This window comes from Reyranella sp., assembly GCF_965249915.1.
Lineage (GTDB): Bacteria > Pseudomonadota > Alphaproteobacteria > Reyranellales > Reyranellaceae > Reyranella.
In genome coordinates this window covers 5634281-5748412 of record NZ_OZ252257.1, presented here as the reverse complement: position 1 = coordinate 5748412, position 114132 = coordinate 5634281, and the positions used below count along the sequence as shown (strand labels likewise).

Annotated in this window: 106 protein-coding genes (1 of these 106 running past the window's edge); 44 read left to right on the top strand and 62 right to left on the bottom strand. The window is 66.1% G+C overall.

What is annotated here, in order from left to right:
• Positions 1 to 280, bottom strand: the 5' end (the start) of a protein-coding gene (locus ACP15H_RS28270; RefSeq protein WP_425069450.1) for a polyprenyl synthetase family protein. The gene continues 740 nt to the left of window position 1, outside the view; the window shows 280 of its 1020 coding nt (coding positions 1–280); it begins with the start codon at positions 278 to 280; its stop codon lies beyond the left edge, outside the window.
• 64 nt (positions 281 to 344) lie between these two features.
• Between ACP15H_RS28270 and ACP15H_RS28265 the strand changes: the two genes are divergently transcribed.
• From ACP15H_RS28265 to ACP15H_RS28255, 3 genes are read left to right on the top strand one after another with little or no spacing between them, the layout of a single operon-like run.
• Positions 345 to 1070: a tRNA1(Val) (adenine(37)-N6)-methyltransferase gene (locus ACP15H_RS28265; protein WP_425069449.1), complete on the top strand. Its 726-nt coding sequence runs from the start codon at positions 345 to 347 to the stop codon at positions 1068 to 1070.
• Positions 1071 to 1095: 25 nt separating this feature from the next.
• Positions 1096 to 1935 carry a S49 family peptidase gene (locus tag ACP15H_RS28260; protein ID WP_425069448.1) on the top strand — a complete coding sequence of 280 codons (840 nt, stop codon included), beginning with the start codon at positions 1096 to 1098 and terminating at the stop codon, positions 1933 to 1935.
• Positions 1936 to 1947: 12 nt separating this feature from the next.
• Entirely contained in the window at positions 1948 to 2415 is a 468-nt protein-coding gene (locus ACP15H_RS28255) for a YybH family protein (RefSeq protein ID WP_425069447.1), read from the top strand.
• Between the two features lie 3 nt (positions 2416 to 2418).
• On the opposite strand, the gene ACP15H_RS28250 is transcribed toward ACP15H_RS28255, so the two are convergent.
• From ACP15H_RS28250 to ACP15H_RS28235, 4 genes are read right to left on the bottom strand one after another with little or no spacing between them, the layout of a single operon-like run.
• On the bottom strand, positions 2419 to 3354 hold the full coding sequence (locus ACP15H_RS28250; RefSeq protein ID WP_425069446.1) for an N-carbamoyl-D-amino-acid hydrolase: 936 nt from the start codon (positions 3352 to 3354) through the stop codon (positions 2419 to 2421).
• A 28-nt stretch (positions 3355 to 3382) separates the two neighbouring features.
• Positions 3383 to 4213: an NAD-dependent epimerase/dehydratase family protein gene (locus ACP15H_RS28245; protein WP_425069445.1), complete on the bottom strand. Its 831-nt coding sequence runs from the start codon at positions 4211 to 4213 to the stop codon at positions 3383 to 3385.
• Positions 4200 to 4925, bottom strand: coding sequence for a FadR/GntR family transcriptional regulator (locus ACP15H_RS28240; RefSeq protein ID WP_425069444.1), 726 nt, complete (start codon positions 4923 to 4925; stop codon positions 4200 to 4202). Before ACP15H_RS28240 ends, ACP15H_RS28245 begins: the two co-directional genes overlap by 14 nt.
• Positions 4926 to 4984: 59 nt before the next feature.
• Entirely contained in the window at positions 4985 to 6217 is a 1233-nt protein-coding gene (locus ACP15H_RS28235; RefSeq protein ID WP_425069443.1) for a Zn-dependent hydrolase, read from the bottom strand.
• 116 nt (positions 6218 to 6333) lie between these two features.
• Between ACP15H_RS28235 and ACP15H_RS28230 the strand changes: the two genes are divergently transcribed.
• The 3 genes from ACP15H_RS28230 to ACP15H_RS28220 are packed head-to-tail and all read left to right on the top strand — an operon-like array spanning position 6334 to position 10231.
• The gene (locus tag ACP15H_RS28230) at positions 6334 to 8499 is read left to right on the top strand and encodes a protein-disulfide reductase DsbD family protein (protein WP_425069442.1); all 2166 of its coding nucleotides are present in this window, start codon (positions 6334 to 6336) and stop codon (positions 8497 to 8499) included.
• Between the two features lie 9 nt (positions 8500 to 8508).
• A complete protein-coding gene (locus tag ACP15H_RS28225) occupies positions 8509 to 9150 on the top strand; it encodes a redoxin domain-containing protein (RefSeq protein ID WP_425069441.1) in 642 nt (213 codons plus the stop codon).
• A gap of 10 nt (positions 9151 to 9160) precedes the next feature.
• Positions 9161 to 10231, top strand: coding sequence for a DUF3500 domain-containing protein (locus ACP15H_RS28220; protein WP_425069440.1), 1071 nt, complete (start codon positions 9161 to 9163; stop codon positions 10229 to 10231).
• 12 nt (positions 10232 to 10243) lie between these two features.
• Here the strand turns inward: ACP15H_RS28220 and ACP15H_RS28215 are convergent, their stop codons facing one another.
• Complete coding sequence (locus ACP15H_RS28215) at positions 10244 to 11299, bottom strand: zinc-binding metallopeptidase family protein (RefSeq protein ID WP_425069977.1); 1056 nt, start codon at positions 11297 to 11299, stop codon at positions 10244 to 10246.
• A gap of 218 nt (positions 11300 to 11517) precedes the next feature.
• Here ACP15H_RS28215 and ACP15H_RS28210 point away from each other — a divergent pair, with 218 nt between their 5' ends.
• Positions 11518 to 12510, top strand: coding sequence for an ROK family protein (locus tag ACP15H_RS28210; RefSeq protein WP_425069439.1), 993 nt, complete (start codon positions 11518 to 11520; stop codon positions 12508 to 12510).
• A gap of 134 nt (positions 12511 to 12644) precedes the next feature.
• Here ACP15H_RS28210 and ACP15H_RS28205 read toward each other — a convergent pair whose 3' ends face one another.
• Entirely contained in the window at positions 12645 to 13721 is a 1077-nt protein-coding gene (locus tag ACP15H_RS28205; RefSeq protein ID WP_425069438.1) for a PLP-dependent cysteine synthase family protein, read from the bottom strand.
• Positions 13722 to 13842: 121 nt separating this feature from the next.
• Here ACP15H_RS28205 and ACP15H_RS28200 point away from each other — a divergent pair, with 121 nt between their 5' ends.
• Positions 13843 to 14817 carry an HAD family hydrolase gene (locus ACP15H_RS28200; RefSeq protein ID WP_425069976.1) on the top strand — a complete coding sequence of 325 codons (975 nt, stop codon included), beginning with the start codon at positions 13843 to 13845 and terminating at the stop codon, positions 14815 to 14817.
• Between the two features lie 14 nt (positions 14818 to 14831).
• On the opposite strand, the gene ACP15H_RS28195 is transcribed toward ACP15H_RS28200, so the two are convergent.
• Complete coding sequence (locus ACP15H_RS28195) at positions 14832 to 15683, bottom strand: endonuclease/exonuclease/phosphatase family protein (RefSeq protein ID WP_425069975.1); 852 nt, start codon at positions 15681 to 15683, stop codon at positions 14832 to 14834.
• Between the two features lie 197 nt (positions 15684 to 15880).
• Positions 15881 to 16951, bottom strand: a complete 1071-nt coding sequence (locus ACP15H_RS28190) for a winged helix-turn-helix transcriptional regulator (RefSeq protein WP_425069437.1) — start codon at positions 16949 to 16951, stop codon at positions 15881 to 15883.
• Between ACP15H_RS28190 and ACP15H_RS28185 the strand changes: the two genes are divergently transcribed.
• The gene (locus ACP15H_RS28185; RefSeq protein WP_425069436.1) at positions 16950 to 20585 is read left to right on the top strand and encodes an autotransporter outer membrane beta-barrel domain-containing protein; all 3636 of its coding nucleotides are present in this window, start codon (positions 16950 to 16952) and stop codon (positions 20583 to 20585) included. The genes ACP15H_RS28190 and ACP15H_RS28185 overlap by 2 nt on opposite strands.
• 97 nt (positions 20586 to 20682) lie before the next feature.
• Positions 20683 to 20919 carry a hypothetical protein gene (locus ACP15H_RS28180; RefSeq protein ID WP_425069435.1) on the top strand — a complete coding sequence of 79 codons (237 nt, stop codon included), beginning with the start codon at positions 20683 to 20685 and terminating at the stop codon, positions 20917 to 20919.
• A 20-nt stretch (positions 20920 to 20939) separates the two neighbouring features.
• Here the strand turns inward: ACP15H_RS28180 and ACP15H_RS28175 are convergent, their stop codons facing one another.
• The 6 genes from ACP15H_RS28175 to ACP15H_RS28150 all read right to left on the bottom strand — a co-directional run bounded on the left by ACP15H_RS28175 (position 20940) and on the right by ACP15H_RS28150 (position 26778).
• Positions 20940 to 21707, bottom strand: coding sequence for a fumarylacetoacetate hydrolase family protein (locus ACP15H_RS28175; RefSeq protein ID WP_425069434.1), 768 nt, complete (start codon positions 21705 to 21707; stop codon positions 20940 to 20942).
• Positions 21708 to 21715: 8 nt separating this feature from the next.
• Positions 21716 to 22807 carry a sn-glycerol-3-phosphate import ATP-binding protein UgpC gene (locus ACP15H_RS28170; protein ID WP_425069433.1) on the bottom strand — a complete coding sequence of 364 codons (1092 nt, stop codon included), beginning with the start codon at positions 22805 to 22807 and terminating at the stop codon, positions 21716 to 21718.
• A gap of 3 nt (positions 22808 to 22810) precedes the next feature.
• The gene (gene ugpE / locus ACP15H_RS28165; protein WP_425069432.1) at positions 22811 to 23659 is read right to left on the bottom strand and encodes a sn-glycerol-3-phosphate ABC transporter permease UgpE; all 849 of its coding nucleotides are present in this window, start codon (positions 23657 to 23659) and stop codon (positions 22811 to 22813) included.
• Complete coding sequence (gene ugpA / locus ACP15H_RS28160; RefSeq protein ID WP_425069431.1) at positions 23659 to 24540, bottom strand: sn-glycerol-3-phosphate ABC transporter permease UgpA; 882 nt, start codon at positions 24538 to 24540, stop codon at positions 23659 to 23661. The genes ugpE and ugpA overlap by 1 nt, the downstream gene beginning before the upstream one ends.
• A 92-nt stretch (positions 24541 to 24632) precedes the next feature.
• The gene (ugpB, locus tag ACP15H_RS28155; RefSeq protein ID WP_425069430.1) at positions 24633 to 25952 is read right to left on the bottom strand and encodes a sn-glycerol-3-phosphate ABC transporter substrate-binding protein UgpB; all 1320 of its coding nucleotides are present in this window, start codon (positions 25950 to 25952) and stop codon (positions 24633 to 24635) included.
• A gap of 133 nt (positions 25953 to 26085) precedes the next feature.
• Positions 26086 to 26778, bottom strand: a complete 693-nt coding sequence (locus ACP15H_RS28150; RefSeq protein WP_425069429.1) for a glycerophosphodiester phosphodiesterase family protein — start codon at positions 26776 to 26778, stop codon at positions 26086 to 26088.
• 39 nt (positions 26779 to 26817) lie between these two features.
• On the opposite strand from ACP15H_RS28150, the gene ACP15H_RS28145 reads away from it, so the two are divergent.
• From ACP15H_RS28145 to ACP15H_RS28135, 3 genes are all read left to right on the top strand, one after another.
• Complete coding sequence (locus ACP15H_RS28145) at positions 26818 to 27594, top strand: SDR family oxidoreductase (protein ID WP_425069428.1); 777 nt, start codon at positions 26818 to 26820, stop codon at positions 27592 to 27594.
• Entirely contained in the window at positions 27591 to 29012 is a 1422-nt protein-coding gene (locus ACP15H_RS28140) for a sodium:proton antiporter (protein ID WP_425069427.1), read from the top strand. The genes ACP15H_RS28145 and ACP15H_RS28140 overlap by 4 nt, the downstream gene beginning before the upstream one ends.
• A 179-nt stretch (positions 29013 to 29191) precedes the next feature.
• Positions 29192 to 30286 (top strand): TonB family protein, encoded by a 1095-nt coding sequence (locus tag ACP15H_RS28135; RefSeq protein ID WP_425069426.1) that lies wholly within the window; start codon positions 29192 to 29194, stop codon positions 30284 to 30286.
• A 37-nt stretch (positions 30287 to 30323) separates the two neighbouring features.
• Here ACP15H_RS28135 and ACP15H_RS28130 read toward each other — a convergent pair whose 3' ends face one another.
• The 5 genes from ACP15H_RS28130 to ACP15H_RS28110 all read right to left on the bottom strand — a co-directional run bounded on the left by ACP15H_RS28130 (position 30324) and on the right by ACP15H_RS28110 (position 36971).
• Complete coding sequence (locus ACP15H_RS28130; RefSeq protein WP_425069425.1) at positions 30324 to 31907, bottom strand: ABC transporter substrate-binding protein; 1584 nt, start codon at positions 31905 to 31907, stop codon at positions 30324 to 30326.
• A gap of 163 nt (positions 31908 to 32070) precedes the next feature.
• A complete protein-coding gene (locus ACP15H_RS28125; RefSeq protein ID WP_425069424.1) occupies positions 32071 to 34485 on the bottom strand; it encodes a TonB-dependent siderophore receptor in 2415 nt (804 codons plus the stop codon).
• A 114-nt stretch (positions 34486 to 34599) separates the two neighbouring features.
• On the bottom strand, positions 34600 to 35562 hold the full coding sequence (locus ACP15H_RS28120; protein WP_425069423.1) for a FecR family protein: 963 nt from the start codon (positions 35560 to 35562) through the stop codon (positions 34600 to 34602).
• Positions 35563 to 35614: 52 nt separating this feature from the next.
• Complete coding sequence (locus ACP15H_RS28115; protein ID WP_425069422.1) at positions 35615 to 36193, bottom strand: sigma-70 family RNA polymerase sigma factor; 579 nt, start codon at positions 36191 to 36193, stop codon at positions 35615 to 35617.
• A gap of 52 nt (positions 36194 to 36245) precedes the next feature.
• Entirely contained in the window at positions 36246 to 36971 is a 726-nt protein-coding gene (locus ACP15H_RS28110; RefSeq protein ID WP_425069421.1) for a hypothetical protein, read from the bottom strand.
• Between the two features lie 82 nt (positions 36972 to 37053).
• Between ACP15H_RS28110 and ACP15H_RS28105 the strand changes: the two genes are divergently transcribed.
• The gene (locus ACP15H_RS28105; RefSeq protein ID WP_425069420.1) at positions 37054 to 37824 is read left to right on the top strand and encodes a hypothetical protein; all 771 of its coding nucleotides are present in this window, start codon (positions 37054 to 37056) and stop codon (positions 37822 to 37824) included.
• 217 nt (positions 37825 to 38041) lie between these two features.
• Here ACP15H_RS28105 and ACP15H_RS28100 read toward each other — a convergent pair whose 3' ends face one another.
• From ACP15H_RS28100 to ACP15H_RS28055, 10 genes are all read right to left on the bottom strand, one after another.
• Complete coding sequence (locus tag ACP15H_RS28100; protein WP_425069419.1) at positions 38042 to 38296, bottom strand: hypothetical protein; 255 nt, start codon at positions 38294 to 38296, stop codon at positions 38042 to 38044.
• A gap of 279 nt (positions 38297 to 38575) precedes the next feature.
• On the bottom strand, positions 38576 to 40018 hold the full coding sequence (locus ACP15H_RS28095) for a homospermidine synthase (RefSeq protein ID WP_425069418.1): 1443 nt from the start codon (positions 40016 to 40018) through the stop codon (positions 38576 to 38578).
• A 95-nt stretch (positions 40019 to 40113) separates the two neighbouring features.
• Positions 40114 to 41244, bottom strand: coding sequence for a type III PLP-dependent enzyme (locus ACP15H_RS28090; RefSeq protein ID WP_425069417.1), 1131 nt, complete (start codon positions 41242 to 41244; stop codon positions 40114 to 40116).
• Between the two features lie 410 nt (positions 41245 to 41654).
• A complete protein-coding gene (locus ACP15H_RS28085) occupies positions 41655 to 42908 on the bottom strand; it encodes an MFS transporter (protein ID WP_425069416.1) in 1254 nt (417 codons plus the stop codon).
• Entirely contained in the window at positions 42905 to 44056 is a 1152-nt protein-coding gene (locus ACP15H_RS28080) for a dATP pyrophosphohydrolase (RefSeq protein WP_425069415.1), read from the bottom strand. The genes ACP15H_RS28085 and ACP15H_RS28080 overlap by 4 nt, the downstream gene beginning before the upstream one ends.
• Before the next feature lie 7 nt (positions 44057 to 44063).
• Positions 44064 to 44984, bottom strand: a complete 921-nt coding sequence (locus ACP15H_RS28075) for a metallophosphoesterase family protein (protein WP_425069414.1) — start codon at positions 44982 to 44984, stop codon at positions 44064 to 44066.
• A 13-nt stretch (positions 44985 to 44997) separates the two neighbouring features.
• Positions 44998 to 46224, bottom strand: a complete 1227-nt coding sequence (gene spt / locus ACP15H_RS28070; RefSeq protein WP_425069413.1) for a serine palmitoyltransferase — start codon at positions 46222 to 46224, stop codon at positions 44998 to 45000.
• 2 nt (positions 46225 to 46226) lie between these two features.
• Positions 46227 to 46529 (bottom strand): acyl carrier protein, encoded by a 303-nt coding sequence (locus ACP15H_RS28065; protein ID WP_425069412.1) that lies wholly within the window; start codon positions 46527 to 46529, stop codon positions 46227 to 46229.
• 113 nt (positions 46530 to 46642) lie between these two features.
• Positions 46643 to 47563, bottom strand: a complete 921-nt coding sequence (locus ACP15H_RS28060) for an NAD-dependent epimerase/dehydratase family protein (RefSeq protein WP_425069411.1) — start codon at positions 47561 to 47563, stop codon at positions 46643 to 46645.
• Between the two features lie 9 nt (positions 47564 to 47572).
• Entirely contained in the window at positions 47573 to 49312 is a 1740-nt protein-coding gene (locus ACP15H_RS28055) for a fatty acyl-AMP ligase (protein WP_425069410.1), read from the bottom strand.
• Positions 49313 to 49494: 182 nt separating this feature from the next.
• Here ACP15H_RS28055 and ACP15H_RS28050 point away from each other — a divergent pair, with 182 nt between their 5' ends.
• The 3 genes from ACP15H_RS28050 to ACP15H_RS28040 are packed head-to-tail and all read left to right on the top strand — an operon-like array spanning position 49495 to position 52653.
• Positions 49495 to 50691 (top strand): aspartate aminotransferase family protein, encoded by a 1197-nt coding sequence (locus tag ACP15H_RS28050; protein ID WP_425069409.1) that lies wholly within the window; start codon positions 49495 to 49497, stop codon positions 50689 to 50691.
• 2 nt (positions 50692 to 50693) lie between these two features.
• The gene (argF, locus tag ACP15H_RS28045) at positions 50694 to 51620 is read left to right on the top strand and encodes an ornithine carbamoyltransferase (RefSeq protein WP_425069408.1); all 927 of its coding nucleotides are present in this window, start codon (positions 50694 to 50696) and stop codon (positions 51618 to 51620) included.
• Between the two features lie 55 nt (positions 51621 to 51675).
• Positions 51676 to 52653, top strand: a complete 978-nt coding sequence (locus tag ACP15H_RS28040) for an Hsp33 family molecular chaperone HslO (protein ID WP_425069407.1) — start codon at positions 51676 to 51678, stop codon at positions 52651 to 52653.
• Here the strand turns inward: ACP15H_RS28040 and ACP15H_RS28035 are convergent.
• The 3 genes from ACP15H_RS28035 to ACP15H_RS28025 are packed head-to-tail and all read right to left on the bottom strand — an operon-like array spanning position 52602 to position 55010.
• Entirely contained in the window at positions 52602 to 53090 is a 489-nt protein-coding gene (locus ACP15H_RS28035; RefSeq protein ID WP_425069406.1) for a GNAT family N-acetyltransferase, read from the bottom strand. The genes ACP15H_RS28040 and ACP15H_RS28035 overlap by 52 nt on opposite strands.
• Positions 53091 to 53121: 31 nt before the next feature.
• Positions 53122 to 54252 carry a zinc-binding dehydrogenase gene (locus tag ACP15H_RS28030; protein ID WP_425069405.1) on the bottom strand — a complete coding sequence of 377 codons (1131 nt, stop codon included), beginning with the start codon at positions 54250 to 54252 and terminating at the stop codon, positions 53122 to 53124.
• The gene (locus tag ACP15H_RS28025) at positions 54249 to 55010 is read right to left on the bottom strand and encodes an SDR family NAD(P)-dependent oxidoreductase (RefSeq protein ID WP_425069404.1); all 762 of its coding nucleotides are present in this window, start codon (positions 55008 to 55010) and stop codon (positions 54249 to 54251) included. Before ACP15H_RS28025 ends, ACP15H_RS28030 begins: the two co-directional genes overlap by 4 nt.
• A gap of 91 nt (positions 55011 to 55101) precedes the next feature.
• On the opposite strand from ACP15H_RS28025, the gene ACP15H_RS28020 reads away from it, so the two are divergent.
• The 3 genes from ACP15H_RS28020 to ACP15H_RS28010 are packed head-to-tail and all read left to right on the top strand — an operon-like array spanning position 55102 to position 61939.
• On the top strand, positions 55102 to 58482 hold the full coding sequence (locus tag ACP15H_RS28020; RefSeq protein WP_425069403.1) for a DUF2126 domain-containing protein: 3381 nt from the start codon (positions 55102 to 55104) through the stop codon (positions 58480 to 58482).
• A 54-nt stretch (positions 58483 to 58536) separates the two neighbouring features.
• A complete protein-coding gene (locus ACP15H_RS28015) occupies positions 58537 to 61035 on the top strand; it encodes a circularly permuted type 2 ATP-grasp protein (protein WP_425069402.1) in 2499 nt (832 codons plus the stop codon).
• A gap of 16 nt (positions 61036 to 61051) precedes the next feature.
• Positions 61052 to 61939 carry a transglutaminase family protein gene (locus tag ACP15H_RS28010; RefSeq protein ID WP_425069401.1) on the top strand — a complete coding sequence of 296 codons (888 nt, stop codon included), beginning with the start codon at positions 61052 to 61054 and terminating at the stop codon, positions 61937 to 61939.
• A gap of 3 nt (positions 61940 to 61942) precedes the next feature.
• On the opposite strand, the gene ACP15H_RS28005 is transcribed toward ACP15H_RS28010, so the two are convergent.
• A complete protein-coding gene (locus ACP15H_RS28005; RefSeq protein WP_425069400.1) occupies positions 61943 to 62803 on the bottom strand; it encodes an isocitrate lyase/PEP mutase family protein in 861 nt (286 codons plus the stop codon).
• Positions 62804 to 62992: 189 nt separating this feature from the next.
• Here ACP15H_RS28005 and ACP15H_RS28000 point away from each other — a divergent pair, with 189 nt between their 5' ends.
• The 12 genes from ACP15H_RS28000 (at position 62993) to ACP15H_RS27945 (ending at position 76503) form a co-directional block, all read left to right on the top strand.
• Positions 62993 to 64360 carry an MFS transporter gene (locus ACP15H_RS28000; RefSeq protein ID WP_425069399.1) on the top strand — a complete coding sequence of 456 codons (1368 nt, stop codon included), beginning with the start codon at positions 62993 to 62995 and terminating at the stop codon, positions 64358 to 64360.
• A gap of 28 nt (positions 64361 to 64388) precedes the next feature.
• Complete coding sequence (locus tag ACP15H_RS27995) at positions 64389 to 65588, top strand: acyl-CoA dehydrogenase family protein (RefSeq protein ID WP_425069398.1); 1200 nt, start codon at positions 64389 to 64391, stop codon at positions 65586 to 65588.
• 21 nt (positions 65589 to 65609) lie between these two features.
• Complete coding sequence (locus ACP15H_RS27990) at positions 65610 to 66035, top strand: VOC family protein (RefSeq protein ID WP_068193717.1); 426 nt, start codon at positions 65610 to 65612, stop codon at positions 66033 to 66035.
• Complete coding sequence (locus ACP15H_RS27985) at positions 66035 to 67918, top strand: alpha/beta hydrolase domain-containing protein (protein WP_425069397.1); 1884 nt, start codon at positions 66035 to 66037, stop codon at positions 67916 to 67918. The genes ACP15H_RS27990 and ACP15H_RS27985 overlap by 1 nt, the downstream gene beginning before the upstream one ends.
• 24 nt (positions 67919 to 67942) lie before the next feature.
• Positions 67943 to 69007, top strand: coding sequence for a ketopantoate reductase family protein (locus ACP15H_RS27980; RefSeq protein WP_425069396.1), 1065 nt, complete (start codon positions 67943 to 67945; stop codon positions 69005 to 69007).
• A 224-nt stretch (positions 69008 to 69231) separates the two neighbouring features.
• Positions 69232 to 70821 carry a TIGR04028 family ABC transporter substrate-binding protein gene (locus ACP15H_RS27975; protein ID WP_425069974.1) on the top strand — a complete coding sequence of 530 codons (1590 nt, stop codon included), beginning with the start codon at positions 69232 to 69234 and terminating at the stop codon, positions 70819 to 70821.
• 14 nt (positions 70822 to 70835) lie between these two features.
• Positions 70836 to 71780, top strand: coding sequence for an ABC transporter permease (locus tag ACP15H_RS27970; protein ID WP_425069395.1), 945 nt, complete (start codon positions 70836 to 70838; stop codon positions 71778 to 71780).
• A complete protein-coding gene (locus ACP15H_RS27965; RefSeq protein ID WP_425069394.1) occupies positions 71777 to 72634 on the top strand; it encodes an ABC transporter permease in 858 nt (285 codons plus the stop codon). Before ACP15H_RS27970 ends, ACP15H_RS27965 begins: the two co-directional genes overlap by 4 nt.
• The gene (locus ACP15H_RS27960; protein WP_425069393.1) at positions 72631 to 74295 is read left to right on the top strand and encodes a dipeptide ABC transporter ATP-binding protein; all 1665 of its coding nucleotides are present in this window, start codon (positions 72631 to 72633) and stop codon (positions 74293 to 74295) included. Before ACP15H_RS27965 ends, ACP15H_RS27960 begins: the two co-directional genes overlap by 4 nt.
• Positions 74292 to 75326: a putative FMN-dependent luciferase-like monooxygenase gene (locus tag ACP15H_RS27955; protein ID WP_425069392.1), complete on the top strand. Its 1035-nt coding sequence runs from the start codon at positions 74292 to 74294 to the stop codon at positions 75324 to 75326. The genes ACP15H_RS27960 and ACP15H_RS27955 overlap by 4 nt, the downstream gene beginning before the upstream one ends.
• A complete protein-coding gene (locus ACP15H_RS27950) occupies positions 75323 to 75898 on the top strand; it encodes a CMD domain protein (protein WP_425069391.1) in 576 nt (191 codons plus the stop codon). The genes ACP15H_RS27955 and ACP15H_RS27950 overlap by 4 nt, the downstream gene beginning before the upstream one ends.
• Positions 75895 to 76503 carry an alkylhydroperoxidase domain protein gene (locus ACP15H_RS27945; protein WP_425069390.1) on the top strand — a complete coding sequence of 203 codons (609 nt, stop codon included), beginning with the start codon at positions 75895 to 75897 and terminating at the stop codon, positions 76501 to 76503. The genes ACP15H_RS27950 and ACP15H_RS27945 overlap by 4 nt, the downstream gene beginning before the upstream one ends.
• A gap of 203 nt (positions 76504 to 76706) precedes the next feature.
• Here ACP15H_RS27945 and ACP15H_RS27940 read toward each other — a convergent pair whose 3' ends face one another.
• The 8 genes from ACP15H_RS27940 to ACP15H_RS27905 form a co-directional block, all read right to left on the bottom strand.
• A complete protein-coding gene (locus ACP15H_RS27940) occupies positions 76707 to 77141 on the bottom strand; it encodes a hypothetical protein (protein WP_425069389.1) in 435 nt (144 codons plus the stop codon).
• Between the two features lie 20 nt (positions 77142 to 77161).
• Positions 77162 to 78778 (bottom strand): GMC family oxidoreductase, encoded by a 1617-nt coding sequence (locus tag ACP15H_RS27935; protein ID WP_425069388.1) that lies wholly within the window; start codon positions 78776 to 78778, stop codon positions 77162 to 77164.
• A 103-nt stretch (positions 78779 to 78881) separates the two neighbouring features.
• Positions 78882 to 79856 (bottom strand): ABC transporter ATP-binding protein, encoded by a 975-nt coding sequence (locus ACP15H_RS27930; protein ID WP_425069387.1) that lies wholly within the window; start codon positions 79854 to 79856, stop codon positions 78882 to 78884.
• On the bottom strand, positions 79849 to 80838 hold the full coding sequence (locus ACP15H_RS27925; RefSeq protein ID WP_425069386.1) for an ABC transporter ATP-binding protein: 990 nt from the start codon (positions 80836 to 80838) through the stop codon (positions 79849 to 79851). Before ACP15H_RS27925 ends, ACP15H_RS27930 begins: the two co-directional genes overlap by 8 nt.
• Positions 80835 to 81728: an ABC transporter permease gene (locus ACP15H_RS27920; protein ID WP_425069385.1), complete on the bottom strand. Its 894-nt coding sequence runs from the start codon at positions 81726 to 81728 to the stop codon at positions 80835 to 80837. Before ACP15H_RS27920 ends, ACP15H_RS27925 begins: the two co-directional genes overlap by 4 nt.
• A gap of 8 nt (positions 81729 to 81736) precedes the next feature.
• Positions 81737 to 82684: an ABC transporter permease gene (locus ACP15H_RS27915; RefSeq protein ID WP_425069384.1), complete on the bottom strand. Its 948-nt coding sequence runs from the start codon at positions 82682 to 82684 to the stop codon at positions 81737 to 81739.
• A gap of 30 nt (positions 82685 to 82714) precedes the next feature.
• Positions 82715 to 84310: an ABC transporter substrate-binding protein gene (locus tag ACP15H_RS27910; RefSeq protein ID WP_425069383.1), complete on the bottom strand. Its 1596-nt coding sequence runs from the start codon at positions 84308 to 84310 to the stop codon at positions 82715 to 82717.
• A gap of 87 nt (positions 84311 to 84397) precedes the next feature.
• Positions 84398 to 84775, bottom strand: a complete 378-nt coding sequence (locus ACP15H_RS27905; RefSeq protein ID WP_425069382.1) for a VOC family protein — start codon at positions 84773 to 84775, stop codon at positions 84398 to 84400.
• A 45-nt stretch (positions 84776 to 84820) separates the two neighbouring features.
• Here ACP15H_RS27905 and ACP15H_RS27900 point away from each other — a divergent pair, with 45 nt between their 5' ends.
• Complete coding sequence (locus tag ACP15H_RS27900; RefSeq protein WP_425069381.1) at positions 84821 to 85606, top strand: HpcH/HpaI aldolase family protein; 786 nt, start codon at positions 84821 to 84823, stop codon at positions 85604 to 85606.
• 82 nt (positions 85607 to 85688) lie between these two features.
• Here the strand turns inward: ACP15H_RS27900 and ACP15H_RS27895 are convergent, their stop codons facing one another.
• A complete protein-coding gene (locus tag ACP15H_RS27895) occupies positions 85689 to 87341 on the bottom strand; it encodes a thiamine pyrophosphate-binding protein (protein WP_425069380.1) in 1653 nt (550 codons plus the stop codon).
• A gap of 223 nt (positions 87342 to 87564) precedes the next feature.
• Between ACP15H_RS27895 and ACP15H_RS27890 the strand changes: the two genes are divergently transcribed.
• Together ACP15H_RS27890 and ACP15H_RS27885 are read left to right on the top strand one after the other, a co-directional pair.
• Positions 87565 to 89034 (top strand): FAD/NAD(P)-binding protein, encoded by a 1470-nt coding sequence (locus ACP15H_RS27890; protein WP_425069379.1) that lies wholly within the window; start codon positions 87565 to 87567, stop codon positions 89032 to 89034.
• Between the two features lie 23 nt (positions 89035 to 89057).
• A complete protein-coding gene (locus ACP15H_RS27885; RefSeq protein WP_425069378.1) occupies positions 89058 to 90650 on the top strand; it encodes a GMC family oxidoreductase in 1593 nt (530 codons plus the stop codon).
• 105 nt (positions 90651 to 90755) lie between these two features.
• Here the strand turns inward: ACP15H_RS27885 and ACP15H_RS27880 are convergent, their stop codons facing one another.
• Positions 90756 to 91781, bottom strand: coding sequence for an amino acid ABC transporter substrate-binding protein (locus ACP15H_RS27880; protein WP_425069377.1), 1026 nt, complete (start codon positions 91779 to 91781; stop codon positions 90756 to 90758).
• A gap of 22 nt (positions 91782 to 91803) precedes the next feature.
• Positions 91804 to 92781 carry a Bug family tripartite tricarboxylate transporter substrate binding protein gene (locus ACP15H_RS27875; protein ID WP_425069376.1) on the bottom strand — a complete coding sequence of 326 codons (978 nt, stop codon included), beginning with the start codon at positions 92779 to 92781 and terminating at the stop codon, positions 91804 to 91806.
• Between the two features lie 53 nt (positions 92782 to 92834).
• Between ACP15H_RS27875 and ACP15H_RS27870 the strand changes: the two genes are divergently transcribed.
• The 3 genes from ACP15H_RS27870 to ACP15H_RS27860 all read left to right on the top strand — a co-directional run bounded on the left by ACP15H_RS27870 (position 92835) and on the right by ACP15H_RS27860 (position 95572).
• Positions 92835 to 94001 (top strand): acyl-CoA dehydrogenase family protein, encoded by a 1167-nt coding sequence (locus tag ACP15H_RS27870; protein WP_425069375.1) that lies wholly within the window; start codon positions 92835 to 92837, stop codon positions 93999 to 94001.
• A gap of 120 nt (positions 94002 to 94121) precedes the next feature.
• Positions 94122 to 95084 carry a hypothetical protein gene (locus ACP15H_RS27865; RefSeq protein ID WP_425069374.1) on the top strand — a complete coding sequence of 321 codons (963 nt, stop codon included), beginning with the start codon at positions 94122 to 94124 and terminating at the stop codon, positions 95082 to 95084.
• Positions 95085 to 95089: 5 nt separating this feature from the next.
• Positions 95090 to 95572, top strand: coding sequence for a DUF3237 domain-containing protein (locus tag ACP15H_RS27860; protein ID WP_425069373.1), 483 nt, complete (start codon positions 95090 to 95092; stop codon positions 95570 to 95572).
• Positions 95573 to 95720: 148 nt separating this feature from the next.
• Here the strand turns inward: ACP15H_RS27860 and ACP15H_RS27855 are convergent, their stop codons facing one another.
• From ACP15H_RS27855 to ACP15H_RS27845, 3 genes are all read right to left on the bottom strand, one after another.
• The gene (locus tag ACP15H_RS27855; RefSeq protein ID WP_425069372.1) at positions 95721 to 97568 is read right to left on the bottom strand and encodes an ABC transporter ATP-binding protein/permease; all 1848 of its coding nucleotides are present in this window, start codon (positions 97566 to 97568) and stop codon (positions 95721 to 95723) included.
• On the bottom strand, positions 97569 to 98366 hold the full coding sequence (locus tag ACP15H_RS27850) for a class II aldolase/adducin family protein (protein WP_425069371.1): 798 nt from the start codon (positions 98364 to 98366) through the stop codon (positions 97569 to 97571). It abuts the gene before it with no gap.
• A gap of 67 nt (positions 98367 to 98433) precedes the next feature.
• Positions 98434 to 99174, bottom strand: coding sequence for a sulfite exporter TauE/SafE family protein (locus ACP15H_RS27845; RefSeq protein WP_425069370.1), 741 nt, complete (start codon positions 99172 to 99174; stop codon positions 98434 to 98436).
• 90 nt (positions 99175 to 99264) lie between these two features.
• Between ACP15H_RS27845 and ACP15H_RS27840 the strand changes: the two genes are divergently transcribed.
• Positions 99265 to 100152, top strand: coding sequence for a LysR family transcriptional regulator (locus ACP15H_RS27840; RefSeq protein ID WP_425069369.1), 888 nt, complete (start codon positions 99265 to 99267; stop codon positions 100150 to 100152).
• An 8-nt stretch (positions 100153 to 100160) separates the two neighbouring features.
• Here ACP15H_RS27840 and ACP15H_RS27835 read toward each other — a convergent pair whose 3' ends face one another.
• Together ACP15H_RS27835 and ACP15H_RS27830 are read right to left on the bottom strand one after the other, a co-directional pair.
• Entirely contained in the window at positions 100161 to 100796 is a 636-nt protein-coding gene (locus ACP15H_RS27835) for an NrsF family protein (protein ID WP_425069368.1), read from the bottom strand.
• Complete coding sequence (locus tag ACP15H_RS27830) at positions 100793 to 101350, bottom strand: sigma-70 family RNA polymerase sigma factor (protein WP_425069367.1); 558 nt, start codon at positions 101348 to 101350, stop codon at positions 100793 to 100795. Before ACP15H_RS27830 ends, ACP15H_RS27835 begins: the two co-directional genes overlap by 4 nt.
• 145 nt (positions 101351 to 101495) lie before the next feature.
• On the opposite strand from ACP15H_RS27830, the gene ACP15H_RS27825 reads away from it, so the two are divergent.
• From ACP15H_RS27825 to ACP15H_RS27810, 4 genes are read left to right on the top strand one after another with little or no spacing between them, the layout of a single operon-like run.
• Entirely contained in the window at positions 101496 to 101786 is a 291-nt protein-coding gene (locus tag ACP15H_RS27825) for a DUF2282 domain-containing protein (RefSeq protein WP_425069366.1), read from the top strand.
• Between the two features lie 12 nt (positions 101787 to 101798).
• Entirely contained in the window at positions 101799 to 102653 is an 855-nt protein-coding gene (locus ACP15H_RS27820) for a DUF692 domain-containing protein (protein ID WP_425069365.1), read from the top strand.
• Positions 102637 to 103434 carry a putative DNA-binding domain-containing protein gene (locus ACP15H_RS27815; RefSeq protein ID WP_425069364.1) on the top strand — a complete coding sequence of 266 codons (798 nt, stop codon included), beginning with the start codon at positions 102637 to 102639 and terminating at the stop codon, positions 103432 to 103434. The genes ACP15H_RS27820 and ACP15H_RS27815 overlap by 17 nt, the downstream gene beginning before the upstream one ends.
• On the top strand, positions 103431 to 103880 hold the full coding sequence (locus ACP15H_RS27810) for a DoxX family protein (protein ID WP_425069363.1): 450 nt from the start codon (positions 103431 to 103433) through the stop codon (positions 103878 to 103880). Before ACP15H_RS27815 ends, ACP15H_RS27810 begins: the two co-directional genes overlap by 4 nt.
• Here the strand turns inward: ACP15H_RS27810 and ACP15H_RS27805 are convergent.
• The 7 genes from ACP15H_RS27805 to ACP15H_RS27775 form a co-directional block, all read right to left on the bottom strand.
• Positions 103858 to 104337 (bottom strand): Lrp/AsnC family transcriptional regulator, encoded by a 480-nt coding sequence (locus tag ACP15H_RS27805; RefSeq protein ID WP_425069362.1) that lies wholly within the window; start codon positions 104335 to 104337, stop codon positions 103858 to 103860. The two genes, ACP15H_RS27810 and ACP15H_RS27805, sit on opposite strands and share 23 nt — an antisense overlap.
• A gap of 47 nt (positions 104338 to 104384) precedes the next feature.
• Complete coding sequence (locus ACP15H_RS27800) at positions 104385 to 104657, bottom strand: hypothetical protein (protein ID WP_425069361.1); 273 nt, start codon at positions 104655 to 104657, stop codon at positions 104385 to 104387.
• A 125-nt stretch (positions 104658 to 104782) separates the two neighbouring features.
• On the bottom strand, positions 104783 to 105559 hold the full coding sequence (soxA, locus tag ACP15H_RS27795) for a sulfur oxidation c-type cytochrome SoxA (RefSeq protein ID WP_425069360.1): 777 nt from the start codon (positions 105557 to 105559) through the stop codon (positions 104783 to 104785).
• Entirely contained in the window at positions 105556 to 105876 is a 321-nt protein-coding gene (gene soxZ / locus ACP15H_RS27790) for a thiosulfate oxidation carrier complex protein SoxZ (RefSeq protein WP_425069359.1), read from the bottom strand. The genes soxA and soxZ overlap by 4 nt, the downstream gene beginning before the upstream one ends.
• Complete coding sequence (locus ACP15H_RS27785; protein ID WP_425069358.1) at positions 105876 to 106319, bottom strand: SoxY-related AACIE arm protein; 444 nt, start codon at positions 106317 to 106319, stop codon at positions 105876 to 105878. The genes soxZ and ACP15H_RS27785 overlap by 1 nt, the downstream gene beginning before the upstream one ends.
• A complete protein-coding gene (gene soxX / locus ACP15H_RS27780) occupies positions 106320 to 106754 on the bottom strand; it encodes a sulfur oxidation c-type cytochrome SoxX (protein ID WP_425069357.1) in 435 nt (144 codons plus the stop codon).
• 4 nt (positions 106755 to 106758) lie between these two features.
• The gene (locus ACP15H_RS27775; RefSeq protein WP_425069356.1) at positions 106759 to 108000 is read right to left on the bottom strand and encodes an FCSD flavin-binding domain-containing protein; all 1242 of its coding nucleotides are present in this window, start codon (positions 107998 to 108000) and stop codon (positions 106759 to 106761) included.
• Between the two features lie 161 nt (positions 108001 to 108161).
• On the opposite strand from ACP15H_RS27775, the gene ACP15H_RS27770 reads away from it, so the two are divergent.
• Positions 108162 to 108656, top strand: a complete 495-nt coding sequence (locus ACP15H_RS27770; protein WP_425069355.1) for a hypothetical protein — start codon at positions 108162 to 108164, stop codon at positions 108654 to 108656.
• A 17-nt stretch (positions 108657 to 108673) separates the two neighbouring features.
• On the opposite strand, the gene ACP15H_RS27765 is transcribed toward ACP15H_RS27770, so the two are convergent.
• The 5 genes from ACP15H_RS27765 to ACP15H_RS27745 all read right to left on the bottom strand — a co-directional run bounded on the left by ACP15H_RS27765 (position 108674) and on the right by ACP15H_RS27745 (position 114095).
• A complete protein-coding gene (locus ACP15H_RS27765) occupies positions 108674 to 108967 on the bottom strand; it encodes a c-type cytochrome (RefSeq protein WP_425069354.1) in 294 nt (97 codons plus the stop codon).
• Positions 108967 to 111138 (bottom strand): molybdopterin cofactor-binding domain-containing protein, encoded by a 2172-nt coding sequence (locus ACP15H_RS27760; protein WP_425069353.1) that lies wholly within the window; start codon positions 111136 to 111138, stop codon positions 108967 to 108969. The genes ACP15H_RS27765 and ACP15H_RS27760 overlap by 1 nt, the downstream gene beginning before the upstream one ends.
• Positions 111139 to 111149: 11 nt before the next feature.
• Positions 111150 to 111599, bottom strand: a complete 450-nt coding sequence (locus ACP15H_RS27755; protein WP_425069352.1) for a (2Fe-2S)-binding protein — start codon at positions 111597 to 111599, stop codon at positions 111150 to 111152.
• Between the two features lie 97 nt (positions 111600 to 111696).
• A complete protein-coding gene (locus ACP15H_RS27750) occupies positions 111697 to 112959 on the bottom strand; it encodes a dipeptidase (protein ID WP_425069351.1) in 1263 nt (420 codons plus the stop codon).
• A gap of 77 nt (positions 112960 to 113036) precedes the next feature.
• Entirely contained in the window at positions 113037 to 114095 is a 1059-nt protein-coding gene (locus ACP15H_RS27745) for a redoxin domain-containing protein (protein WP_425069350.1), read from the bottom strand.
• Between the last annotated feature and the right edge of the window lie 37 nt (positions 114096 to 114132).

Sequence of the window (114132 nt, the reverse complement as noted above, 5' to 3'; positions counted from 1 at the left end):
CGGAATGGATGAACTCGACGCAGGTCGCGAGCTTGATGTGGCGATCGCTGCTCTCGCTGTAGCCGCAAAGGCGGGCCGCCGCGACCGTGAGCAACGGACGCATGCGCTTGCCCCCGGCGCCGACGAGGTGATTGGCCAGTTCAGGGATCAGCGCGACCGGCGAACGCATGCGGACCACGATCTCGCGATCGACGCGCCCCATGTCGTCGCTGCACAGGGCCAGAAGGGGTTCGAGGCTGGGCGACTTGCGCTTGCCCTCGAGAGAGACGACGGTTGCCATGACGGGAGGCCAACTCTCCGGTGGAGCGTGTTACTTCGACGTGATGTCGTATGAGATGACTAGCATGGAATCCGCGCCGACCGAAAACACCCTGATGGGCGGCCGGGTGAAGCTCTTGCAGCCCCGACGCGGATATCGAATCGCGGTGGATGCGGTGCTGCTGGCCGCTGCGGTCGACGCAAGGCCCGGCGAGAGCGTGCTCGATCTCGGCGCGGGTGTCGGCGCCGTCGGCCTTTGCATCGGCGCGCGCGTGCCCGGCTGCGGCATCACCGGGATCGAGCTGCAACCGGCGCTGGCGGCGCTGGCCGAACGCAATGCCGTGCTGAACGACGCGGCAGATCGAGTCCGCACGCTGGTTCACGATTTGGCCGACTCTCTCCCCCCCGAACTCAGCCCTTTCGACCATGTCGTGACCAACCCGCCTTACCTTGCGGCGGCCGTGGCCGATCCCTCGCCCGACCGCAGCAAGGCGCTGGCCACCGTCGAATCGAGTGCAAATCTCGCGCGATGGCTGACCGTGGCCACGGGCGCGTTGAAACCTGCAGGGACTCTGCTCCTGATCCATCGCAGCGATCGTCTCGAAGAGATCGTGGGCACGCTGGCGCCCCTCGGCTGGGGCGACATCACGGTCAAGCGCCTGCCGCCTGCCGCCCGTGTGCTCGTTCGCGCGCGCCCTGCAAGCGAACTGCGGCGCCGGGACGCGGCGCCGCTGGTGCTGCATCGGCCCGGCGGCGGCTACACCGACGAAGCCGAAGCCATCCTGCGCCATGGCCAGCCGCTTGCCTTCTAGGGGCACGCCCGCGACAGTGCCCGGCATGTTGAATTGGTTCAGGGATCGCTTTCACCGCGGGCCGGTCGTGCCCGTCGTTCGTCTCTCCGGCGTCATCGCCTCCGGCGGCCTGCTGGGCGGCCGCAGCCTGTCGATGGAGTCCGTCGCGCCCTTGCTGAAGCGGGCGTTCGAGACCCGCGGCGCCAAGGCCGTCGCGCTGTCGCTCAACTCGCCCGGCGGCTCTCCCGTGCAATCCGCGCTGATCGCCCAGCGCATCCGCCTGCATGCCGCCGAGAAGGGCCTGCCCGTCATCGCCTTTGTCGAGGATGTCGCCGCCTCGGGCGGCTACTGGCTGGCCTGCGCGGCCGACGAGATCATCGCCGACCCCAGCTCGATCGTGGGCTCGATCGGCGTCATCAGCTCGGGCTTCGGTTTCCAGGACCTGATCGCGCGCATCGGCGTGGAGCGCCGCGTCCATACCTCGGGCGAGAACAAGTCGATGCTCGATCCCTTTCGGCCCGAACAAGCCGAAGATGTCGAGCGGCTGAAGCGGCTGCAGGCGGAGATCCATGACGGCTTCAAGGACTGGATCCGCCAGCGGCGCGGCAAACTTCTGAAGGGCGACGAGAACACGCTGTTCACCGGCGAGTTCTGGACGGCGCGGCGCGGCATCGAGTTCGGCCTGATCGACGGGTTCGGCGAATTGCGCGCCACCCTGCAGGCCCGCTATGGCGACAAGGTGCGCCTGCCCGTCATCGGCCCGCGTCGCCGTCTGCTGTCGAGATTCGGTCTGCAGACCGGGACCGGCGGCGGGATCGACAATATCGGACCGGCCACCCTGGCCGCGCTCGAGGAGCGCGCGCTCTGGCAGCGTTTCGGCCTCTAGGAGAGACTTGCGATGAACCTTCGGAATCCCGTCACCGCCGACGACCTCGCCGCCGTGCGCCAGTGGTTCGACACGCTGTCGAAGCATTGCCGCGCCGTCGATTACGAAGGCGCGCGGCCGATCTTCGCCGACGACATGATCGCCTTCGGCACCTTCACCGACTTCATGATCGGCCGCGACCTGGCCGAGCAGAAGCAGTGGCGCAACGTCTGGGGCACGATCCGCGAGTTCCGCTACGACCTCGACAAGATCGAGGCCATCGTCTCGGCCGACCGGCTGACCGCCGTCGGCATGGGCGTGTGGCAGTCCTACGGCTTCCATCCCAACGGGGACCGCTTCGACCGGCCGGGCCGCACGACGGTCGTCCTGGGACGCAAGGCGGTGGGCGACTCGTTCGTGGCCACCCACACGCACATGTCGTTGTTCCGCGGCACGCCGGAGCGCTCTTACGGCAACTTCGCCAAAAGCGAAGTCGTCTGAGCTTCAGGCCGGATCGATCGCGCCCTTGCGCTCGACGATCATGCGGTACCGGTCGGGCTGGCGGTGGACGGCGAAGTTGAAGGTCGTCGTCTTGTAGCTCCGGCCGGCATCGAGATCGCAGCGATGGACGATCAGCTCGTCGCCGTCGCCGCCCGCCCGCGCGAGGACCTTGCCCGAGGGGGCCACGATCATGCTGTCGGCGAGTGACGGCACGCCCTCCTCGGTGCCGCCCTTGGCGACGCCGACCACCCAGGTGCCATTCTGGTAGGCACCGGCCTGCATGGAGAGCTGGTTGTGGAACCATGAGTGCTCGTCATGGTCGGGCGACGGCGCGTTGTGCAGCGGCGTGTTGTAACCCAGAAGCACCATCTCGACATTCTGCAGGCCCATCACGCGATAGGTCTCCGGCCAGCGGCGATCGTTGCAGATGCACATGCCCATGTTGCCGCCGAACGCCTTCACCACCGGGAAGCCGAGATTGCCGACCTCGAAGTAGCGCTTCTCGAGATGCTGGAACGGCCGCTCGGGCTCGTGCTCGGCATGGCCGGGCAGATGGACCTTGCGATACTTGGACACGATGCTGCCGTCGCGCTCGACCAGGATCGACGTATTGAAACGCCGGGTGCGGCCGTCTTCGTTGGCCAGCTCCGCATAGCCGAGGCAGAAGCCCATCGAGAGGCGCTTGGCCTCCGTGAACAGCGCCGCCGTCTCGTTGGACGGCATCTCCTGCTCGAAGAAGGAATCGACCTCGGCCTGGTCCTGCATCCACCAGCGCGGAAAGAACGTGGTGAGCGTGAGCTCGGGGAACACCACGAGTTCGCATCCCATGCGCTTCGCCTCGCGCAGATGGGCGATCAGCCGCTCCACCACGTCGCGGCGGGTATGGCTGCGCTGGATGGGACCCATCTGCGCCGCACCGACAGTCAGAAAACGTGTCATCGTCACCTCTCGGCGACGAGTATAGCGCCTAGGGGCCCGCGCGCTTCACGTCGTTGGTGAACTCTGCCGAGCAAAAACCGCCGCCCTGGAAGAGATCGCCGACCGGATCTGGTCCGATCTTTGCCTGCTCGGCCTCGGCGTGGGCGCGGTGATCTTCGGACTTGTCCTGCGGACGATAGCCGAGCTGCTGCGCCCGCGAATTGTCCCACCAGCCCGCCGCATTGTCCGAGGCGCCGTAGAAGATCTCGTAACGGAGATCGGGATGATCGAGACCGATCTGGAAGAGCTGAACGAGATCGCGCGGCGAGATCCAGATGGACAGACGCCGCACGTCGAGCGGCAGCGGCCCGACATTGCCGATCCGCAGGCAGGTCACAGCGATCCCGTGCTTGTCGGAATAGAGCGCGCCCAGCGCTTCGCCGAACACCTTGCTGACCCCATAGCGGCTGTCGGGGCGAACGGTGAGATTGGTGCCGATGCGCTTCTTGCGAGGATAGAAGCCGATCGCATGGTTGGAGGAGGCGAAGATCACGCGCTTCACGCCGGCTTCGCGCGCCGCTTCGAAGACATTGTAGCACCCGATGATATTGGCCTGCAGGATCTGATCCCAGGTGCCTTCGACGGAATGACCGCCGAGATGGATGACGCTGTCGGCGCCTTTGACCACCGCTGCGACCTCCTCCGGCCTGGTGAGATCGGCCGCGACGAAGGTCTCGCCCGGCTGCAGGTCCTTTGGCTCCACGCGATCGCTCAGCGCCAGCCCGGGATAGAGCTTGGCCAGCAGCGGTCGCGTCATGGTGCCGATTCCGCCGGCGGCGCCCGTGAAGACGATACGGCGCGTACTCTTAGCGTCGGCCATTCCTGTTTCCTCCTGCCAGTGTTCGATAGCGCTCGAGCGAGCGCGTGAGGTGATCGCGCATGGCGCGCCGGGCCTCGGCGACGTCCTTGTCCGAAATCGCCGTCACGATGCGCGTGTGTTCGACCTGGATGCGTTCGAGATAGAGGCGGCGTTCGGCCGGCGTGTCGACCTTGAGCCGCACGCTCTGGCGCGGGATCACGTGACTGCCGAGATAGGCCAGGAAGCGCGGGAACTGGTCGTTGCCGGTCGCTTCGGCGATGGCGCGGTGAAAGGCGAAATCCTCGGCGACGGCACCCTCGCCGCGCTGGAGGGCAGCGTCGATGGCGCGGCACGCGCTGCGGATGGGCGCAAGCTGGCGACGGCCGGCGCGCTCGGCGGCGAGACCCGCCGCCTGGACCTCGACCGCCAGACGCAGTTCCATGACGTTCAAGATGTCGGCCAACGACGTGTCGCGCGGCGGCACGATGCGGAACGGTCCCGCCGCAGGGTCGGCGACATAGGCGCCCGACCCGCGGCGGGTCACGACCAGCCCGTCGGCGCGCAAGGCCGCCACGGCTTCGCGCACCACGGTGCGGCTGACGCCGAACGCCGTCGTCAACGCCTGCTCGGTCGGCAGCCGCGCACCGGGCGCCAAGCGGCCGCCGCGAATGTCGGCGCTCAGCCGCGCCATCACCTGCTCGGCGAGATTGTTGGTGGTCTGCTTGTCGGCCATCGGGGCGATGCTAGCGGCGGCCAAGTTGTCAGACAACTGGAGAACGGCGCGCACCGGGCTCAGGCGGCCCCTTCATCGGCCAGCTCCAGCATCAAGTTCAGCAGCACCTGCGCACCGGCCGCGAGATCGGCGGCCTCGGTGTGTTCCTTCACATTGTGGCTGAGGCCCGCCACGGACGGCACGAAGATCATGGCCGTCGGGCAGAGGCGCTGCATCATCTGGGCATCGTGGCCGGCCCCGGACGGCATGCGCCGCGTGCTGAGCGACAGCGCCCGGGCATGATGCTCCACACGGCCGACCAGGCCCGCATCGAAGATCACCGGCTCGAAGCGCGCCAGCACCTTCGCCTCGACCTCGACCCGCTCGGCTGCCGCGACCTCCGCGATATGCGCGGCGACCCGCGCCTCGGCTTCCTTGAGCTTGGCCTCGTCGGTGTTGCGCAGGTCGACCGAGAACACGGCGCGGTTGGGCACGACGTTGATCAGGTTGGGCCGCAGCGCCAGCGAGCCCACCGTGGCCACCTGATCGCCGCCCATCTCCCAGGCGAGCTTTCGGGCGAACAGGTTCACCGAGGCCGCGAGGTAACCCGCGTCGCGGCGCAGGCGCATCGGGGTCGTGCCAGCATGGTTGGAGACGCCGGTCACGGTGTACTCCGTCCACGAGATGCCCTGCACACTCTCGACGACACCGATCTGGATCTTCTCCTCGTCGAGGATCGGCCCCTGCTCGATATGCAGCTCGACGAAGGCGTGCGGCTTAACGGCGCCGGGCTTTGCGGGCCCGAGATAGCCGATGCGGCGGAGCTCGTCGCCGACCGACACACCGTCCTTGTCGGAAGCGGCATAGGCTTCGTTGAGCCCAAGGCCGCCGACATAGACCAGACTGCCCATCATGTCGGGCTGGAAGCGCGCGCCCTCCTCGTTGGTGAAGACGGCGACCGCGATCGGGCGGCGCGTCGTCACGCCGGCCTCGTTCAGCGCCCGCACGACCTCCAATCCGGCGAGCACGCCGTAATTGCCGTCGTAGCGCCCGCCGGTGCGCACCGTGTCGATATGGCTGCCGGTCATGATCGGCGCGAGGTCCTCGCTGCCGGCGCGCACGCCGATCACGTTGCCGATCGCATCGACCGTCACGGCGAGGCCCAGGGCCTTCATCCAGCCCACCACCAGGTCGCGGCCAGACTTGTCCTCGTCGGTGAGCGCCAGTCGCGCGCAGCCGCCGCCCTCGATGGCGCCGAGGGAAGCCAGCTCGTCGAGCGCGCCCAGCAGGCGCCGGTCATCCAGTCGCAACATGAATTCTCCAGTGGGACCAAGACCTTAGTCGTTCCCGGGAGGCCGGGCAAAATATCACGCCGGCTTGATCCGGATTGCCTTGCAAGCGCCACGGCCGGAGGTCACTTAGGGAGGCGATGACCCGCTTTCTGGCCCTTCTGCTCGTGCTTCTGGCCGGTCCGGCCCTCGCACCCTCGGCGTTTGCGCAGGCTTCGGCCGCACCCACGGCGGTCGTGACGACCGACAATGTGCGGTCCGAACTCGTGTCCGAGGTGGCGACGGTCAAGCCCGGCGAACCGTTCTGGGTCGGCCTGCGCCAGACCCTGCGGCCGAAGTGGCATACCTACTGGAAGAATCCGGGCGAATCGGGCCTGCCGACCGAGATTACCTGGAAGCTGCCCGAGGGCGCCAAGGCCGATCCCATCGTGTGGCCGGCGCCGATCCTGTTCGATATCGGCGGCGTCATTAATTACGGCTTCAAGGACGAGTCCATGCTGCTGGTGCGCATCACGCCGCCAGCCAACCTCGCGGGACCTCTCACGCTCGCCGCCGAAGCCAACTGGCTGGTCTGCGAGGATGTCTGCATTCCCGAAGAGGGCAAGTTCGAGCTGGTACTGCCCACGGGAGCGGCCGCGACGCCGGCGCCGCCTGCCGCGCGCACCCTGTTCGAACAGGCGCGTCGGGCGATCCCGACGGCCAGCCCGTGGCCGGCCCGCTATGGCCTGTCCAAGACCGGTGACCCCACCCTGCTGGTCGAGGCCAAGGGCCTCAAGGCCGACGCCGTGGGCGACGTCTATTTCTTCCCGGCCGAATGGGGCCCCGTCGCCACCATGGCCAAGCAGATCGCCACGGTGACGCCTGAGGGCATCCGCATTCCCCTGAAGAAGGGCGACGCCAAGAGCGCAATGCCCGCCGAGCTGGCCGGCACGCTGGTGCTCACCGAGAAAACGGCCGACGGCAACGTGAAGCAGGCCTTCGACCTTTCGGCCAAACTCGACCCGGCCTTCGTGCCGACCGCCACCGCATCGCTGGCGAATGCAGTCGGCGCCGAGGATCTTTCGCTGGTCCAGGCGCTGCTGTTCGCGCTGCTGGGCGGGCTGATCCTGAACCTGATGCCCTGCGTCTTTCCGGTCCTCGCCATGAAGGCCGCGGCCTTCGCGCGCCTTGCCGGCCATGAGCGCAGCGAGATGCGCCGCGACGGGCTCGCCTACACGGCGGGCGTCCTTGCCTCCTTCGCCGCCATGGCGGGCATCGTGATCGCGATCCGCTCAACCGCGGGCGAGGTGAGCTGGGGCTTCCAGTTCCAGTCGCCGGTCTTCTCGCTGCTGATCGCCTATCTGTTCTTCGTGGTCGGCCTCAACCTCTCCGGCGTGTTCGAAGTCGGCGGCCGGCTGGCCGGCGTTGGCCAGGGCCTCGTGGCCCGCGGCGGCACCACGGGCGCCTTCTTCACGGGCGTGCTGGCGGTAATCGTGGCCACGCCCTGCACCGCGCCGTTCATGGCGGCGGCCCTGGGCTTTGCGCTCAGCCAGCCGGCCCCCGCGACGATCGCGGTGCTGCTGGCCATGGGCCTCGGCCTGGCCCTGCCCTATCTCGCGCTATCGATGACGCCGGCCCTGCAGAAGCTGATGCCGCGGCCCGGCCCGTGGATGGACCGGCTGCGCCAGTTCCTCGCCTTTCCGATGTACGCCTCCGCCGTCTGGATGATCTGGGTGCTCACCCAGCAGACCGGCGCCGATGGCGTGCTCTATGCGCTGGGCGGCATGATCCTGATCGCCTTCGCCATCTGGCTGCTGCGGATCGGCAGTGCAGCCTCGGTCGGTACCTGGGTGCGCCGCGGCCTCGCCGCGGCCGCGGTGCTGCTGGCCTTCGCCGCCACGCTCAAGCTCGACGACAGTCCCGCGACTGCCGCCTCGGCGTCGGGTGGTCCGAATGCCGGCGTCAGCTTCGAAGGCTGGGAACGCTTCTCGCGCGCCCGCATGGCCGAGGCCGTCGCCGCCGGCAAGCCGGTGTTCGTCGACTTCACGGCCGCCTGGTGCATCACATGCCTGGTGAACGAGAGGGTCGCGCTGGAAACGCCCGCGACCCGGAAGGCGTTCGAGCAGGCGGGCGTCGTCAAGCTCAAGGGCGACTGGACCAACCGCGATACCGAGATCACCGGCGTCCTGAAGGAACTCGGCCGCGCGGGCGTTCCCCTCTACCTCTTCTGGGCGCCGGGGGCGGATCGGCCGAAGATCCTGCCGCAGGTCCTCACCGAAACGCTGATCCTGTCGGAGTTGTCGTCAATCCAGCAAGCCAAACGTTAGGAGGCACTCATGTCCAAGCTGAATGTTCCCCGTCGTTCCGTGATCATCGGTGGCGCCGCGCTGGCCCTCTCCCCCGCCGCAGCCTTCGCCTCCTCAAGCCCCGACATCGGCAAGCCCGCACCGCAATTCACCGCGGTCGACAGCAACGGCAAGAGCTGGTCGCTGGCCGACCTCAAGGGCAAGGTCGTCGTGCTCGAGACCACGAATCACGATTGCCCCTACGTGCGCAAGCACTACACGTCCAACAACATGCAGGACCAGCAGCGCGAGGCCGCCACCAAGGGCGTCGTCTGGCTGACGGTCGCCTCCTCCGCCACCGGCGAGCAGGGTCATGTGACGGCGCAGCAGGCGAACGATCTCACCAAGAGCCGCAACGCAGCACCTGCAGCCGTGCTGCTCGACCCGCAGAGCAAGGTCGCGCGCGCCTATGGCGCCACCGTGACGCCGCACATGTACATCATCGATGCCAACGGCATCCTGGTGTACAAGGGCGGCATCGACTCCATTCCCTCGTCGAGTGTCGCCGACATTCCGAAGGCGACGCAGTATGTCCGGGTGGGTCTGGATCAGGTTCTGTCCGGCAAGCCGGTGGCCGATTCCTCGACCCGCGCCTATGGCTGCACGCTGAAATATCCCAAGACCTCGACCTGACGAGCCGGCCATGCCGCACGACGGCTGGCATCCTCACGACAACTCTCACGACCACCATCATCACGGCCCGCCGACCCGGCGGACCGTTCTGGCGGCGGCAGCTCTATTGCCGTTCGGTGCGGCGAGTGCCCAGACGGTCGATGCAGCGCAGCGCATCGCCGATGCCGCAAACCGCTTCCTTCTTTCGCTCGATGACGGCCAGCGCCGGAAGGCGATGATTGGGTTCGACTCTGCCAATCGCCTCGACTGGCACTACTTCCCGCGCAGCCGCTCGGGCCTGACCTTGGGCGAGATGCGGCCCAATCAGGCCGACGCGGCCCGTGCGCTGTTCGCCTCTGTGCTGAACCAGCGCGGCCTCGAACTGCTCGATGGCGTGCGCCTGCTCGAAAGCGTGCTGCGCGAGCAGCAGGGCAGCTTCCGCGATCCGGGCCGCTATTACGTCTCGGTGTTCGGCACGCCCGGCCGCTTTCCCTGGGGATGGCGCTTCGAGGGTCATCACCTCTCGTTGAACGTGGCCCTGCCGGCCGCCGGGCACATTGCCGTGACGCCATTCTTCGCCGGTGCCCATCCCGCCACGGTGCGCGACGGACCCGATCGCGGCTTTCGCCTGCTCGGCCCCTCAGAAGACCTTGCCCGCCAGATCATGGCGAGCCTCAACGACCGGCAGCGCCGGGCCGCGACCATCGCCGACCGCTCGTTCGGAGAGATCGTGGCGAGTCCGCAGCGAGAGCAGGATCTCGGCAATCCCAAAGGGCTGCTGCTGGGCGACATGACCGGTGCGCAGCGCACGTTGGTCGAGGCGCTGATGGACCGCTTCCTTGGCACCCTTGCGGCCGACCTGATGGCCCAGCAAAAGCAGCGGGTTCTGGAACAGGGCGTTGCGACGTTCCGCTTTGCCTGGGCGGGATCACTGACGCCCGGCGAGGCGCATTATTTCCGCGTGCATGGGCCGGCCACCCTGGTCGAGCATGACAATACCCAGAACGGCGCGAATCATATCCATGCGGTGTGGCGCGACCTCGCCGCGGATTTCGGCGGCGACGCGCTGGCCGACCACTACCGCCAGCAGAAGCACCGCTGAGCAGGAAGCCGTTCAGGTGGGATGCACGAGCCGATGGATGAAGCCCAGTTTCTCGATCGCGGGCGGTGACAGCACGAAGGGATAGAGGTCGGGCTGGCCCATGGCGCGGTTGAGGCTGTTCAGCGCCAGCGACAGAGGCAGCCAGCTGTCGATCAGCTGAGCTATCTCGACCGCGCGATACGGATCGAAATCGACGCTCGCATCCAGCTCCTCGCCCTTGGCAAGACGCGGCTGTGTCGACAGGCCGAACGCCCGCGCGATTTCGAGCGTGTCGACGATGTGCAGATAGTGCGCCCAGGTCTCGGCGAAATCCTCCCAGGGATGCGATGTCGCGTACTGGCTGACGAAGTTCGACTGCCAGTCGGGCGGCGCGCCATTGGCGTAATAGGCCTGCAGCGCCTGTCCGTAATCCTGGCTGTCGTCGCCGAAGAGCTGTCGGCACGCGTCGAGCTGGCCGCCGTCGCGCACCAGCCGATCCCAGAAATAATGCCCGATCTCGTGACGGAAGTGGCCGAGCAGTGTGCGATAGGGCTCATGCATCGCCACCCGATTTTTCTCCCGGTAGGCATCATCGGCCTCGGCCAGTGCAATGGTGATCAATCCGTTCTCGTGCCCTGTCATGACCCGGGGCGCATTCGGGTGCGGCAGCTCGGCCAGAAAGTCGAAGGCCAGCCCCTCGGTCGGCGATTCGATCTGTGTCGGCATCCTGAGCTTGAGGCGAAGCAACGAATAGAACATCCGGTGCTTGGCAATTTCCATTTTCTGCCAGTTGATCAGGTTGTCGACGATCGTGAGGTCGGGAATCGTTCTGTTGTGACGGCAGGACACGCAGAAGGCATCCGGTGAGCCGGCGTCTACAAGCCAGTTGCAACCGGCGTGCTGGGCGTTAGCACAGAAGCGATAAAGCACGTCCTTCGAGGCAAGGGCGCGCCACAACTCCCCCTCCGGCTCCAGAGCCGACAGGGTCGCGACTTCGGGCACGTATCCGAGCTTATGTCCGCATTTCACACAGACATCGTTCTCGAAATACAGGATCTGCTGGCAGCTCTGGCATTTGAAGAGTTTCATCGCGCCCCTAACGCATAACTCGCCCTGATGTTGCCATGTCGTCCTGCCGCAGCCTTGGATGGACGGTTGAGGAACTTTTCCCCGGTGGCCGCCGTTCATCAGGCCTTACAGGGGAGATGCGCATGAGCGCCCGGACCGGAACCGACAATGCGACATCGACCAGGGAGCCCGTCGAAGCTCCTTCCGTATTCGTCCATGGGGGTCGAGTACTCCCTTCCGTGACGGTCGACACTTACAACGAGGAATTGCGCGACGAGGAAGGCTTCGTCGGCGACCGCGCCAGCCGTCGGGCTTTCCACGCCATCCTGGCCGACTGGCGGGATCGCCTGAAGGAGCGCGGAGAGGACCCGTTCGGCGACATCCCGATGGAAGAAATCTCGAAGTCGAAGCTCGACAAGATGCTGAACGCCGGCGACCCGGTGTCCGCCGGTCTGGTCCACACGGTCGTCGAGGAGTTCGCCGGCGAACTGGCGACCGTGATCCGCCGCTTCTTGCGGCTCGAAACATGGAAGGACACGCAGCGTATCGTGATCGGCGGCGGCATGATCGGCAGCCGGATCGGCGAACTGGCAATGGGCCGGACCAGCATCATGCTGGCAGCCGACGGCATCAAGATCGAACTCGCGGCGATCCAGAACGATCCGGACGAGGCGGGGCTGATCGGCGCGGTGCATCTGGCCCCCAGCTGGGTCATGGCCGGACATGACGCCATCCTCGCCGTCGATATCGGCGGCACCAATGTGCGCGTGGGCGTGGTCGAGCTCAATTCAGGCAAGCGCGGGGACGTCGAGGAAGCGGATGTCTGGAAGCGCCAGGTCTGGCGCCATGCCGACGACGAACCCGATCGCGACGAAGCCATCGAGAAGATCGCCGCGATGCTGAACAAGTTGATCGACCGCGCCACGCACGAAAAGATCAAGCTCGCGCCGTTCATGGGCATCGGCTGTCCCGGCCTGATCGACGAGCAGGGCTCCATCCTGAAGGGCGGCCAGAACCTGCCGGGCAACTGGGAGGGTAAGTCGTTCAACCTGGCCGCCGCCCTCTCCGCCCATCTTCCCAAGATCGACGGACACGACATCTTCATCCAGATCCACAACGACGCGGTGGTTCAGGGACTGAGCGAGGTCCCGCATATGAAGGACATCGAGCACTGGGGCGTCATGACGATCGGTACCGGGCTCGGCAACGCCCGGTTCACAAATCGGGAGTGACTGCGGGCCGACCGAAAAAGCCTAAAGGTCCTTCGCTTCGCTCAGGATGACAAAGGGTGCCGGCGTCGAGGCAGTGCGCCGATACAGGCCGTGTTGTCATCCCGAGCGTAAGCGAGGGACCTTTGTCCTTGGCCCTACCCCATCTGATAGCCGGGCGTCGACTTGGAGATGGCGATCTCCTCTGCGTCCATGTCGTCGATGATGCCCTCGAACAACGGCGTGGTGAGATAGCGTTCGCCGGTATCGGGCAGCATGCAGAGGATGACCGAGCCGGCGGGAGCCTTCGCCGCCACCTGAAGCGCGATGGCGAAGGTCGAACCGCCTGAAATGCCGGTGAAGATGCCTTCCTTCTGCGCCAGCGCCTTGGCGCATTTGATGCCATCCGCCCCGACCACTGGAAGCAGCTCGTCGTAATACTTCCTGTCGATCGACTCCTGAAGCACGAGCGGGATGAAATCCGGCGTCCAGCCCTGGATCGGATGCGGCTCGAAGGCGGGGTGGCTGACCGCGGGTGAGCCGTCCGCCGCCCGCTCCTGGGGCTTGCCGCTGCCGAGGAGCTGGGCATTGGCCGGTTCCGTGAGAACGATCTTCGTCTCCGGCCGCTCCTTGCGCAGCACGCGCGCCACGCCGGTCACCGTGCCACCCGTGCCATAACCGCTGACGAAATAGTCGAGCCGACCGCCGGCGAAGTCGGCCAGGATCTCGCGCGCCGTGGTGGCTTCGTGGATCTCGGCGTTGGCGTCGGTCTCGAACTGGTGGGCCAGGAACCAGCCATTGGCCTTCGCGAGCTCGACCGCCTTTTGATACATGCCGAAGCCCTTCTGCGCGCGCGGCGTCAGCACGACCTTGGCGCCCAGCATGCGCATCAGCTTGCGCCGCTCGATCGAGAAGCTGTCGGCCATGGTGACCACCAGTGGATAGCCCTTCTGGGCGCAGACCATGGCCAGCCCGATACCGGTGTTGCCGCTGGTCGCCTCGACCACGGTCTGGCCGGGCTTGAGCGTGCCCTTGCGCTCGGCCGCCTCGATGATGTTGACGGCCAGGCGATCCTTCACCGAGCCGCCGGGATTGAAGGCCTCGACCTTGACGTAGATCGTGACGCCCTTGGGCGCCAGGGCGTTGATCCGGATGCAGGGCGTGTCGCCGATCGTGTCGAGCACGTTGTCGTAAAGCCGACCGCGTCCCGCAGTGGTCCGGATCTTGGTGCCCATCTTCATCTCCCTGTGCGTGAAAGCGAATTCTACGCCGGTTCAGCGGCAACGCGAAACCGGAGTAGGATGACGCGGATTCGGGGGAGAACAAGCGATGAGACGCCGGACTTTATTGACGGGCATGGGCGCCGTGGCGCTTCTGGCAACGGCCGGACCGGGCCGCGCCCAGGCCGACTCCCTGCCCTCTTGGAACGACGGCCCGGTGAAGCGGTCGATCCTCGATTTCATTGCACGCACGACGACCCTGGGCGGACCGGACTGGGTGCCGGTGCCGGAGCGCATTGCCTGCTTCGACAATGACGGCACGCTCTGGACGGAGCAGCCGATCTACGTCCAGATCGCCTTCGCCGTCGATCGCGTTAAGGCGATGGCGCCGCAGCATCCCGAATGGCGCACCCAGGAGCCGTTCCGGTCGGTGCTGGCCGACGATCAGGCCACGCTGGCGACGCTGGGTGAAAAGGGCTTCCTCGAGATCATCGCGGCGACGCATACCGGCCAGACGACCGAGGCCTTCGCGAAGGCCGTGACCGACTGGATGGCGACCGCCCGCCATCCGCGCTTCAAGCGCCCCTACACCGACCTCGTCTACCAGCCGATGCTCGAGTTGCTGGCGCTTCTGCGCGCCCATCAGTTCAAGACCTTCATCGTCTCCGGAGGCGGCATCGAGTTCATGCGACCGTGGACGGAGCGCATCTACGGCATTCCGCCGGAGCAGGTCGTGGGCTCGTCGGGCGTGACCCGGTACGAACTGCGGCCGGACGGCACGCCGGTCCTGCTGAAGGAGCCCAAGATCCAGTTCATCGACGATGGACCGGGCAAGCCGGAGGGCATCAATCAGTTCATCGGCCGGCGCCCCGTCTTCGCCTTCGGCAATTCCGATGGCGACCAGCAGATGCTCGAATGGACGGCGGCGGGCAGCGGTGCCCGTTTCATGGGCCTCGTGCATCATACCGATGCCGTCCGCGAATACGCCTACGATCGCCCCTCTTCGATCGGCCAGCTCGACAAGGCGTGGGACGAAGCCCTGCGCCGCCACTGGACCATCGTCGACATGAAGAACGACTGGAAGGTGATCTACCCGTTCGAGCTGCGCTGACGGTCGCCGCGGGGCTAGAGGTCGAACTCGACGAAGACCGGCCAGTGGTCGGAGGCCACGATGCCGTAGCCGATCCAGGCCCGTTTGACCTTGGGCGACAGGTCGTGCGTTACGAAGACATGATCGATGCGTCCCTCGCGCGGGAACGAATCGACCTCGTCCTCGCTGTTGCCGGCGGCGGCCCAGGCATCGGCGAGATGCATGGTGGTGCCCAGCCGCCCGTAGTAGCTCGTGTCGCCGCAGACCAGCGGATATTCCGGATGCGCCGGCGTGAAGTTGAAATCGCCCGCGAGGATGGCGGAGCGCGCCACGTCGGGCCGGCGCTCCTGGAACATGAAGGTGGAGCCGGCAGCACCGTCCCAGGTTGCACCGATGCGCTCGGCGTTGAGGACCGTCTCCATCAGGGCGCGGACCTGCGGCAGGCGCTGCTGCGGGCCGACATGGCTGAGATGGACGCTGTAGACGCGCAACGGTCCCGCGGGCGTCTTGATCGAGGCCTCGACGAAGCCGCGTTGCAGGTCGAAGCGGTCGACGAGCTGAGTCTTGGGCAGGAGATGGCCCCGCGCCCAGGAGATCGGCCAGCGCGAGATCACGGCATTGCCGAAGCTGCGGCGGCGGTTGGTGATCCGCCCGTCGGCGCCGACCTCGCTGGCGTCGGACTCCATGGCGCCGTGGTACCAGTGATAGCGGTTGAGCCTCGAGGCGATCTCGGCGGTCTGGTCGGCGAAGGCATTCTGCGGCCAGCCGGATACGGCTTCCTGGATACAGACGATGTCGGCCTCGGCCACCGTGTCGGCAATGCGGGCCACGTCGTACTTGCCGTCGGCGCCGACGCCGTAATGGATGTTGTAGGTGCAGAACAGCATCAAACGCACTAACTCTCCGATGCTACCTTGAATTCAAGACCACCCCAAGGGATTGAACTCTTCCTCCTCTGCAAAACAATCTACCGGCAATCCGAGAGGATGCGGATGTACCGGGATGATAGCGGGATGGCCAGACCTTTGGCGCGAGCTGCGCGCGTCCCCCGTTCCGGCGGCGCACGTCATCCCGGCCCAGCACTTCAGACCCTCACACCGGAAGCCCGCAACTCCCCCATGAAGGCAAACACGAGCTCAACCACCATACGGGATTCCGCTGTCATTTTGTGAAAAACGCGTGCCGGGACGATTACACCGCTTCGGCCGACGCGGACGCATTTGCCCTGCTCGATCAGCTTTCTGGTGTGTCGTCGGATCGACTCATATGGGAGCGCCATCGAGTTTGAGATCGCCATTATGCTGACCGGCCGACGAACCGAATCGGGCAGGATATCGCGACTGGCGGCCGGCGCCTTGTTCGTGACGTGCTTGACGTTTGCCGTCCGGATCGCCGTGAAGACCAACCCGCTCATGAGGTCGCCATCGAAAGCCACCCGCAGGGCTCTGATGGCGACGAGCAGCACCCGGATTGCAGCCACGACGACGATAGCCTGCTCCTTGTGAGGGTGACGCGAGGTGTGGGATGACGACCTGGGTGGCTTGTAGTTCCCCACCTTTATGCGTCTCAATCCATCGAGCATGCGTACGGATTCCAGATAGATCTTTCGCAGGATTGCGTTCGTGCGTGCGCCTCGTCGCATCGACGGGGCAAGGCACACTCCACCATCCTTCGCGTGGCAGACCCCTTGCCGAACGAGCTTGCGAACATGTCTTCTCACGGTCTCAAAAGGAAAATCCAGCCGGCGTGCCAGTTCGCGGATACTGATCGGTCCATCGGCCCGCTCATCGACGAGCGCATCGCCCAACATTGTCATGACGATCATCCCGCCCAGGATGTCATCACTCGCCCGACCCACCACTTCGAAGCCACGCAGGAAAAACTCAGCCGACACGCGTCCGATTGGATGGGCGTCGGGATGTAGCGCCGGCTCGCTCGCGCCATGAAACCGAACCATTCCGAACTCCCGCGTGCTCTCACGCCCGACACTCAACCCGCCAAACGACAATCTATTCGGAGGCGCCTCGCCCGACAACAAGCCGAAGCCGGCAAGGCCCGCGAAGTCACGCAGTGACCCATTTTGGTGAGGAGCCGTCTTGTCGCGACTGACGTTCTGCCCGTAGCTTCCCTGCGTTGGGGGCGGTTGCAGAAGCATGATTCCAAAGACAATCTATCGTGGCCTGATCGGCCTCTTTCTGGCGATGTGCGCGAATGCCGCCGCCTTCGGCCAGTACATGCCGACCCAATCGCTGAACATCCCCCTTTCGTATGCGTCCCTGGGCGGCGATGCGTACCGGCTTGCCATACAGGTTGGCATCAATGGCGGCCCGCTACAGCCTTACCTTTTCGACACCGGATCACCCGGATTCAATGCCGCCTACAACCCGATCGCCTGGAACGGCTTCGGCGGCGGCAGCACGACCAGCGTGCCCGCCTCCACGGTCCCGAACGGAACAAACGTCCAGTTCTGTTATGGCTCCACCAGCGCTCCCGGCACCTGTCGGGGCTACATGGGAAACATCGTCCAGGTCCCGTCGCTCAGCTTCCAGACCCCTACTGGCGGGCTGACGACTCTCACGACCCCGCCGGGCGGGGGCTTCGTGATGACTGCGGTGTCAGGCGACAATAGCACCGGTCAGAACACTCCGCTGGTCTTCCCGGGCTACTTCTGCGACTCGCCGTACAGCTGCGCCAACCCGAATCCGACGCCGCCGGACTCGAGCCTGTTCTACGGAATTTTCGGTGCCGGCAACTTCACCGATATGGTCTACGGCTGCTCCGTAACGCTTCCAACCCAATGCTCCTCACCCACCGGGCCGGGGACCGTGATCGGCAGCGTGCTCGGGCAGATCACGGTCCAGAACCCGAACGTGGTCGCGCAAGGTTTTGTCGTGGCCGCAAATGGCCAACCCAACGTCGCCGTTGGCGGTGGGGTCTCGAACCCTCCCACCGGCAACGCCGCGGTGACGATCGGGGGCGTCTCGAACATTCAGGTCACGAACTGCAATCCGTGCGTGACGGTAGGCCTCACTCCGCAGTTGATCGGCCAGTTCGCGGCCGTTGGCCTGGCGAGCGATCGTGCCCATGCGGCCCTGGTCCCCTGGACGGAGACGGGCGCGCATCCGTTTCCCAATCCCTATGGCACGGCGCCGGGAAACAATTCTTCCACGGAGACCGGGGCGAACTTTGCGGTTTCAGTGACCGGCACGGGCGGGACGCAGTCGCAGGTGGCACCCGGCGTTCTGGACACCGGCACGCCCGGCATCTCGTTGAACACGAGCCTGAGTTCCGCCGGGACGCCGACCGCCATCTCGATTGCGGGCACGACGCAGAGCGGCGATGCCATTCCCGGACTGCCGACGATGTCGGCCGACTTGTCGGCCACGAACGGCTCCTACTCTGGCCATTATATCGAGACCAACCACAACACGATCGGCCTGCCGTTCTTCATGCAGAACTCGGTGCTGATGGATTTCTCGGGCAAGGCTATTGGTTACACGCCGTACTTCGTCACAGATGCCCCACTGGTAACAACGGCCAACGGTCCTCTGATCGTCTCCGGCGCAAACGTGCCGCTGGGCCTGGCCGGCGTCATTTCAGGTCCCGGCGGTCTGGTCATCCAGAGCGGGGGACAAGTCCAGACAAGCGCCACGAACACTTACACCGGCGCGACGACGATCAGCGCCGGCGGATCGCTGCTCGTCTCGGGCCCCGGCAGCATCCAGACGTCGAGCGGCGTGACCAACGACGGCGTCTTCGACATCTCCCGTGCCTGGCAGGCGATCAGTATCGCCTCTCTCGCCGGCGGCACGGGCACAGTGAAGCTCGGCGGCAACAACCTGATAATCACCAACGCCAGCGGAAGTTTCTCCGGCGATCTGCTCGACGGAGGCTCCTATCCCGCCACTGGTGGCAGCCTGACCATTGCAGGCGGCACGCAGACGCTCGCCGGGACCAACACCTACACCGGCGGTACCCTGGTCAGCGGCGGCACGCTCGATCTCGCCGGCTCGATGATCGGCAGCCTCACGATCCAGTCCGGCGCGACGTTCAATCTGTCGGGCAGCTACTCGGTCGCCCGCACTGCGTTTCTGAGCAATGGCGGCACCTTCGCTTCGACGGCCGGCCCGCTCCTCAATGAGGGGCTCGTCGTGAACACCGGCACGATTACCGGTGGCCTCACCAACGGCGGCACTTTCGTCAACAATGGGATACTGTCGGGTGGCCTCACCAACACCGGGATCTTGTCCGGCACCGGCACGATCAACGGTGCCTTCAGCAACGCCGGCATGGTCGCTCCCGGCAACTCGATCGGCACGATGAGCGTGGTCGGCAGCTACGCCCAGACTGCCAGCAGTTCCTATATGGTCGAGACCAACGCCCGTGGGCAGTCGGACCTCATTGCCGTGAGTGGCGCCCCCGGCACCGCCACCATCGCCGCTGGGACCAGTGTGTTCGTGGCGCCAGCGGGCAGCGGCCCCTATACCCCCCGCACCACCTACACGATCCTCAGCACCACGGGGGGAGTCACGGGGACCTACTCGTCGGTCACGTCGATCGCCGGCTACCTGCCGTTCCTGCTGCCGAGCCTCAGCTACGACGCCAACAACGTCTATCTGAACCTGCAGATTGGCGGGTTCGCAGCCCAGGCCCAGACGCCGAACCAGGCTGCCGTCGGCTCCACGCTCGACGCCGCCGCTCTCAATGCGACGGGCGACTTCGCGACGGTCCTGGGCGCCTTCTCCACGATGAATGCCCAGCAGGGCGTCGCTGCCATGAACTCGATCAGCGGACAGAACTATTCGGGCTTCTCCTCGGCGGGCATCGCCACGACTCAGGTCTTCATGGCCAACTTCGCCAACACGGTGGGCGGCACGTCAGGCGGCAGCAACCGCGTGGCGCTGGCCGAGTCCTGCGATGTCGCCTGCGACACGACCGCTCCAGGCCGGTGGGGCGCCTGGGGCGGCGCGCTTGGCGGGTTCGGTGTCGTCGGCGGCACGGCCAATGCCGGCACCCTCACCTACAATCTCGGCGGCTTCGCGGCCGGCATTGATCGCCGGGTGTCGGACGAGCTTCTGATCGGCGTCACCGCGGGATTCACCAGCGGCAGCCAGTGGGTCGACGGTTTCTCCGGACGCGGCACATCGGACACGTTCCAGGCCGGCGTGTACGCCAGCTATGCGAAGGACGCGGTCTATGTCGACGGGCTGGTGGCCTATGCCTATTCCGACAACCGCATGCAGCGCCAGATCACCATCCCCGGCCTGTCACGCCTCGCCAACGGTCGCACCGGTGCCAATCTCTTCTTCGGCCAGGTCGAGGCAGGATACCGTTTCGAGATCGGCGGCCTCGCGGCGGCCTACCTCACACCCTTCGCGCGACTGCAGGGCGCGACGGCGACACAGGACGCCTTCACCGAATCGGGAGCCGGCGCGCTCAACCTTTCCGTCGCGTCGCAGACCACCAACTCGCTGCGCAGCGTGCTCGGCGCCCAGCTCGGCGGCGCGATGGACCTGGGCTGGCGCGACAAGCTCGCGATGATGTTCAAGCTCGGCTGGGGCCATGAATATGCAGACACCGCCCGCCCCGTCACCGCCTCGTTCGTCGGTGCGCCGGCCCTGTCTTTCACCACCTACGGCGCCGCACCGCAGCGTGACAGCGTGGTGCTGGGTCTCTCCGCCACCACGGCCCTCGCGGACGCCACCTCCCTCTACTTCCGGTACGAAGGCGACATCTCAAGCCAGGACTCGAATCACGCTCTCACGGCCGGTTTCCGTATGATCTGGTAGGGAGGAGGCAATCCCCGATCCTGCAGGGGGCCTCCGAGGGCCTTCAGCCTGCCAGTTCGCGGATGCGGCAGGCGGAGCGACCTGTCACAGTAAGCAGATGCTCAACTCCGCCGCGTCACTCGCCCGCAAGATCGTCCAGGACATGCATATCTATACCCGTGGCCGCCCCATGCACTGGGTGCCCATGGACACGGTCATGCGTCGCCTGGAGCTGAAGGAAGATGCGACAACCGAGGCCGCGTTCAGCCATGCGACGTCGAACGGCTGGCTGGAACTCAAGGAGCTTCGGGGCGCCTGCCTGACCAACGCCGGCCGCCGCCTCTCGAAAGCCTGAATACCCGACCGCCGAGCCTTTCAGCCGTACCGGTTGCGCAGGGTGCCGATGCCGTCGATCACGATTTCGACCTCGGTGCCGGCCTTCATCGGCAGCACGCCCAGCGACGTGCCGCAGGCGATGATGTCGCCCGGCACGAGGGTCATGTCGTGCGAGAGGCGGCTGACCAGTTCGGCGGGCGGGAAGATCATGTCGTCGACCCGATAGTTCTGGCGCTCCCGGCCGTTGACCAGGGTGCGGACCGTGAGCGACGCCGGATCGAGGCCGGTCGCGACGACGGGTCCGAACACGCCGAAGCCGTCGAAGTTCTTCGCGCGCGTCCATTGCGGGAAGGACGGGTCGCGCTGCAACAGCTCGATCGCCGTGACGTCGTTCACGCAGGTGTAGCCGAGGATATAGTTCGCGGCCTCTTCGACCGACACCGCGGAGCAGGTCCTGCCGATCACGATGCCCAGTTCGCCCTCGTAGGCGACACGGCCGTCGTAGGATTTCGGCACGGGGATCGCCTGGCCGTGGGCCGCGAAGCTGTTGGGCGCCTTCAGGAAGGTGAGCGGCTCGGCCGGGATTGCCCAGCCGTTCTTCTCGGCGGCGGCGCGGAAGTTGTTCCACAGCGCCACCATCTTGGTGGGCTCGGTCGGCGTCAGCCAGCGCGCGTCGGCGGCGGCCACCACCTCACCCGTCGCCGGGCCGGGGTCGAAGATCGTGCCTTCGTGCAGGCGAACCAAGTCACCGTCGACGGTACCGATGCGCGCGCGTCCCTCGTGCTCGATGCGGGTCCAGAGTGTCATGCCGCTTGTCATACTGCGTCGGGGATACGCTTGCCGGTCTGCGAATCGAACAGATGGAGATGTCCGGGATCGGCCTTGAAGCGCCGCTTCTCGCCCGGCTTGGCCAGCACATGGCCGCCCTGCCGCACCGTGACCAGCTCGCGCGCCTCGCCGAAGCGGCCGTGCAGCAGGGTGTCGGCGCCCAGCGGCTCGGCCAGCTCGATCTCGAACTCCAGCGGACCGTCGGCCGCCGGATGCAGATGCTCGGGGCGGATGCCGACCGCGACCGGCGTTCCCGCCGCGGCCGTGGTGGCAAGGCCGATCGGCAAGGTGATGCGCACAGACCCCGTGCCGGCCAGCTCGATCGCGCGGCCGCCGTCGACCACCTTGCCTGCCAGGAAGTTCATGGCCGGCGAGCCGATAAAGCCCGCGACGAAGACGGAAGCCGGTCGCTCGTAGACGTCCATCGGCGTGCCGATCTGGTCGGCGACGCCGGCATTCATGACGATCAGACGGTCGGCGAGCGTCATCGCCTCGACCTGGTCGTGCGTGACGTAGATCGAGGTGACGTCGAGCTCGCGCTGCAGGCGCTTGATCTCGAGCCGCATCTGCACACGCAGCTTGGCATCGAGGTTGGACAGCGGCTCGTCGAACAGGAACACGGCCGGCTCGCGCACGATGGCGCGTCCCATGGCGACCCGCTGGCGCTGGCCGCCCGAAAGCTGGCGCGGCTTGCGCTGGAGGAAGGTCCCCAGTTCGAGGATCTTGGCGGCCTTCTGGACACGAACGTCGATCTCGGCCTTGGAGAGGCCGCGGATCTTGAGGCCATAGGCCATGTTCTCGTAGACGCTGAAATGCGGATAGAGCGCGTAGTTCTGGAACACCATCGCGATGTCGCGATCCTTGGGCTCCAGCTCGTTGACCACACGGTCGCCGATCGCGATCGTGCCGCCGGTGATGCGCTCCAGGCCGGCCACCATGCGCAGCAGCGTGGACTTGCCGCAACCCGAGGGGCCGACGATGACGACGAATTCGCCGTCGGCTATCTCGATGTCGACGCCGTGAATGACCTCAAGCTTGTCGTAGCTCTTCCTCACGCCGCGCAGATGGACTTGCGCCATGGCCTACTTCTCCGTCTCGACGAGGCCGCGCACGAATTGGCGCTGCATGAATACGACGACCAGGACCGGCGGCAGCATGGCGAGCATCGCCATCGCCATCAGCAGGTTCCAGCTCGGCACCCCGTCGACCACGTTGGCCTGGCGCGAGACGGTCATGACGACGGTGTAATAGCTTTCCTTGGTCGTGATCAGCAGCGGCCAGAGATACTGGTTCCAGCCATAGATGAACTGGATCACGAACAGCGCCGCGATCGAGGTCCGGCTCATCGGCAGCAGAATGTCCCAGAAGAAGCGCATCGGCGAAGCGCCGTCGACGCGCGCCGCCTCGGTGAGTTCGTCGGGCACGCTCAGGAAGAACTGGCGGAACAGGAACGTCGCCGTTGCCGAGGCGATCAGCGGAATAATCAGGCCCGGATAGGAATCGAGCATGCCGAGCGAGGCGACAACCCCGTAGGTCGGCACGATGCGCACCTCGACCGGCAGCATGAGCGTCACGAAGATCGCCCAGAAGAAATACATCCGGCCCGGAAAGCGGAAGTAGACAATGGCGAAGGCGGAGATGATCGAGATGGCGATCTTCCCGATGGCGACGCCCAACGCCATGATCATGCTGTTGGTGAGCGTCATCATGACCGGCGTGCTGCCGACCTTGCCATACCCCTCGGTCAGCACCTTCGTGTAGTTCTCGATCAGATGCGGCCCCGGCAGCACCGGGATCGGCGACTGCAGCATCGTCTGCTGACTGTGCGTCGAAGCGACGAACGTCATCCACACCGGAAAGGCGATGATGACCACGCCGAGCAATACCACGAAGTGGCTGAGGACCGTGAGCCAGGGCCTGTTCTCGACCATCAGTAGTGCACCCGGCGCTCGATGAAGCGGAACTGCACGAAGGTGAGCGCGATGACCACGACCATCAGGATCACCGACTGCGCCGAGGAGCCGCCGAGATCCTGGCCGCGGAAGCCGTCGTTGAAGACCTTGAACACCAGGATTTCCGTGGACTTGCCCGGTCCGCCCTTGGTCAGCGAATCGACCACGCCGAAGGTGCCAAAAAAGGCATAGATGATGTTGACGACGAGCAGGAAGAAGCCGACGGGCGAGAGCAGCGGGAAGATGATGTCCCAGAACCGCCGGCCGGGGCCCGCGCCGTCGATCGCCGCCGCCTCGATCAGCGATTTCGGGATCGACTGCAGGCCGGCCAGGAAGAACAGGAAATTGTAGCTGATCTGGTTCCACACCGCGGCGATGACCACCAGCAACAGGGCCTGGTTGCCGTTGACCACATAGTTGAATTCGATGCCGATGCCCTGGAGCATCCAGGCGATGATGCCGACCGAGGGGTTGAACAGGAACCCCCAGAGGACGCCGGCGACGGCCGGCGCGACTGCGTAGGGCCAGACGAGAAAGGTCTTGTAGGCGGTGGCCCCGCGGATCACGCGATCGGCCATCACGGCCAGCAGCAGCGAGACGCCGAGCCCGATGGCCGCCACCAGAAAGCTGAACACCACGGTGATCTGTGCCGAGTGGGCGTAGCTGTTGTCCCTGAAGAGCTGGGCGAAGTTCTCGAACCAGACGAACTTGGAATTGCCGCCGAAGACATCCTCGATCAGCACCGACTGGTAGATCGCCTGGCCCGACGGCCAGAAGAAGAAGACCAGCGTGATGATCATCTGCGGCCCCAGCAGAAGGTAGGGCAGCCAGCGTTCGTTGAAGGTGACGCGTTTTTCCATCGAGCTAGTCCGTGGCCCTGCCCCTCCCAGCCTCCCCCGCGGTGCGGGGGAGGTGGTCCGAAGGACCGGAGGGGAAAAGCAACAGCAAGGCTTTACTTATTGGCCGCTTCGAAGCGCTTGAGCTGATCGTTGCCCGCCTTGACGGCATCGTCGAGCGCAGTCTTCGCGTCCTTCTTGCCCGACCATACGTTCTCGAGCTCGCCGTCGACGATGTCGCGGATCTGCACGAAGTTGCCGATGCGCAGGCCCTTCGAGTTCGGCGTCGGGGGATTGAGGGTCAGCTCCTGGACGGCCACTTCGCGGCCCGGGAACTTCTTGTAGAACCCTTCCTTCTCGGTCGCCTCGGCGGCGGCCAGCGTGATCGGCACGTAGCCCGTCTCCTGATGCCACTTGGTCTGCACCGGCGTGCTGGCGAGGTAGCTCATGAACTTGGCGACGCCCTTGTATTCGGCGGCCGGCCGACCCTGCAGCACCCACAGGGTAGCGCCGCCGATGATCGAGTTCTGCGGCTTGGGCGCCACGTCGGGCGAGTAGGGCATCATGCCGATGCCGTACTTGGTCGGGCCGCCAAGGCCTTTGTCGATCGCCGCCGCCGAGCCGGACGAGGCGATATGGAATACGCAGTCACCGGCGGTGAACAGCGCCGTCGACTTGCCCTCGCGGCCGCCATAGACGAACGTCTTGTCCTTGGTCCAGTCGGCCAGCATCTGGATGAACTTGATGCGGGCCGGGTCGTTGAACTTCAGCTCGATGTCGATGCCGCCGAAGCCGTTGTCCTTCGTCGCATACGGCAGATTGTGCCAGGCACCGTAGTTCTCGATCATCGTCCAGGTCTGCCACTGCGGCGTGAACCCGCACTTGGCGCCGGCGGCGACGGCCTTCTTGGCCATTTCGCCCAATTCAGGCCAGGTCTTCGGCGGCTTCTCGGGGTCGAGGCCTGCCTTCTGCATCAGCTCCTTGTTCCAGTAGAGAACCGGCGTCGAGGAGTTGAACGGCATCGACAGCAGCTTGCCGTCGGGCGTCGAGTAGTAACCATACACGGGGCCGATATAGGCCTTCGGGTCGAACGGCTCCTTGGCGTCGGCCATCAGCTGATAGACCGGATAGACGGCGCCCTTGGCGGCCATCATGTTGGCGGTGCCGACTTCGAAGACCTGCACGATGTGCGGCGCCTGCTTGGCGCGGAAGGCGGCAATCGCGGCCGTCAGGGTCTCGGTGTAAGAGCCCTTGTAGACCGGGTTCACCTTGTATTCGCTTTGCGACTTGTTGAACCCGTCGGCCAGGGCATTGACCGTGTCGCCCAGATTGCCGCCCATGGCGTGCCAGAACTGGATCTCGGTCTGCGCAAACGCTGTCGACGCGCTCGCGAGAACCGCCGCGGCTGCGACGGAAGTCAGCAGAATCCGTGTCATATCGAACAAACCTCCCAGAAAAATCCCCGGCGATGTATCGACGGGCCGCACGACTGTGATGTGTCGGTTTTATTGCGGTCTGATGACAGAACACCAAGACTGCGCTGCGAGCGCAACCCCCAAATGGTCGAACCTACGGGAGAGCGGCCAGGATCACGTCCGGCGCATCGCTGATGACGCACTGCACGCCCATGCCGACCAGCGCCCGGGCGACGTCGCCGTCGTTGATCGTGTAGACGCTGAGCACATAGCCCGCCTTGCGGATCTCGACCGCGCGGACCGCCGTCAGGCGCTTGCCGTTGGTGTTGATGCCGGCGGCCGACACCGCCTCGGCACGCCCCTGCCAGTCGTCCTTCAGTTCGTCGATCAGCAGCGCCCGCGCAAATTCCGGCGCAGCTTCGCGGGCGGCGGCGAGGGACTGGTCCCTGAAGCTCGACAGCAGCGGCGCCGGGAGCTTGGCCGGCCATAGGCGGCGCAGGGTGGCGACCGTGACCCGTGCGGTCTCGGCCTCGCGGCCCTCGCACGGCTTGATCTCGACATTGCAGCCCAGGCCCAGCTCGCCGAAGCAGGCGACCGCCTGCTCGAAGGTCGGCACCAACGGTGGCAGCTCGGACGCGCGCATCTCGGACGCCAGCCGGTCGACCCCGGTCGTCCGCTTCAGCGACGAATCGTGCATCACGATGGGCACGCCGTCGGCCGTCAGCTTGACGTCGATCTCGACCCAGGTCGCGCCGCGCCGATGGGCTTCGCGGAACGACTCCAGCGTGTTTTCGGGCGCATAGGCCATGGCGCCGCGATGTCCGATCACTTTAGGCAGTTGCAGCATATGCGAATCCAAAGCTAAGTCGGCTGTCGCAATAGCCGAATGTCCCGATACATGTCGACCTTCCCCGAGAAATTCCGCCTCGACGGGCGCACCGCGCTGATCACCGGATCGGCCCGTGGGCTGGGCTGGGAGATGGCCAAGGGCCTGGCCGAGGCCGGCGCCCGGGTGCTGCTGCATGGCCGCTCGCATGAGAGGCTGGCACCGCGTCTGGCGGAGTTGCGGGCCGCCGGCCGGGCGACCGATGGGGTGGTGTTCGGGATGGCCGACCGCACGGCCATGAAGCTGGCCCTGGCCGATGCCGGGCCGATCGACATCCTGATCCACAATGTCGGCGAGCGCGACCGCCGCCCCTTCACAGAGATCGAATCCGACGATTTCGCCCAGCTGGTCGATACCGATCTTTCGGCGGGTCAGGCACTGATCCGGCTGGTCGTCCCCGGCATGGTCGAACGCGGCTGGGGACGGCTCATCCTGGTCACCTCGATCGCTGCCACCCTCGCCGCGCCCGGCGCGTCTTCCTACATCGCCGCCAAAGCGGGGCTTGAAGCGCTCGCCCGGGCGCTCGCCTCGGAGCTCGGCGCCACCGGGGTCACCTCCAACGCCCTCTCGCCGGGCTTCTTCGCGACCGAGACCAACGAGGCGCTGATCGACTCCCCGGCCGGAGAACGGATGCGGCTGCGCTGCCCGGCCAAGCGCTGGGCCGATCCGTCGGAAATCGCCGGCGCCGCGATCTTCCTGGCCTCTCCCGCCGCGAGCTACGTCAACGGCCACACACTCACCGTCGACGGCGGCGTCACCGCAACCTACGTCGGATGATGAAACTCCGGCACGTCTTCCCCGCTCTGCTCATCATCTTTCTGGCACTGCCGGCGCTGGCGGCCGGAGCCGACGCACCGGCGATCGACGGGCGCCATCTCGGCCTCGCCTGGATGGTCCCGTTCGTCGGCATCCTCCTGTCGATCGCGATCCTGCCCCTGGTTACGCCGAGCTTCTGGCACCACCATTTCGGCAAGGTTTCCGCCGCCTGGGCCACGATGATCATCGTGCCTTTCGCCGTGATTCACGGTGTGCCCTCCGCCGTCTACGAAATCATCCACCTGCTGCTGCTCGACTACATCCCGTTCATCGTCCTGCTGGCGGCGCTGTTCACCGTGACCGGCGGCATCCACATCAAGGGCAACATCCACGGCTCGCCGTCGATGAACACGGCCCTGCTGGCGATCGGCACGGTGCTCGCGGGCTGGATGGGCACGACCGGCGCGTCGATGCTGCTGATCCGCCCCATGATCCGCGCCAACGACGATCGCGGGCACAAGATCCACGTCTTCGTGTTCTTCATCTTCCTGGTATCGAACATCGGCGGCGCGCTGACGCCTCTCGGCGATCCGCCGCTGTTCCTGGGTTTCCTCAAGGGCGTCGGCTTCTTCTGGACGACGGAGCACCTGTTCGCCGAGATGCTGGTCTGCGCCATCGTCCTGCTGGCGCTGTTCTACGCCATCGACAGCTACTGGTACCGCAAGGAAGGCCGCAAGAAACCCGACCCGACTCCCGAGACGCCGGTGCGGATCGAAGGCGGCGTGAACGTCATCCTGCTCGCAGCCATCGTGGGGGCGGTGCTGGCCAGCGGCACCTGGACTCCCGGCATCCACTTCACCGTCTTCCACGTGACGCTCGAACTGCAGAACGTCCTGCGCGACCTGGCGCTGGTGGCGATCTGTTTCCTCTCGCTGCGCCTGACCTCGCGCGCGTCTCGCGTCGCAAACGGCTTCAGCTGGGGGCCGATGCTGGAAGTGGCCAAGCTGTTCGCCGGCATCTTCATCACCATCGCGCCAGCGCTGGCCATCCTGCGGGCCGGCAAGGATGGCGTGCTGGCGCCCCTGGTCGCCCTGGTAACCGGCCCCGACGGCCAGCCCAACGATATCTGGTACTTCTGGCTGTCAGGCATCCTGTCGAGCTTCCTCGACAATGCGCCGACCTATCTCGTCTTCTTCAACCTGGCCGGTGGCGATGCGAATCTGCTGATGGGTCCCCTTGCCAGCACGCTGGCGGCTATTTCCTGCGGCGCGGTGTTCATGGGCGCCAACTCCTATATCGGCAACGCGCCCAACTTCATGGTCAAGGCGGTGGTCGAGGAGAGCGGAATCCGCATGCCGAGCTTCTTCGGCTACATGGCCTGGTCGTGCGGCATTCTGCTGCCGCTGTTCGTGCTGCTGACCCTCATTTTCTTCCGCTGAAGCGAGAGCCCCCGCAAAATCGCCCGTATTGGCAAGGATAGAACGGACAAGACATCGCAGGATCGGCTTGGCGCCTTTGCTGCAGGTTCACGTTTTCTCTGGCCTCAGGTAAACCCCAAGGCTCGCCCTCCCGCTCCGAGGACGCCAAGCATCGGGGCGACAAGCTCTAGAACCGCCTCGTGGCCCACGCCGTAAGCGCCTTCTCCTACAGATCCGACCGCATGTCGCCCGTCGCGCTCGCGCTGGCGATCCTGATGCATGCCCTCGTGGCGGCGGCACTGTGGTGGATGGCGCAGCAGAAGCCGCCGGTGCCGCCGGTCGAGGAAGCGATCACCGTCTCCTTCGAGCAGCCCAAGCCGCCGGAACCGCCCCCGCCCGAGCCGGCTCCGAAACCGCCTGCGGCCCAGCCCAAGCAGATTCCGCCCCCCCAGGCGTTGCCGCCGATCGACCTCGGCGTGCGCCCGCCTGCACCCGTCACGGGGGACCGTCCGACCCAGGCACCCCCGACCGACCAGGTGTCGAAGCAGCCGCCGGCGCCGCCGCCGCCGCCCGAAAGCAAAGAGCCGCCGGATCTGCTGCCTCAGCCGGAAGTCGCGCCGCCCACGCCCGCACCCCCGGCCGAGGCGCGCGCCGCGCCAACGCCGGCCCCAGCCCCTACTGCGGCCCCCACGCCGACATTGGCCGACAGGCCCACGCCGGAGCCCCCGACAGCGCAGGGGCTGAAGAAGGCGCCGACGCCTCCGCCGACGCAGCAGGCCGCCCGCTCACCCGACCCGCCGGTGAAACCGGCCGAGCCCGTCCCGACGCCGAAGCCCATGCCGCAGCAGCAAGCGCTCGCGGCCCCCCCCCGGCCGCCGCCGCCCGCACCGAAGCCCGAGTTGAAGCCATCGCCGCTCTCGACGGCGCCGTCACAGCGGGCACCCTCCGCCTCCTCCGCGGAGCGGCCGTCGGACCACCGATTCGTCAATCCGGCGGACACCTATGCGCGCGCCAAGGTTGCCGACAACTATCTCTCCGAAGTCCTGCGCAAGATCGTGGGGTACCGCTACACGTCGAGCACCCAGAAGCGGCAGGGTGTGACGGTCGTGCGGATCGTCATTGCCCGCGATGGCAGACTCCTCGGTGCCACCGTCATCAGTTCGAGCGGTGAGCCTGAGTTCGACGAGGGCGTACTGGCCGGCGTCCGTGCCGGCGCGCCCTACTCACCGCTGCCCGACAACATCAAGGGCGCCAGCGCCCCCTTCGATCTGCCGCTGGTGTCGGTCAGACGCTGAGGGAGATTACGCCGAAGAGCGCCGGGGGAGCCGCCTCTCAGTTCTTCTTGCTGATGTTCCAGGTCATGGCCACCGGCCCGGGCAGCCATCCTTCCAGCCGGTCCTTGCGATAGGCCCCGAAAGCCTTGTACTGGCCGATCGGGACGTAGACGCCCTGCTCCATCACGCGATCGGAGATGGCGAAGCCGATCTCCTTGCGCCTGGCCGGGTCGCCCTCCTTGAGGAAGGCGGTGCGCAGCGTCTCGATCTCGGGATCGCACGGCCAGCCGAACCATGCCTTCTCGCAGGTCGCGGCGGCGAAGTTGCTGGTGCCGGGATTGTCGACGTCGATCGTGATGTTGGTGGTGAAGAAGATGTTCCAGCCGCCCTGGGCCGGCGGCTCCTTGCGGGCGCGGCGCGAGATCACGCTCTGCCAGTCCATCGCCAGGACGTCGACCTTGAAGCCGGCGCGCTCGAGCTGTTGCTTGGCGACCGGCGGGAACTGGTTGGACGAGGCGAGATCGGTTTGATGGAGCATCGTGATCGGCGTGCCGTCGTAACCCGACTCCTTCAGCAGCGCCCGCGCCTTCTCCAGGTTGGGCTTGATCGTGAGGTCGCCGTACTCCTTGCCGTACACGGTGCCGCAGATGAACGGCGCGTTGCACACCTTGTAGATCTCGGGCTCGCCATACTGCGCCCGCAGCAGGTCCTCCTGCGCCAGGGCATAGATCGCGGCCTGACGCGCCTTTGGATTGTTGAACGGCGGTTGCAGGTGGTTGAAGCGCATCAGGGCTTGCGAGCCGGTCGCGTTCCAGCCGTACAGGGCGACGTTCTTGTTGGCCCGGAGCAGCGGAAAGAGATCGGGCGGCGGAGTCTCGATGAGGTCGATCTCGCCCGCGATCAGAGCATTGGCGGCCGTACTCGGATCTGGGATGGCGAGCCATTCGACCCTGTCGACCTTCACCACCTTGCCGCCCGCCATCATCGACGGCGGCTCGGCGCGCGGCTTGTATCTGGTGTTCTTGACGTAGACGACCCTCTCGCCCGCCTTCCATTCGTCCTTCTTGAAGATGAAGGGGCCCGAGCCGGTATAATCCTCGATCTGCTTGTTGGGATCGGTGTCGGCGACGCGCTTCGGCATCATGAAGGGTACGCTCGACCCCACCTTGCCCAGCGCTTCGAGGACGAGGCCGAACGGCTCCTTCAAGGTGAGGACGAAGGTCTTGTCGTCGATGGCCTTCATGTCGGCCATCGCCTTCATCAATACCTGCCCGTATCCGTCACGAGCGCCCCAGCGCTTGATCGAGGCGATGCAGTCCTCGGAGGTGACGGGCTTGCCGTCGTGCCATTCAAGGCCATCACGCAGGGTGATCGTGTAGGTGAGCTTGTCGTCGGAGACGGTGTACTTCTCCGCCATCTGCGGCTGGATCTTGAAATCGGCGTCCGTGGCGAACAGGACGTCGTAGATCATGTAACCGTGGTTGCGGCTGATGTTCGCCGTCGTCCAGATCGGGTCGAGGATCTTGATGTCGGCGTGAGAGACCATCCTGAGCGTCGTCTGGGCGGCCACCGGACCCGCCAGCCCCGTAGTCACTCCCCAGGCGATCGCCGCGACTGCCGCAAACCTGTGCAAATGCGCCATCAAACGTCCCCTTTGCCAGTCACCGACTGGCCCGCAGGCTTCCGTTCCCGCGAAAAGGCGATGCAATGCCCATGCCGCGCACCGGGCTGCTCTCAAGTGCCGCCGCCGCTGCATCCTTGCGGCAATCGCTCTCCAGCCGAGGTAACGATCGATTTGATGAGCGCTAGAAGTCCGCGCTGAGCGACAGTAGGAACGTGCGGGGCGCCCCCATCGACAGGCCGTAGGTCGAATTGGCCGACGCCCAGTAGTTCAGGTCGAACAGGTTCTCGACGTTGAAGCGCAGCGACAGCGGCTTGCCGTCTGCACGGTCGAACGTGTAGCGCACACCGGCATCGAAGCGGGTCCACGCCGGAATGCTCTGCGTGTTGGCCGGATCGAGATACTGTGCGCTCGTGTAGATCGCTCGGCCCGAGAAGGTGAGCCCGCTCAGGAACGGGGCGTCCCATTCGGCTCCGAGATTGAGCTGGACGTCGGGAACGCCCGTCGCCTTCTTGCCGCTGGTCAGTGCCGATCCGGTATTCACCAGCACGCCGTTGGTGAGCGCGATGCCGCCAAGCGCGCGAAGACCGGGCATGGGCTCGCCGAACACGTTGATTTCGAGGCCCTGATTGCGCTGCATGCCATCGACGCTGAACGCGGCCGTCGTCGGATTGGTGATGCCGGCGGGTTGCTCGATCTGAAACAAGGCCAGCGTCGTGGTCAGGCGACCGAAGTCGACTTTGACGCCCAGCTCGAACTGCGTCGACTTGATGGGCGCGAAGACCTGGCCGGCATTGGCGGTACCGGCGGGCGCGGTGGGTCCCTGCTGCAAGCCCTGCATGTAGTTGCCGTATACGGAGACGTTCTGCCAGGGCTTCGCGATGAAGCCGACACCCGGCGTCACTGCGCTCTGGTCGTAGCTCGACGTGACGGTGCCGGCAGCATTGAAGTTGTCGATCCGGATGCGCTGGTAGCGGCCGCCGAGGATGAGCTGGATCCGTTCGTCGGCGGCCGAGATGACATCGGCGAAAGCCACGCTCGTGAGATCGCGGTCATTGACCTTCGGTGGCGACGGCAGGGTGATGTTCGGATTGTTGACGAAGGTCGGGAGATAGAGATTGGACGCCGTGTTGAGGATCGGCGAGTAGAGCGAGTAGCCCGTCCCCGCCAGCCGGGTGCCGGCCAGCGACACGGAGTGATCGAGCAACCCCGTGCGCAGTCGTCCACGGATGCCGACTTCCTGCGTGTTCAGGTCTGTTCGAGACGGGAACATCGCCACGGTGTCGACCAGGTTTCCGTTCGCGTTGTTGACGTTCGCGAAGCCTGTCAGGCCCTCGAACCGGTTGGTCCTCGCCCCCGCGCCGCCGAACATCGTCCAGCCCGACGAGATATCGAACTCGGCACGCGCCACGCCGAAGATGTCCTCCGTATTGACGAAGGTCCAGGGCTGGAACCAGTTGGCGCGCCCGCCAGGCGCCAGCGGCACGGCGAGCCCCGCCGCGACATAGGTCGGGCGTTGCGGTGCGTTGACGTTCTGCTTCTGGTAACCGAAATCGAGCGAGGCGCGGAAGCGTTCGCCGCGGAAGTCGGCGCCGAACACCGAGGCGATGACCTCCTGGGTCTGGCGATCGACGGGCGTGTTGCCCGCGCGGAACACGCCATTGTAACGCAATCCGAACACCTTGTCGGCGCCGTAGCGCCGGCCGAAGTCGAAATTGCCGCCGAACTGCCCGCTGGAACCGTAGCCGGCCGTGAGCCGCGTGAGGTCCTCGTTCGCCGCGCGCTTCGGCACGAGATTGACCACACCGCCGACGCTACCGAACGGCGACATGCCGTTCAGCATCGCACTGGTGCCCTTCAGCACTTCGACGCGTTCCAGATACTCGGGCGTCACGGTCAGCGCCGGCGCTGTCCCGAACATGCCGTTGAACGCGAAGTCCTGACTGCTCAGCGGAAAGCCGCGGACGACGAGCGGCGTGGTGTAACTCACCGCCGGCCAGGAAATACGCACGGACGGATCGTTGGCGACGACGTCGGCGATGCTGCGCGCCTGCTGGTCGCGGATCAGCTGCGCGGTATAGCTGGTCTGGTTGAACGGCGTGTCCATCACGTCGCGCTCGCCGAGCAGGCCGACCTGCGATCCCTTGCCGACCTGGCCGCCGGCATAGGGAGGCGGCAGATTGTCGATCGTCGGCTGCGGTGGAACGGAGTAGCCCTGCACCTGCACGGGATCGAGCTGAAGCGCGCCCGAAGACACATTCGGCTTCTGCAGCGTCAACGTGTTGCCCATGATGCGCGGGATCAGCCCGGTGCCGTTCAACAGCCGCTCCAGTGCAACGTCCACGGCGAAGGTCCCTGTGACTCCGGCCGTCGTGATGCCCTGCATGACCGCCGGATCGACAGAGACCTGTAATCCCGCCTGCCTGCCGAACAGCGTGAGCGCGTTGCCGAGAGGACCTGCGGGAACGGAGAAGGTTCGCTGCTCTCTCGCCTGAGCGGCGTCGATCGATGGCGTGCCCTGCGCCCGGACATCCTTGGACGACAGAATGACGGAGGGCAGAGCCGCAATCCCCAAGAGCAACGCCAGTCTCGACACCATGATGATCCCCCACTTCGGGATCGCTCGCGCAAGCGGCCTGCAATGCGACCCCGTGTGAGGAGAACGTCGGCGGCGCCGAGCTTTTCACGGAAAAGGAAAGCCCGACGAAATCTCTCAGTCCGCCGACACGATCACGAGCCAAGGCGATACCTGCGTCACGCTGATGTCGCCATGCGCCCGAGCCAGGGCACGCAGGGCCTCGACGGGTTCCCGCAATCGATAAACACCCGTCACGCGCCGCCTGGCGATTGCATCGCTCGCGATGACGATGACGCCGTTGAAGTAGGGACGAAGCTCATTCACCACAGCGGCAATGAGTTGATCGTGGGCAACGATCTCGCCGTGTCGCCACAGGCCGATCTCGCTTTCGGATCGAATGCCGTCGCGCAGGCCGCCCGCAGCATCGAACTGGAGCCAGCGTCCAGCGGCCAGGACACGCGAGAGAGCGCCACCATCCACACGGACGCGGCCTTCCGCGACTGCAACCCCGGTCCCCGTCCTGTCCAGGGAAACCTCGAACTCCGTGCCCAGCACGGTGGCGCGGACGTTTCGCGCTTCAACCTGGAACGGGCGCTCGGGGTCGGGGGTCACCCGAAAGAAGGCCTTGCCCGCCAGCAGGCGCACTTCCCGTCGCCCATCCTTCAGAGATACATCGATACCGCTCAGGGGAGCGAGTTCGACGGAGCTTCCGTCCGCGAGTGTCACCTCGCGCCACTCGCCGGCCGCCGTCGCGAAGTCCGCCTCCAGCCGGAGCATCCATCCCGGCAGGAAGAGCATCGCAGCAGATGCGGCCAGCGCAATCCCGATGCCGGCGGCGAGCAAACCGGGCACATGCTTGCGCCGCAACCGAGGCACCGACTCGGAGGACGTCTGTGGGCGTCGCGCGAGCGGTTCGCCGATCAGTTCGAAGGCTTGCGAGATCTCGGTCCACGCGGCTTCGTGGACCGGCGCGGCGGCCCGCCAGGCCGCAAACCGAGCCTGGTTCGCCTGGTCGTCGGGCGCCTCGCGCAGGCGAACCAGCCACTCGGCCGCTTCGTCGGACGCGCGTTCGCGGTCAGCCTCGGTTGTCACCGCCATGTACTTCTAAACGCCCGGCGTCCCAACTTTTCAAGGATTACTCGGTAGCGCGTCAATTTCTGCGGTCGAGACGCTTCTGGCAATGCCGTACGCCCTGCACGACCAACTTGTGGGCGAGACCGATCGAAATGCCGAGATGGGCAGCGATGTCCTTCAGTTTAGCGTCCTCGAGCCGGTACATCCGGAGGGCGATCCGCGTGCGGTCCGGTAGTTCCGACAGCGCTTCGTTGAGGATCGCGAGTTGTTCGCGGTGCAGGGAGTGCGCCTCCGGCGACGGGCTGGTGGACGGACGCTCCTCGACCGTCGCACGATCGGCCTGCGGGGCGAAGACATGGCTTTCGCGGGCTGCCTTCCGACGCCCGTCGAGCGCGAGATTTCGCACGATCCGGTAGAGGTAGCTCACCGGATCGTGCAGGAAACGCCCACTCCAGGCGCTGTTGAAGCGCAGCCACGCCTCTTGGACGACATCCTCCGCGAGCGCCTTCGAACCAACGATCGCCGCCGCATATTCGATCAGCGCACCGCGATGTTCGATGTAGAGATTCGTCGTTTCAGAAGACACGAGCGCACTCGAAGGACCGACCAGCGCCCATATGTATCGCAATTGCGAACTATTCGCAAATAGACGCACGACATCCTGCCCAAGAGTGGTGGCGATCGCGAGGGTCCCGCCACCGGCAGACTCAGCGCTCGTAGCCCATCAGCTCGAACGTCTCGCGGCACGATTCGTAGATCGCCTTCTTCTGACGGTCCGTCAGAATTTCCGCAGCGGGCCGGCGGTCGGCGCGCTGCACCGTTTTGGCGCGCGGCAGCGGGCCGTCGAACCGGAGTCCGGACTTCGCCAGAACCGCATTGAACGATGCGGGCAGGTCCTCCTGCCGGACGATCTCGTCGAGGGCGACCCTGCCGTCGATCGTATAGAGATCCCGGTTGTCGATCTCCTCCTGGGCGATCAGCTCGTCGAGCACGGGCTGGAAGTCGGCGGCGGGCCTCCCCATGAACCACATCTTCCAATAGGCCTGCGAGACCGCCTTCTCGTACGGATGCCGTTCGATGGTCCACTTGTGGGCCTTCTGCCAGAACGCCTCGCCGAGCATCTGGCGCGCCAAGCTTGCCGGCATGTGGTTGTAGTACTCGTTGCCGGTGGGATGCCCCTTCATCATCTCCTGGTAGTCGGCTTCGTCGCCTCTCTCGAGGACGCCCTCATGGTCGCTCGCCGATGCCGGTCCGACGCGGAAATTCTGCGGTCCGCGCCAGCCATTCGCCTGCCGGATCTTCTCGTCGTCCGGATGGACCGGCGTGATGATGTCGGCCTCGCCACACAGGCTGCCGAGCACCAGCTCGATCGCGGTGCCGGCCGTCTTGCGGGTCTTGATGAAGATGAAGCCGTGTTCGAATGATGCGATCATGCCTGGCATGCCTCTCTGCTCGTCTGCCACCCGCGCCCGGGGCGGATCTTCCTGCCGCGCGAGGCCCGGGAGAATCCGGACCTTGGCCTTCCTGCTCGCGAAGCTCACCTTTTTCCTCGGGCAGGCGCAAGCGATGGCGCAGGGGAGCGCGGACAATCTCCAGAACAGGGCGAACGACCCGCTGACGCCCCGGATGGCGTTCGAGTTTCACAACTATGCTCAGCCCGTGCTCGCGGAGCGGCCATCCAGCGGCGCCGACCAGGGATACTTCCGCTTCGTGCTGCCCCATGCCCTTTTCGGTGTCGACCAGATGATGCGCGCATCCATGCCGGTGGCGGCCAGCGCCTGGGATCCCGAGAAGGCGGTCAACGGCGTGGGCGACTTCACGATCTTCGACCTCGCCGTCCTGTACTTCGGCTCGGTGAAGACAGGCCTCGGGCCCCTGCTGGTCGTGCCGACCGCCAGCGCGCCCGCCCTCGGCACGTCGAAGTGGCAGGTGGGAGTAGAGGGGGTCGTGAGCGCCCCCCATTCCTGGGGCCTGACGACCCTGCTCGCCTCCTGGCAGCAGACCTTCGACGGAACGCTCCAGACCATCACCGCCCAGCCGCTGCTCTTCTACAATCTCGGGAGCGGATACTATCTGCGATCCAGCGGCATCGCGTCGTTCGCTCTCGGCAGGAATGCGGTGGTCCCGGTCGGGCTGGGGCTGGGCCGTGTCTTCGAACTGCCTGGCGGCGCCAGCCTCAACACTTTCGTCGAGCCCCAGTACTCGGTGATCCAGAACGGCCCCGGCGTGCCATCATTCCAGGTCTTCGCCGGCGTCGTCTTCCAACTTCCCGTCAGCCTTCGCTGACAGGACGAACGAGGCGTCACACCACCCGGAAGTTCTTGAACTGCCAAGGGTAGGACGTGTCGAGATCCTCGGGGAAGAGGTCGCCGAGGCCCCGCAGCAGGAGCACCGGTGCCACGACCTGGATCGCGGTCGCGTTGTTGTAGGGTGCGAGCTTGTGCGCGCCCTGCTCAGGAATGAGATGGGATGGTCGAAGTCAAGATGGAACGTCTCTGGGCAGTCATGTCGTCGGCGGATCGAGCAAGACCCAAAGTCGAGAGATCTTGCCGTTCTCGACTTCTGCAACGTCCGTTCCTGTCACGGTAACAGGACCGTCCTTGGGCCCGGCCTGCCAACGCAGGCTTCCCATTCCGTGATGTCCAACGGCCGGCGCAGAAGCCGCGAAGCTGAACGTGGGCCCGAATTGCTCCAGCAGCTTGCCCGCCACATCTGAGATTGCCGCGCGACCCGTCACGACGTTATCGGGCTCATACATCACCGGCTCCGCGACGAAGAGCTCGGCGACGGCCGCCGCGCGCTTCGAAGCGTCACGCTCGCTGAAACGCGCTCAAGATTGGAACGCAGCAGGAATTCGTAGTCGACTTTTTGTGCGTCGCTCATTGTCTCCCGCCCTCGCCTCTCGGTCCGCAGGTCCTGTCGGAACCATCGAGCAAGATATGTGCCCTACGTAACGACGCGACCTGAAAGTTCGTCCTGGCAGGCGAGTTGGCGAGCCACCTCGTCACCCAGAGTCGAGCGCCGATGAAACGCTCGGTCAAACCACTCGGAAGTTCTTGAACTGCCAGGGGTCGGACTTGTCGAGGTCCTCGGGGAAGAGGTCGCCGCGGCCCTGCAGCGGGGTCCAGTCGCTGTACTTGCCGACGACCGGGCCGAGATAGGGCATGCAGATCTCGAGGTTGCGCTGGAAGTCCATCTCGTCGGCTTCGACGATGCCCTCGTTCGGGTTCTCGAGCGCCCAGATGATGCCCGAGAGCACCGGCGCCACGACCTGGATCGAGGTCGCGTTGTTGTAGGGCGCGAGCTTGCGCGCCTCGTTGATGTCGATCTGCGAGCCGTACCAGTAGGCACCCTTCTTGTGGCCCATCAGCAGCACGCCGAGCTCGTCGCGGCCCGAGGTCACCTCGTCGACGATCAGGCGCTGGCGCTTCTGCTGCTTCAGGTTCTTACCGGCCAGCTCGTGCATCGACATGATCGCCTGGTCGCACGGGTGATAGGCATAGTGCACCGTCGGGCGATAGACGGCCTTCTTGCCGTCATGCACCGTCAGGTAGTCGGCGATCGAAATCGATTCGTTGTGCGTGATGATGTAGCCGTGGAACGGCCCCTCGATCGGCGTCCAGGTGCGCACCTGGGTGAGCAGGCCTGGACGATTGAGATAGATCGCGGCGTCGCAGCCGAACGTATGGCGCTTGCCGTCGGGCGGCATCGTCTTCTCGTGCGTGCCCCAACCCATCTCGGCGGGCTGGCCGCCCTCGGAGACGAAGCCGTCGATCGACCAGGTGTTGACGAACTCGCCCACTTCCTTCGGCTTGGGCGAAACCTGCGTGTCGCGCTCGGCGATGTGGATCACCTTCACACCCAAGCGCTGGGCGAGCTTGCCCCAGCCCTCGCGCGTGGTCGGCACCGCCGCCTTCACGCCGGTATCGCGTGCCACGTTCATCAGCGCCTGCTTGGTGAAGTGCGAGACCAGGCCCGGATTGGCGCCATGGGCGACCACGGCCGTCGTGCCGCCCTTGTGACGGGCCTTGAGCTTCATCATCGTGTCGCGCAACGCGTAGTTCGAGCGGCGCGAGACCGACAGGTTGGGATCGGAATAGCCGCCCGGCCAGGGCTCGATGCAGGTGTCGAGGTAGAGCACGCCCTTCTTCTGGCAAAGCTCGATCAGCGCCGTCGAGGCGACCTCGACCGAGAGATTGAGCAGGAAGTCGCCCTGGCCCAGCCGGTTGTCGAGGGTCGAACGGACGTTGGACTCGGTCAGGCGCTTTTCGACGAACTCGACGCCGAAGCGCTCGGCCTCGTCCTCGCCGCCGCGCATGTCGTCGGTGATGATGGTGATCTGCTCGGGCTTGATGCCGATATGACGGAGGATCAGAGGCAGCACGCCCTGGCCGATCGAGCCGAAGCCCACCATGACCAGGCGGCCATGGAAATCGAGGTACTTCTTCGTCGAGGGCTTGCGCGCAGTCTTCTTCGCCATTTCAGCGTCCCCGTTCCTTTGTTGAGCAGTCAGTAAAAACAGCAACGGGGCCTTTCTCAAGGCCCCGTCGTTCCGTACGCCCGAATTGTGTCAGTTCAGATGCAAACCGCCTTGAGCGGCGAGAAGCCGTTGAACGCGACCGAGGAGTAGGTCGTCGTGTAGGCGCCGGTCGAGAGAATCTCGACCTTGTCGCCCGGCTTCAGGGACAGAGGCATTTTGTACTCCGTCTTTTCATAGAGGATATCGGCCGAGTCGCAGGTCGGGCCGGCGAGCACCACGGGGCCCATGCGCGTGCCCTCGCCGGGCGTGCGCAGCCGGTACTTGATGCTCTCGTCCATCGTCTCTGCGAGGCCCGAGAACTTGCCGATGTCGAGGTAGACCCAGCGCTTGCGGTCACCGGCGGCCTTGCGCGAGACCAGCACGACCTCGCTCTGGATCACGCCGGCATCGCCCACCATGGACCGGCCCGGCTCGATGATGACCTCGGGCATGCGGTTGCCGAAGTGGCGCACCAGCGCGCGGGTGACCGCATCGCAATAGGCCTCGATGCCGCTCACTTCGGAGCGATAGCGCGCCGGGAAGCCGCCACCCAGATTGACCATGCGCAGGTCCACGCCCGCTTCGGCCAGGGCGAAGAACATCTGCGAGACCTGGCCCAGCGCCTTGTCCCACTGATCGAGGTCGGTCTGCTGGCTGCCGACATGGAAGGAGATGCCGTAGGCGTCGAGGCCCCAGTCCTTGGCCTTGCGCAGCAGGTCCTTGGCCATCTCGGGCGCACAGCCGAACTTCTTGCTGAGCGGCCACTCGGCACCGCCGCAATCGACCAGCACACGGCAGAACACGCGGGCGCCCGGCGCCACGCGGGCAAGCTTCTGCAGCTCCGCCTCGCTGTCGAAGGCGAACAGGCGCACGCCCTGCTGGTAGGCCCAGGCGATGTCCTTTTCCTTCTTGATCGTGTTGCCGAAGGAGACGCGGTCCATGGCGACGCCGGTCGCCTGGATCATCTCGATCTCGCCACGGCTCGCGGTGTCGAACTTCGACCCCGCCGTGGCCAGACGAGCCAACACCTGTGCGGCCGGATTGGCCTTCACGGCGTAGAAGATGTGCGCCGTCGGCAGCAGCTCGCGCATGCGGCGAAAATTGTTCTCGACCACGTCGAGGTCGATCACGAGGCAGGGGGTCTCGGGCTGCTGCTCGCGGAGATAACGGAAAATACGCTCGGTCATCGCTGGGGGGTTCCCCGTCTGGATAGTCAGCTTGTCGGAAGAGATCGAACGACGACGTACGGCGCCGGGCGCGGCGCGATACGTCAGCCGATACTCGACTGAGCTAAGATCCGTTTATGCGGCTGAGCGAGGAAGGAGGCCCGAGCGAGGGTCGGGCAAATGACATAATAGCGGGGAACGCGCCCCGCGCGGTATGCAACCATCTCAGAAGCTCCTTCCCGGACCCGGCTCGAAACCGGCACTGCCAAAAAGAACACTTTCCGTCGTTGCGTAACCACAGAGGGCCAGCGGCACGTGCGTTGGGCGTCTTGTATGGGTGCTATCTACAACTAATCGACATGGTTACAAGTGGAATCTGTCCCGTCCCGAAATTTTCGGGGCGCTCGTTACGCTGGCACGACGGGACCGCGTCAGACGCGCGGCACCGACGAACCCGGGAGCTTGATCGACGCGGCCAGCACGGTAAGCGGCACCAGCATCACCACCGAGCAGATCAGCGCGGTGCGGACGTCAAAGAAGTTGGCGATCTTCCCCCACAGCAGCGCGCCCAGCACCATGGCGCCGAAGAACACCATCTGATGGACCGCCATGCCGCGCGCGCGCATGTAGTTGGGCAGGATCATCTGCACCGAAGCGCCGTTGTTGGCGATGACGGTGATCCAGCAGGCGCCATTGATGGCAACGACGGCGCCGACGACGATCGGCGTCATGGCCAGCGCCGCCACCAGGGTGGCGGCGGCCGAGACGCCCATCGCCCAGATGTTGGCGCGATCGGCCCCGAGCAGGCGGTTCACCATCGGCAGCGAAAAGGCCGCGGCGACGGCGCCGATGCCGAACACGCCGTAGAGGATGCCGAAGGTGAACTCGTCGAGGCCCAGCTCGAAGCGACCGATCACCGGCAGCAGAGTGCCCATGGCGATGCCCGGCACGAAGAAACAGAGGCCGCGGGCGAAGATCGCCCGGAGTTCGGCCGAGCCGCGGACGAAGGCGATGCCGGCGCGCGCGGCCTCGCCCAGGGTCTCGCGGCGCTGGGCGGCGCGGGCCTCGGCCGGCCGCTTCCAGGCCCGCATCGCCAGGATGACGCCGACATAGGTGAAGGCGTTGATGGCGAAGAGCAGGAACACGCCGACCAGGCCCAGCAGGAGCTGGCCGATGACGGGGCCGATGGTGCGGGCGAGATTGAAGCCGGCGCTGTTCAGGGCGATCGCCGGGCGGAGCTGCGGGCCGGTCACGATCTCGGGCACCACGGCGTGCCAGGCCGGCGCGTTCATGGCGTTGCCCAGTCCCATGCAGAAGGACAGCGCCAGCAGGTTCCAGTGGTCGAGTTTGCCGAAGAAGGCCAGCACGGCCAGGGTCGCGGCCACGCCCATCATCCAGACCTGGCAGCACATGATGTAGCGGCGGCGATCGAAGCGGTCGGCCAGGATGCCGGCGAAGAAGCAGAACAGGAACATCGGCAGGGTGCCGGCGGCGGCCAGCAGGGCCACGAAGATCGGTTCCTGTGTCAGGCTGGTCATTTCCCACGCCGCACCCGTCGTCTGCATCCAGCCGCCGACATTCGACATCAGGTTGGCGATCCACATCGCCAGGAACGACCGGTTGGCGAGGGGCGCGAAAGCCGAGGGCGGCCGCGAGGGCGCCGGCCCAGGGATCGTCGGCTTCACCCGGCCAGCACCTTCTCGTAGATGCGATGGGTCTTGTAGTGAACCCCGCCGACGGAGCGGATGATATTGTTGGTCGCCTTGTTGTCCTCGAGGATCCAGCCCAGCTCGGCCGAAGTCTTGCCCAGCCGCTTGCCGTTCGCCCGCAGGGTATCGATGGCGATCATGGCGAGGCCGGCGCCCAGCAGCGGATGGTTCCGGAACTTCTTCTTCACGCCCATCAGCGGCACCCGGGTGCTGCCGACGCCGGCGATCTTGAGGCGCCACAGCAGCTTGGCGAGCTTCAGGGGCCCGAGCTTGCCGTCGAATTCCTCGATCGCCTCGTACAGGTTGGTGAGCGCCACGATGAAGGCGACGGTCTCGTCATCGACATCCACGAACACGGCGAGCTCGGGCACGATCACCGGACCGAATGCCTTGGAGGCATGGTCGATCTCGGCCTGGGTGAAGGGCACGAAGCCCCAGTTGTCGCTCCAGGCGTCGTTGAAGATGCTCACCAGGGTGCGCACCTCGGCGTCGAACATCTTCATGTTGGCCGTGCGCACCTTGACCCGGCCTTCCAGCCCGCCGCGCGCCAGCAGCTTGGCGCCGATCGTCTCGGGCGCGTTCTGGACGTCGTAGTCGTAAGAGAAGACGTCCTTGGCCTTGACGTAGCCGCAGGCCTCGACCCTCGGCCCGGCATAGGGCGGGTCGTAGGGCACCATCAACACGGGCCGGCTGTCGAAGCCGTGGACCAGCAGGCCCACCTCCTCGTTGACCGAGAGGCTGAACGGGCCGGTCGCCCGCTTCATGCCCTTACCCAACAGCCATCCCTCAGCCGCGACGAAGAGGGCGGCAAAGATCGCCGGATCGTCCTCCGCCACCAGGCAGCCGAAGTTCCCGGTGCTGTCGGCGTAGCGCTCGAGATGCGCGCGGTCGATCTGTGCCGAAATGCGGCCGACCACCTTGCAGCCGCGTCGCGCCAGGAAAAAGCGCACCTCGACATGCTCGAACAGCGGGTTCTTGCCCGGCGTAAAGGCTTCCCGGCGCTCGAGGTCGAGCGGCGCGATATAGCCCTTGTGGCCGGCATAGAGGCGCCTCGGCAGTGCGATGAAGGCGTTCAGGTCGGCCTTGGACTCGACCGGGGTGACGATGATGTCGGACGAAGCCATTGCCGCCTCAGGCTGCCAGCGCGGCCGGCGCGCCGCTGTTGAAGACGATGCGACCGTCGGGCTCGCATCCCGTACCATCGGCGGCGAGTGCCCGGATGTCGACGGCGATCCGCCAACCCGACGTCCCGCGCTCGATGCCGATGAGATGATAGCGCGCGCGGCCATACTTGCTTCCCGGCGCCGCCGATGCCGAGGTGACGCCGACCACCGGGACGGCCCCCTGCGGGCCCATGATGCGCGCCACTTCGCTGCGATGGTTATGGCCGTGCAGCACGATCTCGCAGCCGACCCTGCGGATCATCGCCTGGAAGGCGGCGGCATCGGTCAGCCGCTTGAAGCGTGATTCGGTCGTAAGCGGCGGATGATGGATCATCACGACGCGGCACAGGCCTTCGCGGCCGAGCTCCGCCAGCAGCTTCTCGGCACTGGCGATCTGCGCTTCGCCCAGGGTGCCGGTTGCGAAAAACGGCGGCTTCGGCAGGCCGCTGTTCAGCCCGACCAGCGCCACCGGCCCACGCCGGCGCAGAGTCGGAAACACCTTGAAGTCGGCAGCGGGCGGTTGGCCGTCGCCTGCGATGTAGACACCCCACCGGCCCAGGCTCTCGCGCCACTGCGTGGCGACGTAGACGTCATGGTTGCCCGGAACAATCGTGACCCGGTCGGGCGTCCCCAGGCCCTCCAGCCATTTCGAGGCGCGGGCAAATTCATCGGGCAGGGAAACGTTCACCAGGTCGCCGGTCAGCACGATGTGATCGGGCGCCTGTTTCCTGATGTCGGCCACGAGGCCGGCCAGCGCCTCGGGGCGATGGAGCTGCACGCGATTGCGCCACCAGTTGAAGTAGCCGGTGGCGCGCTTTCCCAGAAGATCGACGACGCGCGCCTGCGGCATCGGCAGATGCGGGTCGGACAGATGCGCGAGGGTGAACATGGCGGATGCGCCCCTAGCGGGCGCCGCCCACCACGCGCAGCGTTCGGTCGTCGAGGACGCCGAGCTGGCGGCCGATGCCCGTCATGACCTCGATCATGTGCTGGAGCTGTTCCTGCGTGTGCACGGCGCAGACGGAGCACCGCAGCAGCGAGACGCCGTTGGGCGTCGCGGGCGGCACGGCGACGTTGACGTAGATGCCGGCATCGAGCATCGCGCGCCAGAAGCCGATGGCGGTCATGCGGTCGGGCAGATGCACGCCGACCACCGGCCCGTGCTCGGGACCGAGCTTGAATCCTCTTGCCGCCAGACCTTCGTAGAGCGTGGCGACGTTGGACCAGAGCTGCGTGCGCAACTCGGGCTTGGCCTTCACCACCTTCAGCGCCTGGCGTACCGAGGCCACGATCGACGGCGGCAGCGACGCCGTGAACATGTAGGAGCGCACGGTGACGCGCAGGATGTCGAAGTCCGGATCGTCCGACACGCAGTAGCCGCCAATGGCGCCCAGCGTCTTGGAGAAGGTGCCGACGATGAAGTGGCAGTCGTCGATCACACCCGTCGACTCGCAGAGCCCGCGGCCGTTGTCGCCCAGCGCACCCAGCGAATGCGCCTCGTCGACGATCACATACGCCTTGTACTTCTTGCAGACGTCGATGAACTCGCGCAGCGGCGCGCTGTCCCCCAGCATCGAATAGATGCCTTCCAGCACGACCACGCGATTGCCCGGACGATCGCCCAGCCGGCGCAGGCGCGCTTCGAGGCTGGATGGGTCGTTGTGCTTGAAGCGCACGACCTCGGCCTGCGTCATCTTGCAGGCGTCGTAGATCGAGGCATGGCTGTCGGCGTCGATCAGAAGCTGGTCGCCCTCGCCCGCCAGGGTCGAGATCAGGCCGAGATTGGCCTGATAGCCGGTCGTGAAGACCATGCAGTGCTTCTTGCCGTAGAACTCGGCGATTTCCTGCTCGAGCGCCACGTGCTCTGTGTAGCTGCCGTTGGCGATGCGCGAACCGGTCGTGCCGGTGCCCTCGGCGCGGATCGCCTCGATCGCGGCTTCCATACAACTCGGGTCGAAGGTCAGCCCGAAATAATTGTTGGTGCCAACGAGCAGCGTCTTGCGACCGTTGATGATCGCCTCGGTCGGCGACAGGACGCGTTCCATCCGGATCTGGAAGGGGTCGTATCCCGTGGTCCGAACGTCGCGATAGGCCTCGAGCAGGCCTTCAAAGCGATCGAACAGGCCCATGGCTAACGCCGGGCGCAGAGCTTCTGGATGGTATCCGCGAGCTGGTCCACGGTATGGATCTCGGCCACCACGTTCATGGGAATCGAGATGTCGAAATGATCCTCGAGCTCCATCACCATGTCCATGATGGCGAGCGAATCGATGGTCAGGTCCTTGGCGATCACCGTGTCGCCCGTGATCGGCCGCTCGCCGGTCTGGAAGGGCACGAGGTGACGACAGATTTCGCGAATGACCTCCCCGCGCGACTGGCCGCTGACGCGGGCGCGTTCGAGGGTGTCGGTCATGCCGTCGGTTTCGACGATCATTTGATGGGCAGTGCGCAAAACGCTCTCCAGCGCCCGGGGGTGGGCGGTCACCTTGTGCCAGAAACAGCGATTCCTAGTGAAATGACAAATTGTTACGCCGTGTTTCACACGTCCTATAGCCAGTGCTTCGCGCGATACCACAAGATCGTGTCCCGGAAGCCGGACATGAGGTCGTAACGTGGCCGGAAGCCGATCGCTGCGGCCAGCCGCCGGTCAGCGACCGACCAGTCCGAATGGAAGATCTCGTTCACCTTTCCCCGGGTCAGGATCTGGGCGTCCGCGCCCATCACCTGCCGCAGCTCGTTCCAGCGGGCAATGACGGACATGACGCCCCGGGGAACGGAGAGGCGCCATGGGCGCCGGCCCAGCGCCGCGCCCGCCGCCGCGGCCATGTCGGCATATGTGTAGGTCCGGCCATCATCGATCTCGTAGGCCGAACTCGCGGGCGGGCGCTCGACGGTCAGTGCCAGCGCCTCGGCGAGGTCCGCGACGTGGATGAGCGACAGGCGGGCCGCCGGGACCCGCGGTTGCGGCGCAATACCCGACTTGATCGCTCGGAAATAGGCCAAGGTCTCCCGGTCTCCGGGCCCATAGACCGCCGGCGCCCGCACGATCGTCCACGGTCCGCTGCGGGTCGCGACCACTGCCTCTCCCGCGCGCTTGCTCGCGCCGTAGGCAGAAAGCCGCGGCTCGCGGGCGGCCAGAGAGGATAGGAGGACCAGGTGAGCATCAGGCGCCAGCGCCGACAGGAGGGCCGCACTGTCCCGGTTGACCGGCTGGAACTCCCGGTCCGCCTTCGCCTTGATCAGTCCGGCGGCATGGACCACTGCATCTGCCCCGTCGACGAGCTGGCGCAGCGCGGACTCGGAGGAAAGATCGCCCAAAATGAGGTCCGCATCGACGCCGGCCAGCGACGGCAGCGGCGACCAGCGGCGGACCAGCAGGCGCAAGCGCCAGCCGCGGCGCGCCAGGGCAGTGACGAGATGGGGGCCGACAAAGCCGGTGGCCCCGGTGACGGCGACCAACCTGCCCATGGCGAGCGGTCAGGCCGCCTCGGGTTTCGGCGCGTAGAGGCCGGCGAGGTAGTTGGCCTTGGTCCGGGCGCGCGACAGCTTGCCGGACGAGGTGGTCGGCAGCCCCATGGTCGGCGGCACCAGGGCCACGTCGCAATCCACTGCGATCGCCTCGCGCACGGCGCCGGCGACGTCGCGGGCCAGATCGCTCCGCCCCTGCTCGCCCGTGACACGGGCCAACACAGCCACGACCACCCGTTCGCCCTCGCCGGTATCGATCGAGAAAGCCGCCGCGTCGCCATTCTTGACGACGCGCTTGGCCTCGATCGCCCACTCGATGTCCTGCGGCCAGACGTTACGGCCGTTGACGATGATCAGGTCCTTGGCGCGGCCGGTGACGACGATCTCGCCGTCCAGCATGTAACCGAGGTCGCCGGTGTCGAGCCAGCCGTTCACCAGCACCTCACGGCTGGCCTCGGGCTCGCCGAAATAGCCGGGCATGATGCTGGGACCGGACACGAAGATACGACCGACCTCGCGATCGGCCAGCACCGCACCGTCGGGCCCGCGCACTTCGAGGCGGTGCCCCGGCAGCACGCGGCCGCAGATCACGAAGCGGCGCGCCCGGTGATGGTCGGCGGGGTCCGCCGCCGGCACCGCACGCTGGATTTCGGCCAGCGCGGTGCGGTCGACCGCATCGGTACGCACGCCCGTGTCGTGCGGGCAGAAGGTGATGGCGAGACAGACCTCGGCCATGCCGTAGCTCGGGATGAAGGCTGTCGCGTCGAAGCCGAACGGCCGAAAAGTCGTGGCGAAGCGCTCCAGCACGTCGGCCCGCACCATGTCGCCGCCGATGCCGGCATGCCGCCAGCTGCGCAGGTCGAGATCGGGCGGCACCTGGGCCGCACCACGACGCACGGCGAGGTCGTAGCCGAAGCTCGGACTATAGGAGATGGTGCTGCGGTTACGGGAAATCAGATTCAACCACTGCATCGGCCGGCGCGCGAAGTCCCGCGGCGTCAGGTAGTCGATCGAGAGCTGGCTGGCCAACGGTCCCATCAGGAAGCCGATCAGCCCCATATCGTGATAGAGCGGCAGCCAGCTTATGGCGCGGTCGCCTTCGACGACGTCGAGCCCGGCCGGGCCCACCATGCCGGCAAGATTGGCCATCAGGGCGCGCTGTGTGATCTGCACACCGTGCGGATGACGCGTGCTGCCCGATGAAAACTGGATGTAGCAGAGATCGCCGGCCTCGAGCGGCCGCAGGTCGACCGGCTTCTCAGGCAGCGAATGGAGCACGTCCATGCCGCCGTGGAGGCGGATGGCGGGGAATTCCCGCGCGGCATCGGCCAGATAGCCCGCGAGATCGTCGAGCCCCACCGCGGCGACGGCACCTGACGCCGCGAACTGGCGGCGCAGCTGGTCGAGATAAGCGTCCTTGCCGCCGATCCCGACAGGAATGGATACCGGAACGGGCAGCAGGCCCGCATACTGGGCGCCGAAGAAGGAGTCGAAGAAGCCCGGCCAGGTATCGGCTGTGATCAGGATGCGCTCGCCGCGTGCGAAACCCGCGCCGATCAGCTTTCGGGCAACGACCTGTGCCCGGTCGCGGATCTCGCGCCAAGGCATAGCCGAGAGCTGTTCGCCCTTGGCATTATAAAAGGTCACCCCCGTCTCGCCCTGTGCCGCATAGTCGAGCATCTCGGGCACGGAGGCGAAACCCGCGCGACGCAGGGGCAGCTTGGAATTGCGAGTGGGCAGCAGTTTCATCGGAAGGCGGGTCTCCTAGCAGAGGGGTCGAAGCCCCTCAAGACGGGCGCTGCCGGCCGGCCGGCCCAAGTTGACACACCCGGACCCCGGTAAGATAGTGCCCGCCCCTCGCCAAAACCCGGAGTTTCCATCCCGGAATCGTCGGATCGGCGGGGGTTTTTGATTTTTGAGGGAGGCTCGCTGTGATTACGGCTGTTATGCCGACGTACGGTCGCAAGGACGTCGTGTTCGAACGCGGAGAGGGCAACTATCTCTACGCGGCGGACGGCCGACGTTACCTGGACTTTACGTCCGGCATCGCCGTGAACGCACTGGGTCACTGTCACCCCTATCTGGTCAAGGCGCTGACCGAGCAGGGCTCCAAGCTCTGGCACACCTCGAACCTGTTCCGGGTCGGCAACGGCGAGAAGCTGGCCAAGCGGCTGGTCGAGAACTCGTTCGCCGACACGATGTTCTTCTGCAATTCCGGCGCGGAAGCCATCGAGGGCGGCATCAAGCTGATCCGCAAGTATCAGTACATGAACGGCCAACCGCAGCGGTACAAGATCATCGCCTTCCAGGCGGCATTCCACGGCCGCCTGCTGAACGCGCTCGCCGCCACCGGCAACGAGAAGTACCTCGAAGGCTTCGGCCCGCCGGCGCCCGGCTATCGCCACGCGCCGCTGAACAACACCAACGTCGTCCGCGACATGGTCGACGACGAGACCGCCGGCATTCTGGTCGAACCGATCCAGGGCGAAGGCGGCATCCGCGCCACCACCCCGCAGTTCCTGAAGGATCTGCGCGCCATCTGCGACGAATTCGGCCTGCTGCTGTTCTACGACGAAATCCACACGGGTTTCGGCCGGACCGGCAAATTGTGGGGCTACGACTGGTCAGGCGTGAAGCCCGATGTCGCGGCGATCGCCAAGGGCATGGGCGGTGGCTTTCCGATCGGCGCCTTCATGGCGACCGAGAAGGCGGCCGTCGGCATGGTCCCCGGCACGCACGGCTCGACCTATGGCGGCAACCCGCTGGCCACGGGCGTCGCCAATGCGGTGCTCGATATCCTGCTGGCGCCCGGCTTCATCGAGGACGTGCGCGAGAAGGGCGAGTACCTGAAGGGCAAGCTCGAGGACCTCTGCAAGAAGCACCCCAAGGTGTTCGTCGAGCAGCGCGGCATGGGCTTCCTCCAGGGCCTGCAGTGCGCCCCGTCGGTCCCCGTGGGCGACATGGTGAACAAGCTGCAGTCGCTGGGTCTCCTGGTCCCGCCGGCCGGCGAGAACGTGGTGCGCATCTTCCCGGCGCTGATCGCCGACAAGGCCGCACTCGACGAGGGCATCGCGATTCTCGAACAGGCGGCGGAGTCGTTCGAGGCGGCGGCGAAGGCCGCCGAGTAGCCATGTCGACTCCCAAGCATTTCCTCGACCTCGACCAGGTCGATCCCAAGACGCTTCGCCAGATCCTCGATCACGGCAAGGCGATGAAAAAGGCACGGTCCAACGGCGGGCACGACCAGCCGCTGGCCGGCAAGACGCTCGCCATGATCTTCGAGAAGCCGTCGACGCGCACCCGCGTGTCGTTCGAGGTCGGCATGCGCGAACTTGGCGGCCAGACCATAATGCTGGGCCGTACCGACACCCAGCTCGGCCGCGGCGAGACGATCGCCGACACCGCGCGCGTGCTCAGCCGCTACGTCGACATCATCATGATGCGCACCACCGTCGAGGACAAACTCCTCGAGATGGCGAAGTACGCGACCGTGCCGGTGATCAACGGCCTCACCGACAAGACGCATCCCTGTCAGCTCATGGCCGACGTCATGACCTTCGAGGAGCATCGCGGCCCGATCCAGGGCAAGTCGGTGGTCTGGTCGGGCGACGGCAACAACATGGCGACCTCGTGGATCCATGCGGCCGTGCAGTTCGACTTCGAGCTGCGCATCGCCTGCCCGGCCGAGCTGACGCCGCCGGCCGACGTGGTCCAGTGGGCGGAGAAGTCGAAAGGCCGCATCTCGATCGGCCACGATCCCGAGAAGCTGGTGAAGGACGCCGATTGCGTCGTCACCGACACCTGGGTGTCGATGGGCGACGAGGATCCCGACAGCCCGAGCGCCGCGCGACGCCACAACCTGCTGCGCTCGTATCAGGTCGACAAGCACCTGATGAAGCAGGCCAAGAAGGACGCTATCTTCATGCACTGCCTGCCCGCGCATCGCGGCGAGGAAGTGACCGCCGAGGTGATCGACGGTCCGCAGTCGGTCGTGTTCGACGAAGCCGAGAACCGCCTGCACGCCCAGAAGAGCATCCTGGCCTGGTGCCTGTCTTGACGACAAATTCCCTCCCCCCGGCGGATGGGGGAGGGGTAGGGTGGGGGCGGCGAACGTGACTTCCGATGACTGGGACCGCGTCCTTCCTTTTCAGCTGGACGCGCTCGGCGTGCGCGGCCGGCTGGTCCGGCTGGGCTCCGTCCTCGACGAAGTGATCGAACGCCACGGCTATCCGTTGGCCGTGGCCCGGCCGCTCGCCGAGTCGATGGTGCTGTGCGCCACGCTCGCCACCTCGCTGAAATACGACGGCATCTTCACCCTGCAGATCAGCGGCGATGGACCGATCCGGCTGCTCGTCACCGACCTGACCAGCGACGGGGCGCTGCGCGGCTACGCGCAGTTCGATTCGTGGAAGCTCGCGATCGCGCTGGGCACCGGCAACGAGGACGTTCCCGACGGCTACATCCCCAAACTGTTCGGCCAGGGCCGACTCACCTTCACCGTCGACCAGGGCCAGTATACGGAGCGCTACCAGGGCGTCGTACCGCTCGAGGGTGCGACGCTCGCGGACTGCGCCCACACCTATTTCCGCCAATCCGAACAGCTGCCGACCGGCATCAAGATCACGGCACGCCGCGACGACACCGACGGCGGGCATCGCTGGCATGCGGCATCCCTCATGGTACAGCAGATGCCCGAGTTCGACGCCGGCCGGATGGACGTCGATGCCGAGCAGCGCGAGGACGACTGGCGCAAGGCCGTGATCCTGATGGCCTCGGCCACCGAAAAGGAAATGCTGGATCCGGCGCTGCCCGGTACCACCCTGCTGCATCGCCTGTTCCATCAGGAACAGCCCCGCGTCTTCGAGCGCCGCCCCTTCGCGGCTCGCTGCCGCTGCAGCCACGAGCGCATCGACAACGTGCTGCGCTCGATCCGGCGCGAGGAACTGGGCGATCTGCGCGACAAGACCGGCCGCGTTTCGGTGAAATGCGAGTTCTGCTCGACCGAGTACACCTACGACGACAGCGATCTCGACCGCGTTTACGCGCCGGCCGCCGAGGAGCCAGATCCGTCGAAGAGCGGCTTGTCGTAGAACACCGACCATTTGACGTCGGCGTAATCGAGAACCGGACCGCAGCGTGTGAAGCCGGAACGCTCATAAACTTTCCACGCCGCGTAGTGACGGTCGCCGGTCTCCAGCACGAGGCGCTTCAGCCCCTCGGCCCGCGCCATCGCCTCGATGCGCGCCACGATCTGCTCGCCGATCCTGCGGCCGCGATGGCTCGGCCGCGTGTACATGCGCTTGACCTCGCCGATGCCGTTGCCGTGCCGCTTCAGCGCCCCACAGGCCACCGCCACGCCGCCCTCGCGTGCGATGAAGACGGTGGTGTCTTCATCGGCCATCTGCTCGACGGTCAGATGATGGCAGTGCTCGGGCGGCGTCAGCTCCAGCAGGACGGCGTTCAGCTCGGCAACGAGCGTTCGGACTTCGTCCTGAAGAGGCGTTTCGACGGCGATCGTGAAGGACATGGAAGCTCGGCGCCCTTTCTTCTGACGACAATCAGCCGTTCGGCATCAGCACCTGCCGGACCGTGGCGACATCCTGCAGGCGGTCGAAGCCTTCGTTGAGCTGGTCGAAGCCGATTCGCTGGCTGACCATGCGGTCGACCGGCAGCTTGCCCTGCTGGTAGAGCGCGATGAAGCGCGGGATGTCCCGCACCGGCACGCAGCTTCCCATGTAGGAGCCCTTGATCGTCTTCTCCTCGCTGACAAGGCCGCTCTGCTTGAACGAGAAGTCGGCGGCGATCGGCGAGAGGCCGGCCGTCACGGTCGTGCCGCCCCAGCGCGTTACCAGATAGGCCGTCTCCATCGCCTTGATGGTGCCGGCGAGATCGAAGGCATAGTCGACGCCGCCATTTGTGAGATCGCGCACCTGCGTGACATGGTCGACGTCCTTGGCATTGACGGTGTCCGTTGCGCCGAGCTGGCGGGCGAGCCCGAGCTTCTCGTTCGACAGATCGATCGCCACGATGCGGCCGGCGCCCGCGAGCACCGCGCCCATCAGGCCGCTCAAGCCCACACCACCGAGGCCGACGATGGCCACTGAGCTGCCGGGCTCGATCTTACCGGTGTTCACGACGGCGCCCACGCCCGTGACGACGGCGCAGCCGAACAAAGCCGCCACGTCGAGCGGCAGGCTGCGGTCGATCACCACGATCGAGCCGCGGTCGACCACGGCATATTCGGCGTAACAGGAGACACCCGAGTGATGGTTCACCGGCTTGCCGTCCATGTGCAGACGGTGATGTCCCGAGAGCAGCTGGCCCGCCGCGCGCGGACTGATCGACCGCTCGCAGATATAAGGACGGCCTTCGAGGCAGCGCCGGCAGCGGCCGCAGCTCACGTTGAAGGTGAAGCAGACATGGTCGCCCACCTTCACGTCGTGCACGCCCGCGCCCACCTCGACGATCTCGCCCGAGCCCTCATGGCCCAGCACGATCGGCACGGGCCGCGGCCGGTCGCCGTTGATCAGCGACAGGTCGGAATGGCAGAGGCCGCCGCCGCCCACCTTGACCAGGACTTCGCCCTCGCCCGGCGGATCGAGGTCGACTTCGACGACCTGGATGGGCTTCGACTTCGCGAATGGGCGGGGCGCACCGCAGACCGTGAGAACGCCGGCTTTCATTTTCATGCGATTCCTCCATCGACCCGGACCAGCGATCCGGTAGTGAAACTCGACTTGCTCGACGCGAGATAGAGCGCAGCCGTCACGATTTCCTCCGGCTGGCCGCTGCGCTTCAGCGCCGCCGTCGGGTTGGCCTTGTGCTCCTCGGGCCACGCCTTGGACACGTCGGTCAGGAAACGGCCGGGCGAGATGGTGTTCACCCTCACCTTCGGCCCGTATTCGAAGGCGAAGGCCTCGGTGAGCGCGTTGAGCGCCGCTTTGGCGCCGGCATAGGGCGCGATCTGCGGTCGCGGGCGCAGCGCCCCGGCGCTCGACACGTTGATGATAGAGCCGCCCTCGCCCGCCGCCATCCGGCTGCCGACCAGCGACATCAGGCGGAACGGCGCCTTGAAGTTCAGCGACACGATACGGTCGAACAGCTGCTCCGAGGTTTCCAGCGACGACGGGGCGAGCGGCGAGGAGCCGGCATTGTTGACCAGGATGTCGATCTTGCCGAAGGTGGCGTAGGCGGCCTCCACCATACCGTCTAGTTCGGGCCAGTTGGCAACGTTGCAGGCATAGGTTGCCGCCTTGCGGCCCATCCCCCGCACCTCGGCGGCGACCTTGTCGCAGGTTTCCAGCTTGCGGCTGGTGATGAAGACGTCGGCACCGTGCTCGGCGAAAGCCTTCACCATCTGGTAGCCCAGCCCGCGACTACCGCCGGTAACGAGGGCAACTTTGCCCGTGAGATCGAAGTGGTTGGTCATGATGAGAGGCCCGGTCAAAAAAGGATCATGACAGAAGCATAGCGTCAGTTCCTTGCTTAGTGGCATGTCACTTGCTTAGTCTGTCTTCGGAGCGAAACAGCAGGCCGTCATGAGCATCCACGTCGCGCTGCATCATCGGACGACCTATCGGTACGACCGACCCATCGAACTGGGACCGCAGATCGTGCGTCTGCGTCCGGCCCCCCACAGCCGGACCCCCGTCCTTTCCTATTCGCTGAAGGTCACCCCGGCCCAGCATTTCATCAACTGGCAACAGGATCCGCAGGGAAATCACCTCGCCCGGCTGGTGTTTCCGGAGAAGACCGACCTGTTCGAGGTCACGGTCGACCTGGTGGCCGACATGTCGGTCATCAACCCTTTCGACTTCTTCCTCGAACCCTCGGCCGAGACATGGCCCTTCGCCTACGATGCCTCGCTGGCCGAGGAGATCGCGCCGTTTCGCAAGCTGGAACCGCTGGGGCCGAAACTGTCGGCCTGGCTCGCCACGGTCGACCGCAAGAAGCAGCGCACCATCGATTTCATCGTCGGCCTGAACGCCCGTCTGCAAAGCGAGATCGGCTACATCGTCCGCATGGAACCGGGCGTGCAGAGCTGCGAGGAGACCCTCACCAGCGCCAAGGGATCCTGCCGTGATACCGGCTGGCTGCTGGTCATGATCATGCGCCACCTGGGCTTCGCCGCGCGATTCGCGTCGGGCTACCTGATCCAGCTCGTGGCCGACGAAAAGCCGCTGGAGGGTCCCGACGGGCCGACGCACGATTTCACCGATCTCCATGCCTGGTGCGAGGTCTACCTGCCGGGCGCCGGCTGGATCGGACTCGACCCGACCTCGGGCCTGCTGACCGGCGAGGGCCACATCCCGCTCGCCTGCACCCCCGAGCCGTCGAGCGCGGCCCCGGTAGAGGGGGCCATCGAGAAGGCCGAGGTCGAGTTCGATCACGAAATGACCGTGTCGCGCGTGCGCGAGACGCCGCGCACGACCAAGCCCTACACCGAGGAGCAGTGGGCCACGCTGCTCAAAGTGGGCGAAGCGATCGAGCGCGACATCGGCAAACACGACGTGCGCCTCACGATGGGCGGCGAGCCGACCTTCGTGTCGGTCGACGACATGGACGGGCCGGAATGGAATACGCTGGCGCTCGGCCCCGAAAAGCGGCGGCTGGCCGGCGTGCTGTTCCGCAAGCTCGCGCATCGTTTCGCCACGGGGCCGCTGCTGCATTTCGGCCAGGGCAAATGGTATCCCGGCGAGCAGCTGCCGCGCTGGGCGCTCGGCTGCTACTGGCGCAAGGACGGCGAGCCGATCTGGCGCAATCCGCAGCTCTATGCCCTGGAGTCCAAGCCGGTCGGCGCCACCGTCGAGGCCGCGCACCGCTTTGCGCTCGCCTTCGCGCACCGTCTCCAGCTCGACCCCGACTATCTTTTCCCGGCCTACGAGGACACCTGGTACTATCTGTGGCGCGAACGGCGCCTGCCCAGCAACGTTCTCGTCGACGAAGCCAAGGTGAAGGATCCGCTGGAGCGCGAGCGTCTGGCGCGCGTCTTCGAGAAGGGGCTCGAAAGCTCGGTCGGCTACGTGCTGCCAGTCATTCGGGATCACAATGGGCGCGGCCATAACGGGAGCGGCAACGGGCATGCACCTCGCTGGAAGAGCGGTCCGTGGTTCCTGCGCTCGGAGAAGTGCTACCTGATTCCCGGTGATTCGCCGATCGGCTACCGCCTGCCGCTCGATTCGTTGCCCTGGGCGGCGCCCGGCGACACCGACGTCATCGTCCAGCCCGACCCCATGGCGCCGCACCCCGACTTGCCGCCGCTCGATGCGTTCCGGCGCGCGCCGGTGCTGCGCCGCCAGGAGCCCGGCCTCGCAGCCGATACGGCCGGCGATGCCGAAGCGCGCCGCGAGGCGTGGCGGCGCGCGCTGGCGCCCAACACGGGCCTCGGGCCCGCGGTCGGCGCTTCGGCCGCCGGTATCGTGCGCACCGCGATGGCCTTCGAGCCGCGCGAAGGACATCTCCACGTCTTCATGCCGCCGACCGAGCGCATGGAGGATTATCTCGACCTTGTGACGGCGCTCGAGGATACGGCCGAGGAGCTGGGCCAGCCGATCTTCCTCGAAGGCTACACACCGCCCAACGATCCGCGCGTCCTGAACTTCAGTGTCACGCCCGATCCCGGCGTGATCGAGGTCAACATCCATCCCTCGGCGACCTGGACCGACCTCGTCGAGCGCACCGAGATCGTCTACGAGGAAGCGCGCACGACCCGGCTCGGGGCGCAGAAATTCATGATCGACGGGCGCCACACCGGCACCGGCGGCGGCAACCATTTCGTGCTGGGCGGACCGTCGGCCGCCGACTCGCCGATGCTGCGACGGCCCGATCTGCTGAAGAGCCTGCTGGGATACTGGCTGAACCATCCGTCGCTCTCCTATCTCTTCTCGGGCCTGTTCATCGGCCCGACCAGCCAGCACCCGCGTGTGGACGAAGCGCGCAACGATGCGCTGCACGAGCTGGAGATCGCGTTCAAGCAGATCGCGCCGGGACGACAGACCCCGCCGTGGCTGGTCGATCGTGTGTTCCGCAATCTGCTGGTCGACGCGACCGGCAATGCCCATCGCACCGAGTTCTGCATCGACAAGCTCTTCACGCCCGACGCCGCAGCCGGCCGTCGCGGCCTGCTCGAGCTGCGCGCCTTCGAGATGCCGCCGCACTGGCGCATGAGCGTGGCGCAGCAGGCACTGCTGCGCGGCCTCGTGGCCAAATTCTGGGACCGCCCGTACGAACGGCCGCTCAGCCGCTGGGGCACGCGCCTGCACGACGATTTCATGCTGCCGCATTTCGTGTGGCAGGACTTCAACGACGTGCTCTCCGACCTCGGCGAGGCCGGTTACGCGTTCTCGCCCGACTGGTTCGCACCGCATTTCGAGTTCCGCTTCCCGCGGCTGGGTGAAGTCGCGCAGCGCGGCCTCGAGCTCGAACTGCGGCACGCGCTGGAGCCGTGGCACGTGCTCGGCGAAGAGCCGGGCGGCGGCGGCACGGTGCGCTACGTCGATTCCACGGTCGAGCGCCTGCAGGTCAAGGTCGCCGGGCTCAACGAACAGCGCCATGTCATTGCCTGCAACGGCTGGAAGCTGCCGCTGCGCGCCACCGGCACGGCCGGAGAATACGTGGCGGGCGTGCGCTATCGGGCCTGGCAGGCCGCCAACTCGCTGCACCCGACCATCGGTGTGCACGCGCCGCTCACCTTCGACATCCACGATTCGTGGAGCGGCCGTTCGATCGGCGGCTGCACCTATCACGTGGCTCACCCGGGCGGCCGAAACTACGACCGCGTGCCGGTCAATGCCAACGAGGCCGAGGCGCGGCGGCGTGCCCGTTTCTTCGCCATCGGCCACACCGGCGGACTGTCGCCGGAACCCCGTCCCCTGGACAATCCCGAACATCCGCTTACGCTCGACCTGCGCAGGGCCTAGGGCCTATATTCCGCCGTCTCGAAACTTCATTCGTTACCAATCTGTTGCGGGCCCATGGAGTCGTTGCGCGGCCTCTCATCCTCGCCGGCAAGCGCGTACGACGAACTGGTCACCGGCCAGAAGTCGATCCGCTATCACTGGCAAGGTATCCTGAGCGTCATCCGCTCGCTTCCGGGCGGGCTAGGCGAACGCGTGGAGAGTGCTCGCCGGCAACTCGCGGAATCGGGCGCGACCGTCAACCTGCTGGACGATCGCGGCTCGGCACGCTGGAGCTTCGACCCGCTGCCGGTGGTCATCGCGCCCGACGAATGGGCCAGTCTCGAGGCCGGCCTGATCCAGCGTGCGCGCCTGCTCGACAGGGTTCTGGCCGATATCTACGGGCCGCAGACGCTGCTGAAGAAGCAGTTGCTGCCGCCGATGCTGGTCCACGCCAACCGGCAATTCCAGCGCCCCGCCCAGGTCACCGATGGCGCCGCGCCGCAGGCCTATCTCGGCAACTACGCCGTCGACCTGGTCCGGCTGAGCAACGGGCGCTGGCATGTCCTGGCCGACCATACCGAGCTTCCCGCCGGCGTCGGCTATGCCCTCGAGATGCGCCGCGTGCTGGCGCGCAGCCTTCCCGAAGCGTTTCGCTCCATTCCAGTCCGTCATCTCCGGCCCTTCGTCGACCGCTGGCACGAATCACTGCGCTCGATGGCGCCTCCCTCCGTGGACCAACCGAACATGGCGGTGCTGACGCCGGGTTCGCTGTCAGCCACCTATTTCGAGCACGTCTATCTTTCGCGTGCGCTGGGGGTGCCGCTGGTCGAGGGCGGCGATATGGTGGCGCGCGATGGCCAGGTCTCGATCAAGACGCTGGCCGGGCTGCGGCCCGTGCACGTGTTGCTGCGGCGACTCGACAGCGCCTTCGCCGATCCCTTGGAAATGCGCGCCGATTCCGCTCTCGGCGTCACCGGACTGGTGGAGGCCACACGCAGCGGCAACATCTCGCTCGCCAACGCGCTGGGATCGGGTGTCGTCGAAACCCCGGCGATCATGCCGTTTCTCGAGGGGCTGAGCGAACACCTGCTGGGCGAGAAGCTCCGGCTCCCGTCGCTCGACGTGTGGTGGCTGGGCGAGCCGGCCGCGCTCAGCTTCGCCCTGGCCAATCTCGACCTCATGATCGTGCGTCCCTGCCTCGGCCAGGACCGCGAGCCCATCGTCGTCGGCATGCTGGAGCCGGCCGACCGCAAGGCGCTGGTCGAGCGCATCCGCGCCCAGCCCGGCCAGTATGTGGCGCAGTATCCCATGACGCCGTCGCTCACGCCCAAATGGGACGGGCAGGCGCTGGTGCCTTCAGCCGTCGTGTTGCGCGCCTTCGTGGTGGCCGACCACGATACCTATCATGTGCTGCCGGGCGGCCTTGCCCGCGAGCCCGATGGCGACACCGCGTTACGCGCGTTGGGTCGCCTGCACGGCACCCTGAAGGACGTATGGGTGCTGGCCGAGGATGCGGCCGACGTCCAGCTGCCGACGACCCGGCGCTTCCACCAGCTCGCCGTCGAACGCGGCACCGCCGACCTCCAGAGCCGCGTCGCCGACAATCTCTTCTGGCTCGGCCGCTACATCGAGCGCCTCGACAACGATGCGCGTCTGTTGCGCACGACGGCGTCGCGGGTGGCACAAGGCGCCGTCGGGCCGCGCGACGCCGTCGAGCTCAGGCTGCTCGGCCGGCTGCTCGACCGGGCCAACCTGATGGACCACACCTCGGCGCTGGCTCCCCCCGAAAGCGCGCTGTTCCAACAGGGCCTGGCCGCCGTCGCGGCCGACGATCGCGGCCTCGCCATCGTGCTCGACGGCATCCAGCGCCTCACCGCCACCATGCGCGACCGCTTCTCGGTCGACATGACGACCGCCGCCGGCCCCGAGATGGTCGAGGTCCGCAAGCGCCTGCTGGCGGCGCGCGGCAACCTCGACCCCCTGCTGGCCGCGCTCGACGAGATCGTGCGCTTCGTCGCCACGCTCTCGGGTCTGGCGCAGGAGAACATGACGCGCGGCACCGGCTGGCGCTTCCTCGATCTCGGCCGCCGCATCGAACGCGGGTTGCACGTCATCAATGCCGCACTGGGCCCCTTCACCCTTTCGCCGATCGACTGGGACGCCGCGATGCGCCTGGCGCTCGAACTTTGCGACAGCACCATCACCTACCGCACGCGCTATCTCGGGCAGCTCCAGCCCGCGCCGGTCCTCGACCTCGTGATCCTCGATGATGCCAATCCGCGCGGGCTGGTGTTCCAGCTTCGCACCATCAAGGGCCATCTCGACTATCTGGCGCGTGCATCGGGCTTCAGGGTTCCCGCGCTGCCGGACTCGCTGGAGAAGGATCTCGAAGCGGTGGTCCGCCAGTTCGGCGGCGATGAACAGGCATGGCGCCACGAAGGACTGGCGCTGGCCATGCTGCGCGATGTCACCTCCGACACCGAGCAGCAGCTCGACAGGCTGTCGGAGGCGATCACGCGCGCCTACTTCTCCCACGTGCCTGCGGCGCAGGCCGTCGGCTCCTCCGGCGACTGATCGGCAGAGGCTGACCGTGCATTACCTGCTCTCTCACCGCACGACCTACACCTACGCCAGCACGGTGGACTCGGCGCACCATATCGCCCACCTGCGGGCGCGCAATTTTCCGGGCCAGAAGGTCAGCTCGATCAGCGTCAAGACGAGCCCGGTGCCGGCCCTGGCCGTCCAGCATCTCGATCATTTCGGCAACCACATCGACATCTACAGGATCGACAAGCCGCACACGCGCTTCGATATCGAAGTGCGGGCCGAAATCGACGTTCGCTTTCCCGAACCGCCCGCCGCCACCTCGACACCGCCCTGGGAGGACATCAGGGCATCTCTTCTGGGCGACGGATTTCCGCATCCGGTCGAAGCGAGCGAATTCATCTACGATTCACCGCTGGTGCCGAGCGTCGAAGCGCTGCGGGTCTACGGCGCCCAATCCTTTACCGCCGGACGCCCCATCCTCGAAGCGGCGCGCGAGCTGACCTCGCGCATCAGGAAGGACTTCGAATATCACCCCGGCGCGACCGATATCTCGACGCCGCTCGCCGACGTCTTTGCCGGCAAGGCCGGCGTCTGCCAGGACTTCGCCCATGTAGAGATCGCGGCGCTGCGCGCCCACGGCCTCGCGGCGGGCTACGTCTCGGGATACATCCGCACGATCAATTCCAAGGACGACATCGCGCTACGCGGTGCCGACGCCAGCCACGCCTGGGTGGCCGTGTGGTGCGGCGAGGCTGCCGGCTGGATCCATCTGGACCCGACCAACGATCTGGTCGCACACGAGGACCATGTCGTCGTGGCCTGGGGCCGCGACTTCTCCGACGTGAGCCCGTTGCGTGGCGTCATCCTGGGCGGCGACTCCCACTCATACGGAGTCGCCGTCTCGTTGATACCGACGCGTTTGACGGACTGAAGATCAGCCGCCCAGAAAGTCCTTCGTCCAGCGCGCATAGTCGGCGTCGCGCGTCACCTTCTTCATCAGCTCGGGGCTGGCCACGCCCTGCAGCTTCGACGGCTGCGTGCCGTCGCGCAGCGCCTTCAGCGTGTCGTACACGGCCTTCACGGCTGCGGCGAAAGGCTGGTGGCCCTGCAGGGCAATGCGAACCCGGCGCGCACCAAGATAGGCCAGGTCGGTGAGGTCGCCCGACACGCCGCCCAGGATGATTGGCAGCGTCGTCGCAGCGGAAATGGCGTCGAGCTCGGCGCGCGTGCGGACGCCCACGAAGAACAGCGCGTCGACACCCGCCGCCTCGTAGGCCTTGCCGCGGGCGATCGCGTCGTCCAGCCCCGTGATGGTGATCGCGCTGGTGCGGCCGGCGATGCACAGCGCCGGGTCCTGCCGGCCGCCGAGCGCGGCCTTCATCTTGGCCACGCCCTCGTCGATCGAGATCAGCCGCGGCGTGGTGGTGCCGTACGGCGTCGGCAGATCGGTATCCTCGAGGCTGAGGCCGCAGACGCCGGCCGTTTCGAGTTCCTCGACGGTGCGGCGGGCGTTCAGCGCGTTGCCGTAGCCATGATCGGCATCGACCATGAGCGGCAGGTTGCCGGCCCGATTGATCCGGTACGCTTGGCCGGCAAACTCGCTCAAGGTCAGGACGATCAGGTCCGGCGCGCCCAGCACGGTCATGGAGGCGACCGAGCCGGCGAACATGCCGATCTCGAAGCCCAGATCCTCTGCGATTCGGGCGGAGATCGGATCGAACACCGAGCCCGGATGGATACAGCGGTCGCCCGCGAGCAGTGCCCGGAAACGCGTCCGACGGTCGGTCCAATGCATGATGATCATCCCCCCCAATGCGCCTTCTCTTTAGCAAAGGAGGGGGCTGCCATGCAGCGATGCATTTCGACGGGCAAACAGGGCACCGGCTGCGTCTTGCCGGTCGTTCGCCCCGAGGCGTAGCGTGACGGCCAGGACGCGATGAAGTGCGCGGCATCCGTCCAAAACAAAGCGCACGGGGGAAATGCCATGTTCGATGTTCTCGACCGGCAGACCAAGTTGACCGGCAACCAGAAGAAGATCATCGCCGCGGCGGTGATCGGCGACGCACTCGAATTCTTCGATTACTTTCTCATCGGCTTCGTTCTCGCGTTCCTGATCGGGCCGTGGAAACTCACCTTCGGACAGTCGGCCATCGTACTGCTGTCGTCCGGCGTGGGCGCCATCCTCGGCGCCTACATCTGGGGTTGGCTCGCCGACCGCATCGGCCGTCGCAAGGTGTTCATCGGCACCGTGCTGAACTTCTCGATCGCCACCGGCCTGCTCTACTTCACGCCGGAGAACGGCTGGATCTACATCACCATCATGCGCTTCTTCGTGGGCTTCGGCGTCGGCGGCCTCTACTGCGTCGATCTTCCGCTGGTCCAGGAATTCGTGCCGGCACGCAAGCGTGGCTGGGTCGGCGGCCTCGTGACCTGCGTCATCCCGCTCGGCGTCGGACTCGGTGCGGTGCTGGGCGCCTTCATGGGCGCAGACCAATGGCGCCTGCTGTTCGCCATCGGCGTGCTGCCGTCGCTCATGGTCCTGGTGGTTCGCCTGTGGGTGCCGGAATCGCCAGTCTGGCTCGTGCGCCAAGGCCGCTACGAAGAAGCCCGCAAGTCGCTGGCCTGGGCACTGCAGATGAAGCCCGAGGAGCTGCCGCTGCCGCGAGCGCCGGTGGTCGAGCCGCCCAAGGTGAGCTGGTTCGACCTCTTCAAGTATCCGCGTAGCCTGCTGGTCTCCTGGCTCGGCAATGCCGGCGCGCAGACGGGCGTGTACGGCGTCACCCTGTGGGCGCCCTCGCTGTTCGTGCTGCTTCTGAAGGTGACGCCGCAGGAAGCCGCCAAGATGATGATCCTGCTCACCGTCATGGGGTTCCTCGGCCGCCTGTCTTTTTCCTACCTGTCGGACAAGATCGGACGGCGGGCCGGCGGCGGCCTGATCGGGCTGGGCGCCGGCGTGCTGATCATCGTGGCGGGCTACAACTACAATGCGACGATCATGGGGCTTTCGGCCCTGTGGCTGCTGCTGGCGCTGGCCTTCTTCTTCGCCGATGGCGGCTTCGCGATCGTCGGTCCGTACGCTGCCGAGGTCTGGCCCTCGCATCTGCGCACCACCGGCATGGGCTCGGCCTACGGCTTCGGCGGCATCGGCAAGATCATCGGGCCGCTCGGCCTGGCGTTGATCGTCGGGTCGAACAACTACCTGAAGCCGGACGTGCCGCTGCCGCAAATTCCCACGGCCTTTCTCTATCTGGGCTGCTGGTTCCTGATGGCCGGCGTGGTCTATTATTTCTTCGGGATGGAAACCAAGGGCAAGTCGATCGCGCAGATCGACAGGGAACTGGCGCCCGCCTGATGCACACGCATTTTCGAAGAGGATGATCGTGGATACGCTGATCCCGTCCGCCGCCGACCTCGCCGGCGACCCTGACCTAATCTCCCGCGCCGAAGCCGTGCGGCCGGCCGTCGAGGCCGCTTCCAACGAGATCGAGGAGACGCGCCGGCTGCCGCCCGCGCTGCTCGACAAGCTTCACGAGGCACAGCTGTTCCGGCTGCTGTTGCCGAGATCGTCGAACGGGATCGAAACCGATCCCGTGACCTTCTTCCATATCATCGAGACGATCGCCCGCGGTGACGCGTCCGCGGCCTGGTGCCTGAGCCAGGCCGGCGGGTGCGCCATGTCGGCAGCCTATCTCGACCTGCCTGTCGCCCGTGCGATCTTCGGCGATGATCCCCGTGCCGTGCTGGCCTGGGGCCCGGGTCCCAAGGTCAGGGCCGTCGAATGCGAAGGCGGCTACCGCGTAACCGGTGTCTGGGCCTTCGCATCCGGTGGCCGTCACGCCACCTGGCTGGGCGCCCACTGCCCGATCTTCAAGGCCGACGGCTCGCCGCGGCTCGACGAGACGGGCCGGCAGCAGGAACGCACCATGCTGGTGCGCACCGGCGACGTGGTCTGGACGGATATCTGGAACACGGTGGGCCTGCGCGGTACGGCGAGCGACCAGTTCGCGCTCGACGATTTCTTCGTGCGTGCCGACCATTCGATCACCCGCGACTTCGAGCTCGAATGCCGCGAGGCCGGCCCGCTCTACAGGATGGGTGCCGGCACCTGCTATCAGGTCGGCTTCGCGGGCGTGGCCTGCGGCATCGCCCGCGGCGCACTCGACTGCTTCCTCGACGTCGCCCGCAACAAGGTCCCGCGCGGCCTCAAGAGCCCGCTGCGCGACAATGCCGTGGTGCAGTCCAACCTTGCGCAGGCCGAGGTCAATCTCCGCGCCGCACGCGCCTTCGTGCTGCAGTCGATGGCCGGCATCTGGAAGGACCTCTCGGCGGGGAACAAGATCACCGTCGAGCAGCGCATCACCGTCCGCATGGCCGCAACCAACGCCATTCACAAGGCCAAGGACGCCGTCGACTTCGCCTACAACGCAGCCGGCGCCACGGCGATCTTCGAGAACCACCCGCTGCAGCGCCGGTTCCGTGACATCCATACCGTGACCCAGCAACTGCAGGGCCGGCTTTCCCATTTCGAGACCGTGGGCGCCTGGATGATGGGCGCCGATGCCGATCTCACGTTCGTCTGACCTGATCCCCGGAGACCGACCATGCCGCTTGGCCCCCTTCAGCACTACACGATCGAGCCGTCCAACCTCGAAGCCACCAAGGATTTCTACTGCGATGTCCTGGGCCTCGAGAACGGCGACCGCCCGCCGCTCGGCTTTCCCGGCTACTGGCTCTATTCCGGCGGCGTGGCCACCGTGCACCTGCTGGGCGAGCGCAAGCCGCGCGAGGGCATCGTCGTGCGCGGCACCGAGAAGAAGTTCGAGGACACCGGCCGCTTCGATCACATCGCCTTCGCCGCCAGCGACCTGCCCGGCGTGCGCAAGCGCCTGCAGTCGAAGAACGTGAAGTTCCGCGAGCAGATCGTGCCGCGCACCGGTGCCGCGCAGATCTTCCTCTACGATCCCGACGGCGTCGGCGTGGAACTGAACTTCCCGGCCGAAGAGGTCCAGGCGGAAGCCAGGGCCTAGTGCTCCTCTCCCTGGAAATCGAGAAGGTCGAGCCCCTCGCAGACGGCGCCGCTTTTGGCGCGGTGGGCGCCTATGAGCGCGTCATCGCTGTCGCCAGGGGCGAGGTCGATTCGACGGCGCCTGCGAACAGCGCCATAGCCCTGATCGACAAGGCGCCGCGCAATGCCGCCGGCCAGGTCGAGTACGCGACCAGCGTCTTCATCCTGCGTCCCAAGGACCCGGCACGCGGCAATGGACGCATCCTCTACGAGGTGAACAATCGCGGCCGCAAGATGCTGTTCGGCAACATCGCCGACGGGCCGCAGGGCGTAAACGATCCGAAGACCCTGGCCGATCTCGGCAACGCCTTCCCGTTGCGGCTGGGCTATACGCTCGTCTGGTCGGGCTGGGACCCCGACGCACCGCGCGCCAACATGGGCCTCGCGTTGACGGCACCAGTGGCAACGAACAACGGCCAGCCGATCGTGCAAACGGTCCGCGAGGAGTGGGTCTCGGGCACGCGGGTCGGTCTGCTGGAAACGTTCAAGCTGTCCCACGAGGCCGCGACGCTCGAACAGCCGCGGGCGCGCCTCACCGTGCGCGAACGCGCCGACGACGAGCCGCGCGAACTGCCGCTGAACCAGTGGTCCTTCGTCGACGCCCGCTCGATCCGGCTGCGCGAGGGCACGCAGGCGAAGCCCGGCTTCCTCTACGAATTCCACTACGAAGCGAAGAATCCCAAGGTCCAGGGCCTGGGCTTCGCGGCCACGCGCGACGTGGTGAGCTGGCTGCGCTATTCGCCCGACGCGGTAAAGGCGACGGGAGGTCCGATCACGCATGCGCTGGCCATCGGCTTCTCCCAGGCCGGCCGCTACCTGCGCAATCACATCTCCGAAGGCTTCAACCGCGACGAACAGGGACGCCGCGTGTTCGACGGAATCCATAGCCATATCGCGGGCGTCGGCCGTGTGTTCTTCAACACGCCCTTCGCCCAGCCGGCGCGCACCAACACCCAGCACGAGGATCACGGTTTCCCCGAGAACGAGTTTCCGTTCGCGACGGCGATGCTGAGCGATCCGCTGACCGGCCGGAGCGGCTCGCTGTTCCGGGAGGACGGCAGCGACCCACTGTTGATCGAGACCAACACCTCGACCGAATACTGGCAGAAGGGCGCGTCCCTGCTGCACACCGATCCGCTGGGCACGAAAGACGTGACTCTGCCGCAGAACGCCCGCGTCTACATGATCGCAGGGACACAGCATGGCGGCCGTGCCGGCGCCACGACCGATCCCGGTCCGAACCTCAATCCGCGCAACCCGCACAATCCGATGCCGGCGGTCCGCGCCCTGCTGGTCGCGCTCGACGAATGGGTCGTTTCGGGCAAGGAACCGCCGCCCAGCCGCGTTCCGACGCTGGCTGCTGGCACACTGGTCGAGCCCGACAAGACCGGCTTTCCTGCCGTGCCGGGCGCCGCGATCGTCCGTGCCACCAACATCGTGGCGCCTGCCGGCGACTGGGTGAAGCCCGTCGCTTCCGACAAGACCTATCGAACCCTGGTCAGCAAGGTCGACGCCGACGGCAACGAGGTCGCGGGCGTCCGCCTGCCCGACATCGCCGTGCCGCTCGCCACCTACACCGGCTGGAACGAGTACAAGCCGCCCTACCCCGCGGGTGAGATCGCCGACCGGGACGGCAGCTGCCTGCCGCTGCCGCTCGACAAGACCGCTCGCGAAGCCGCGAGCGATCCACGGCCTTCGATTGCCGAACGCTACAGGAACGGCACCGACTACGTGGCCAAGGTCCAGGCGGTCGTCGCGCAACTGATGGCCGAACGGCTGTTGCTGGCCGAGGACGCCGAACGCTATCTCGACCGCGCGCGCAAAGAGCCGCGCGTCGCACCGTAACAATCAGTCCAAAGGGAGATCAGGATGGGTAAGCGAATTGCGGTCGTCGGCACCGGAGCATTGGGCGGGTATGTCGGCGGCTATCTCGCGCAAGCGGGCCTCGACGTTACCCTCATCGATTTCTGGCCGGAGAACATCGAGATCATCCGCAAACGCGGGCTCGAACTCGACGGCGTGACGCCGGAAGAGAAGTTCACGGTCACCAAGGCCAAGACCATGCACCTCACGGAGATGCAGGACCTGTCGCGCCAGAAGCCGATCGACATCGCCTTCGTGTCGATGAAGTCCTACGACACCGAATGGGCGACGGCGCTGATCAAGCAGTACCTCGCGCCGGATGGATATGTGGTGTCGCTGCAGAACTGCCTGAACGAGGAGCGCATCGCAGGCGTCGTCGGCTGGGGCAAGACCGTGGGCATGGTCGCGTCGCTGATTTCGGTCGACATGTACGAAGCCGGCAAGATCCGCCGCACCGTCTCCAAGGGCGGCGACAAGCACACCGTCTTCCGTGTCGGCGAGGTCCATGGCCGCATCACCAAGCGGGTCGAGGAACTGCGCGAAATGGTCGGCATGATCGACAGTGCCAAGACCACGACCAACCTGTGGGGCGAGCGCTGGTCCAAGCTCTGCCAGAACGGCATGAAGAACGGCGTCTCGGCCGCCACCGGCATGACCGGCACCGACTGCGACCGCAACGACGCGGTGCGCCGTTTGTCCATCAAGCTGGGCGGCGAGGCGGTGCGCGTCGGTCAGGCGCTGGGCTATCACATCGAGAAGATCGGCAAGTTCGAGCCCGAACTGCTGGCGCGGGCCGCGGAGGACGACAAGGCCGCACTGGACGAAGTCGAGGCGATCCTGCGACCGGGTTCGAACACCAATCCCAACCCGCGCGCCGACATCCAGCGCCCCTCGATGGCGCAGGACATCATCAAGGGCCGCCGCACCGAGATCGAGTTCATGAACGGCTACATCGCCGAGCGCGGAAACTTCATCGGCGTGAAGGCACCGACCCACGCCAAACTCACCGAGATCGTGAAGAAGGTGGAGCGTAAGGAGCTGACGCCCTCCGCCGCCCTGCTCGGAGGATAATTTTTCCTTTTTCCGGCGCAGCAGGAAGCAAGACCTGCTTCGCCGGGCGCTCTATTTTGACAATCTGCTCTGTGTAATTGCCGGAACCTCGCGGCCATATATCCTGCTCGCACGGCGAGATTCGGCCTAAATTCTGCATGGCGATTCCCGTGCCCTAAAGGCTCGAGGGGGTTGTCGTGATTCAGGTGAAGTACCAGCGGTTCCTGGCCGGCGCGTTCGCGTCGCTGGCGTCCATCGCCGTCCTCGCGGGAGGCGCCGCATCGCAGACGGCGGTCACCAAGGGCGGGACGCTGATCTATCTGGAGCAGCAACCCCATACGAATCTCTATCCGCCGGCCGGGGGCTTCTATCCCAATGGCGGCGTCCTCAACCAGATCACCGACAAGCTCACCTACCAGAATCCGAAGACGCTCGAGATCGAGCCGTGGATCGCCGAGAGCTGGACGGTCAATGCCGATGCCACGGAGTACACGTTCAAGATACGCCCCGGCGTCACCTTCTCCGACGGCACGCCGCTCGACGCCGCTGCCGTCGCCAAGAACTTCGATACCTATGGGCTCGGCAACAAGGAGCTGAAGCAGCCCGTCTCCGAGGTCATCACCAACTACAAGGGCAGCGAGGTCGTCGATCCGCTGACCGTGAAGTTCTTCTTCAGCAAGCCGTCGGTCGGCTTCCTGCAGGGCACTTCGGTGATTGGCTCGGGCCTGGTGTCGCTGAAGACGCTGGCCCTGCCGTTCGACGCGCTGGGCGATGCTACCAAGATCATCGGCTCCGGCCCGTTCGTGGTGAAGAGCGAGGTGCTCGGCCGCGAGCTCGTGATGGAGGCGCGCAAGGACTATAAGTGGGGTCCGGCCAAGCTCGCCCATCAGGGCCGCGCCAACCTCGACGGCATCAAGTACGTCGTGACGCCCGAAGACAGCGTGCGCATCGGCGCGCTGCTGGCCGGCCAGGCCAACGTGATCCGTCAGGTGCAAGCGTATGACGAGAAGCAGGTCCAGTCCAAGGGCTTCATCGTCTACGCGGCGTCCACGCGCGGCGTGAACAACACGGTCGTGTTCCGGCCCGACAATCCCCTGGTCTCCGACATCCGTGTGCGCAAGGCGCTGCTGCACGCGACCAACGCCAAGGAGATCGTGGCGACGCTGTTCTCGGCCAACTATCCGCAGGCCAAGTCGATCATCGCCTCGACCGCCCAGGGCTATGTCGACCAGTCGGCCAAGCTTGCCTACGATCCGGCACTCGCGGCCAAGCTGCTGGACGAAGCCGGCTGGACGATCGGTCCGAAGGGCCTGCGCCAGAAGGACGGCAAGGAGCTGGTGCTCCAGGCCTACGAATCGCCGCCGCAGCCGCAGAACAAGGAGACGCTGCAGCTCGTTGCCCAGCAATGGGCCAAGGTCGGCGTGAAGCTGAACGTCCTCGCGGGCGATGCCGGCAGCCGTGTCGCCGACAGTCTCGACCCGGCGAAGACGCCCGTCGCGCCGGCGATGGTGGGCCGCGCCGATCCCGACGTGATCCGCAGCCAGTACTATCCGACGACACGCAACGTGCTGCTGCAGAAGGGCGGCGTCAGCAACAAGGTACAGACCTTCGTCGACGAGAAGCTCAACACCCTGCTGGAGGAGATCGCCGCGGCCACCGATCCCGTGAAGCGCCTGGCGCTGGTGGGCGAAGTGCAGGCCTACGTGATCGACCAGGGCTACACGATCCCGATCTTCGAGGAGCCGCAGGCGTTCGCCGCGTCGCCGAAGGTCAAGGACTTCACCTTCGAGGCGGTCGGTCGTCCGAGCTTCTACGCCACCTGGATCGCCAAGTAGGCGCAGGGCAGGTCATGGCGCGCTATCTCCTGGGGCGGGTCGGTCAGGCGCTGGCCGTGCTGGCGCTCACCTTCACGGCCGCCTTCCTGCTGCTGCAGGTGCTGCCGGGCGACGCGATCATGATCAAGTTCATGAGCCCCGACATGGGCCTCACGGCCGACCAGATCGCCGAGATCCGCGCCTCCTACGGCGCGGACCGCCCGCTGTGGGAGCGCTATTTCGCAACGGTCGGCAACTTCCTCACCGGCAATTTCGGCATCTCGATCCAGGCCGGCGTGCCGGTGAGCCAGCAGCTCGCGACCAACCTGCCGCCGACCCTGCTGCTCGCGTCGCTCGCCTTCGCCGCGGCCCTGATCCTGACGATCATCCTCGCCACCGTCTCGAACATGGTGGGCATGGAGTGGCTGCGCGCCGGGCTGCAGGCCCTGCCCTCGCTGTTCATCTCCGTGCCGGTCTTCTGGCTCGGCATCATGCTGATCCAGATTTTCTCGTTTCAGCTCGGGCTGGTCTCGGTCATCAGCCCCGGTCCGGTCGAGCGGCTGGTCCTGCCCGTCCTGACGCTCGCCATCCCGATCTCCGCGCCGCTGGCGCAGATCCTGATGCGCAACATCGACCAGGTGCTGGCGCAGCCCTTCGTCGCCGTCGCCCGCGCCAAGGGCGCCTCGCGCAACTGGGTCCTGTGGCGGCACGTGGCGCGCAACGCCATCATGCCGACGCTCACCATCGCGGGCGTGCTGTTCGGCGAGCTGCTGGCCGGTGCCGTCGTCACCGAGGCCGTGTTTGGCCTGAGCGGCCTGGGCGGGCTCACCTACCAGGCCGTCGGCAACCACGACACGGCAGTGCTGCAGGCCATCGTCGTGATCTCCGCCCTTGCCTTCGTCACGATCAATCTGATCGTCGACCTGCTCTATCCGGTGCTCGACCCCCGGCTTGGTACCAAGGTGGGAGCCGCGACATGACCGCAGAAACCGCAAGCGGCTCGATAGCCGACGCGCCCGCCCGCTGGACCACACGGTTCAAGCGCGTGCCGGTGACGTTGGCGCTCGCCTGGGCCATCGTGTTCATCGTGCTTGCATGGGCCGCGCTGCCGTCGCTCTTCACCGGCTACAGCGGCACCGAGGGCGTGCCGGGCGAGCAGCTTCGCCCGCCCAGCGCCGAGCATGTGCTGGGGACCGACGGGCTGGGCCGCGACGTCTACGCCCGCATCGTCTATGGCGCGCGCCACTCGCTGTCGGGTGCCTTCGTCGCCGTCACCGTGGGATTGATCCTGGGCACCCTGCTCGGCCTGATTGCCGGCGCGCGCGGCGGCTGGATCGATGCGGTGATCATGCGGCTGGTCGATTCGATGCTCGCCGTGCCTTCGCTGCTGCTTTCCCTCAGCATCATCGTCCTCCTGGGCTTCGGCACCATCAATGTCGCGATCGCGGTCGGCGCCGTCTCCGTCGCCCGCTTCGCCCGCCTTGCGCGCTCGGAAGTCGTGCGGGTCCGGCGCAGCGAATATGTCGAGGCGGCGTACGGCAGCGGCGGCACCTTCTGGGCCGTGCTCTACCGCCATGTCCTGCCCAATTCGCTGACCTCGGTCATCGCTTTGGCCGCGCTGCAGTTCGGCTCGGCGATCCTCGCTATCTCGACGCTGGGCTTCCTGGGCTACGGCGCGCCACCGCCGACCCCCGAATGGGGCCTGCTGATCGCCGAAGGCCGCAACTACCTCTCGCGCGCCTGGTGGCTTACCGCCGCGCCCGGACTCGTGGTCGTGCTGGTCGTGCTCTCCGCAGATCGCATCAGCAAGGCGCTGGGCAGGACCGCACCATGACCGTCACGCCCCTCCTCCAGGTCGAGGACCTGGCGATTGCCTACAAGACGGGCGACCGCGAACAGCGCGTCGTGCACGGCGTCTCCTTCACCGTCGCCCCAGGCGAAGTGGTCGCGCTGGTGGGTGAATCCGGCTCCGGCAAGACCACGACGGCCCAGGCGACGCTCGGCCTGCTGGCCGGCAACGGCCGGGTCGAGAGCGGCACCATCCGTCTGAATGGTACGGACATCACGAACTGGTCCCAGAAGCGGCTGGATTCCATCCGCGGTGCCGTCGTCAGCCTGATCCCGCAGGATCCCGGCAGCTCGCTCAATCCCGTGCGCACCATCGGCTCGCAGCTCGCCGAGGTCTTGCAGATCCACAAGCGCGGCGACCGCAAGGCGATCCATGCGCGAGTGATCGAGCTCCTGGAGCGTGTCGGCCTGACCCCGGCCGAGATGCGTGCACGTCAGTACCCGCACGAACTCTCCGGCGGCATGAAGCAGCGCGTGCTGATCGCCATTGCCGTCGCCCTCAAGCCGGCGCTGATCGTGGCCGACGAGCCGACCAGCGCGCTCGATGTCACAGTGCAACGGCGCATCCTCGACCTGATCGACGAATTGCGCCGCGAGAGCGGCACGGCGGTGCTGCTGGTGACGCACGATCTCGGCGTCGCTGCCGATCGGGCCGACCGTCTGGTGGTGCTGCAGAACGGCCGCATCCAGGAACAGGGGCCCGTGAAGGACATGCTCGCGGCCCCACGCAGCGCCTATACGCGCCGTCTGCTGGCCGATGCGCCGTCGCTCGGCAAACCGCGGCCGGCGCGGCCGGGGATCGAGAGCCAGGACTTCGCCATCGAGGTCACGGGCCTCACGCACGATTTCCCGGTGACCGGCGGCGAGGCCAAGTCGTTCCGCGCGATCGACAATCTCTCCTTCAAGGTTCGCCGCGGCACCACCCACGCGATCGTAGGCGAATCCGGTTCGGGCAAGACGACGGCCATCCGCAGCGTCGTCGGCTTCATCAAGCCGACCGCTGGTCGCATCCTGGTCGACGGTGTCGACCTCACCACGCTCAAGGGCGAGAAGCTGCGGCTGTTCCGCAAGCACATTCAGCTCGTCTACCAGAACCCCTTCGGCTCGCTCGACCCGCGCCAGACCATCGCCCGCATCGTCGAGGAGCCCCTGCTGAACTTCGAGCCGATTCCAGCAGCCGATCGTGCCCGCAAGGTGCGCGACATGCTGGCCAGGGTCGGGCTCTCCGACAGCTTTCTCGAACGCCATCCGCGCGCTCTGTCGGGCGGCCAGCGGCAGAGGGTTGCCATCGCCCGTGCCCTCGTCCTCGACCCGCGCGTGCTGGTTCTGGACGAGGCGGTGTCCGCCCTCGACGTCACGGTGCAGGCGCAGATCCTCGCCCTGCTCGACGAACTGCAGAAGACGCTGGGCCTCACCTACCTGTTCGTCTCGCATGACCTCGCCGTTGTCCGGCAGATCTCGGACACCGTGTCGGTGATGCACAAAGGCCGGCAGGTCGACGGCGGTCCGATCGAGACCGTCTTCGGTCAGCCCGACAGCGCCTATACGCGCGAGCTGATCGATGCCATCCCGGGCCGCGGCCTGCCGGCCCTTGGTGCGCCTGTACTTGCCGGGCCGCCCGAACTTCCATCAAGGTTGAGCCCATGACCACGTTCCCGATCAAGCGCCTCGGCTTCTTCACCCGCCTGCTCGACCAGGTCGACGCAGCCGAACGCTACCGCCTCGCCACCGAGCAGATCCGGCATGCCGAGAAATGCGGTTTCGAGTCGGCCTGGATTGCCCAGCACCATTTCCACGAGGGCGAAGGTGGCCTCCCCGCCCCCTTCGTCTTCCTGTCCCATGTCGCCGCCCACACCTCGCGAATCCGGCTGGGCACCGGCATCGTCACCCTGCCGCTGGAACTGCCGATTCGCGTGGCCGAAGATGCCGTCGTCACAGACCTGATGAGCGGCGGCCGCCTCGAAGTCGGCGTCGGACCGGGCGGCAACATGACGGCTTTCGCCGCCTTCGGCCTCGAAAGCGACCAGCGGCATGCGCTGTTCGATCACAACCTCGCCATGCTGAGGATCGCCTGGTCAGGGGGCCCGCTGCCCGGCGGCGACAAGCTCTATCCGTCGAACCCGACCCTGGTCGACCGCATCTGGCAGGCGACTTTCACCGTGTCGGGCGCCCGGCGCGCGGGTCTGGCGGGCGACGGGCTGATGCTGTCGCGCACCCAGCCGCGCTCTCCCGAGGCACCGCAGGCCTCGCTGGCCGACATCCAGAACCCGATGCTCGATGCCTATCTGGAGGCGCTGCCCAAGGGCGTCGAACCGCGCATCCTCGCCTCGCGCACCATCTTCGTGGCCGACGACCGCAACGAGGCGATGCGGCTCGCTGAGGCTGGCCTGTCGCGCATGCGGCACCGGCTGGCGGCCACCGGCAACTTCACCTCTGGCAGCCTGGTCGGCGACCTGATCAGGGCCATGGACGTGCATATCGGCACGCCCGACGAGGTGATCGCCTCGTTGCAGGCCGACTCGACCCTTCAGCGTTCGACCGATCTCACGATGCAGGTTCACTCGATCGATCCGCCGCACCCGTATATCCTGCGATCGATCGAGCTGTTCGCCGGAAAGGTGGCCCCCGCATTGGGCTGGGCGCCGGAAGTCAAAGCGGGGACGAGACAAGTCGCATGACAGACGTGATCGACAGCCTGGTGGGAATCGCCCCGGGCTCCAGGCTGGACGCCATCCGCGCCCAGCGCTCCGAGGCGCGCAAGCACGCGCAGGCGAGTTACACTTCGCTGTTCGAGCCGAGGGACCTGGGCGGCGTCAGCGCCGACGAACGCCACGCCATCGCGTCGTTCGTCGCGGGCCTGCACGGCGAGCCCAAGACGGATGCCTTCTACGCCGCCAAGCTGCCGGCTGCCTTACGCAGCGCCGTCGCCGCTGAAGCAGCGGCCGCGAAGACCGAGGGACCTTACGGCCATTTTCCAAAAGGACCGCTTTCGGTCGAGGATGCGCCAGGCCCGACCTGGAAAGTGAGCGATGCCGGACGTGCCGCTCTGGGAGCGCGCCTCGCCGCCGCCTTCGAGCACACCCACATGCTGGTGTTCCATCCGCGCGACGCCTCGGCGGCGTCGCTGCAGTCCCTGCTCGACGCCGGCTGGTCGACCAACGACATCGTGACCGTCTCCCAGCTGGTCTCCTTCCTGTCCTACCAGATCCGGGTCGTGTCCGGCCTGGGCGTCCTCGCGAGCACCCTATGAGCACCGACAAGACCCTCACGCCGCCGCCGCACACCGAGCCGGTGGTCTTCACCCGCGACATGCTCGACTGGCTGCCCTGGCTCGAGCCGATGGCGGAAGCCGACATGACCGAGCACCACCTCAAGAGCCTGGTCGACGCGGCGCGCGTGAAGTCGCCGTACTTCCGGCTGCTGGCGCGCGATCCCGACGTGCTGGAGGCCCGCACGCGCACCGACAAGGACATCTTCTACAATCCCGAAGCCGGGCTGCCGCGCGCCGAGCGCGAGCTGGCGGCGGCGGCGACGTCGCGGTTGAACGGCTGCATCTATTGCGCTTCGGTCCATTCCCGCTTCGCCGCGACCTATTCCAAGCGCGTGGACGACGTGCAGCGCCTGCTCGACGAAGGGGTCGAGGCCAAGCTGGACGAGCGTTGGGAGGCAATCGTCGCCGCCTCGGTGGCGCTGACCGCCCTGCCGCTGACCTTCGGCAAGGAGCATGTCGAGCGACTGCGTAAGGTCGGCCTCGACGATGCCGCCATCGCCGACCTGATCGGCGCCGCGTCGTTCTTCAACTGGGCCAACCGCCTGATGCTTTCCCTCGGCGTGCCGGCCACGCAGCCGAAGTAAAGCGAGAAACTCCGTCGTCTCGACCGAAGCGCGGAGCGGTGAGACCTACTCTCCGCCAAGAGCCAGCCAATCGTCGAGAAAAGGTCTCTTCACTTCGCCTCGCTTCGCTTCGCGAGGCTACGGTCGAGACGACGGATTCGCTTCAGAACAAAGAAAAACGCCCGGCGGATCGCTCCGCCGGGCGTTTCGATGTCGGTCTGGCCTCAGTAATTCAGGCCGTAGTAGCCGGGATTGCCCCACTCGCCCCAGTCCCAGTCGTTGTCGACGGCGTTGTCCATGCCGGTCGGGCTGTAAGGATCGTCGGCGAAGTTGGCGCGCATCGCCGTCGTCATCATCTGCTTCGACGCCTCCTTGATGTAGGCGTTGTAGTTGTCCTGGTTGCCCATATAGAGGCAGCCGCACATGGTCGGGTCGGCGTACACCCAGATCGGCTTGCCATTGTAGGTCTTGCGGACGAGCTTGTGCGGCGGCAGCTTCTTGAACGAGGCAGCCTGACCCGGCGTCTTCAGCGACACGACCTTGAAGCCGGAATCGGCCAGCATGTCGCGCTTCGATTCGGTCTTCGGATCGTAACCGTGACAGGCCGCCAACAGCCCTCCGATCGCCAGGATGGCGAGAATGGACCTCACAGGCTTCATCACGTCCCCCACTGTTTCCCTCAGGCGGCGGCCCGAAGGCCCGCCTTTGCATCCTCTTTGATCATGTCCGCGCCCTTCTCGGCAACCATGATCGTTGGGGCGTTGGTGTTGCCCGAGGGCACGGTCGGCATGATCGAGGCGTCGATCACCCGCAATCCGGCGATCCCGTGGACCCGCAGCCGATCGTCGACCACGGCCATCGGATCCGAGCCCATCTTGCAGGTGCCGATGACGTGATAGGTCGTCTGGCCGTTGCCGCGGGCGAAGCTCAGCCACTCGTCGTAGCTCTGCACCTTGTCGCCGGGCGTGTTCTCGAAGGCGATATACTTCGAGAGCGACGGATGGGAGACGATCTTGCGGGCGATCTGCATGCCCGCCACGGTGGCGTCGCGGTCGGTCTGGGCCGACAGGAAGTTCGGCCGGATCGCGGGCTCGGCACCCGGCGTCGCCGACTTGATGTGGATCGAGCCGCGCGAGTCGGGGCGGCACTGGCCGATCACCACGGTCATGCCGGGCTCGCGCTCGAGGTCGCGCTTCTGCGCCGTGTCGTAGCTGGCGTGCGCCATGTGGAACTGCATGTCGGGCGATTCGAGGCCCGGCCGCGTACGCACGAAGCCGTAGACGACGCCGGCCGTCAGGCTGAGCGCGCCGCGACCCGTCGCATAGTACTTGAGCACTTCCTTCACGAGGTTCACGCCACGCGTCCGCTCGTTCAGCGTGATCGGCAGCTTGACCCGCCAGTTCATGCGCGGCGCGAAGTGGTCGCCGTAATTCTCGCCGACGCCCTTCAGCTCGTGCTTCACCTCGATGCCGTAGCGGCGCAGCAACTCGGGCTGGCCGATGCCGGAATGTTCGAGCACGCCCGGCGACTGCACGGCGCCGGCCGAGACGATCACCTCGCGGCCGCAGCGCGCTTCCTGCTTCTGACCGTGCACCGAGTAGGCGACGCCGACGCAGCGCTTGCCTTCGAGGATGACGTGATCGACCAGCGCGTCGGTCACGATCTGCAGGTTCGGGCGATTGCGGATCGGGTCGAGGAAGGCGCGTGCCGTCGACCAGCGCTTGCCGTTCTTCATCGTCACCTGGAAGTAGCCGAAGCCTTCCTGGTTGCCGTTGTTGTAGTCCTTGTTCTTCGGGTAACCGCTGGCTTCGGCCGCATCGATGAAGGCATCGCAGAGCTCGTTCGTCTCGCGCATCTCCGCGACGTTCAGCGGGCCGCCCTTGCCGCGGCTGTCGTCGCCGCCGGGCTCGTAGTTTTCGGATTTCTTGAAGTACGGCAGGATACGCTCGTAGGACCAGCCGCGATTGCCGAGCTGCCCCCACGTGTCGTAGTCGAGCGGTTGGCCACGCACGTAGAGCATGCCGTTGATCGAACTCGAACCGCCGAGCGCGCGACCGCGCGGGCAGGGAATGCGGCGATTGGCCATGCCCTCCTCCGCCTCCATCTGGAAGTTCCAGTTGAACTTCTCGTGGTTCAGCAGCTTGGTGAAGCCCGCCGGGATGTCGATCCACATCGACTTGTCGCGCGGGCCGGCTTCCAGCAGCAGCACCTTGACGTTGGCATCTTCGGTCAGCCGGTTGGCCAGCACGCAGCCGGCCGAGCCGGCGCCCACGATGATGTAATCCCAATTGGCCATGACGCTTCCTCTCTCCCTTTGGAGACAGTGTAGCGCGTCTGTAACCCGGCGCGACCCCAGTTCATGCGCCTCTCCCCCCGCTTCGCGGCAGAGAGGGTTTCCTCTAGCGCAGGTGGCAGGAAACCTGATGCCCCGGGGCGATTTCGCGCAGCGAAGGAACGTCGACCTTGCAGCGCTCCACGGCATAGGGGCAGCGCGTGTGGAAATGGCAGCCCGACGGGGGCTTTACGGGGCTGGGCACGTCGCCCTGGAGCACGATCTTCTTCCGCTTGATGGCCGGATCCGGCACGGGGACGGCGGCCAGCAGGGCTTCCGTATAGGGGTGCTGGGCGTTGGTGAAGATCGACCGCGTGTCGGCATATTCGACGATGCGGCCGAGATACATGACCGCGATCTGGTGGCTGATATGCTCCACCACCGCGAGGTTGTGCGAGATGAACAGGTAGGAGAGCCGGCGCTCCGCCTGCAGTTCCATCAGCAGGTTGATGACCTGCGCCTGGATCGACACGTCGAGCGCCGAGACCGGCTCGTCGCCCACGATCAGCTTCGGCCCCAGCGCCAGCGCGCGGGCGATGCCGATGCGCTGCCGCTGCCCGCCCGAGAACTGGTGCGGGTAATTCTTCATCTGGGCCGGGCGAAGGCCGACCCGCGCGAACAGCGCGGACACCTGCTCCTGGCGCTGCTTGGCATTGGCGACGCCATGGACCAGCAGCGGCTCGCCCACGATGTCGCCCGCCGTCATGCGCGGGTTGAGGGACGAGAAAGGATCCTGGAAGATGATCTGCATCTCGCGCCGGTAGGGGCGCAGCTCGGCCTTGGACAGGCCCATGATCTCCTTGCCCTCGACCTTGATCGAGCCGGAGGTCGGCTCGACCAGACGCATGGCGGCGCGACCGGCCGTGGTCTTGCCGCAGCCCGACTCGCCCACGAGACCAAGCGTCTCGCCGGCGCGTACGGTGAAGGTGACGCCATCCACGGCATAGACCTGGCCGACCGTGCGGCGCAGCAGGCCCTTCTTCACCGGGAAGTGCTTCTTGAGGTCCTTGACCTCGATGACGGGGGGATTTGCGCTAACCATGTGTGTGCCAGCAGGCGGCCCAGTGACCAGGCTGCTTCTCCTCGTAAGCCGGACGTTCGCTGCGACACTTCTGGTCCGCCCTGCTGCACCGGGGCGCGAAGGCGCAGCCGGGCGGCAGGTCGAACAGCGGCGGAACGATGCCGGGAATTTCCTGCAGACGCTCATTCGAGCGATCGGTCTGCCCGCGCATCAGGTCGAGGCGCGGGATCGAGTTCATCAGGCCCACCGTGTACGGGTGAAGCGGCCGGGCGAACAGCTCACCCACGGTCGCTTCCTCGACCTTGCGGCCGGCATACATGACGATGACGCGGTGCGCGGTTTCGGCCACGACGCCGAGATCGTGCGTGATCAGGAGGACCGCCGCGCTGAACTCGCGCTGCAGCTCGACGATCAGCTCGAGGATCTGTGCCTGGATGGTGACGTCGAGCGCCGTAGTCGGCTCGTCGGCGATCAGCACCTTGGGATTGCAGGCCAGCGCCATGGCGATCATCGCGCGCTGGCGCATGCCACCCGAGAGCTGGTGCGGATACTCCTTTGCGCGTTGCGTCGGCTCGGGAATGCGGACCAGCTCCAGCATCTCGATCGCCCGCTTCATCGCCTGCTTGCGGTCCATGTCGCGGTGCAGGATGAGCGCCTCGGAGATCTGCTTGCCGATCGTCATCACCGGATTGAGCGACGTCATCGGCTCCTGGAAGATCATCGAGATCTCGTTGCCGCGCACGTCGCGCATCTCCTCTTCGGAGATCTTGAGCAGGTCGCGGCCGGCCAACTTGATCGAGCCCGACACGATGCGCCCCGGGGGTTCCGGGATCAGCCGCATCAGCGAAAGCGCGGTCATGCTCTTGCCGCAGCCGGATTCACCGACGATGGCCAGCGTCTCGCCGGCGGCGACCTCGAAGTCGACGCCGTCGACCGCCTTGACGATTCCCTGGCGCGTATAGAACCACGTGCCGAGATCGGACACTTCCAGAAGAGAACTCATGTACGCTGTCTCGGATCGAGGATGTCACGCAGGGCATCGCCCAGCAGGTTGGTGCCGAACACCGTGAGGCTGATGGCGACACCGGGGAAGATCACGAGCCACGGCGCCGTGCGGACATACTCCGCGGCCGACTCCGAGAGCATGCGACCCCATGACGGATAGGGCTCCGGAATGCCGAGGCCCAGGAACGAAAGCGACGCCTCGGTGAGAATGGCCGAGCCGAGCTGGGCGGTGCCGAGCACGATCAGCGGCGCCAGCGTGTTGGGCAGGACGTGCCGGATGGCGATGCGCATCTCGCCCATGCCGATCGCCCGGGCGGCCTCGACGAACGGTTGCTCGCGCAGCGACAGGGTACTCGACCGCACGACGCGCGCCACGCTCGGCACGAGAGGGATCGCGATCGCGATGATCGTGTTCTGGAGCGACGGTCCCAGCGACGCGGCCATGACCAGCGCCATCACCAGCAGCGGCAGCGACTGCATGATGTCCATCAGGCGCTGGGTCGCGAGATCGATCCAGCCGCCGATGAAGCCGGACAGCAGGCCGATCAGCACGCCCAGGATTCCGCCCAGCAGGGTGGCACCCACGGCGACGGCGAGCGAGATGCGCGCGCCGTAGACGATGCGGCTGAACATGTCGCGGCCCATGAAGTCCGCGCCCAGCCAGTAGATGCCGTCCGGCTTGGCCAGGGAGGCGCGGGAATTCGTCGACAGCGGGTCGTGCGGTGCGATGACACCGGCGAACAGCGCTGTCAGCACGAACAGCAGCACGAGGATCGCGCCCACCGCGCCGAGCGGGTAGCGCCGGGCCAGGAAGCCGGCCTGGCCCCAGAAGCCCGAGACGTTGGCGCCGGCCTTGGCCAGCGCGGCATCATGGTCGATGACAGCCATGGGTGCCCTCAGTCCGCGTACTTGATGCGAGGGTCGAGCGCCATATAGGCCATGTCGACCAGGAAATTGACGACGACCACGCAGAAGGCAATCAGCATCACCAGGTTCTGCACGATCGGGTAGTCGCGCCACAGGATGGCTTCGACGAGGAAGCGGGCCACGCCCGGGATATTGAACACCGTTTCCGTCACGATCAGGCCGCCGACGAGGAATGCCGCCTCGATGCCGATGATGGTGACGACCGGCAGCAGGGCGTTGCGAAGCGCGTGCACGTAGTTGACCGTGGTCTGGGACGCGCCCTTCGAGCGCGCCGTGCGGATATAGTCCTGCCGCAGCACTTCGAGCATGGACGATCTCGTCAAGCGCATGATCAGAGCCGAGCTTCGGAACCCGACGGCCGCGGCCGGAATGCTGAGCAACAGCATCTCGTCGATGAAACTTCGGGGTTCGTTGGTATAGATCGGGATCATGCCGAACCACTGGACCGATGCCATGAGGATCAGCAGGCCGAGCCAGAAGGAGGGCAGCGAGAGGCCGCTCAGGCTGATGATCCGAAGTAGATAGTCGATCGCGGAATTTTGCCGGACGGCGCTGACGACGCCGAGAGGCACGCCGAGGATGATCGAGAAGAAGAGCGCCAATCCCGCCAGCTTGGCGCTGATGGGGATACGCGGCGCGATCTCCTCGAGGGCCGGGCGCTCGGAAACATAGGCAAAGCCCAGGTCACCGCGCGCCAAACCGCCGATCCACTGCAGGTATTGATCGAAGATCGGCCGGTCGAGGCCAAGCTCGGCTGCGATCTTGGCCTTCTCCTTGGGATCGGCGATGCCCGCCGAATCCACCAGGATGTCGGCAATGTTGCCCGGCACCAGGCGCAGCATGACGAAGATGAGCACCGACATCCCGAAGAGAGTCAGAACCATCAACAGTACGCGGCGGGTAAGATACGCTCCCATCCTTCGTCGTGCCTCCGTACGCTTAAAGCGTTACTTGTCGAGCCAGACGTCTTCGAGACGCCAGCCGTTGTAGATGCTGTTGTGCTGCAGGACGAGATTCTTGACGGCCGGCGCCCAGCAGGTGTTCGCGACGCCATGCGCGATCGGCGGGCGGGCCGCGTCCTTGAGCAGGGCCTGCTCGATCTTCGTTACCATGGCCTTGCGCTTGTTCAGGTCGGTCTCGGCGGACTGCTCGTCGATCATCTTGTCGATCTCGGGATTCTTGTACGCCGTGTAGTTGCGATCCGAGGTGCTGTAGAAATTCTCGTAGAACACGCCGTCCGGATCGTCGAGGCCGGCGCCGGTCAGGTTCAGGCCGACCTGATAGTTCTTCTGCTGGATCTTGTTGTACCAGATCGTCGTGTCGATCGGCTCGAGCTCGGCGTCGATGTAGATCTGCTTGAGCTGGTCGATGAGGATGACGGCCGGATCGCGATAGATCGCGATGTTGCGGGTCGCCACCTTGATCTTGAGCGGCTTGTCCGGACCGTAGCCCAGCTCCTTCATGATCCCGCGCGCGACTTCGCGGTTCTTGTCGGCGTCGGGCCCGAAGCCAGGAAGCTTCTGCAGCTCCTGTTCCGTCATGCCCCAGACGCCGGCCGGCGGCGGCAGCATGGTCGCGCCCTGCAGGTCGTTGCCCTGGGTGAGGATGTCGCTGAACGGCTTGCGGTCGAGCGAATAGACGAGCGCCTCGCGCAGCTTCGGATTGTCGAACGGCGGGGCGTCGCGGTTGACCAGCAGGTTGGTATGGACGTTGGTCGGCCGCGCCTCGCAGATCGCATCCTTCTTCTGGTCCTTCACGTCCTTCAGCAGCGGGAAGGTGATGTCGGAGTCGAAGGTGAGATCGTATTCGCCGGCGACGAAACCCAGCACGCGGGTGCTGCGGTTCGGCACGATCTTGAACTCGATGGCGTCGAGATAAGGCCGTCCCTTCTTCCAGTAGTCGGGATTGCGCACCAGCTTGATGGCCTCGTTGCGCTTGAAGTCCGCGACCTTGAACGGGCCGGTGCCGATCGGCTTGGACCGCATCACCCGGGCCTCGACGTGGCACGGATAGACCGGCGAATAGCCGGCCGCCAGCATCGACAGGAACGACGGCTGCTGGCGCTCCAGCGTGAATGTCACCTCGTTGTCGCCGTTGGTGGTGACGTCCTTCAGGTTCTTGTACCAGACCTTGCGCGGGTTCTTGCGGATGATCTCCTGATTCTCCTCACCGCGCAGGGCATCCCATGTGCACTTCACATCCTTGGACGAGAAGGGCTTGCCGTCGTGCCACTTCACGCCACTGCGCAGCTTGAAGGTGAGCTTCGTCTTGTCGTCGTTCCACGCCCAGCTTTCGGCCAGCTCAGGCACGATCTTGTCCGGGCTGTTGATCTTCTCCTTGGGGTCGAACATCACGAGGTTATTGAAGACGGCCATGAACGGCATGTTCGTCGAGATGGTCGCTTCCTCGTGAATCGACGCGCTCGGCGGATTGTCACGATGGGACACACGAAGGGTCCCGCCCTGCTTCTGTGCGAAGGCAGGAGCGGATATGATGACGGCAGCGGCGAGGCTACCGGCAATGACTGCCAGGCGATTACGCATTGTTATCCTCCCAGAGGCACGCTCGTTGGCGTGTTCTTTCTTCCCCGTTGCCCGGCAGGCTATCACACCATGTGAGATGGCCAAGCCTTAAAGTGCCGCTCCCTTGAGTTCTATCTGATTGCCTTCCGGATCATGGAAATAGACAGACGGTCCGTTGCCTTCCGCACCGTAACGCTCCACGGTTTCGCCGACCGATATACCGAACGGCGCGAGCTGCATGACGATGGCGTCACGATCGAAAGGCTCAATGCGGAAGCACAAGTGGTCCATGTTGCGCGATGTCACGTGAGCGTCGTTGGCGACGAGGTCGAGCAGGGAAGCGCCTGCTCGCATTTGCACAAGACTCAGCGTGTCGATACGCCGCTCCTCGCGGAACCCCAGCGCCTGTTCGTAGAAACGCACCATGCCGGCCAGATCGCGCACGCGCAGCACGACATGGTCGATCCGTTCGACTTTGAAGGTCATGGCGAATAGCCTGCTTTCGGAAAAACGAACTCTATGGAGAAGACAATGGCGTTCGCAGTCAATGCCGCCAAGGCGCGCCTGAAGAAGAACGAGCTGTCGATCGGCATCGGCATCCGGCTGGTCCGCAACGTCGACATCGTGAAGGTGATGAAGGCGGCCGGCTTCGACTGGCTTTTCATCGACCTCGAACACGGATCGATGTCGATCGAGACGGCGTGCGAGATCGCGATCGCTGCGCAGGATTCGGGTATCGCGCCGATCGTGCGCGTACCGTATGGCGAACTCACGATGGCGACCCGCGTGCTCGATGGCGGCGCGCTGGGCATCGTCGTCCCACATGTCGATACGGCGGAGGAAGCGAAGGAGATCGCCGACAAGCTGCGCTATCCGCCGCGCGGCCATCGTTCGGTGGGCGGCGGCCAGGCGCAGTTCGACTACGAGCCGATGCCGCTGGGCGAGATGACGACGAAGTCGGACGAGAACACGCTGATCGTGGTGATGATCGAGACGCCCAAGGCGGTGGAGAATGCGGAGGCGATCGCGGCGGTGCCTGGCATCGATTGCCTGCTCGTGGGCTCGAGCGATCTGTCGATGGAGATGGGCATCCCCGGCGACACCGGCAATCCGAAGGTCCAGGCCGCCGTCGACAAGGTCGTCGCCGCCTGCACGAAGCACGGCAAGTGGCCCGGCATGGGCGGCGCCTATACCGAGGAGCTGCTCAAGCTCTACACCGACAAGGGCATGAAGTTCCTGCTTTCAGGCAACGACCTGCCGATGCTGACCGGCGCGGCGCGGGCGCACCAGGCAAAGGTCAGGGCGTTTCAGAAATGAATAGCTGGGGGCGCGCCACTCCAGTGGCGCGTCTTCACTCTTTCTTATGATCGCGCCACTGGAGTGGCGCGCCCCCAGCTTCTCAGCGCTTGCCCTCGATCTCGATCTCGACGAGGTGGGGCTTGCCGGACTTAAAGGCAGCTTCGACGGCGGCCTTGATGTCGTCGGCCTTGGCGACGTAGGTGCCGGCCACGCCCATGCCCTTGGCCAGGTCGACGAAGCCCATGGTCGGACCGGTCAGGTCCATGTGCATGTAGGGCTTGTTCGACTTCACGTCGAAGCGGGCGCGATACGCATCGATATTGTGCTTGAGCACGCGATACTCGCGGTTCGCCAGGATGACGAACACGATCGGAAGCTCGTGGTGCGCCGCCGTCCACAGCGCCTGGATCGAGTACATCGACGAGCCGTCGCCCGACACGCAGAGGATCGGCCGCTGGGTCTGCGCGACCGCCACGCCGATGGCGCCCGCCAGGCCCTGACCGATACCGCCGCCGCGACCGCTGTAATAGTCGTCCGGTCCCTTGAAAGTGAAGGTCTTGAAGAGATCGAGATTGGCCGTGATGGTCTCGTCCACCACGACGACATCCTTCGGCGAGCCTGCGCGGATCTCGGCCATCGCACGCGCCATCGAGGTCGGCGTGCGCGCCCAGGCCTTTTCGACGCGCGCCTTCTGCGCGGCATCATCGTCCATCTTGCGCGCCTTCATCGCCTCGTTGCGCTTCGAGGCGGCCGCGGCATCGACGCCCGTCAGTGCCGCATCCAGCGCCTCGAGTGCCGCACCGGCATCCGCCACCACGCCGGCATCGAGCGCAAAATTGTAGGCAAGCCGCGAGGCGCCCGCCTCGATCTGCAGCAGCCTAGTACCGACTGCGAATGGCGAGCCCGGTGCGTACCAGACTTCCTCGAAGAACGGCCCGCCGACCATCAGCACGACATCGTTGTCGGCCAACTGCGTGGCCACGCCCGGCGCATCGAAGGCCAGCGTGCCGCGATAGGCCGGATGATCGGTCGGGAACGAGTTCTGGCCGCGCAGACCTTCGAACCACACCGAGGCACCGATCTTCTCGACCAGCTTGACGAGCTTCTTGTCCGCACCGGCGCGGGCAACGTCGTCACCCGCGACGATGGCCGGGTTCTTCGCGGCCGCCAGAAGCTTCGCCATGGCGGCGATGCCCGCCGGATCGGGACGGGTGGCCGTGTAGGAATGGCCGGGTTTGCCGGGCGGGATGGAGGTCTCCTGTTCCATCACGTCGATCGGCAGCGCCACGAAGACAGGACCGGCCGGGGCCTCGTTGGCGATCTTGAAGGCGCGCTGGAGGATCGGGCCCAACTCATCGGCGCGCTCGACCTGAACGCTCCACTTCGTCACGGGCGCGGCGATGGCCGCGAGATCGTGGCCGAGCACGGGATCGCGCAGGCGCATGCGCGTATCCTGCTGGCCGGCCGTCACGACCATCGGCGAATTGTTCTTCAGCGCGCTGTAGATCGCGCCGATCGCATTGCCGAGGCCCGGCGCCACGTGAAGGTTCACGAAGGCGGTCTTGCCGCTGGCTTGCGCGTAAAAATTGGCGGCCCCGGTGGCGACGCCCTCGTGGAGATGGACGATGTAGCCGAGCTGCGGATAGTCGGGCAGCGAATCGAGCAGCGGACTCTCGGTCGTGCCGGGGTTGCCGAATATCCGATCGACCCCGTGATTGATCAGCGTCTCCAACAGAACCTGACGTCCGCGCATCCCATACTCTCCCTGTGACTTTTCCTGCTCCGGCCGGCGTTTCGTCTCGGTCCGGATCGCCTATCAGCCAGAATAGTACCGGGGCTGAGGCGCGAGTGGCATCCGGAGTTGGCACCGTCGGAGGTCCAATTCCTCCCCGTGATACGACAGGCCGCAGAGGTACGGCAGTTCAATCGTCGGGGCGGCCCTGCTAATGAAATGTGTGGAGGGTCGGAAGCACGGCATGGACAGCGTTGTCGAGCGGCAGTCGGCGGGCCTGGACGAACTCGAGAAGGTCGCGCGTCATGACCTGGCGCGGTTGAACTATCCGCCGGCCAACTGGGTGCCGGAAAAGACCGGCCCCGACGGTCGCCCCGTGCTCGACGTTCTGATCGTCGGCGCCGGCATGTGCGGTCAGACCGCAGGCTGGGGCCTGATGCGCGAGGGCATCCGCAACATCCGCGTGATCGAGCGCAACCGCCACGGCCAGGAAGGGCCGTGGAACACCACGGCGCGCATGCCGACCCTGCGCTCGCCCAAGCATCTCACCGGCCCCGATCTCGGCGTGCCGGCGCTCACGTTCCGCGCCTGGTACGAAGCCCAGCACGGTGCCGAGGGCTGGGAGAAGCTCTACAAGATCCCGCGCCTCGACTGGCTCGCCTATCTCCTGTGGGTCCGAAAGGTCGTCGACCTGAAGGTCGAGAACGGTGTGTCGCTGCTCAAGGTGGAAGCCGCCGGCGACTTCCTGCGGGCGAGCCTGTCGACCGGCGAGACGATTCTCGTGCGCAAGATCGTGCTGGCCAACGGCCGTGACGGATCGGGCGGCTTCCGCTGGCCGTCCTTCCCATCGTTCGCCTCCGAGGATCCCGCCCGAACCGCCCGCGTCTATCACACTCTCGAAGAGATCGACTTCACCGCGTTCAAGGGCAAGCGCCTCGGCATTCTGGGCGTGCTTGCGACGGCGATCGACAATGCCTGCACGGCTCTGGAAGCCGGCGCGCGCGAGGCGATCTGCTACGCGCGGCGGCCGCACCTGCCACAGGTCAACAAGTCGAAGGGCGTGTCGTTTCCCGGCTTCCAGCGCGGCCAAGGCATGCTGGACGACGACTGGCGCTGGAAGATTTATACTTACATGCTGGCGGCCGGCTCGCCGCCACCGCATGAATCGGTGCTGCGGGCGCAGAGGCTGCCGGGCTTCGCCTTCCGCTTCGCCGAACCCTGGCTGGACATCGTCATCGACGCCGACGGCGTCACGGTCAAGACCGCGAAAACCACGGAATGCTTCGACGCGGTGCTGATCGGCACCGGCTTCGACATCGATCTTTCACGCCGGCCTGAACTCGCCTCGTTTGCCGCCAACATCACCCTGTGGGCCGACCGACGTGCGCCCGACGAGGCACAGGCCAACGCCGAGGCCGCGCGCTATCCCTATCTCGGTCCGGGCTTCGAGCTGATCGAGAAGATGCCGGGCCGCACGCCCCACATGAGCGACATCCACCTCTTCAACTGGGGCAGCATCCTGAGCCACGGCGCGCTCGCCGGCGATATTCCCGGCCTGTTCGTCGGCGCGACGCGCCTCGTGCAGTCGATTTCGCACGCGCTGTTCCGCGAAGATGTCGAGACGCACGTCCAGAACATGTACGCTCAGGAGGATCCGGAACTCGCGCCGACCGACTATTTCGTGCCGCGCGACAGAAGATCCGGCACGCTCTGAGGGGGGGGGGGGGGGAACGAAACATGCAGGCGGACTATGTCGTCGTCGGCGCGGGATCGGCCGGCTGCACGGTCGCGGCGCGCCTCAGCGAGACCGGCGCGACGGTGATCCTGCTGGAGGCCGGCCCCAGCGACTGGCATCCCATGATCCACATCCCGGCCGGGATCCGCTCGCTGATTCGCAATCCGCTGGTCAACTGGAACTACACGACCGAACCGGAGAAGGGTTCGGGCGATCGCCGCATCGAGTGGCCGCGCGGACGAACGCTGGGCGGCTCGAGCTCGATCAATGGCATGCTCTATGTACGCGGCGCGCCGGCCGACTTCGATAACTGGGCGCAGATGGGTTGCCGCGGCTGGAGTTACGACGACGTGCTGCCCTACTTCATGAAGTCCGAACAGTACGTGCAGGGCGGCGACAAGGAGGTACGTGGCCAGGACGGTCCGCTCAAGGTCGAGGACTACCGCACCATCCTGCCCCTCACCCATCGCTTCGTCGAAGGCGCCCAGCAGGCCGGCTTTCCGTTCAATCCCGATCTCAACGGCAAGACCCGCCAGGGTGTGGGCTACTCGCAGATGACCCGGCGTGGTCGCTGGCGTGGCTCAACGGCCCAGACCTATCTCCGCGAGGCACGCGGCCGCCCCAACCTTCGGATCGAGACGAACGCCCAGGGCGGCAAGCTCATGTTCGAGGGCAAGCGCTGCGTCGGCGTCACCTTCCAGCGCGGCGGCAAGCTCACCGAAGTGCGGGCCAATCGCGAGGTCATCGTCTCCGGCGGCGCGGTCAATTCACCGCACATCCTGCAGATCTCCGGCATCGGACCGGCGACGCACCTGCAGTCGCTCGGCATCCCGGTCGTGCACGACCTGCCCGGAGTCGGCGCGAACCTGATCGACCACTATGTCGTGCGTGTCGTGCATCGCGTTAAGGGCGCCGAAACGGTCAACGAGGTCTCGCGCTTCCCGCGCGTGCTGCCGGAGATCCTGCGCTTTGCCTTCACCGGCCGCGGCGCGCTGACTTTCGGCGTGACGACGGCGCAGGTCTTCTGCGACAGCCGCGAGGGCCTCGCCTCGCCCGACCTGCAGCTCCTGTTCACGCCGGGCAGCACGCATCCCCTCAAGTTCGGCCAGCTCGACGAGCAGCCCGGCATGAGCTGCGTCGTCTGCGTCGTGAAGCCCGACAGTCGCGGCACCATCATGGCCGCCTCGTCCGATCCCTTCGCTCGCCCGCACATCAAGCCGAACTATCTCACCACGCATACCGACGAGCTGGCGCTGTTGGGCGGCTTCCGTCATGTGCGCAGCATCTTCGCCGCGCCTGCTCTGACCCAGCACAGCAGCGGCGAGATCCAGCCCGGTCCCGATGTGAAGACCGATGCCGACCTGCTGGCCTATGCCCGGCGCGCCGGCAACACACTCTATCACCCGGTCGGCACCTGCAAGATGGGCGAAGACCCGCGCGCTGTCGTCGATTCACGCCTGCGCGTGAACGGCATCCAGGGGCTGCGGGTCATCGACGCCTCGGTGATGCCGACGCTTACGACCGGCAACACCAACGCGCCTACGATCATGATCGGCGAAAAGGGCGCTGCGATGATCCGCGAGGACGCCCGCTGAGATTTTAGGCGGGGTGATCGCAAGGGAGCGCGCCACTCCAGTGGCGCTCAAGCTTCGTGGATAAGGAAGACATGAGCGCCACTGGAGTGGCGCGCTCCTATGAGGTCAGCGGATCGGCGGCGCGTATTGCAGGCCGCCCTGGGTCCACAGCGCGTTCTGGCCGCGCGGGATCTTGAGAAGGGAGCCCGAGCCCACGTTGCGGTCGAAGCTCTCGCCGTAATTACCGACCTGCTTGACGATGTTGTAGACCCACTTCTCGTCGACCCCGAGGGCCTTGCCCATGCCGGGCGTGACGCCGAGGATGCGCTTGATCGAGGGATTGTCGCTCTTCAGCATCTCGTCGACGTTCTTCGAGGTGATGCCGGCTTCCTCGGCCTCGACCATCGCAAACTGGGTCCAACGGACGATATCCTCGAACTGGTTGTCACCGTGGCGCACGACCGGTCCCAGCGGCTCCTTCGAGATCACTTCCGGCAGCACGATGTAATCATCGGGATTCGGCGCATTGGCGACGCGCGTCGCGTAGAGGCGGGCCTGGTCGCCCGAATAGGCATCGCATCGGCCGCTGAAGAAGGCGCTGCGGCTCTGGTCGGGATCCTCGAAGAGGACTGGCTTGAAGCTCATCTTGTTGGTGCGGAAGTAGTCGGCGATGTTGAGCTCGGACGTGCTGCCGGTCAGGACGCAGATCGAGGCGCCGTTCAGTTCCTTGGCGCTCTTCACGCCGAGCTTTTTCGGCACCATGAAGCCCTGACCGTCATAGTAGGTGACGCCCACGAAATCGAGGCCGAGCGCGGTATCGCGCGTCAGGGTCCAGGTCGAGTTGTTCGACAGCAGGTCGACTTCGCCCGCCTGCAAGGCCGTGAAGCGCTGCTGACCCGACAGCGGCACGTACTTCACCTTCTCCGAGTCCCCGAAGAGCGCGGCGGAGACGGCGCGGCAGATGTCGACGTTCATGCCCGTCCACTTGCCCTGGTTGTCGACCGTCATGAAGCCGGCAATGCCGCCCACGGCCACGCCGCAGACGAGCTGGCCGCGCGCCCGGACGGCATCGAGGTCCTTGCCGGCCATGGCATGGCCCGACTGGAGCGCCATGGCTGCACCAAGCGCCATTGAAAGAATCGTCCTTCGCATCGATCGTCTCCTCGTCCCTGGATCACTCGACCTTGGCGCCCACCGTCTTCACGACATCGGCCCACTTGGCGCGGTCGCGCGCCACCGTCGCCTGGAACTGCTCGATCGTTTCATAGCGCGGCGTGTTGCCGAGCTCGATCAGCTTCTTCTGGGCATCGGGATCGGCCAGCGCCGCCTTGATCGCGAGGTTCATTTTCTGCGCGATTGCCGGATCGAGGCCCTTCGGTCCGAAGACGCCGAACCAGGTGTAGCTGTCGAAGCCCGGCAGTCCCGCCTCGTCGATCGTCGGCACGTCGGGAATGGCCGGCACGCGCTGCTTGGTCGAGACGCCCAGCAGCTTCATCTTGCCTGCCGCCGCCTGAGGCATCGCGATCTGCACCTGGGCGAAGATGCAGCAGGTGTCGCCGTTCAGCACCGACTGGATGGCGTCGGGCGAGCCCTTGTACGGCACATGCACCATGTCGAGCCCGGCCTTTGCAACGAATTCGGCAAAGGCGAGGTGCGTGCCGGCGCCGTTGCCGGTCGAGGCATAGTTGTACTTGCCGGGCGCGGCTTTCACCTTGGCAATGAAATCCTTCACGTCCTTGGCGTCGATCGCCGTGGGATTGATCGCCAGCACGTTCGACACGTCGACCAGGGTCGAAATCGGCGTGAAGTCCTTTTCGACCTCGAACGGAAGCTTGCTGTAGAGGGCGGCATTGATGCCGTGCGTACCGGCCGTCCCCAGCAGGAAGGTGTAGCCGTCAGGCTTGGCCTTCGCGACGAAGTCGGACGCCACGTTGCCGCCGGCCCCTGCCTTGTAATCGATCACGATGCGCTGGCCGAGCGCCTTGTCGAGCAGAGGCTGCAGGATGCGCGCGACCACGTCGGTGCCGGAACCCGGCGGGAAACCCATGACGATGGTGATGGGCCGGGTCGGCCAATCCTGTGCCGCCGCCGGGAAAACGGCCGATGCCGCATAGAGAAAAAGCGCCGTAGCGCCGAGCATGATTCTGCGCACTGTGATCTCCTCGAAGTTCGCTACGATGCCGATGCAAGAAACGGGGAAATGACATGGGTTACATGACCGACGAGCGCCGCATGATCCAGGAGACGGCGCGCGCCTTCGTCATGAAGGAAGTGCTGCCGGTGGCCAACAGGCTCGACCCGGAAAAGGGCGACATCCCGCCGGAGCTGATCCAGAAGCTGGCCGACATGGGATATTTCGGCATCGTCATCCCCGAACAGTATGGCGGGCTGGGCCTCGGCGTCTTCGAATATTGCCTGATCACCGAGGAGCTGGCGCGTGGCTGGATGAGTGTCGCCTCCATCATCGCCCGCGGCAACGGGCTCAGCGCCGGCCGCGGCATGACAGACGCCCAGCGGGCCGTCTTCCTGCCCCGCGCCGCCCGCGGCGAATTTCTGGGCGCCGCGGCCATGTCGGAACCCAATGTCGGCTCGGATCTGGGCAGCATCGCCTGTCGCGCCCGCAGGGACGGCGACGACTGGGTGATCACCGGCAACAAATACTGGTGCACCTTTGCCGACGGCGCCGACTACATCATGCTGGTCGCCCGCACCTCCGATGCGCCCGATCCCAAGCGCAAGCATGTCGGTCTCTCCTCCTTCCTGATTGAGAAGCCGAGGGGCACGCTGCCGCCGGGCGTGAAGGGCGCGCCGATTCCCAAGATCGGCTATTTCGGCTGGAAGACCTGGGAGCTGGCCTTCGACGAGTGCCGGCTGCCCGGCTCGGCGCTGATCGGCGAGGAAGGCCGTGCCTTCTACTACATCTCGGCCGGGCTCGAACGCGCCCGCGCCCATACGGCCGCCCGAGCCATCGGCCTCGCGCGTGGCGCGCTCGAGGACGCCACCGCCTACGCCCAGGAACGGCGCCAGTTCGGCCAGGCGATCGGCGATTTCCAGAACACGCGCTTTCGTCTCGCCCGCATGGCGACCGAGATCGAGGCGGCGCGCCAGCTCATGTATTTCGTCTGCGACGAGATCGACCAGAAGCGCCGCTGCGACAAAGAGGCGGCGATGGTGAAATTCTTCGCGTCCGAGATGGCCGAGCGCGTGACCTCAGAGGCGCTGCAGGTGTTCGGAGGCGCGGGTTACACGACGCTGCATGCGGTCGAACGCTACTGGCGCGACGCCCGCCTCACCAAGATCTTCGAGGGCACGTCGGAAATCCAACAGCGCATCATCTCCGATCACCTGCTGGGCAAGCCCAACGCGGGGTGAATCGACGCCAATAGATTGCGGCGACGCGCGCCATTCAACTGGATGGCACGCGCCTGACCCTTTAGACTTGAATGACTTTCAAGATCGTTTGCCGCGGGGCCGTGCATGTTTGGGGGCATCGTGTCGATTCGACACATCGTTTGCGTCGGGATTTGCCTGCTGGCTTCCGCCTGCGCCAGCACCCAGCTGAACTACAATACGGCGGATCTCGCCTCCTCGCTGAACTCCCTTCAGAAGAGACAGATCTTCTTCAATCTCTCGCAGGCGATCGCCGATCCGGAGTTCGTTCCCTCGCAGGTGACGATTTCGATCGGCGTCGCGCAAACGGCCAATTCGGTATCGCCCACCATCAGCGTGCCTCTGGGCCCGTCCCTGGCCTCCGCCACGAGGTTCACGAACGGAGCCCGCCCGAACGTCCAGTCCACGAGCACGGTGGGTGCCGCCAGTCCCTCGCTGGGTCTCCAGGTGACCGATGCCTGGAACCAGAGCTGGACGATGGTCCCTGCCAATTCGTCGAACCAGCTGGGCCGCCTGCGGACTCTTTACCAGTATGCCACGGGCACCCTGCCGCACAGTGACGCGAACACCGCGCTCAGCCAGGAAGAGGCGGAGAAACAATTCCTCTGCGAGTATCCGCTCCAGGCGCAGGCGGTCTCGCCGCAGTCGGGAAACGTGATCTTCAAGCTGTATGGCTGCCGGGACAATCATGCCGGCCCCTTGCGCCCGCGTGTGATTCACGCCGACCCGACGTTCACCCAGGGTCCCAACTGCATCGTGTGCATCGACGATCTCAATGCGTCCAACCTTCGCCCCTACGTCAATCCGAACCTGAAGTACCATTTCATCCGAACGGCGGACGAAAAGACCGGCGACCTGGTCAAGGTCGGCTCGTATGAGACAACGACCTTCTACGTGTGCGGCGTCGCCGGAGGCAGATGCCCTGCCGTTCCGGGGCAGGCCCCCTTCGATGGGCGCAAGGCCTTCAGCGATTTCATCCTGTTCGTCTATGAAGCCATGAGCATCCCCTCAGCCACGGGAAGCGGGCGATCGACCGGCGGCTCATTCGTCTATTCGGTCAGGTGAGGATGATGGTGGACGTCGACAGCTTTATTGCAACGCCGCCGGCGCTCCGCTTCGCCTTTGCCATCAAGGCGAAGGTTGGTCCGGTACAGGATCTCGGCCTGACGGCACGCGGCCATCGGCGCATCATCGACATCCTGGGCGGTGAAGTGCACGGCCCGCGGCTCGCGGGCGAGATCCTGCCGGGCGGCGCCGACTGGCAGATCGTTCGGCCCGACGGCACGATCGAAGTCGTGGCACGCTACACGATCCGCAGCACCTCGGGCGCCCTGGTCTACGTACAAAACGAAGGACTCCGCGTCGCAAGCCCGGAGATCCTCGCGCGCCTGGCCCAAGGAGAGTTGCCGCCTCCCGGCAGCTATCACTTCCGGACGGCGCCACGCTTCGAGACAGCGGAGCCGTCGCTCAAATGGCTGGAGCGGTCGACCTTCGTCGGTGTCGCCACACGCGCGCCCGAGCGGATCGCGATCGGCTTCCACGAGGTTTTATAGAGTCTGCTTTCATCCCCATTCAAATGCAGAGGTGGCGACGTCTTACGCCGACGGAGGGGTCATGAGTTTCCTGTGCTCGCTCGTCCTTCGACGCTCCCGGACATTGCTGCGCAATGTCCTGACGCTTGATGGCTGAGCTTTGCTCAGCCTAGCGCCCCAGCAGATTGGATCGCACGTTGGCCCAGAATCCCGGGTCGCGCGGCACGGTGCGGCTGACGGCCGCCATCTTGCGGTAGAGGTCGCCCAGCGACCGCTTGCTGGCATCGGCGCGGAGGGTGGTACCGTCGGCGCCGGCCTCCAGCGTCAGCTCCCGGGTATGGAAGACCTCAAGCCCGGGTCGATGGCCGATGCTGACGACCGACGTTTCCGGCAGCTTCTCGATCAGGAGCTTCATGACGTTTTCCTGCCCGGCCTCGTCGAGCGCCGAGGTGGCTTCGTCCATGAAGATCCAGTCGGGCTTGTGGACCAGCACGCGGGCGAAGGCCACGCGCTGCTGCTCGCCGCCGGACAGGATGTGGTCCCAGCGCTCGGTCTCGTCGAGGCGGTCGCGGAGATGATCGAGCCCCACCTCGTGCAGCATGTCCTTCAGCACGTCGTCGCTGATTCCTCCGTCGGGCTCGGCGGGATAGAGCATTGCGTCGCGCAGGGTGCCCAGCGGGAAATAGGGCTTCTGCGGCATGAACGTGATCGCGCCCGTGGGCAGGTGGATGGCGCCCCGGCCCCACGGCCACACGCCGGCGACCGCCCGCATGATCGTGCTCTTGCCGCTGCCCGACTTGCCGCGGATCAGGACCCGTTCGGCCCTGTGGATCTCGACCTCAGCCTCGGCGACCAGCATCTGGCCGTTGGGGCGGGCCACGCCCAGCTCGCGCATGACCAGGCGGTCCGACTCTCCTGCAGGGTGGACGACGATCCGCGCATCGTCGGGCGCCTCGCTGCTTTCCTCGAGATCGGTCAGCGCCACATGGAGATGCACAACGCGATCGGTCGAGGCGCGCCATTCGGCGAACTTCGGGAAATTGTCGATCAGCCAAGACAGCGCCCACTGCACGCTGGAGAAGGCCTGCGCCGTCTGCATCAGGCCGCCCAGCGCGATCTCGCCCCCAAGGTACCGTGGCAGCGCAACGATCAACGGCACGATCGGGGCGAGATAGGCGAGCGAGCTGGTAAGCAGCGAGAGATTGCCCTGGCCGCGCGTCTGGACGTTCCAGGCCGACCGCAGGTCGAAGAGCGAGCTGCGCAACCGCTCGCGCTCGTCGTTCTCGCCGCGCATCAGGGCAATGCCTTCGGCATGCTCGCGAGCCCGCGTCAGCCCGGACCGGAAATCGGCCTCGCGACTCTGGCGGATGTTGCCGGCATGGATCAGCCCACGCCCCAGGAAATAGGTGAGCAGCGAACCGACGAGCGCATAGGCCACGGCGGCACATACCATGTAGCCCGGCAGGTTGAACTCCAGGCCGAACAACCTGATCGGCATCGTGCCCGAAAGAACCCACAGCACGCTGAGAAAGGTGACCAGCTGCAGCACGCACTGAAGGATGCTCTGCGCGAACTCGACGGCGAGTTCGGTCGAGACGCGGATATCCTCGGCGATGCGGCCATCGGGATTGTCGACTTCGTCGGCCAGCATGCCGAGCTGATACTGCCGACCGGCGTTCAGCCAGCGCAGCACCGTGACGTGCGACAGCCAGGAGCGCCAGTTGATCTGCAGGCGCCGCTTGACGTGGAGCTGGATCGCCACCGCCACGCCCGCCGAAACGACGATGGCGGCCAGTACCCACAGCAGCCGCATGAGCTCCGTGACGTCGCGCTTGTCGAGCGCGTTGAAGAAATCACGGTTCCAGATGTTCAGCCACAAGGCGATGCCGACATTGGCAACGCCCAGGAGCAGCAGGCCACCGGTCAGCATCCAGGCGACGGCGCGATAACCCGGCGCCGTCCAGTATCCACTGGCAACGGCGGCGAAGGCGCGTACCGAGCTGTGCGGCGTATCCAATCAGTCGCGGAAGCCCGGATCGATCCGGTCGAGCTTCCGCAGGAGTGCCGGCCAATCCAGCAGGCCGAACGGCCGCCGGGTCTTCGGCTGGTAATTCACGTAAGTCGCCTCGACAACCTCGGCCGGGACGTCGATGAGCTTGGTGTTGCACGACATGGCCGCGAGCTGCGTCTTGCAGCTCAGCTCCAGCCGGTGCATGGCGTTGAACGCCTCGGGAATCGTGGCGCCGGTCGTCAGCAGGCCGTGGTTGCGCAGGATCATCGCGTTGTTGTCGCCCAGGCTCTTCACCAGCGCCTCGCGCGCCGCGAGGTCGAGGACCACGCCGTCGAAATCGTGATAGCTGATCTTGGCAAAGCGCATCGAAGTCTGCGTGTTGGGCAGCAGGCCGCACTCCATCGTCGAGACCGCCATACCCGGCCAGGTGTGAGTGTGGATGACGCAGCCGACATCCGGCTTGGCCATGTGGATCGCGCTGTGGATCACGAAGCCGGCGCGGTTGACGCCATATTCCAGGCCGCCGTCGAACTCGGGCTTCGCCAGGATGTTGCCCTCGTGGTCGATCTTCAGGAGGCTCGACGCCGTGATCTCTTCGTACAGAAGCCCGTAGGCGTTGATGAGGAACGCGTCATGCTCCCCCGGCACCCGCACCGAGATGTGGTTCGCGATCAGGTCGGACATGCCGTACAGGTCGATCAACCGGTAGCAGGCCGCCAAGTCGACGCGCGCCTGCCACTCCTCGGGCGAGACGTTGGACCGAAGGTTGGCAACCTTTGAAGTTTTGAGGGCGTGCACGGCCATGGAAACGCTCCAGGAATTAAACGGTTCCGGAAGCTAGACCCGGTCTTCGCAATCGTCCATCCGCGGCTCAGAGCAGCCCGCGCGCTGCGAGATAGGCGCCGAGCGCCAGAAGACCCGCGAAGAAGCAAAAGCGGAAGCTCTGGGGTGACAGACGGGCGCGCACCGCCTGTCCCAGTCGCATGCCCACAAGTGCCACCGCAACACCCCCGACCGACGGCCAGACCAGTCCCAGACTTGTGCCGGTGCTACCCGCCAGGGTCACCGCAAGGGCCACGGTCGAGACGGTGAAGGACAGGCCCAGCGCCTGCACCAGTTCATCCTTTGTGAGACCGATGGCCTGAAGGTAGGGCACGGCCGGAACGACGAAGACACCGGTAGCCGCCGTGATCGCGCCCGTGCTGGCCCCGGCGACCGGCCCCAGCCACCTTTCCGCGCCGGCCGGCACGGCGAGCCGCAGCGCCGCCAGACCTGACAACGCGTAGGCGATCAGCGCGATGCCGAGCGCCGCCGCCCCGTACGGCCCGCCAAGCCCCGCCAGGAAGGCCGCTCCCGCCCACGTGCCGAAGCAGACCCCGAGGTTCAGCGGCCAGAGCCGTCGCACGAGAGACTTGAGATGCGGTCCATCCAGCATCTGCCAGACATTGGTGACGAGCGACGGCAGGATCAGCAGGGCAGCCGCCTCGACGGGCGACAGGACAACCGCCAGCAAGCCCATCGAAATGGTGGGCAGCCCCAGTCCGATGATCCCCTTGGTGAAACCGGACACGGCAAAGACCGCGAGGACGTAGGCGAAGATCGAAAGCTCCATGACGCAAGCCTTGGCCTCCGGTCCCGGCCTTCGCAATGCGGAGGATACGGGGTATGCCTTCGTCCTTGGCGAAGGCAGAAGGAGCACTCCTTGCGCTTCGATTTCACCGACCTGCGGCTGTTCGTGCAGGTGACCCAGACCGGCAGCATCACGCGCGGTGCCGAGCGCACCCATCTGGCGCTCGCCTCGGCCAGTGCGCGCATCCGCGGCATGGAGGATATGCTCGGCGTCCCCCTGCTGAAGCGCGGACGGCGTGGCGTCGAACCGACCGAGGCGGGCCGCAGCCTGCTCGACCATGCCCGCATCGTGCTGCAGCAGATCGAGACGATGCGCGGCGACCTCGGCGCCTATTCGCGGGGCCTGAAGGGCAGCATCCGCATCCTCGCCAATACCTCTGCCCTCTCCGAGCATCTGCCGGCGCTGCTGGCGACCTTCCTCGCCGCCAATCCGACGATCGACATCGACCTCGAGGATCGCGAGAGCCCGGCGATCGGCGCCGCCATCGCCGCGGGCGACGCCGATATCGGCATCGGCTCGCAGGCGGCTTCGGTTCCGGGACTGGAGAGCCACCCTTTCCGGACCGACCGGCTGGTGCTGGTCGTACCGGCCGGTCATCGCCTTTCAGGCGAGCGACAGACCGGTTTTGCCGATCTGCTCGACCTCGACTTCGTGGGCCTGCCGCGCGGCACCGCGCTCGACGAGCATCTCGCCATGCAGGCCGCCCGCCTCGGCCGCGCTTTGCGGCTGCGCGTCAGGGTCAACAATCTCGATACGGTCTGCGCCATGGTGGCGGCAGGCGTCGGTATTGGAATCGTGCCGGAGGCGACCGCCTTGCGGCACCGTCGCGCCCAGCCGCTCGCCACGCTACGCCTTGCGGAGGCCTGGTCGCTGCGCGAACTCGCTTTGTATGTGCGCGACGCACGGCACCTGCCGAAGCCGGCGCGACGACTCTTCGAGTCGCTGCGCAAGTCCAGGTGAGAGGCCTGCTACCAGCGCAGCAGGCGGTGCCCTACGACTGCCCCGAGGAAAACCACCGGGATCGCCGCCAGCGAATACCAGGTGAGCACGAACAGGGGCGAATCGTCGAAGCAGTGGAAGGCATAGAGGACCGCCGCGGTGGCGGCCGCGAGCGCGCCTGCCGCCGCGCCGGCAAGAGCGGGAGAGGCAGGTGCAGCCCGCCGCAGCGCCAGCAGCAGGGCCGCCAGGGGCGCGAGCGCAAACAGCGGGATGGCCGTCAGGCACACGAGTGCGTTGCTGCCGACAAGGCGCGCCTTCCAGGCATTCGCGGGAAGCACGGTGAGTTCGGTCCCGAGCGCCATCGCTGCAATGGCAAGCACGGGAAACACGCCCCACCACCATCGCGCGGTCACCACAGGCCGCGCCATCGCAAGGCAGGTGCCGGCGGCCGCCATCAGGGCCGCCAGCACCAGCACGAGCTTGGCATCGAAGCGCCAGGTCGCGAAGGCCGCCGCCAGATCGACGCGCGGCCCGAACTCGATCGCGAAGATCACGAGCGACACCAGCGCGCCCGCCACGACGGCCCGACCGACGGCAGGCCCAAGCGGCCTCGTCGACCCGGCGCGGTCGGCGACCAGGGATGAAACGAGCTGCTCGGTCTTCATGTCCTGTCCTTGCGATAGGCGTCGGCCAGGGCGCGCAGGGCACGATGCAGCGTCACCCGGACGGCGCCCTCGCTCATGCCCATCCGTACGCCCACGTCCCGCGCGCTCTGCCCTTCGATGGAAATACCTTCCACGATCCGCCTCTGGCGCTCGGGCAGACGGGCCAGCATCTGCCGCGTGTCGAGGGCGCTTCCCTCTTCTGCAGACGCAGGCGCGGCGAGCGTGTCGGCATGGTCGTCGATATCGACATGATCGGTGAAGCCGCGGCGGCGCAGATGGTCGACCAGCTTGTGGCGCGCGATCGCCCGCAGCCAAGGCTGCAGCGGCTGGCTTTCGTCCCACGTGTCGCGCTTCAGATGCATGGCCAGCAATGTCTCCTGGACGATGTCCTCGCAATCGGCATTCGGTCGGCCGGCCGCCGCGAGGCCACGAGCCGCGACCGTACGCAACCAGGACGCGACGCGGAGCAGCAGCCGCCGATAGGCCTCGTCATCCCCTTTCCGGGCCGCCCGCATGAGTGCGGAGAGATCTTCCGGATCGGACAACGAGCCCACTCTTCACGCATTCGTGTTGGATGGCCGAAACATTACAGGCGCTTCGGACAAAAAAGAATGGCGCATGCCTGTAACGCCGACGTGGCTGCGCCCGAATGATCTCTTGCGAGCCGAGATTGGCTCGAGAGCCCTGGAGGATTTATCCATGATCAATCGTACCACTACTGCCGCCCTTGCGGCCGCCGTTGCTGCCGCAGCCTTGATGTCGTCGGGCGCCAACGCCCAGACCGCCAACACCGACAAGGAGAAGTGCTACGGCATCTCGATGGCGGGCAAGAACGACTGCGCCGCGACCGGCAACAATTCCTGCGCCGGCCAGGCCAAGGCCGACTACGACGCCAAGGCCTGGAAATACGTCGCCAAGGGGTCCTGCGCGGCCATGGAAGTGACCCTGAAGGACGGCATGAAGCGCAAGGGCACACTCGCCCCGATGTAAGGAAGCCGCGTCGTGACGGTGGACCGCCTGCTTCGTGCCGGTGCCGGGCTCAAGCCCGGGCATCAGCGGCACATCCTCGAATCCCGGCCGGATGTCGGCTGGTTCGAGGTGCATGCCGAGAACTACATGGGGGCCGGCGGTCCGCCGCATCACTTCCTGGAGCGCGTCCGTGCGCTCTATCCCGTGTCGGTGCATGGCGTGGGCCTGTCGATCGGATCGGCCGGCGGCATGGTTCCCGGCCATCTCAGCCGCCTCAAGTCCGTGGTCGAGCGCTATCAGCCCTTCATCGTGTCGGAACATCTCGCCTGGTCGACGCATGACGGGATCTTCCTGAACGATCTGCTGCCCCTGCCCTACACCGAGGCCACGCTGTCGCTGGTGGCGCGGCATGTTGACGAGGCCCAGACAGTGCTCGGGCGACGCATCCTCATCGAGAATCCCTCGACCTATCTCCGCTTCGACGGGGATGAGATGCCGGAGACGGAGTTCCTGCGGGCGCTGGCCCGTCGCAGCGGCTGCGGCCTTCTGCTCGATATCAACAATGTCGTCGTCTCAGCCGCCAATCATGGCTTCGATCCCCGCGCCTATCTCGCGGGATTCCCGCACGAGCATGTCGACGAAATCCATCTCGCCGGTCACGCCGTGCTGGAGCGCGACGGCGAAACACTGCTGGTCGATACCCACGATCGCACCGTCTCTTCGGAAGTATGGCGTCTCTTTGGGGACGTCATTGCGCGCCACGGCGCTCGCCCCGCCCTCATCGAGTGGGACGCCGCTGTTCCGGCCTGGCCCGACCTTGAGACCGAGGTTCAACAGGCCCAGTCGATACTGTCGACGAAGGGAGGCTTCGATGTCCGCGCGGCCTGACGGCGACGGACTAGCCGACCTGCAGCAGCGCTTTGGTCTCGCCCTGCTGCAGGCTTCTCTGTCGGTGCCCGACGGCATCCGGCGGGACGCAGGCCCTCCGAGAGAACGGCGTTTCGGCATCTATCGCAACAACGTGAAGGCCAGCCTGGCGGCCGCCCTGGCGGCGCGGTTTCCGGTGGTCGAGCGCCTGGTCGGGGAGGAATTCTTCACCGCCATGGCGCTGGTCTTCATCGAGCGATATCCGCCGCAATCGCCAATCCTCGCCGAGTATGGCGTCATCTTCGGGGATTTCCTGGAGGCGTTCGATCCAGCACGCGAGCTGCCCTATCTGGCCGACATCGCGCGGCTGGAATGGGCGCGCCACGTCGCATTTCATGCCGCCGACGCCCGGCCGGCCGACATCGGCTACCTCGCCGGGCTGCCGCCGGAGCAGCTCGGCGCCGCTGTCCTCGGCCTTCATCCGGCCGCCACTGTCATCGCCTCTCCCTGGCCCATCGTTTCTCTCTGGACCACCAACACCCTTGACGAGACGCCTCAGGCACCACCGGCCGACTGGACGGGTGAGACGGCACTGGTGACGCGGCCGTATCTGGAAGTTCTCGTCCAACGGCTGCCGCCCGGCGCGGACCGCCTCGTGGCCGAGCTGGCCGGCGGAGCCGCGCTGGGCGCCGCCGCCGAACTCGCATCGCGCGGCCATGCGCAGTTCGACTTCGCAACCATCCTGTCGACGCTGTTTGGTGCCGGCGCCCTCACAACCCTGTCCCAAGGACCGTCTCGATGATCGCTCTCCTCTCGCGGCTGGACGCGCTGCTCGCTCGTATCCCCCACGAGTTGCTGGCCCTCCTCGCGCGCCTGTCGATCGGCACCATCTTCCTGCGCTCGGGGCTGCTGAAGCTCGACGGGTGGGCCGGCGGCACGACCCTCGCGCTGTTTCGCGAGGAATACAGGTTGCCGCTCCTGTCGCCCGAACTGGCATCCTACCTGGCAACGGCAGCAGAGCTCAGCCTGCCGATCCTGCTGTTCCTCGGCCTGTTCACGCGGCCGGCTGCGCTGGCCCTGCTGGGTATGACCCTGGTGATCGAGATCTTCGTCTATCCCAACGCCTTCGACACGCATGGTGTCTGGGCGGTGGCGCTGCTCTACCTCGCCAAGTTCGGGCCGGGCCGTCTTGCGCTCGACCGCCTCCTCTTCGCGTCGGAAGTGCCTAGCGCTTACGAACGGGCTTGAGATCGGAAACGATCGGATAGGCCGTCGTCGACTTCACACGCTCCATCGAGAAGCGCGACGTCACGTTCTTGAGCGGCATCGTGTCGATCAGCTTCTTGTAGAACAGATCATAGGCCTGCATGTCGGGTACCGCGACCCGCAGCATGTAATCGATGTCGCCGGCCATGCGATGGAACTCCATCACCTCGGGCATGGCGGTGACGGTGCTCGCGAACTTGGAGAGCCAGGCCGAGGAATGGTCGCCGGTCTCGATCGACACGAAGACGGTCAACCCCACACCGATCGACTCGGGCGAGATCAGCGCCACCCGCTTGAGGATGACGCCGGACTTCTCCAGCCGCTGGATTCGCTTCCAGCACGGGCTTTGCGAGAGCCCCACACGATGCGCGATCTGCGCCAGGGAAAGGCTCGCATCCTCCTGGAGGAGCGCCACGATCTTCTTGTCGATGGCATCCATGATTCGAATATCCATATGCGGCGGTCCGCCCACCCTGATTTGGCAGTCTAGACCGGAAGCGACTCGAGGCGCACCGGCGCCCCCAGTCGCTCGGAAAGGACGATGGCGAGCGCCTCGACGTCGCCATCCACCCGCCCGCCATAGTTCGCGAGCCGGGGCGGTGCGTCGCCAAACCAGGACAGGCGCCACGTGCCGGCCTCGCACATCAGCGTACCCACGACCTTTCCCTGCGCGGCGATCGTCCAGAGAGCGGGCTCTTCATACGCGCCCTGGAACAGGCGCGCCGCCCGAGCGACGAGGGTGCTTGCAAGACTGCGCATGCCGGAACTGTAAGGGCGTGTTCGCTACTGCAGCAATGAAACGATCGGTCGAATCGTGCCGCCATGACGGCAGGAATAACTCCGGCACCCGCTCGTGGGAGAATTTTCTCCCGCTATGATCTCGCTCAGGGCCGCACGGCCGGCGTCTCCAGCTTCAGTCCCTTCGCCCGCTCCATCAGGTAGAGCTCCAGGGCTGTATACTCCGGAGCGTCGAGCGGCCACGCCTCCGCGCGGATGCCAACGAGGCAGTTGCGCAGCCGCCGCTTGAGGGACCCCAGCGCCTGCCACTCAAGCCGATAGATCGGATAGCCCGTGGGATGCGCCTCGGGAATCGTCACTCCCGCCAGTTTCTTGCCGGCATTGTCGTCGTGGCAGATCGCGCAGGACAGATTGAGCTGGCCCTGGCGGCGGCGATAGATCTCCGCTCCTTGTGCGCGAAAGGCTTCGAGGCGTGGGTCGTCGGGCGGTGCGATGGCCAGGCCGCGCGACTGGCGCGCGACATAGGCGGCGAGCGCCAGCAGGTCGCGGTTCTCCGGCGGCAGAGGCTCGGCCTTCTGGTGCTCGGTGCGGCAGAGATTGATGCGGCCTTCGAGGTCGATCGGACGGTCGCCGGTGGGCGACATCGCTGGGTAGCGTGCCGCGACGCCCTTCATGCTGGCCGCAGCAGCACCGTGACAATCAGCACATGATCTATCCGCGGCGCCTGCGGTCTTCGCCCAGAGCTGTCCGCCGAGCTGGACGAACAGCATGCCGGGATTGGCGGTGTCGTCGTCCTGCATCTTCTGCAGGGCCTCACCCATGTCCTGGTAGCCGGAACGCCGCTTGTCGCCCCCCGCCTGGGCCGCCGCATAGGACGCGGCAAACACCAGTCCGAGGCCGATGACGAACAGTCGCCTGGTCATTCGACGGCGATATCGACCCGATGCTCGGCTGCGAAGCCCTCGTCGCCGGTCCAGCGCAGGACAACCGTGCCGCTGTCGTTCGCCTTGGCGAAGAAGGAGACGAAGGGATTGGCGGCGATCGCGGGCGACATGTCCATCGCAAAGATCTCGGCCCCGTTCCAGGTCGCGGTGAAGCGTTCGATGATGTTGCGCGGGAGAATGCGGCCGTTCGGCCCAGGCCGGAACCCGGTCTCCATCGGATGCATGATCAGGGCCTTGATCTCGACGACGTCGCCGCGTTTGGCGGTCTTCGGGGCGTTCACCAGGATGTTCGACATCAGGTCGCCTCCTCGAGGCAGGCGGCCAAGGTCACGATCACCTCGGCGCCGGCACTCCAGAATTTGCCGTCGCTGGTCTCGGCGATGGCAATGATCCGCTGGCTGTCGCCGAGTTTGATTCGGGTACCGACGACGGCTTTGCCGTTGCGCGGGCCGAGTTCCGCCGAAAAGACGTTGGGCTGCGGGTTCTTCTCGTTGAAGACATGGATCGCCTTCACGTGGTCGGCGGCGGTCATGGGACTATCGACCGACACGGTGAGCGGCACGGTGCTGCCGTTCTCGACCAGCGGCGGCACGTCGAGCTTCACGCGACCTTCCGTCGGCGTGGCCGGGCCGACGACCTTGCGGATCGCTTCGGCCATCGAATCGGGCGTCGCGGCCGCGGGGACGAGCGGCAGGACGACGACAGCGGCAGTACCGGCGAGGAAGTGACGGCGATCCATTCAATCCCTCAACGTAAGAAGATAGGCCACGACGTCCTCGACCTGCGCGGGCGTGAGGATCGTCTTGCCTTCGAAACCGCGAGCGACCCGGTGCAGGCCCTCGGTGCGATAGTAGGCCGGCATGATCGTGTCGGCATTGAGACGCGACCCGTCGACGATGCGCAGGCGCAATTGCCCCTCAGACCAGCGCGAGCCGGCGCCGGCGAGGCTCGGCGCCAGGTCGCCCTGAAAGCGCTCCTCGGCGATCGGGCTGGAATGGCAGAGCAGGCAGAGGCCGACGCTGCGGTTGGCGACGATCGCGCGCCCCCGCGCGGCATCGCCCGGCTGGCCGGTGAGCGAGCGGGGAATAGAATCGTCGACGATCTGGGGCGTGCCCTGCTGGGCCGACACGGGACCGGCAACGAGCGCGAGTATGAGGAAGAGCAAGGCCCGCATGGCATCACCCGAACGTCTCGGCGGTAATGGTGCGGAACCAACTCGACGCGTAGAGCGCTTCCTGCCCGCGCAGGCCGCCCACGGCCACCAGCGGGCTGGTGCCGCCGGCGCCGGGAATGTCGGTGAGCTGGCCCTTGTCGGGACGATAGACGCCGGCGATCGAGATGCCGTAGTCGGCCGCGACCAGGCTGTAGCAGGTGTTGATCACGATCGGATCCTGCGGCTTTTCGCCGGCCAGCAGCTTCACGAGGGCGGCGGCACAGACCTTGGCCTGGGCATTGGCCGCGAAGGCCGACTTGGGCATGCCGCCCATGATCGCCGCATCGCCCAGCACGTGGATGTTGGGCCGCAGGGTCGATTCGAAGGCGACAGGCTCGACCGGACACCAGCCGGTGCGATCGGCGACGCCGGCTTGGGCCGCGATGGCGCCGGCCTTCTGCGGCGGGATGACGTTGGCGACCGACGCCTTGTGGGCGCCGAACTCGGTCGTGAGGGTGAGCGTCGCGGGATCGACCGAGGTCACCTTGCCGCCCTGGCTGAGCGGCACCCATTCGATCATGCCCTGATAGAGTTCGGCCCAGCCGTTCTGGAACAGGCGCTGCTTGGAAAAGGCATCCTTCGAGTCCAGCAGCAACAGCTTCGACTTCGGCTTCCAGATCTTGAGCCAGTAGGCGATCAGGCTGGCGCGTTCATAGGGGCCGGGCGGGCAACGGAAGGGATTGGCCGGAGCCGACAGGACGACCAGCCCGCCATCGTCCATCGCCTGCAATTGCCGGCGCAGCAGCACGGTCTGTGCCCCCGCCTTCCACGCATGCGGCATCTTCTCGGCCGCGGCCTCGTCGTAGCCGGGGATGGCGCCCCAGTTGAAATCGATGCCGGGGCACATGACCAGCCGGTCGTAGGTAAGCTTGTTGCCGTCGGCCAGCGTGACGGTCCTCGCCTCGGCATCGACCGAAGTCGCACTGGTCTCGGCGACGGTGACGCCGACGGCCTTGATGCCGTCGTAGCGGAACTGCTGCTGATCCATCTCCCGCAGATTGGCGAGCACCGAATTGCTGAACGGGCACGACGTGTAGACGGGATTGGGCTCGACCAGGGTGACGTCGAGCGCCGGCTGCAGCACCTTCAAGGTGCGCGCCGCCGTGGCCCCGCCGAAGCCGCCGCCGATCACGACGACCCTGGCCTTGCCCTGCGCCGCGACAACGGCAGGTGCCAGCCCCGCCGCCAGCACGCCTTTCAGGAGCATTCGCCGACCGCTCCTCACGCTGCATCTCCTCGCCGGCTAGAAATCACATGGGCCTGCCCGCATTGCGAGCAGGCTCTACGCCCCCTATCGTCCCGAGATGATGAATTCCAACACGACAAACGAGGACTGGGAACATGGGGTGTTCTAGGGCGCTTGCCGCAATGGCAGCCTTGCTGTGCCTGGGGTTGACCGGCTGCCTTCCCCGGGCGGCGCCCGTACTCGCGACGCCCGAATATGCGCAGACGGTGAGAGCCCTCGCGAAGCCGCCGGCGGATCGCGCTCGCCTCTACATCTTCAGCGGCAACGAATGGGGCGGCTACCCCATCTACCACTTTCGCCCCCACTATATCTCCGCCGACATCTTCATCGATGACGTGAAGATTGGCAGCATCAATCCAGGCGAGGTGATGGTGATGGACATCCTTCCCGGCAATCACGTCTTCAAATGGCAGGAGTTCGACCGCAAGCCGAGCCCACTCGGGACCATCACGCCCCTGCAACTGAACGTCCAGGGCGGGACCGTTCTGTTTCTCAGCAACAACATCACGAAGGGATTCGCCATGGAAGGTGGCGTGATCAACGTCGACACCATGAAGGTTGCGGCCGACGTCAAGGTCGTGCGGCCATCGTCCTGTCCGCCGACGATCTGCCTGTAGAGCGGAGCCCACTTCTTCTACTCCGGTTGCGCCGCGAACCAGGCCGCAATGGCCTCGGTCTGCTGATCGTCGAACCCCTTGGCGATGCGGCCCATCACGCTCGAGGGCCAGGCGCCGCTGCGATACTCGCGCATGAAGGTGACGATGTCCTGCGCCTTTCGGCCGGCGATGCGCGGCATCACCGAATCCGCCACCTTCATGGGCGCGTGACAGCCGGTGCAGGAGCTGGCGCCCGGCGGCGCGTCGGCCGCCGTTGCCGGACCCGCCAGCAGGATCATGCTGACCAGGCCCGGCAGCAGCGTTCGATGCATCAGGCGCCCTTCTTCAGATCGTTGTTCGCCAGCGGCAGGTTTCGAACCCGCTTGCCCGTCGCCTTGGCGATCGCGTTCAGCACGGCCGGCGCCGCGACCGCGATGGTCGGCTCGCCGACGCCGCCCCAGAAATCGTGGGTCGGCACCAGAACCGTCTCGACGTCGGGCATCTCGTCGATGCGCATCACGTTGTAGCTGTCGAAGTTGGTCTGCTCGACCGCGCCGTCCTTGACGGTGATCTCCCCATACAGCGCGGCGGACAGGCCGTAGACGAACGAGCCCGCGACCTGGCGGTCGATCTGCGCCGGATTGACCACGTGGCCCGGGTTGGTGGCGGCCGTGATCTTGTGGATCTTGAGTTGGCCGTCGGGGCTCACCGAGACCTCGGCGACACCGGCGACGTAGCTGCCATAGCCCATGACCTGAGAGATGCCATGGAAGCGGCCCTCGGGCAGCGGCTTCCCGTACCCTGCCTTGTCGCAGGCGGCCTTTAGCACCGCCGCCCACTTGGGCTTCAGGTACTTCAGGCGGTAGGCGAGCGGATCCTGACCCGCCGTCGCCGCCAGCTCGTCCATGAAGCATTCCATGTAGACGGCGTTCTGGTTCACGTTCACGCCGCGCCAGAAGCCCGCCGGGATGTGCGGGTTGCGCATGGCGTGGTCGATCATGAGGTTGGGGATGTCGTAGCCATAGGCCGCCTCGACACCGGACTGCATCAGGCCCTGGAAGGTGGCCGGATCCATGCCGTTGACCAGGTTCTGCGGCAGTAGCGAAGCCAGGATCGACTGACCCGAGATGCGCACGTGCAGTCCGACCAGGTTGCCCTGAGCGTCGAGACCGGCCGTCATCTTCGCCATCGTCGTGGGATGGTACTGGCAGTGCGTCATGTCCTCTTCGCGCGACCAGATGAGCTTGATCGGCGTACCGGGCATCTCCTTGGCCGCGAGCACGGCCTGCCGCACATAGTCGGAGCGACCGCGCCGGCCGAAGCCGCCACCCAGCATGAGCTTGTAGACCTCGCACTGGGCGATCGGCAGGCCGGCCGCTTCCGACGCCGCGGCCAGGGCCGCCTCGCCGTTCTGCGTACCGCACCAGACCTCGCACTTCTCCGGCGTGAAGCGCGCCGTGGCGTTCATCGGCTCCATGGTGACATGGTGCTGGTAGGGGAAGCTGTAGACGGCCTCGACCTTCTTGGCGGCCCCGTCGATCGCCTTCTGCGCGTCGCCCGCCTTGTTGCCGACGAAAGCTTCCTTGGCGTCGAGGCCCTCCTTAAGCGTGGCATTGATCGTCTCGGTCGAGACCTTGCCCAGATCACCGACGTCCCAGTTCGTCGTGACGGCGTCGAGCGCGGTCTTGGCCTGCCAGTAGCTGTCGGCCACCACCACCACGGCATTGCCGTCGATGGCGAAGACCTTCTTCACGCCCGGCATCTTCTCGGCCTTGCCGGCGTCGAAGTCCTTGAGCTTGCCGCCGATCACCGGGCAGGCGCGCACGGTCGCGTTGAGCATCCCCGGCATCGCGTAATCCATGCCGTAGATCTGCTTGCCCGTGACCTTGTCGACCGTGTCGAGCCGCTTCAGCGGCTTGCCCGCGATCTTCCAGTCCTTCGGGTCCTTGAGCTTGACGTCCTTGGGCGGCTCGAGTTCGGCCGCCGCGGCGGCAACCGCGCCGTAGGTCAGCGTCTTCCCCGACGCCTTGTGCGTGATCGTGCTGTTGGTCGCGCTGCAGTCCGCGGCCGGTACGTTCCACTGCTTGGCCGCGGCCGCGATCAGCATCTCGCGCGCAATCGCGCCGCCCTCGCGGACATATTGCTGGCTCTCGCGGATGCCGCGGCTGCCGCCGGTCGAGAAGTTCTTCCAGACGCGGTTGCGCTTGAGGTTCTCGCCGGGCGTCGGATACTCCCAGGTGACCTTGTTCCAGTCGCAGTCCAGTTCCTCGGCCACGAGCTGGCAGAGGCCGGTGAGCGTGCCCTGCCCCATCTCGGAACGGGCAATGCGGATCACGACCTTGTCGTCGGGATGGATGACCACCCAGGCGTTCAACTCCTTGACGGTCTGGGCGTGCGCCACGTTTTCGTCGAAGGGCAGATGGAAGCCGAGCGAGAAGCCACCGGCAACGGCGGCGCCGCTGACCATGAAGCCGCGACGGCCGAGAGATGTCTGGATCGTCATGATGCGTCCCCCTAGGCCTTCGCCGCGGCGTGGATGGCCGCACGAACCTGCTGGTAGGTGCCGCAGCGGCAGATGTTGGTCATCGCCTCGTCGATATCGGCATCGGTCGGATTGGGCTTGGCGGCCAGCAGCGCCGTCGCCGCCATCACCATGCCGCTCTGGCAGTAGCCACACTGGGGCACGTCGAGCTCGACCCAGGCCTTCTGGATCTTGTTCAGCACGCCGTTCTGGGCGACCGCTTCGATGGTGACGACCTTCTGCGTTCCCACGGCATTCACGGGGATGCTGCATGAACGCACCGGTGCACCGTCGATATGGACCGTGCAGGAGCCGCACTGAGCGATGCCGCAGCCATACTTGGTGCCGGTGAGGCCCAGTTGTTCGCGCAGCACCCAGAGGAGCGGCGTATCCGGGTCGGCAGTGTAGTCGACCGCCTTGCCGTTGACGTTGAGAACAGCCATCCCAGTCTCCCGTTGTTCAGGAACTATTGGAATAGGGTAGCCCAGCGAGGGTACGGCCGCTTGGCAGACGTGCTGCATTCACGGAGGTGTGATGCCGTCAGCCGACGCAGACCTCGAATACACGCCGGTAATTGCCGCCCAAGAGTTTTGCCGTTTCTTCTGCGTTGAATTTCATGCGCAGGGCGGCTGCCAATTGGGGCAAATCGGCGTAGCTGGACATCGCGCTCGCCCCGACGAGTCCCAGCTGGTCCGTGCCGAGGCCGACATGATCGATGCCGACGACATCGACCATCCGCGCGAAGCCGTCGGTCGCATAGGAAACGATATTGGGAAAGTAGTCGGCGACCGGCCAGATGCCGATGATGCCGCCCGTCGCGGCCACCGCCTTCGCATGATCCGGCAGGATGCGGCGCGTCCAGGCGGCGGGCCGGGTGATGAGCGACGTGTGCGAGAGGACGAGCGGTTTCGTCGTGGCGGCCGCGGCCTTTTTCACGCCCTCGAAAGTGGCGTGCGCCACGTCGACGACGATGCCCAGCGCGTTGCAGCGACGAATCACCTCGGCGCCGAACGCCGTCAGCCCGCCCTGGACGCTGGGCTCGGTCTGGATGTCGCCCAGCTCGTTGGGCCGGTAGTGCGTGAGCTGAAGATGGCGCAACGCCCAGCGCTGGTACGCTTCGTCGAGACGCTCGATCTTGCCTTCGAGGAAGTCGGCACCTTCCGACGCCACGATGACGGAAGGCCTGGCGGAGCGGGCGGTCCGCAAGTCTGCCGCGGTCCTGACGATCGGCATCCCCTGCTCGCGCGCCAACGCATGCAGAGCCGGAAAAGAGTGTTGGCTGAACGCATAGAGTTCGCCGGGCCTGGGATCGCGGCCCGGCCGCAGACGCCCGTTGGTGAGCTGGATGATCGGCGAATCGGAAACGACCGCCAGCGAGATCGCTGACAGGCCCCCTTGGCGCATCGGATCGGCGACGGCAGAGAAGCCACCGCGGCCGTAGCTCATGCGCGTCAGGTTGCCGGCATGACTGTGAATATCGACCGCCAGACCGTCAGCTGCCTGCGCCACCGCAGGGACCGGAAGACAGAAGAGCGGGCTCACAGCCATCAACGTCCGACGCCTGACCACGCGCGCGATTTCGGCATCTCGAACCTGGTAGCGCCAGCCATCCGCATCGGCCGACACGCGCAAGACCCCACTGACACGCAGCGCGCCGGCGCCGGTCGTCAGCGGCCGCTCGGCAAGGACCTCAACAACCGCCGACGGATTATTAGGCGCGCAGCCCGGACAGCAACCGGGCTCGGCCATGAGCAGGAACGCCTCGGCGCCGCCCATCGGTTCCGACGTGAGCGCGAAGCCCACGACCTCGACGCGCTTGCCATCGGCCTTGTCGGCCCGCGGGGTCCCGAGGTCGCGCCACGAGAGACGCATCGGCTCCTCTACAGTTTCGCCGGCGGATAATACGGACGATCGCCGAGCGCCTGCACGCGCTTCCAGAACTCCGGTCCCGATGCCTTGCCGACCTCGTCGAGGTCGGCTGCCTGGCGCCATAGACTCCACGATTCAGGATGCAGGCGGCTCGCTTCAGCCATCTGTCGGTCACCTTCGGCAGCGCGGCCATTGGCGCGCAGCCAGACCCCGAGCCGGAAACGCGCCCGGGCTTCGGCGATTTCGGGCGTGACCTTCGGCAGGCCTGCGCGCGCCTCGTCGGCCGGCAGCGCATGCGCGCCGGTCGTGACCCAGGCCCGCACGGCGTCGAGATAGGCCTGCCGGGCCGCTAGGCGCTCGGCCTGGTCCTCGGGAGTCATCGTGCGCGTCGAGAGATCCATGCGCCGGAAGTGGTCGGTCGAGCCTGCGGTTTCGGGCGGCCGTGCGATGCGGCCCTGCTCGTCGATCCAGATCGCCTGCGGCACGTTCACGAGATTGTAGAGGTCTTCGAGGCGATGCTCGGCGTCGATCAACTGCCAGTAGGACGACTTCGCCTGTTCGATCCACGGACGGGCATGCTCGGCGCCGCGGCTCTCCTGCGCCACGGCCACGACCATGAACCCCTTGTCCTTCAGTTCTTCGTAGAGGGTCTGCCACACGGGCAAGTCAAAACGGCAGCCTCACCAACTGGCCCAGGTGGCGAGGAAAACCTTGCGGCCGCGAAGCTGCGACAGCGAGCGTGGCACGCCGTCGAGATCCGGCAGGGTGAAGTCCGGCGCCTCAAGTCCCTCGAGCGCCACATTGCGCTCCTCGGGCGGCGCGCCCAACGCCCAGATGTCGCGCATCTCGCTGGCGACCACCGGGCCGCCGAGCTTCCTCCAGAAGGCTTCGAGGTCGACTTCGTTGGGCGCGAGCGCGGACGCCGGCAACGGCACGCACAGATCGGCGCGGCACATTCCTTCCGGCTTCAGGGTCCATCCTGTGACGCGCTCGGCGTCGACGGGACTCACCCAGAGACCATCGTGCGTGGCGACGTCGTGCTCGGCCGTCGGCATGAGAATTCTTGTCATGCCGGCAGCGAAGCATCTTTCCGGACGGCGGGAAAGG

Coding starts and splice junctions, on each gene's coding strand:
- ACP15H_RS28265 (WP_425069449.1), top strand. CDS start 345: ATGGAATCCGCGCCGACCGAAAACACCCTGATGGGCGGCCGGGTGAAG.
- ACP15H_RS28260 (WP_425069448.1), top strand. CDS start 1,096: ATGTTGAATTGGTTCAGGGATCGCTTTCACCGCGGGCCGGTCGTGCCC.
- ACP15H_RS28255 (WP_425069447.1), top strand. CDS start 1,948: ATGAACCTTCGGAATCCCGTCACCGCCGACGACCTCGCCGCCGTGCGC.
- ACP15H_RS28250 (WP_425069446.1), bottom strand. CDS start 3,354: ATGACACGTTTTCTGACTGTCGGTGCGGCGCAGATGGGTCCCATCCAG.
- ACP15H_RS28245 (WP_425069445.1), bottom strand. CDS start 4,213: ATGGCCGACGCTAAGAGTACGCGCCGTATCGTCTTCACGGGCGCCGCC.
- ACP15H_RS28240 (WP_425069444.1), bottom strand. CDS start 4,925: ATGGCCGACAAGCAGACCACCAACAATCTCGCCGAGCAGGTGATGGCG.
- ACP15H_RS28235 (WP_425069443.1), bottom strand. CDS start 6,217: ATGTTGCGACTGGATGACCGGCGCCTGCTGGGCGCGCTCGACGAGCTG.
- ACP15H_RS28230 (WP_425069442.1), top strand. CDS start 6,334: ATGACCCGCTTTCTGGCCCTTCTGCTCGTGCTTCTGGCCGGTCCGGCC.
- ACP15H_RS28225 (WP_425069441.1), top strand. CDS start 8,509: ATGTCCAAGCTGAATGTTCCCCGTCGTTCCGTGATCATCGGTGGCGCC.
- ACP15H_RS28220 (WP_425069440.1), top strand. CDS start 9,161: ATGCCGCACGACGGCTGGCATCCTCACGACAACTCTCACGACCACCAT.
- ACP15H_RS28215 (WP_425069977.1), bottom strand. CDS start 11,299: ATGAAACTCTTCAAATGCCAGAGCTGCCAGCAGATCCTGTATTTCGAG.
- ACP15H_RS28205 (WP_425069438.1), bottom strand. CDS start 13,721: ATGGGCACCAAGATCCGGACCACTGCGGGACGCGGTCGGCTTTACGAC.
- ACP15H_RS28200 (WP_425069976.1), top strand. CDS start 13,843: ATGGGCGCCGTGGCGCTTCTGGCAACGGCCGGACCGGGCCGCGCCCAG.
- ACP15H_RS28195 (WP_425069975.1), bottom strand. CDS start 15,683: ATGCTGTTCTGCACCTACAACATCCATTACGGCGTCGGCGCCGACGGC.
- ACP15H_RS28185 (WP_425069436.1), top strand. CDS start 16,950: ATGATTCCAAAGACAATCTATCGTGGCCTGATCGGCCTCTTTCTGGCG.
- ACP15H_RS28190 (WP_425069437.1), bottom strand. CDS start 16,951: ATGCTTCTGCAACCGCCCCCAACGCAGGGAAGCTACGGGCAGAACGTC.
- ACP15H_RS28180 (WP_425069435.1), top strand. CDS start 20,683: ATGCTCAACTCCGCCGCGTCACTCGCCCGCAAGATCGTCCAGGACATG.
- ACP15H_RS28175 (WP_425069434.1), bottom strand. CDS start 21,707: ATGACACTCTGGACCCGCATCGAGCACGAGGGACGCGCGCGCATCGGT.
- ACP15H_RS28170 (WP_425069433.1), bottom strand. CDS start 22,807: ATGGCGCAAGTCCATCTGCGCGGCGTGAGGAAGAGCTACGACAAGCTT.
- ugpE (WP_425069432.1), bottom strand. CDS start 23,659: ATGGTCGAGAACAGGCCCTGGCTCACGGTCCTCAGCCACTTCGTGGTA.
- ugpA (WP_425069431.1), bottom strand. CDS start 24,540: ATGGAAAAACGCGTCACCTTCAACGAACGCTGGCTGCCCTACCTTCTG.
- ugpB (WP_425069430.1), bottom strand. CDS start 25,952: ATGACACGGATTCTGCTGACTTCCGTCGCAGCCGCGGCGGTTCTCGCG.
- ACP15H_RS28150 (WP_425069429.1), bottom strand. CDS start 26,778: ATGCTGCAACTGCCTAAAGTGATCGGACATCGCGGCGCCATGGCCTAT.
- ACP15H_RS28145 (WP_425069428.1), top strand. CDS start 26,818: ATGTCCCGATACATGTCGACCTTCCCCGAGAAATTCCGCCTCGACGGG.
- ACP15H_RS28140 (WP_425069427.1), top strand. CDS start 27,591: ATGATGAAACTCCGGCACGTCTTCCCCGCTCTGCTCATCATCTTTCTG.
- ACP15H_RS28130 (WP_425069425.1), bottom strand. CDS start 31,907: ATGGCGCATTTGCACAGGTTTGCGGCAGTCGCGGCGATCGCCTGGGGA.
- ACP15H_RS28125 (WP_425069424.1), bottom strand. CDS start 34,485: ATGGTGTCGAGACTGGCGTTGCTCTTGGGGATTGCGGCTCTGCCCTCC.
- ACP15H_RS28120 (WP_425069423.1), bottom strand. CDS start 35,562: ATGGCGGTGACAACCGAGGCTGACCGCGAACGCGCGTCCGACGAAGCG.
- ACP15H_RS28110 (WP_425069421.1), bottom strand. CDS start 36,971: ATGATCGCATCATTCGAACACGGCTTCATCTTCATCAAGACCCGCAAG.
- ACP15H_RS28100 (WP_425069419.1), bottom strand. CDS start 38,296: ATGTATGAGCCCGATAACGTCGTGACGGGTCGCGCGGCAATCTCAGAT.
- ACP15H_RS28095 (WP_425069418.1), bottom strand. CDS start 40,018: ATGGCGAAGAAGACTGCGCGCAAGCCCTCGACGAAGAAGTACCTCGAT.
- ACP15H_RS28090 (WP_425069417.1), bottom strand. CDS start 41,244: ATGACCGAGCGTATTTTCCGTTATCTCCGCGAGCAGCAGCCCGAGACC.
- ACP15H_RS28080 (WP_425069415.1), bottom strand. CDS start 44,056: ATGGCTTCGTCCGACATCATCGTCACCCCGGTCGAGTCCAAGGCCGAC.
- ACP15H_RS28075 (WP_425069414.1), bottom strand. CDS start 44,984: ATGTTCACCCTCGCGCATCTGTCCGACCCGCATCTGCCGATGCCGCAG.
- spt (WP_425069413.1), bottom strand. CDS start 46,224: ATGGGCCTGTTCGATCGCTTTGAAGGCCTGCTCGAGGCCTATCGCGAC.
- ACP15H_RS28065 (WP_425069412.1), bottom strand. CDS start 46,529: ATGATCGTCGAAACCGACGGCATGACCGACACCCTCGAACGCGCCCGC.
- ACP15H_RS28060 (WP_425069411.1), bottom strand. CDS start 47,563: ATGGGCAGGTTGGTCGCCGTCACCGGGGCCACCGGCTTTGTCGGCCCC.
- ACP15H_RS28055 (WP_425069410.1), bottom strand. CDS start 49,312: ATGAAACTGCTGCCCACTCGCAATTCCAAGCTGCCCCTGCGTCGCGCG.
- argF (WP_425069408.1), top strand. CDS start 50,694: ATGTCGACTCCCAAGCATTTCCTCGACCTCGACCAGGTCGATCCCAAG.
- ACP15H_RS28035 (WP_425069406.1), bottom strand. CDS start 53,090: ATGTCCTTCACGATCGCCGTCGAAACGCCTCTTCAGGACGAAGTCCGA.
- ACP15H_RS28030 (WP_425069405.1), bottom strand. CDS start 54,252: ATGAAAATGAAAGCCGGCGTTCTCACGGTCTGCGGTGCGCCCCGCCCA.
- ACP15H_RS28020 (WP_425069403.1), top strand. CDS start 55,102: ATGAGCATCCACGTCGCGCTGCATCATCGGACGACCTATCGGTACGAC.
- ACP15H_RS28015 (WP_425069402.1), top strand. CDS start 58,537: ATGGAGTCGTTGCGCGGCCTCTCATCCTCGCCGGCAAGCGCGTACGAC.
- ACP15H_RS28005 (WP_425069400.1), bottom strand. CDS start 62,803: ATGCATTGGACCGACCGTCGGACGCGTTTCCGGGCACTGCTCGCGGGC.
- ACP15H_RS28000 (WP_425069399.1), top strand. CDS start 62,993: ATGTTCGATGTTCTCGACCGGCAGACCAAGTTGACCGGCAACCAGAAG.
- ACP15H_RS27990 (WP_068193717.1), top strand. CDS start 65,610: ATGCCGCTTGGCCCCCTTCAGCACTACACGATCGAGCCGTCCAACCTC.
- ACP15H_RS27980 (WP_425069396.1), top strand. CDS start 67,943: ATGGGTAAGCGAATTGCGGTCGTCGGCACCGGAGCATTGGGCGGGTAT.
- ACP15H_RS27970 (WP_425069395.1), top strand. CDS start 70,836: ATGGCGCGCTATCTCCTGGGGCGGGTCGGTCAGGCGCTGGCCGTGCTG.
- ACP15H_RS27965 (WP_425069394.1), top strand. CDS start 71,777: ATGACCGCAGAAACCGCAAGCGGCTCGATAGCCGACGCGCCCGCCCGC.
- ACP15H_RS27960 (WP_425069393.1), top strand. CDS start 72,631: ATGACCGTCACGCCCCTCCTCCAGGTCGAGGACCTGGCGATTGCCTAC.
- ACP15H_RS27955 (WP_425069392.1), top strand. CDS start 74,292: ATGACCACGTTCCCGATCAAGCGCCTCGGCTTCTTCACCCGCCTGCTC.
- ACP15H_RS27950 (WP_425069391.1), top strand. CDS start 75,323: ATGACAGACGTGATCGACAGCCTGGTGGGAATCGCCCCGGGCTCCAGG.
- ACP15H_RS27945 (WP_425069390.1), top strand. CDS start 75,895: ATGAGCACCGACAAGACCCTCACGCCGCCGCCGCACACCGAGCCGGTG.
- ACP15H_RS27940 (WP_425069389.1), bottom strand. CDS start 77,141: ATGAAGCCTGTGAGGTCCATTCTCGCCATCCTGGCGATCGGAGGGCTG.
- ACP15H_RS27935 (WP_425069388.1), bottom strand. CDS start 78,778: ATGGCCAATTGGGATTACATCATCGTGGGCGCCGGCTCGGCCGGCTGC.
- ACP15H_RS27930 (WP_425069387.1), bottom strand. CDS start 79,856: ATGGTTAGCGCAAATCCCCCCGTCATCGAGGTCAAGGACCTCAAGAAG.
- ACP15H_RS27925 (WP_425069386.1), bottom strand. CDS start 80,838: ATGAGTTCTCTTCTGGAAGTGTCCGATCTCGGCACGTGGTTCTATACG.
- ACP15H_RS27920 (WP_425069385.1), bottom strand. CDS start 81,728: ATGGCTGTCATCGACCATGATGCCGCGCTGGCCAAGGCCGGCGCCAAC.
- ACP15H_RS27915 (WP_425069384.1), bottom strand. CDS start 82,684: ATGGGAGCGTATCTTACCCGCCGCGTACTGTTGATGGTTCTGACTCTC.
- ACP15H_RS27910 (WP_425069383.1), bottom strand. CDS start 84,310: ATGCGTAATCGCCTGGCAGTCATTGCCGGTAGCCTCGCCGCTGCCGTC.
- ACP15H_RS27905 (WP_425069382.1), bottom strand. CDS start 84,775: ATGACCTTCAAAGTCGAACGGATCGACCATGTCGTGCTGCGCGTGCGC.
- ACP15H_RS27900 (WP_425069381.1), top strand. CDS start 84,821: ATGGCGTTCGCAGTCAATGCCGCCAAGGCGCGCCTGAAGAAGAACGAG.
- ACP15H_RS27895 (WP_425069380.1), bottom strand. CDS start 87,341: ATGCGCGGACGTCAGGTTCTGTTGGAGACGCTGATCAATCACGGGGTC.
- ACP15H_RS27890 (WP_425069379.1), top strand. CDS start 87,565: ATGGACAGCGTTGTCGAGCGGCAGTCGGCGGGCCTGGACGAACTCGAG.
- ACP15H_RS27885 (WP_425069378.1), top strand. CDS start 89,058: ATGCAGGCGGACTATGTCGTCGTCGGCGCGGGATCGGCCGGCTGCACG.
- ACP15H_RS27880 (WP_425069377.1), bottom strand. CDS start 91,781: ATGCGAAGGACGATTCTTTCAATGGCGCTTGGTGCAGCCATGGCGCTC.
- ACP15H_RS27870 (WP_425069375.1), top strand. CDS start 92,835: ATGGGTTACATGACCGACGAGCGCCGCATGATCCAGGAGACGGCGCGC.
- ACP15H_RS27860 (WP_425069373.1), top strand. CDS start 95,090: ATGGTGGACGTCGACAGCTTTATTGCAACGCCGCCGGCGCTCCGCTTC.
- ACP15H_RS27850 (WP_425069371.1), bottom strand. CDS start 98,366: ATGGCCGTGCACGCCCTCAAAACTTCAAAGGTTGCCAACCTTCGGTCC.
- ACP15H_RS27845 (WP_425069370.1), bottom strand. CDS start 99,174: ATGGAGCTTTCGATCTTCGCCTACGTCCTCGCGGTCTTTGCCGTGTCC.
- ACP15H_RS27835 (WP_425069368.1), bottom strand. CDS start 100,796: ATGAAGACCGAGCAGCTCGTTTCATCCCTGGTCGCCGACCGCGCCGGG.
- ACP15H_RS27825 (WP_425069366.1), top strand. CDS start 101,496: ATGATCAATCGTACCACTACTGCCGCCCTTGCGGCCGCCGTTGCTGCC.
- ACP15H_RS27815 (WP_425069364.1), top strand. CDS start 102,637: ATGTCCGCGCGGCCTGACGGCGACGGACTAGCCGACCTGCAGCAGCGC.
- ACP15H_RS27810 (WP_425069363.1), top strand. CDS start 103,431: ATGATCGCTCTCCTCTCGCGGCTGGACGCGCTGCTCGCTCGTATCCCC.
- ACP15H_RS27805 (WP_425069362.1), bottom strand. CDS start 104,337: ATGGATGCCATCGACAAGAAGATCGTGGCGCTCCTCCAGGAGGATGCG.
- ACP15H_RS27800 (WP_425069361.1), bottom strand. CDS start 104,657: ATGCGCAGTCTTGCAAGCACCCTCGTCGCTCGGGCGGCGCGCCTGTTC.
- soxA (WP_425069360.1), bottom strand. CDS start 105,559: ATGACCAGGCGACTGTTCGTCATCGGCCTCGGACTGGTGTTTGCCGCG.
- soxZ (WP_425069359.1), bottom strand. CDS start 105,876: ATGTCGAACATCCTGGTGAACGCCCCGAAGACCGCCAAACGCGGCGAC.
- ACP15H_RS27785 (WP_425069358.1), bottom strand. CDS start 106,319: ATGGATCGCCGTCACTTCCTCGCCGGTACTGCCGCTGTCGTCGTCCTG.
- soxX (WP_425069357.1), bottom strand. CDS start 106,754: ATGCGGGCCTTGCTCTTCCTCATACTCGCGCTCGTTGCCGGTCCCGTG.
- ACP15H_RS27775 (WP_425069356.1), bottom strand. CDS start 108,000: ATGCTCCTGAAAGGCGTGCTGGCGGCGGGGCTGGCACCTGCCGTTGTC.
- ACP15H_RS27770 (WP_425069355.1), top strand. CDS start 108,162: ATGGCAGCCTTGCTGTGCCTGGGGTTGACCGGCTGCCTTCCCCGGGCG.
- ACP15H_RS27765 (WP_425069354.1), bottom strand. CDS start 108,967: ATGCATCGAACGCTGCTGCCGGGCCTGGTCAGCATGATCCTGCTGGCG.
- ACP15H_RS27760 (WP_425069353.1), bottom strand. CDS start 111,138: ATGACGATCCAGACATCTCTCGGCCGTCGCGGCTTCATGGTCAGCGGC.
- ACP15H_RS27755 (WP_425069352.1), bottom strand. CDS start 111,599: ATGGCTGTTCTCAACGTCAACGGCAAGGCGGTCGACTACACTGCCGAC.